Genomic DNA, 112949 nt, shown 5'->3' on the forward strand with positions numbered 1-112949 from the left:
GACTACGACACCGCACGTGCGGCCGGGGTGGGTGTGATCACCCGGTTCGCGTACGTGCAGGGCGGCGCGTACCCGTACTCGGCGCCCTACGGCGACGCCGACCTGCCGACCGTGCTCGCGCACATCCAGCAGCTCACCCCGACGCTCCGCCGGAACGCCGACGTCATCCCGACCCTGCAGCAGGGGTTCATCGGGCTCTGGGGCGAGGGCTACTACACCGACCACTTCGCCAGCGACCCGGCGAACCCGGGCGTGCTGACCGAGGCCGACAAGGACGCCCGACGGCAGGTCCTGCAGGCCGAACTCGCGGCCCTGCCGTCCAGCCGCTCGGTCCAGGTCCGCACGATGCAGATGAAGCAGGACGCACTCCGCACACCGTCCGGCACGGCCGGGGCACTCACCCCGGCGCAGGCGCACGACGGGTCGGCAGCGTCGCGGATCGGGCACCACAACGACTGCTTCCTCGCCTCGCCGGACGACTTCGGCACGTTCCTGAGCGATCCGCTGTCACTCGACCAGGACTACCTGGCCGCCGAGTCGCGGTACGTCCCCGTCGGTGGCGAGACCTGCGCCGTGAACGCGCCGCGGTCCGAGTACCCGTCCGCCTCGGCAGAGATGGCGAAGTACCACTACAGCTACCTCAACCTCGACTACAACAGGGACGTCCTGGCGACCTGGGGCGCGGACGGCATGACCGACGCGGCGAAGAAGCTCGGCTACCGCTTCACGATGACCTCGAGCACCGTCACCACCGGTCGCACGCCGTCGGTCGCGGTGTCGGTGCGGAACGACGGCTGGGCGGCGCCGTACAACAGCCGCCCGGTGCAGCTCGTCCTGACCGACGGGCACCGCAGAGTCACCGTGCCGGTTCGCGCCGACGCGTCCTCGTGGCAGCCGGGACGGACCGTGACCGTCCGGGCGTCGCTCGCACACCTGCCGAAGGGCCGCTGGGACGTCGCCCTCGCGCTGCCGGCGCCCGAGCGCTCGGTGGCGTCGAACCCGGCCTTCGCGATCCAGACCGCGAACACCGGCACGTGGGACGCGCGCGCCGGCGTGAACCGCCTGGGCCAGACGGTGGTCGTGCGGCGCTGACCCGACAGCAGAGGACGCCCCGGGTCGATCGGCCCGGGGCGTCCTGCTGTCCGTGGGGTGCCCCGAGGGTCGGGCGTCCTGCTGTCTGTCAACCGGGTCCGCCACCATGGAGGCCATGACTCCGCGCTCCCTGTTCCGCGCCGCCGCGGTCGCCGAACTCGTGACCTGGACCCTGCTCATCCTCGGGATGGTGCTCAAGTACGGCTTGGACGCCGGCGACTGGGGCGTCCGCATCGGCGGTGGGGTGCACGGCTTCGTGTTCCTGGCGTACCTGGTGGTCACGACGGTCGTGGCGGTGAACCAGCGGTGGTCGTTCGGGGCGCTCGTGCTCGGCTGGGCCAGTGCCGTCGTGCCGTACGCCACGGTGCCGTTCGAGGTCGCGGTCGCCCGCCGCGGCATGCTCGAGGGCTCCTGGCGCCGCTCGCCGGACGCCCACTCGGGCTTCTGGGACCGTCTGCTGTTCTTCGTGGTGCGTCGGCCCGCCGTGGCCGCGGGCATCGGGGTCGTGGCCGTCGCCCTGGTCTTCACCGGGTTGCTGGCCGCGGGCCCACCCGTGCCGCCCCGCGGCTGACGCCCCGCGCGTCCCCTGTCACTTCCTGAGCAGGAATGGTCGGGTTCGTGGTGCGGACGCGACCACTGCTGCTCACGAAGCGCGGCCGTGGTCGCGACCACGGACGGACGGGAGGCCCGGTGCCAGCTGGCACCGGGCCTCCTGTCCGGGGGTCGGTCGCTGCTAGAGCGCTGCCAGCGCCGCGTTCAACGTGGCGGACGGACGCATGACCGCGCTCGTCTTGGCGTCGTCGGGGCGGTAGTAGCCGCCGATGTCGGCCGGGTGGCCCTGCACCGAGACGAGCTCGTCGACGATGGTGTGCTCCTGCTCACCGAGCTTCGCCGCGAGGTCCGCGAACGACGCCGCGAGCTCGGTGTCCTGGGTCTGCGCCGCGAGCTCTTCGGCCCAGTACTTCGCCAGGTAGAAGTGGCTGCCGCGGTTGTCGATCGAGCCGAGCTTGCGACCCGGGGACTTGTCCTGCTCGAGGAACGTCCCGGTGGCCCGGTCGAGGGTCTCGCCCAGGATCTTCGCCCGCTCGTTGCCCGTCACACCGGCGAGGTGCTCGAGGCTGACCGCCAGTGCGAGGAACTCGCCCAGGCTGTCCCAGCGCAGGTAGTTCTGCTGCACGAGCTGCTGCACGTGCTTCGGCGCGGAACCACCGGCACCGGTCTCGAACAGGCCGCCACCGCCCAGCAGCGGGACGACGGAGAGCATCTTCGCCGAGGTGCCGAGCTCCATGATCGGGAACAGGTCCGTCAGGTAGTCGCGCAGGACGTTGCCGGTGACCGAGATGGTGTCCTCGCCGCGGCGGATGCGCTCGAGCGAGAAGCGCATGGCGTCCTCGGGCGCGAGGATCTCGATCTGCAGGCCGTCGGTGTCGTGCTCGCCGAGGTACTCGCGGACGAGCCCGATGAGGTTCGCGTCGTGCGCGCGGGTCTCGTCGAGCCAGAACACGGCGGGCGTCGCGGAGGCACGGGCGCGGGTGACGGCGAGCTTCACCCAGTCGCGGATGGCGACGTCCTTGGTCTGGCAGGCGCGCCAGATGTCACCGGGCTCGACGTCGTGCTCGATGACGACGTCGCCCGAGGCGGTCGTGACGCGGACCACACCGGCGCCGGGGAGCTCGAAGGTCTTGTCGTGCGAGCCGTACTCCTCGGCCTTCTGCGCCATCAGGCCGACGTTGGGCACGGAACCCATCGTCGACGGGTCGAAGGCGCCGTGGGCGCGGCAGTCGTCGAGCACGGCCTGGTAGATGCCGGCGTAGCTCGAGTCGGGGATGACGGCGAGGGTGTCGTGCTCGTCGCCGTCCGGGCCCCACATGTGCCCCGAGGTGCGGATCATCGCGGGCATCGACGCGTCGACGATGACGTCGCTCGGCACGTGCAGGTTCGTGATGCCCTTGTCCGAGTCGACCATGGCGAGCTCGGGGCCGTCGGCGATGCCCTGCTTGAAGGCACGCTCGATCTCGGCGCCGTTCGGCAGCGCAGCGAGGCCGGCGAGGATCGAGCCGAGGCCGTCGTTCGGGGTCAGGCCTGCGGCGGCGAGGTCGGCGCCGTAGCGCTCGAACACCGACGGGAAGAACGCCTTGATGACGTGCCCGAAGATGATCGGGTCCGAGATCTTCATCATCGTGGCCTTGAGGTGCACGGAGAACAGGACGTCCTCGGCCGCGGCGCGCTCGATCTGCTCGCGCAGGAACGACTCGAGTGCGGCCACGTGCAGCACGGTGCCGTCGACGACCTCGCCCTGCAGGACGGGGATCGACTGCTTGAGGACCTGCTCGCCGCCGTCCTCGGCCACGAAGGTGATCGTCAGGACGTCGTCGGCGGGGGCGATCCAGGACTTCTCGTTCGAGCGGAAGTCGTCGACGCCCATGGTGCTGACGTTCGTCTTCGAGTCACGCGACCAGGCGCCCATGCGGTGCGGGTGCTTGCGGGCGTAGTTCTTGACCGACAGGGGTGCGCGGCGGTCGGAGTTGCCCTCGCGCAGCACCGGGTTGACGGCGCTGCCCTGGACACGGCCGTAGCGGGCGCGGACGTCGCGCTGCTCGTCGGTCGTGGCCTCGTCCGGGTAGTCGGGCAGGTCGTAGCCCTGCGCCTGCAGTTCCTTGATCGCGACCTTGAGCTGGGGGATCGACGCCGAGATGTTCGGCAGCTTGATGATGTTCGCCTCGGGGGTCTTCGCCAGGTCGCCGAGCTCGGCGAGGGCGTCGTCCAGGCGCTGCTCGTCGGTGAGCCGCTCCGGGAACTGGGCGATGATCCGGCCGGCGAGCGAGATGTCGCGGGTCTCGACGTCGACACCCGCGGTGCCGGCGAAGGCCTGGATGACCGGGAGGAAGGAGTGGGTGGCGAGGAACGGCGCCTCGTCCGTGAGGGTGTAGATGATCTTGGCCATGCTGGCGGGTACTCCCTTGTTCGACCGTCGGTACGTCCACGGTACTCGTGGCGCAGGATGTCTCGACATCAAGATACATGGCCCCCGCTTCCGCGCGGCAGATGCTCGGCCGACACCCTGGAGGCGCACTGTCGACACATAGGAACGGTGCGTGGACTGGTCTTCCGCGGCACCAGAGCGAGGGAGAGCGCGCATGACCACCACACGGCAGACCCCGGACGACTTCGGCTGGAGGGCGGAGGACCTGCGGTCGGCCTACGCCTCGGACGGCAGCGGCCCCTACCGGTACGCGCCGGACGGCTCCGGCCCGTTCTCGTACGACACCGACGGCTCCGGTCCCTGGCTCGTCGGCCCCGAACCCCGGCGGAGCACGAAGCGGTTCGCACCGCGTCAGCGTGGCAGCCGATCGCGGTTGCGGCAGATCGGGACGGCCTGCACCGCCGGAGCGCTGGCGCTCGTGCTCGCCGTCGGCAGTGTCTCCGTCGTCGCGCACGCTGCTCCTCCACACCGGTCGGTGCAGGCGAGCGCCGCGCAGGGCTCCGGACCCGACGGAGCCTGATCCGCCCGGTGGTGCCACCCTGGACCCGTGACCGAACTCCTCGTCGTGGGTGTCATCGCCCTGATCGCCATCGCGGGCGCCGCCGTGCTCGGCCCCCGCATCGGGATCGCGGCACCGCTCGTGCTCGTCGTCGTCGGGATCGTCGCGAGTCTGCTGCCGTTCATCCCCCACACGGAGATCGAACCGGAGTGGATCCTCGCCGGGGTCCTGCCGCCCCTGTTGTACTCGTCGGCGGTGTCGATGCCGTCGATGAACTTCCGGCGCGAGTTCGGCGCGATCAGCGGCCTGTCGGTCCTGCTCGTCGTCGCGTCGAGCCTGGTGCTCGGGCTGTTCTTCGCCTGGGTGATCCCGGGCCTCGGTTTCTGGTGGGGCATCGCCCTCGGCGCGATCGTCAGCCCGACCGACGCCGTCGCCACCTCGATCGTCAAGCAGACCTCGGTGTCACGCCGGGCGATCTCGATCCTCGACGGTGAATCGCTGCTCAACGACGCCACCGCGCTCGTGCTCCTGCGCACCGCCATCGTCGCCGCCGCCGCGTCGTTCTCGTTCTGGGGCGCTCTCGGCGACTTCGCGGGCGCCGTGGCCATCGCTGTCGTCATCGGGTGGTTCGTCGGCTGGCTGAACGTCTTCGTCCGCGCGCGCGTGCCGGGTGCCGCGGTGAACACAGCGCTGTCCTTCGCGGTGCCGTTCGTCGCGGCGGTCCCCACCGAGCACCTCGGCGGGTCCGGACTCGTTGCCGCCGTCGTCGCGGGCCTGTTCACCGGGATCGTCGGGCCGCGCAAGCTCCCTCCGGGGCACCGGCTGTCGGACGCTCAGAACTGGCAGACCATCGAACTCGTGCTCGAGGGCGCGGTGTTCCTGACGATGGGACTCGAACTCGCGACCATCCTCGGCGACGTGCAGGACGAGCACACGGGTGTCGGACCGGCACTCCTCATCGCCGTCGGTGCCCTCGTGCTCACCGTGCTCGTGCGGGCCGCGTACGTCGTCCCGCTGCTGCTCGCCCTGTCGGCGAGCGCCAAGCGCGGCAAGCGGATGCAGGGGCGCTTCGCCGAGATGCACGCCGGTGACCGCGACGCGATGAGCGAGGTGATCCGCGAGCACCGACCGGGCAACCGCGCCCCCTCGGAACGAGAGCTCGACCGGTTCACGACTCGCGTCCGCCGCACCTTGGCGGACATCGCGTACTACACGAAGGCACCGCTGGGCTGGCGCGAGGGCACCGCCGTGGTCTGGGCGGGGATGCGTGGGGCCGTGACCGTCGCAGCTGCGCAGACCCTGCCGGAGGGCACCCCGCAGCGTTCTCTCCTGGTGTTCGTCGCCTTCGCGGTCGCACTGCTGTCCCTGGTGGTCCAGGGCGGCACGATCGGTCCCCTGCTCCGACGCATCGCCGCCCCCGCGCCGGACACTGCCGCAAAGGACACCGAGGAACGACAGCGTCTGCTCGAGCTCATGCGCAGTGCGGCCGAAGAGGTACCGCGCACCGGTGAACAGCCCCCGGGCTCGCGCGAAGAACTCGAGGCGGCGGACCCAGCCGAGCTCCGCGCCTGGATGGGGCGTGAGAAGGCGCGGCGTCTCGCGGTCCTCCAGGCGCAGCGCTCGGCGATCCTCGACGCCCGCGACGACGGCACGTTCGACGCCGAGGTGCTCGAGTCGATGCTGCAGAACCTGGACGCCGAGCAGATCGCCCTCGAACTGCGGGGCGCGCCGACCCGGTGACCTGCTCCGCGTCCGCTCAGTCGCCGATCGAGACGCGGAACACCCGGACGCCGGCGGCACGGAGCCCGGCGAGCCCGAGCCGCATGCGCAGGGGCCGGAAGGGCCGACGGAACCCGGACGACGCCGACGCGGCATCGATCTGGTGCAGGACCTCGGACGTCAGGGTGCGTTCGAGCTTCGGCGCGAGCCGGGTCACCCCGGACACCGTGACGACGATGCGGACGGCGTGCGGCGCGAGCATCGGTGCGATGAGCTCGGCAGCCGCCTGCGCCCGGTGGAACGCGGGGTCGTCACCGGGGCGGCGGATGGCGATGACGGCCAGCGCTGCGTCCCAGGTCTCGTCGGGGTCCGGCAGGTCGTCGACCCCGATGACCCGCATCCGCGCGGCGTCGATCCCGGCGCGCACGGCCGCAGCCCGGAGCACGGGCAGGAGTTCCTGGGTACCGGCCAGCACGACGTCGGCCGACGCCAGGTCGACCGTTCCGTACCGCTCACGCGGCGATCGGGCCATGGTGCGGGTCCTTCCGTCGCTTTCCCCTGACCGTACCGATGCGAAGGGCTCGGGGGACGCTTCCGCCCGTGGTGGTCAGGCGCCTCCCAGCGCACTCGGTAACGAAAAGATCACGAAAAGGCCTGTACAAAGCGACAGAGTCGTGCAGAATGGTGGGCGGCCATGACGACTGCACCCGAACCAGACCAGCACCCGGCGACGCCGGTGGTGCACCTGTCCCGACGCGCCGCCCTCGAGGCCGAGCGCGCAGCCGCCCGCGGACCACAGCGTCGCAGCAAGACGGCCCCGGCCGCGAAGGTCGCCAAGCCCGAGAAGCCGGCCAAGGCCGCGAAGGTCGCCAAGCCGGCCAAGGTCGCGAAGCCAGCCAAGGCACCGAAGGCCGCGAAGGTCGCCAAGCCGGTGAAGTCCGTCGTGCTCGCGACCGCGTCCTCGGCCACCGAGCCGGCCGGCCGCCGCTCAGCAGCCGCACGCGCCACCACCGAGCACGTCGACGACCGCATCCAGCGCGTCGTCCGCCGCCCCGCACCCAGGGTGACCCGCGTCGCCAGCGCACCCCGGGCCTCCCGGTCGGCCCGTGCCGGACGCATCACCCTCACCAGCGCCGCCGCCGCCATCGCGATGTTCGCCGCCTCGGCGATGCCCGCACACGCGAGCGCTGGCACCTCGATGGCCACCTCGACCATCGCGCCCATCGTGCGCACCCAGGACTACGCCGTGACCCAGGCGGTCACGTCCGCCGGGTTCGACCGTGACGGGTTCACCGTCGGCGGTGGCTCGACCGTCACCACGACGACGGCTGGTTCCGCCGACACCGCGGCGATCGCCGGAGGCGCCGTGTCGTTCGGCGGCGCGGTCCGCTCGCCGTTCCCCGGCCCCGTGCAGATGAGCTCCGGCTTCGGGTACCGCTCGGCACCGTGCGGCGCGTGCTCGTCACTGCACCAGGGCCTCGACTTCACCCCGGGCATGGGCACGCCGATCGGCGCCGTCGCCGCGGGCAAGGTCCGGGTCTCGGGCACCTACTTCTCGTACGGCAACGCGGTCATCATCGACCACGTGGTCGACGGCCGACAGGTCTCCACGCTCTACGGCCACATGATCCCCGGCTCCTCGCCGCTCAAGGTCGGCGACACCGTCGCTGCCGGGCAGTTCATCGGGCTCGTCGGGTCCTCCGGCGTCTCGACCGGTGCGCACCTGCACCTCGAGGTCCTGATGGACGGCGTCACGCCGATCGACCCGGAGGCGTGGCTCGAAGCCCGCATCGGTCGCTCGCTCACCCTGTAGCGACCGTTCTCCGTCACGACGCGGGATCCACAGCCGCTGTCGAGCGGCAGCACGGTGATGTCCCAGTCTGCCTGTGCAGACTCACAGGCATGGACGATCCCCACAGACCGCCCGCCCGTCGTCGATCCGAGGCGGCTGCCCGCTGATGGGCGCCGACACCTGGATCGCCTTCGGGCTCGTCATCCTCTTCGTGCTCGTCGGCGGGGTCTTCGCGGCAGCCGAGATCGCGCTCGTCTCCCTCCGCGAATCCCAGCTGCAGCAGCTCGAACGCCGCGGCCCTCGCGGGATGCGGGTCGCCGAGCTCGGCCGTGACCCGAACCGGTTCCTATCCGCCGTGCAGATCGGCGTGACCGTCGCCGGGTTCTTCTCCGCCGCGTACGGTGCGTCCTCGATCGCACCCGACGTCGCACCGCTGTTCCAGGGACTCGGCCTCGAGCAGGGCACCGCCGAAGCCGTCGCGCTGGTGCTGATGACCCTCGTCATCGCGTACCTGTCGCTCGTGTTCGGCGAGCTCGTACCGAAGCGCCTCGCCCTGCAGCGCGCCGAGGGCTTCTCGATGGCCGTCGCCCCGACCCTGGAGCGCTTCGCGGTGCTGATGCGGCCGGTGATCTGGCTGCTCTCGAAGTCCACCGACACCGTCGTGCGACTGCTCGGTGGCGACCCGGACGCCCGCAGCGAGTCGATGAGCACCGAGGAGCTCCGCGGCCTGGTCGACGAGCACACCGGCGTCGACGAGCAGGGACGCCGGATCGCCCGCAGCGCCCTGGACGCCGGTGACCGCATCCTGCGCGAGTCGATGCGCCCCTGGTACGACGTGTCGACACTGGACGCCGGCCTCTCCGTCGCCGACGCCACCGACCAGGCCATCGCTGCCGGGCACACCCGGTACCTCGTGACCTCCGGCGGGCGCGACGAGGTCCAGGGCTTCGTGCACCTCCGTGACCTGCTGCGTCCGGTCGACCCCTCGGCCCCGGTCGCCACGCTCGTCCGGCCGGTACTCGCCCTGCCCGAGACGAAGTCGCTGTCGAGTGCGATCGCGGACATGCGCACCGACGGCCACCAGATCGCCCTGGTGGTCGACGAGTACGGCGGCAGCGCCGGCATGGTCACGCTCGAGGCGCTGCTCGAGGACCTCGTCGGCCGCATCCGCGACGAGTGGGACTCCACCGAGTACGACGAGTCCGTGCTGGCGCACGACGGCGTCGACGGCGCCACCGTGCTCGAGGACCTGGCCGCGGACGGCGGCCCCGTCCTGCCCGACGGTGACTACGAGACCGTGGGTGGGCTCGTGCAGGTGCAGCTGGACCGCGTGCCCGAGGTCGGCGACGTGGTCCTGGCCGGCGGACACCGCCTCGAGGTGACCGCCATGGACGGTCACCGCGTCGCGCGCGTGCGCATCGGAGCCGACGCCGCGTCCTGACCGCGGCCCCACGGCGGTCGGGAGGCCCGTGGCGCAGGCGGTCGCAACACCCCGCGGGACGCCGGCGAGCGGTCACAGGCCGTCGCCTGCGGCGCCACCAGCCGACAGGTCGCGACCACCCGGCGGGCGGCACGCGACGTGTCGCGACCGGTCGGGCACGGCCGGTCACGCAACGGAACGCGACCAGACGGCGTACGGGAGGCGCGTGGCGGGGCCGCCCCGCGCCTCCCGTCCGCCCCGGGCGGTCGCAACACCCCGCCAAACGCCGACGAGCGGTCACAGGCCGTCGTCTACGGCACCACCAGCCGACAGGTCGCGACGGGACGGCGCACGGCACGCGACGTGTCGTGACCAGTCAGCGACGTCGTGACCAGTCAGCGACGGCCGGCGGCCCCGCCGCGGCCCTCCCGCCTGCCGGACACACGGCCCGGGCACGTACGCTCGTCGCATGGGTATCGACGTGCGCAACGAGATCCGCGACTTCCTGTCCTCCAGGCGGGCGCGGCTCACCCCCGAGCAGGTCGGCATGCCGTCGTTCGGCGGCGGGGTCCGACGCGTGCCCGGGCTGCGTCGGCACGAGGTCGCCATGCTCGCCGGCGTCAGCGTCGACTACTACACGCGACTCGAGCGCGGCTCGCTCAAGGGCGTCTCGGACAGCGTGCTCGAGGGCCTGGCGAGCGCCCTGCAGCTCGACGAGGACGAGCGCGCGCACCTGTGGGACCTCACGCGCCTGGCGAACTCCGGCGCGAAGGTCATGCACCGGAACGTGCCGACCCGCGTGCGCCCCGGCGTGCAGCGGCTGCTCGACGCCATCACCGGCGCACCGGCCTGGGTGCGGAACGAGCGCGGGGACGTCGTCGCGACGAACGAGCTCGGCCGCGCCCTGTACGCACCGCTCTTCGCCGGCCCCGGACGCCCGGTGAACACCGCACGCTTCACGTTCCTCGACCCGGCCGCCCGCGACTTCTTCCCGGACTGGGCGCAGACCGCGAAGGACGCCGTAGCCGTGCTCCGGACCGCCGCGGTGTCGAACCCCTGCGAGCCGGGGCTCATCACGCTCGTCGGTGAGCTCTCCACCCGGAGCGAGGAGTTCCGCGGTTGGTGGGCCGCCCACGACGTCCGGATGCAGCGCACCGGCAAGAAGCGCATCGACCACCCGATCGTGGGGGAGCTGCGGCTGTCCTACGAGGCGCTCGACCTGGTCGCCGACCCCGGTCTGACGCTTTTTTCGTACTCGGCCGAACCGGGCAGCGAGTCCGAGCGGTCGCTCGCGCTGCTCGGCAGCTGGGCCGCGACGGAGCGGGCCGAGCAGTACGCGGCCCTGCGCGAGTCGGAGTCCGAGTCCGAGTCGGTCGACTGACCCGGCGCCCGCGGGTTCGTAGGGTGGGGACGTGACGAGGACCACGGACGGCTCAGCAGGGGATGCGGACCGCCGGCAGCACCGCCGGCCCGAACCCGCGTTCGCCCGCGCGGTTGCGAAGGCACTCGGAGACGCCCGGACCGTGCTCGACATCGGTACCGGTGCCGCTGCCCGTTCGTACGCGCCGACCGATCGCGACGTGACCGCCGTGGAGCCCGCCGGAGACCTGCCCTTCGCCGACGACACCTTCGACGCCGCGATGACGACCTTCTCGATGCCCGAGTGGCACGACCTCGAACGCGTGCTCGCCGAGGTGCGTCGCGTGACCCGGGGCCCCGTCGTGGTCCTGACGTTCGACCCCGACTGCATCGAGCGCTCCTGGCTCGCCGAGTACGCGCCCGAGGTGCTGTCGGCCGACGCCCGTCGCCACCCGGCACTGCCGCGGATCGCCGACGCACTGGGCGACGACACCGTGACGAGCACCCCGTTGCCGATCCCGTTCACGTGCGTCGACGGGTTCGCCGAGGCGTACTACGCCCGCCCCGAGCGACTGCTCGACCCCGGGGTGCGCCAGGCGGACCCGGCGTGGGGCCTGGTCGACGAGTTCACCGTCCGGCGGTCGGTGGCAGCGCTCCGGACCGCGCTGGAGTCGGGGGAGTGGGACCGGCGGCACGGGTCGTTGCGGATCCGCCCGACGTACGAGGGCTCGGTCGTCCTGGTCACGGCGACACCGAACCGGCCGCAGGCGGACCGGGCCGGGGTTGACACCCGGTCGTAGGCTGGTCGGGTGAGCTTCCAGGAGGTGGTCGGCGCCCGTATCGCCGGCATCAGGGCGTGAGGCCCTCGGTCGTGCCCTCGGGTGCGGCCGCCCTCGTCGAACCCTGACCTCCTCCGCCCGGTGCGGTGTGCGTCCGCACGCCCCGGGCCCGCACGAAAGCGATCACCCATGCTCCCCATCGTGGAGAAGACCCTCCGCACGTCCTTCGTCAACGCCTCGCGCAAGGAGGTGTCCGACCTCACGCTGCCCGCCGACTTCGAGACACTCGACTGGGACGCGCTCGACTACCTCGGCTGGCGCGACCCGAAGATCGGGCGGCGTGCGTACGCCGTCGTGCCGACCCTGGACGGCGACCTGATCGGCATCCTGTTCCGGCAGGCCGAGGCCTCGCCCCGCTCCCGTGCCCAGTGCTCGTGGTGCCAGGACGTCAAGCTGCCGAACGACGTCGCGTTCTACAGCGCGAAACGGTCCGGGCCGGCCGGACGGAACGGCAACACCGTCGGCACCCTGGTGTGCCAGGACTTCCAGTGCTCGCGGAATGTCCGGAAGCTGCCGCCGCCCGCCTACGAGGGCTACGACGTCGAGGCAGCGCGCCTCCGGCGCATCGAGGACCTGCAGGTCCGGGCCGCGTCCTTCGCCGCCGAGGTCTGAGACGCCGGCGTCCTCGGAAGACGCCGCCGAGTCAGCGAAACGCCGCCGGATTCGGAGGCGTCTCGCGCTGACGCCGGCGTCTCGCGTCCGCAAACGCGACTGACGACGGACGGGAGGCCCGAGACGGATCCGCCACGGGCCTCCAGGCCGTCATCCGGTCGCGTCTACCGACCGATGGTCGACATGTCGGGGTAGCGGTCACCGGTCGGGACCGGCAGCGCCGACAGGCGCGACAGCTGGTCCGCCGTGAGGGTCAGGTCGGCTGCGCCGACGTTCTCCTCGAGGCGGGAGACCCGCTTCGTGCCGGGGATCGGGACGATGTCGTCGCCCTGGGCCAGCAGCCAGGCGAGCGACACCTGCGCCGGGGTGGCGCCGGCCTCGGTGGCGATCTCCTTGACCGCGTCGACGATCCGCATGTTCTGCTCGAACGCCTCCTGCTGGAAGCGCGGGTTCGCCAGGCGGAAGTCGTCGGAGTCCAGGTCGGACGGCTTCGTGATGGCACCCGTCAGGAACCCGCGGCCGAGCGGCGAGTACGGCACCAGGCCGATGCCGAGCTCGCGCAGGGTGTCGAGCACGTCGCCCTCGGGGTCCCGCGTCCACAGCGAGTACTCGCTCTGCAGCGCGGTGATCGGGTGGACGGCGTGGGCCTTGCGGATGGTCTCTGCACCGGCCTCGGACAGTCCGATGTGCCGGATCTTGCCCTCCTGCACGAAGCCGGCGAGCTGCCCGATGACGTCCTCGATCGGGACGGCCGGGTCGACGCGGTGCTGGTAGTAGAGGTCGATGTGGTCCGTGCCCAGGCGACGGAGTGAACCCTCGAGCGCCTCGCGCACGGACTCGGGCTTGCTGGAGATCCCGCGCTGCTGCGTCGGCGTCTCCTCACCGGCCTCGTGGTGGTACAGGCCGAACTTGGTCGCGATGACGACGTCGTCGCGACGGCCCTCGAGCGCACGGCGCAGGAGTTCCTCGTTCGTGTAGGGGCCGTACGCCTCGGCGGTGTCGAACAGGGTGACGCCGAGGTCGATCGCGCGGTGGATGGTGCGGATCGACTCGTCGTCGTCGGTGCCGGCGCCCGTGTAGAAGGCGCTCATGCCCATGGTTCCGAGGCCGATCGGGCCGACCTCGAGGTCTGCGAGCTTGCGTGTCTGCATGCTGCAGGTCTACTCCCGGTACCCCTGACGGCGGGAGGCACTGGCTGTACCCGCCTCCGCACCACTACGCTGCGAGGGACGGGGCAGACGCCCCGGGCTCGGGGGAGTGTCATGGTCGTCATCTGGATCGTCATCGCCGTGGTCGTCGTGCTCGGCACCCTGCTCGTCGTGCTCGAGGTGCAGAACCGCCGTCGGCGGCAGGCGCTCGAAGCGATCGAAGACCTGTCGGATCCGCGTGACAGCGCACGCGCCGCGGCCGAAGCCGAAGCTGCGCACTCCAGGACCGAGGGGCTCGCCAAGTCCGCGCACCCTGGCATCACGGGCGCCGGCGGCGGCTTCCCCGGCTGAACCGCCCGACCCCACCGCCCGCCGATTGTCGGGAGCGGCTGGTGGTGTGTCGGCGGACGGCCGCGCGCTTCGTGAGGTTCCTCCAAGGTGCTCGCACGATTGCTCCGCGCACTGGTGTGATCGTCCCGTGAACCTGTACTTCCGACTGCTCCTGCTGCAGCTGCGCACCCGTCTGCGCGCTCGGGCCGGTGGACGCCGCCGGGCGTCGCTCTGGGACGAGGTGCGGACGCCGTTCCGGGTGGTCCCGACCGACCTCGACCCCCTGCGGCACGTCAACAACGGCAAGTACCTGTCGATGCTCGACCTCGGTCGGCTCGACCTGATGCTCCGCTCCGGGTACTGGGCCGCGCTGTCCGAGCACGGCTGGTACCCCGTCGTCTCGGCGCAGACGATCACGTACAAGCGGTCGCTGACGCTCGGGCAGCGGTTCGAGCTCCGCACCCACGTGCTCGGGGTCGACGACCGTGCCGTGTACCTGGAGCAGACGTTCGTGCGACAGGGTGCCGTGATGGCCCGCGCCGTGGTGCAGGCCCGGTTCCTGCGGCGTTCCGGCGGGACGGTGCCGACCGCGGACCTGCTCGAGGCCGCGGGTGGCGCGGACCGCGACCTGACCGTGCCCGACTGGGTGCACGACTGGGCGAGTGCGACCCGGATCAGCAGTGGCGCGGCGTAGACAGGTCCGGTGACCGAACCAGCAGGCTCCCCCCGGACGACCGCCACCTCGCGCCGCGCGCTCATCGCCGGCGGGGTCGGTCTCGGTGTCGCCGGCATCCTCGCCGCCTGCAGCAGGCCGGGGCCCGAGCCCAGCCGGTCACCGAGCGCCGCCCCGACGCGCTCGCAGACCCCGGACCCTGCACCGAGCGACTCCCCGGACCGCGGCCCGGACTCGTGGGATGCCCTGGCCGCCGCGGTGTCCGGCACCGTGCTGCGGTCCGGCGCGGCGGGGTGGGACGACGCCCGTGTGCTCGAGAACCCGCGCTTCGACGACGCCGACCCGCGGGGGATCCTCCGGGCGGCGGACACAGCGGACGTGCAGGCCGGCCTCGCCTTCGCCCGGACCACCTCGACGCCGGTGGCGCTCCGGGCCGGCGGGCACTCCTACACGGGGTGGTCGGCCGGCGGAGCGCCCGGCACCGGTGTGCCGCGATCGCTGGTCATCAGCACGCAGGACCTGGACGGCATCGACCTGCACGACGACGGGACCGTCACGATCGGCCCGGGTGCCCGGCTCGGCGACGTGTACGCCGAGCTCGCGAAGGCCGGACGGGCGATCGGCGCCGGCTCGTGCCCGACGGTCGGCATCGGCGGACTGACCCTGGGTGGTGGAGTCGGCGTCCTCGTCCGGTCCTTCGGTCTGACCTGCGACCAGCTCACCGGGGCCACCCTCGTCACCCCGGACGGGGTCGTGCACCGGGTGTCGACGTCCCGCGAACCCGACCTGTTCTGGGCCTGCCGCGGTGGGGGCGGTGGAACCGTCGGCGTCGTGACCGCACTGACGTTCCGGACGCACGCCGCGCCTCCCGTCCTGCTCTTCACGATCACGTTCGCGTGGTCGGCCGCCGCTGCCGTGGTGCGTGCCTGGCAGGACTGGGCACCGACCGCCGACCGGAAGCTGTGGTCGTCCCTGAAGCTGCTGAACGGCAGTCGGCACACCGCGCCGACCGTCACGGTGACCGGTGTCTGGACCGGATCGAAGACCGGCGCCGACACCTCCGTCGACGGTTTCATCGCTGCCACCGGCGCGAAGCCGCTCGCCCACACCGGGCGGGTGCTCACCTACGGCGCCGCGATGTCCGCGTTGGCCGGGAAGCCGCAGCGGGTGTCCGAGGCGGCGACGTCGTCGGTCGGATCAGCGAAGCTCACCGACCGGCAGATCGACGTGCTCGTCGCCCAGGCGGCCGCGGCGGGTGACGTGACGGGCAACCTCGAGGGTGGGGTCGCCCTCGATGCGCTCGGCGGCGCCGTGGCGGACGTCGGCGCAGGGGACTCGGCCTTCCCCTGGCGGTCGGCGCTGATGACCGTGCAGTACACGGCGGTGTTCGCGGACGGGGCGGATCCCGCGCCGTTCGATGCGTACGTGCGGGGGTTCCGGAAGGCGATGCGCCCGGCGTGGGGCGACGCGGCGTACGCGAACTACTGCGATGCATCGATCACCGACCCGTCCGCGTACTTCGGCGACAACACCACGCGTCTGCACCGCATCGCCGAGCAGGCCGACCCCGCGGGCGTGCTCGCGCAGCCGCACTGGGTCTGACGTCGGCCCGGGCACGGTGCGCGCGGTCCGGGTTTCGGCCCCAGCGACACTGCACGCGTCCCGCACCCCGTGAACTGTCGCTCAGCGCGAAACTCGACCGGCCCACGGCGGACGGCCCCCGGCCCACTGCAGGCCGGTCCTACGATGACCGCATGGACATCGTCGACCTGGTGCTGCCGGACGTCGCCGCGTGGCGCGCCTGGCTCGACGACCACGAGCACGAACCCGACGGGGTGTGGCTCGTCCTCGCCAAGAAGGGCGTCACGGAACCGACGACGCTGACCTACGACACGGCCCTCGACGAGGCACTCTGCTCCGGGTGGATCGACGGGCAGCGGCGCGGGCGCGACGACACCACCTACCGTCAGCGGTTCACCCCGCGCCGGAAGGCCTCGCTGTGGTCGCAGCGGAACCTCGGCCTGGTCGCGGCACTCATCGCCGAGGGGCGGATGCGGGAGCGCGGGCACGCCGAGATCGAGCGCGCCAAGGGTGACGGGCGGTGGGACCGCGCCTACGCCGGATCCGCCACGGCCACGGTGCCCGAGGACCTGCAGGCCGCGCTCGACGCCGCCCCCGCAGCCGCCGCACTGTTCGCCGAGCTCGACGCCACGAACCGGTACGCCGTCCTGCACCGGATCACGACGGCCCCGAACGCCACGGTGCGGACGAATCGGCTCACCAAGCTCGTCGGCGGACTCGAACGCGGCGAGACCCCGTACCCGCGGCCCACCCGTCCGTAGTCCCTGCGAACCCGGAAAGCGGTCGGGGGACACCGACTCAGGGACCGGCAACGCACCGGGCGTAGACCGGGGACATGACCACAGGCACTGACACCACGAACCGTCCGGCCGCGTCCTCCGGCACCTTCCGCATCGGCGGCGACCTCGAGGTCAACCGGCTCGGCTACGGCACCATGCAGCTCACCGGCCCCGGCGTCTGGGGACCGCCAAAGGACCACGACGAGGCGATCCGCGTCCTCAAGCGCGCCGTCGAGCTCGGCGTGAACTTCTTCGACACCGCCGACTCGTACGGCCCCTACGTCGCCGAGGAGCTCCTCAAGGAGGCCCTGCACCCCTACGGCGACGACGTCGTCATCGCCACGAAGGCCGGCCTCACCCGCACCGGCCCGAACGTCTGGCCGCCCGTCGGCCGCCCGGAGTACCTCCGGCAAGAGGCGGAGATGAGCCTCCGCCGCCTGGGCCTGGAGCGCATCGACCTGTTCCAGCTGCACCGCATCGACCCGAAGGTCCCGCTCGAGGACCAGGTCGGCGAGCTGAAGAAGCTGCAGGACGAGGGCAAGATCCGCCACATCGGCCTGTCCGAGGTCTCCGTCGACGAGGTCAAGGCCGCGCAGGAGATCGCCACGATCGTCTCCGTGCAGAACCTCTACAACCTGCAGAAGCGTGACGCCGAGGAGCTGCTCGACTGGTCCGAGGAGCAGGGCATCGGCTTCATCCCGTGGTTCCCCCTGGCCACGGGTGGCCTGACCGGCGAGGACTCGCCGCTCACCGAGATCGCCGAGCGCAAGGGTGCCACCCCGGCGCAGCTCGCGCTCGCCTGGCTGCTCAAGCGCTCCCCGGTGATGCTGCCGATCCCCGGCACGTCGAGCGTCGCGCACCTGGAGGACAACCTCGCGGGTGCCACCGTCGAGCTGACCGACGACGAGTTCGAGGAGCTCGCGAAGCTGGGTCACTGACCCTGAGGACGCGACCGCGGGTCGCGAACGCGACCACCGGTCGGACGGGAGGCGCGGTGCCAGCTGGCACCGCGCCTCCCGTCCGTTTTCTCGCCCTGTCCAGATCCGTGCTTGCGCAGGCATACCGGGTATGTGCATACTCAGTATGGCCACGGTGGCCCGGGACAGGGGAAGTGTCATGAGCGTTCGGATGGGCGTACTCGCGCTGCTGGTGGGGGGACCCGGCTACGGATACCAGCTCCGGGGGGAGTTCGAGCACCGCACCGGCGGCAGCTGGCCGCTGAACATCGGCCAGGTCTACACGACCCTGGACCGCCTGGAACGCGACGGCCTCGTGGCCCGCGGTGACGCCGACGACGACGGACACGTCGTCTACACGGCGACGGACGCGGGTCGCGCCGAGGTGGCGCGCTGGTTCAGCGAGCCCGTGCCGGCCAAGCGTGGCCGCGACGAGCTGGCGATCAAGTTCGCCCTCGCCGTGACCGTCCCCGGGGTCGACGTCGCCCGGCTGGTGCAGGTGCAGCGCGGTGCCGCGATCCGGAACCTGCAGGACCTGACGCGGCTGAAGCGGACGACCGACCCGTCGACCGACCTGGCGTGGTCGCTCGTGCTCGAGTCGATGGTGTTCCAGGCCGAGGCCGAGGTGCGCTGGCTCGACCACGTGGAGTCGAGTGTCGCGCGGTACCGGCCGGACGAGCACCCCGCGACGCCTGCCAGTGCCGACGCTGCCGCTGCCGCTTCGCGGAGCGCACGGTGACCGCCGCACCGCTCCTGCAGCTCGACGCCGTGAGCGTGCACTACGGCTCCGGCGCGAAGGCCGTCACGGCCCTGGCCGGCATCGACCTGCGGGTCGAGCGCGGCGAGATGGTGGCCGTGATGGGCACCTCGGGGTCGGGCAAGTCGACGCTGCTCGCCTGCGCCGGCACCCTGCTGCCGCCGACGAGCGGTGAGGTGCTGATCGACGGCGCCTTCGTGTCCGACCGTCCCGCCAAGGAGCTCGCAGCGCTGCGCCGCCGACTCATCGGGTTCGTGTTCCAGGACTTCAACCTGATCCCCTCGCTGACCGCGGTCGAGAACGTGGCACTGCCGCTCGAGCTCGACGGGTGGAAGGCCTCGCAGGCCCGCCGCGCCGCGGAACTCGCGCTGGACAACGTCGAGCTGTCGCACCGCGCCGACGCCTACCCGGACGACCTGTCCGGCGGACAGCAGCAGCGCGTCGCGATCGCCCGCGGCGTGGTCGGGGAGCGTCGACTCGTGCTCGCCGACGAGCCGACCGGAGCCCTCGACTCGCAGACCGGCGAGGTCGTGCTCCGCATGCTCCGTCGCCACGTCGACGCCGGAGCCGGCGCCCTCCTGGTGACGCACGACGCCCGGCACGCGGCCTGGGCGGACCGCATCGTGTTCCTGCGCGACGGTCGGGTGGTCGACGAGACCGTGTACTCGGGCGTCGAGGCGGCACTGACGGACCGGACCGCCTCGTGAGCCGGGGTCGGCGTGCCGGGACCGGCCGGACGCCGTTCGCCCTCCGACCGGCGCTCCGTCTGGGGCGTCGTCTGGCGTTCGCGAAAGCGGGCCGTGCGGCACTGATCATCGCGCTCATCGGGATCCCCACCGCCGGGTTCGCCGCCGTCGCCGTCGTGGTGCAGTCGACGCAGCCCACGGTGACCGAGCAGCTCGACCACGACCTCGGCCAGGCATCGGCGCAGATGCGGGTGTCCGGCCCGGACCTGCCCGGCATGGTGCAGGACCCGGTGCAGTGGCAGTTCACCGACTCGAAGCGGAACAGCCCCGTCACCAAGTCGGACGAGGACTCACCGTTCGCGAACGTCCTGGCGCACGTGCCCGACGGCGCGCTGGCGATCCCGGTCGGCGGCACGCCCGTCGTGGTGCAGGGTGCGCACGGCCCCGTCGGACTGACCGCGGTGGAGGGCAGCGTCTGGGACCCGTCGCTCGAGGGCCACTGGCACGTGCTCGACGGCTCCAGGCCGACCACGCGCAGCGAGCTCATGGTCACGCCGGCGACGCTCGACCGCCTCGGGGCGCGGATCGGTGACACGGTGGACCTGACCGACCCGGTCACCAAGCGCTTCACGATCACCGGGACCATGACCGACCTGGGGACGGACCCGGGGACGCAGGGGGTGTTCCTGCCCTGGGGCACGACGCTCTCGACGACCGACACCACCGACGACGTCGGGCTCGACGACGTCACCGTGTACCTGCCGTCGGACGCCCCGACGTGGTCGGAGATCCGGCAGCTCAACGCGCACGGCATCATCGTGCAGTCGCGTCCGGTCGTGCTCGACCCGCCCGACGCCCGGCTCTCCGGTGGGCAGCTGAACTCGACAGTCGGCTGGTACCTCGGGGCGATGGGGTTGCTCGGCGTCTTCGCGATGTTCGAGGTCGCCCTGCTCGCCGGGGCAGCTTTCCTGGTCGGCACCCGGGCGGACACCCGCTCGTACGCCATCGTCACGAGCGTCGGCGGTGACAAGCGGTTCGTCCGCACGATCGTCGCCGGGTCGGGCCTGGTGCTGGGGCTCGTCGGCGCGGTCCTCGGGGTCGCCGCCGGCACCGGGATCGGCGTGCTCGCGTTCCGGCTGGTCGACAACGGCAACGTGGTGTCGTTCCCCGGGTTGCACGTGCCGCCGCTCCTGCTGCTGTCGATCGCCGCCGCCGGGGTGCTCGCCGGACTCGTCTCCGCGCTCGTCGCCGCACGGTCCGCCACCCGGATCAACGTGCTCGCGGCGCTGCGGGGCTCGCTCCGTCCGGTGCCCGTCAGCCGTCCGGCCCGCCGTCGTCGGCGCATCTGGGGACCGCTGCTCGTGGTCCTCGGCGCCGTGATGACGCTGGCGTGCGGTGTCGGGGTGCTCATGCTCAACGACCGCCCGGTGCAGCACGACCGGTGGGCCTACGTCGTCGGTGCCGGGGTCGCGATCGGGCCGTGCCTGATGCAGCTCGGCATCGCCATCTGCTCGCCGTGGCTGCTCGCCCTGGTCACCCGGCTCACTTCCCGCGCGGGGCTGTCCGCACGGCTCGCCGCCCGCGACGCCCGCCGCAACCCGGTCCGCACGGTGCCGGTGCTGGCGAGCGTGATGAGCGTCGTGTTCGTGGCGTCGGTCGTGATCACGTGGAGTGCGTCGAGCCAGGCCCAGTACGTCCGCGGCTACGAGTACTCCACGGCGGTCGGGGTCGCGACGGCCGAGGTGCAGACCGAGACGAAGGACGGCGGCAGTACCGGTCGCCACGACGCGGACCTGACGGCCCACGCCGCGAAGGTGGTGTCCGGGGTCTTCGACCAGGACCGCATCCGGGTGCTCGGTGTCGCCCAGGGGCAGCCGGGCGACACCCCCTCGACCGTCACGATCCCGCACCGCTGGAGCGCGTACGACTGCCCCGCGAACGACACGATGAGCTGCTCGTACTACCTGGACACGGCGAGCGCGTCGAGTCCGCACATCTGGACCGGGACCGTCGACGACTACGCCGTGCTCACCGGGCACCGGCCGTCCGCCGCCGTCCGGAGCGCGCTCGAAGGCGGTCGGGCGGTGTCGCTCTGGCCCGAGTACGCCCACGACGGCGCGGTCCGCGTCGACACCTTCCACGACCGGACGTGGGAGAGCGAGCCCATCACCGAGCGGAGCAGACCGGCGGCCAGCGTCTCGATCCCCGCCGTGCTCGACGTGCAGACCCCGCGGATCCAGGTCGGCGTCTTCATGACGAAGGCGACCGCCGAACGGTACGGCGTCCCGGTGGTCGACGGCATGCTCGTCACGACGCTGCCCCACGACATCCAGCCGGCCCAGTGGGACGAGCTGAGCTCGGCGTGGCAGAGCTTCGGCGGCGACGACCGTGCACGGTGGAGCGGCCCGTCGTTCACCTACGAAGCCGGTCCGGTCGACAACGAGGCGATCATCCGGGCGATCGTGCTCGCACTGGCGGCGGCCGTCACCATCGGTGCGACGGCGGTCGCGATCGGACTCGCACGGTCCGACGGCCGGCGGGACGACGAGGTGCTCGACGCCATCGGTGCCGCACCACGCCTGCGCCGAGGGGTGTCGACGTGGCAGGCGGCGATCCTGGCCACGGTCGGCTCGGTGATCGGGACGCTCCTCGGACTCCTGCCGATCCGCGCCCTGACCCTGCGGTTCACCGAGAGTCCGGTCGGGGTGAACCACATGCCCTTCGTGCCGGACTGGCCGGTGCTGGCCCTGCTCGCGGTCGGCCTGCCCCTCGTGGTGACGGCCGGGGCCTGGCTGACCTCGCGGGGTCGACGGCGGGTGGCGGTGCGACGGGCGCACTGACGCCACTGGAGGCCCGTGGCGGCGTCGCCACGGGCCTCCAGTCCGCCACATGGTGAGCAGGAATGGTCGGGTCGCTGTGCCGGACCCGACCATTCCTGCTCACGAAGCGGCGAGCGCCGCGCTCACGCGAGCTCGGGCAGCGCCTCCGCGTAGGTGCGGAAGTCGCCGCGCTCCGTGTGGATCGCCCACAGGCGGTCGGCGATGGACTCCCCGGAGTGCTCGGGCTGCCCGTCGTCGATGCCGAACGGGATGATGAGCTGGCCGACGTGGACGTCCTCGTCGCGGACGGCGTCGTGCAGCAGCTGCGCGTAGGCGCTCTCGGCCGCGAAGGCGACGGAGGTGCCGGTGACGCGGGCGCCCGGTCGGACCGCGCTGCCGCCGTTGACGAACAGGATCGTGCCGTGGCCGATCGCGCGCATGCCGGGCAGCACCTGGCGGACGGCGTTGACCGAGCCGTAGACCGAGAACTCGATCGGGCCGACCAGGTCGTCCGCCGTGGTCTCGAACACCGGGCGCATGTACTCCTTGGCGGGGAGCGGGCTGTACTGCAGGACCTCGATGGGGCCGAGCCGCTCGGTGGCGCGCTCGAGTGCGGTGCGCAGGGAGTCCCCGTCACGGACGTTGGCGGCGAACCCGGCGGCGGTGTGGCCGCGCTCACGCAGTTCGGCGGCGAGGCCGTCCAGCCGGTCCTGGTTGCGGGAGATCAGGGCGACGGCGAAGCCCTCACGGGCGAAGCGCTCGGCGACGGCGAGGCCGAGGCCCTTGCCGGCCCCGACGATGGCGATGGTGGTCATGCGGTGTACTCCTCGTCGCTCACGTGCTCGAGCCAGGTGGTGGTCGTCGCCGGGTCGTCGGCGGCCTCGAGCATCGCGAGGTGTTCCATGGAGTCGGTGGGGGTCGCGCCGTGCCAGTGTTCCTCGCCGGCGGGCGTGTAGACGGTCTGTCCAGCCTGCACCTCGATGACGCGGCCGTCCCGGGTGCCCATTAGCGCGACGCCCTCGGTGACGTGCAGGGTCTGGCCCTTGGCGTGCGAGTGCCACGCGGTGCGGGCGCCGGGCAGGAACCGGACCTTGGCGACGGTCATCGTCTGACCGGGCTCCTTCGGCGAGGCGATGGCGTCGAGGTACACGTCGCCGGTGAACTGCTCGGGCGGGTTCTTGACGGTCGGCTGCTTCGGTTCGATCTGCATGCCGACGACGGTAGGCCGCCGTGCGCACCGTCGGGAGGTGCCGTCAGACCCCCTCAGGGGTTTCCCGAACGCAGCGTGTGTGATCGACCCACGACCCCGGGAGGATCATCGTGGACACACCCGCCGGAACGCCCCGCAGCCGCCGCCTCTGGTCGGTGGCCGGCCTCGCCGCCGTCGCCGCACTGGCCCTCACCGCCTGCACGAGCGGCGACGGAGCAGAGCGGGACGGCTCCGACCGGGGCGGTCCGTCGGCGCGCGCGACCGCGCCCGCCGACCTGTCGGCCGGTCAGGTGGCGCTCGACGGTGACACCACCAACGTGGTCACCGGCCTGGAGGCCCCCTGGTCGGTGGTCCTGACGGGTGACGACGGCGACGCGCTGGTCAGCGAGCGTGACTCGGCCCGGGTGCTCGAGCTGCGGTCCGACGGCACCACCCGCCAGGTCGGCACCGTCGACGGTGTCAGCCACGGCGGCGAGGGCGGACTGCTCGGGCTCGCGCTGCACGACGACGACCTGTTCGTGTACTCCACGGCCGACGACGGCAACCGGATCCAGCGGTACGAGCTGACCGGTGACACCGGGTCGTGGGGGCTCGGGGACGCGACGACGATCATCGACGGCCTGCCGAAGAACACGTTCCACGACGGCGGCCGGATCGCGTTCGGGCCCGACGACATGCTCTACGCCAGCGTCGGGGACGCCGGTGCGAGCACGGACGCGCAGGACGAGGACTCGCTCGCGGGCAAGATCCTGCGGCTCACCCCGGACGGCGACGTCCCCGCCGACAACCCGATCGACGGGTCGCCGGTGTGGAGCCTCGGGCACCGCAACGTGCAGGGCATGGGGTGGTCGTCGGACGGCACGATGTTCGCGTCGGAGTTCGGTGAGAACACCCACGACGAGCTCAACGTGATCGAACCCGGGTCGAACTACGGCTGGCCCGAGGTCGAGGGCACCGGTGGCGAGGACCAGGGCTTCGTCGACCCCGTGCAGCAGTGGTCCACCGACGAGGCGTCCCCCAGTGGCCTCGCCGTCGTCGACGACACGGTGTTCGTCGCGAACCTGCGGGGCGAGGTGCTCCGGTCGGTCCCGGCCGATGACCCCGGCACCGCGACGGAGTACTTCGCGGGTGACTTCGGGCGCATCCGCACGGTGCTCGAGGGCCCGTCGGACACCCTCTGGTTCGTCACGAACAACACCGACGGCCGCGGGACGCCGTCGAGCGGGGACGACCGGATCGTCTCCGTCCCGTTCACGCGCACGTGAAAGGGGTTCCCGCAGCCCCTCGCTCGCGCCGGACGGGGCGAAGTACCGTGACGGCATGAACCACCGCGACGAAGCGCGCGACTTCCTCTCCAGCCGTCGCGCCCGCATCACCCCCGAGCAGGCCGGCGTCGAGACCTTCGGCACGCGGCGTCGCGTCACCGGGCTGCGTCGCGAAGAGGTCGCACGCCTGGCCGGCGTCAGTATCGATTACTACACGCGGCTCGAGCGCGGCAACCTGCAGGGAGTCTCGGACAGCGTGCTCGACGCCATCGGCCGGGCCCTGCAGCTCGACCCCGCCGAGCAGGAGCACCTGCGCGACCTGTCGCAGCACCAGAACGAGACACCGCGGCGCGCCGGTCGTGTCGTGCCCGTCGCTGCCGTCCGACCCGAGCTGCAGTACCTGCTCGACGTGGTCACGGACGCCCCGGCGATGATCATCAACAACCGGCAGGACATCGTCGCCGCGAACGCGCTCGGCTTCGCGATGCACTCGGACCTGGTCGCGGCACCGGCGCGGCCGATGAACTTCTCGCGCTTCATCTTCCTCGACCCGCAGGCGCGGAACTTCTACCAGGACTGGCAGCGGGCCGCGCACACGAACGTCGCGATCCTGCGCCGCGAAGCGGGCCGGACGCCGAACGACAAGGACCTCGCCGCGCTGATCGGCGAGCTGTCGATGCGGAGCGACGACTTCCGCGGCCTCTGGGCAGCGCACGACGTCCGCCGCCACTACGCCGGCGTGAAGTCGTTCCGGCACAGCGTCGTGGGGCCGCTCGAACTCCACTTCCAGACGCTCGAACTCGCCGAGGACCCGGGGCTCGCGCTCACGATCTACCCGGCGACACCGGGCAGCCCGACGGCCGACGCCCTGCGGGTGCTGGCCTCGTGGGCGGCGACCGAGGGCATCGCGGAACGGGCGCGCCAGCTCGCCTGAGGCGGTGGTGGCGACCACCCCACTGACGGGCGCGGCCCGCTCAGCGGTGACGCGCCAGCGTCATGCGGGCCGCGCCGACCGAGCCTGCGAGGGAGGACGGCGCGGGCGGGCACCGCGCCTCCCGTCCGCTCGTGGTCGCGTCAGATCTCCGGGATCACCCGGTCGAACCGGCTCGTGTCCGTCCCGTCCGGGTCCGGGCCGTTGCGACGGCCGGTGTCCAGGGCGTCGAGCCGCGCGAGCTCGTCGTCCGTCAGCGCGAAGTCGAAGACGTCGAAGTTCTCGGCGATGCGACCGGGGTTCGTCGACTTCGGGATCGCGTTCCGCCCCTGCTGCACGTGCCAGCGGAGCATCACCTGCGCCGGCGTCCTGCCGTGCGCCTCGGCGATCGACCCGATCGTCGGGTCGTCCATCACGCTGACCCGCTCGTCGCCCCAGCCCGGGTAGAACGTGATGCCGCCGATGGGGGACCACGCCTGGTCGAGGATGCCGTGCTCGGCGTCGGCCCGCTGGACGTCCGGCTGGGTGAAGTACGGGTGCAGCTCGACCTGGTTGAGCGCCGGGATGACGTCGGACTGGTCGAGCAGGGAGCGCAGGTGGTGCGGCATGAAGTTGCTCACACCGATCGCGCGGACCCGGCCGTCGGCGTACAGGCGCTCGAGGGCCCGGTACGCCTGCACGGTCTGCTCGAAGCGGTCCGGCGCGGGCTGGTGCAGGATCAGCACGTCGATCGTGTCGAAGCCGAGCTTGCCGGTCGCCTTGTCGAAGGCGTGCAGGGTCTCGTCGAAGCCGTAGTCCGAGACCCAGATCTTGGTCTCCACCACGATCTCGTCGCGGTCGACGCCCGAGGCGCGGATGCCCTCGCCGACCTCGCGCTCGTTGCCGTACGCGGCGGCGGTGTCGATGTGGCGGTACCCGGTCTCCAGGGCCGTGTGGACAGCGTCCACGGTCTCCTCCGGGGCGCTCTGGAACACGCCGAAACCGATGGCTGGGATCTCGAGTCCGTTGTTCAGGGTGACTGTCTCCATACCGACGACGCTATGACCGCCGACCCCCTGCTGACGGGTACCAGCAACCCCTGCTTGCGGCACCCGGCCGGCCGTACCGTGGACGCATGGACACCAGAAGCGAAGTGCGTGACTTCCTCCGCACACGCCGCGAGCGGGTCACGCCGCAGCAGGTCGGTCTGCCCGACTTCGGTGGGGTCCGCCGCGTCAAGGGACTGCGGCGCGAAGAGCTCGCACTGGTCGCGGGGATGAGCGTCGACTACTACGTCCGCCTCGAGCGCGGGAACCTGACCGGGGTCTCCGAGAGCGTCCTCGAGTCGCTGTCCCGTGCGCTGCGTCTCGACGATGCCGAGCACGCGCACCTGTTCGACCTGGCCCGTCTGCAGAACGCTTCGGGTGCCTCACGCCGGACGATCCCGACGTCGAAGGTCCGGCCGAACGTGCAGCGGGTGCTCGACTCGATCAGCGCCCCCGCCTGGGTCCGCAACGGCCGGTTCGACTTCCTCGCCGGCAACGCACTCGCCCGCGCGGTGTACTCGCCGCTGTTCCTCTCGCCCGCCGGCACCCCGAACACCGCGCGCTTCGCGTTCCTCGACCCGCGCGGCCAGCAGTTCTGGCGCGACTGGGACGCGGTCGCCGGCGACGTGGTCGCCGCCCTGCGCGCCGAGGCCGCCCGCTCGCCGTACGACAAGGGACTGACCGACCTGATCGGGGAACTCTCCACCCGCAGTGACGAGTTCCGGCGGCGCTGGGCCGCACACGACGTGATGCGGCACCGGAGCGGTGTCAAGCGCGTGCACCACCCGGACGTGGGCGATCTCGACATGAGCTACGAGACGATGGAGCTCGTCACGGACTCGGGGCTGACCATGGTCGTGTACGGCACGGAACCCGGGTCGGCGTCCGAGGAACGGCTGCAGCTGCTGGCGAACCTCGCGGCGACGAGCGCGACCGGTGCGGCCGGTGCGACCGGTGCGACCGGTGCGGCGGCTGCGTCGGCTGCCACTTCCACTTCCACTGCGGCGGCGGAGGACGCGTGAACGAGACCGAGTCCGTCGAGACCGTCATCACGGCTCCGTCGACCGGGTTCGTCAGCCGACTGCGGTTCCGGCTGCGCGCCGAGCAGGAGATCCACGAGCTCACCCGTGACCGCGAGCTCGAGGAACGGGTTCGAGCCGAGGCAGCCGTGCGGCTCGCGCCCGGGCCGTGGCACCTGGGGGAGCTGTTCCGTCGGCGGTGACGGCTGAGGGGGGAGGACAGCACCTGTCACGGCCCCGCGGTCGGCCCTAGCGTCGAGGACATGATCTTCGCCGACACCGACCCCGAGTTCGCCCGGTACCACGCCGACTTCGTGGACGAGACCCTGCGGAACGCCTCACTCAGCGAGCACGACCGTGTGGTCGTCCAGCTCGGTGCGACGATCACGGCCGGGGCACCGACGGCGTTCCGCGACCTGCTGGAGGCGGCGCTCGACGGCCCGCTCTCGCCCACCGAAGCGAAGGAGATCGTCTACCAGGCGGTGGCATACGTCGGCTCCGCACGCGTCGGTGACTTCCTGTCGATCACCAACGCCGTGCTCGACGCCCGCGGGGTCGCTCTGCCGTTGCCCGGGCAGTCGACGACGACCCCGGCGGACCGGCTCGAGCGCGGCCGAGCGGTGCAGGGTTCCGTCGTCGGTGCGGCCCGCGTCGACGCCATGTACGAGAACGCCCCCGCGGACGCCGTGCACTTCCAGCGGTTCCTGTCCGGCAACTGCTTCGGGGACACCGTCGGCCGGGACGGTCTGTCGCTGCCCACCCGTGAACTCCTGACCTTCGCGCTGCTCGCGGCGCTCGGCGGGGCCGACGCGCAGGTGCAGGGGCACGTGGCCGGCAACCTGAACGTCGGGAACACCCGCCAGCAGATGCTGGACGTCCTGACCGTGCTCGTCCCGCTCATCGGCTACCCGCGCACGTTGAACGCCCTGGCCGCCGTGAACGAGGGAGCACCCGCAGCATGAGCACGGACCACTCGATGTCGAGGGGCCGGACCCTGCTCTTCGCCGTCGCCGGGGGAGCAGCGGTCGGCAACCTGTACTGGTCGCAGCCGCTGCTCGACGACATCGCATCGTCGCTCGGCACCTCGGCGTCGCTCGCCGGGCTGCTCGTCACGCTGACCCAGGTCGGCTACGCCCTCGGCATCCTGCTCGTGGTGCCGCTCGGGGACGTCCTCGACCGCCGACGCCTCATCCCCTGGGTGCTCGTCGCCTCCGCCGTCGCGCTGCTGCTCGCCGCGATCGCACCGACCTTCGCGACGCTCCTGGTCGCCCTGGCGCTGGTCGGGCTGACGACGGTCGCGGGGCAGCTCCTCATCCCGCTGGCCGGGGACCTCGCCGACCCCGCGCAGCGCGGACGCGTCGTCGGCACGATCGCGTCCGGGGTGCTCACCGGCATCCTCGTGTCGCGGACGATCAGCGGCCTGGTCGCGGACGCGTTCGGGTGGCGCGCGATCTACGTCCTCGCCGCCGTCGTCGCGGTCGTCCTCGCCGTGTTGCTGCGGCGGGCCATCCCGGAGCTCGACGCCCGCGGCAAGGTGGCGTACCCGCAGCTCATCCTGTCGGTGTTCCGTGCCGTCCGGACCCACCGGACCGTCCAGGTCACGCTGGTGATCAGCTCGTCGGTGTTCGCCGTGTTCACGATGTTCTGGACCGCCCTGACGTTCCTGCTGAGCAGCGACCCCTACGACTTCTCCACCAGCAGCATCGGGTTGGTCGGCTTGGTGGGGCTCGCGGGTGCCGTGGCGGCGCAGCGGGTCGGGCGACTGCACGACCGGGGGTTGTCGGTACCCGTCACCGGCGGAGCGATCGTGCTCCTGCTCGTCTCCCTGGTCGTCGCCGGGATCGGTGCGCACTCGATCGTCGTGGTGCTGCTCGCCGTGCTGCTGCTCGACGTCGCCGTGCAGGCCGCGAACGTGCTCAACCAGACTCGGCTCTTCTCCGTCGACCCGGCCGCGCGGAGCCGGCTCAACACGGCGTTCGTCACCTCGAACTTCATCGGCGGCGCGATCGGTTCGGCCCTGGCGTCGGTGCTGTGGAACGCCGGGGGCTGGACGGCGGTCACGATCGGCGCCGCGGTGCTGGCGGGGTTCGCCGCGACGGTCTGGGTCGTGCACCGGAACCGCGGGCTCGTGGTCGAGCCGGAGCGGGCCTGAGTCAGATCGTCAACTCGACGTCACGGCCGTTGACCGTGACGATGATGCGTGGGTTCTCGGCACCGGTCGCGGTGATGTAGTTCCGGAGAGTGGAGAGCAACATGTCCTCGCGCCGTTCCATCTGCGACACCGCCCCCTGACTGATACCGAGCTCGTGTGCGATCTCGGCTTGCGTGCGCTTCCCCGCTTCACGCACCATCGCCAGGCTCATCGCGTGGACTCGGTCCAGGTCGTCGGCCTCGGTCTCGAGCGCGGCAACAGCGTCCGCGATGTCCGGCTGCCTCAGGAGACGCTCGACGCGGTCGTTCCCGCGGACGAAATCCTTCTTGCCCATCATCGTTCCTTCGTTTCGTCGAGCCAGCGGTCGATCAGTCGGTCGGCTCGGGTACCCACAGTGTCGTAGAAGACGTCGCCCATCGATGCCTTGTCGCCCGAGAACAGCGCCACCACGACCCGGTCCTGAGTGGGCGGGAACCAGCAGATGACGCGCAGGGCGACACCGGGAACGTAGGGATGCGAGACACGCCACACGAGGTGCTTCCGTGACTGGCGGACCCGCTTGATCATCGCCGTGTCCTGGACCGGTGCCTCCTCGAGATCTCGGAGTCGCTTCAGCATGAACGTCAGGAGCTGCAGGCGCTTCCGTCCACGCGGGCTCGTGTCGGCCTCGAGACGATCGAGCTGGTCGTTGAACTCGCGCGGCCAGTCGATCTCCAGGCGCTGACATTACCCACAACTCATAATAGCTGCAACTAATAACATCCGCAGGGGTTCCGCAGGGCCCGGACCCCGGGGCTCAGCGGACCAGGGGGTTCGTGACCTCGAGCTCGCCGTGGTCGACGAGCCAGCGCACGGCGTCCAGCACGGTCTCCTCGGCGGTGAACGCCGGAGCGTAGCCGAGCAGACGACTCACCTTCTCGGTGCTGAAGACCTGGCTGCGGGACAGGTGCTCCCAGCTGGCGTCAGCGTGTTCCGGAGCCGTGGTCTCGCGGAACCGGTCCCAGGTGACGGAGTCGAGCCGGGCCTCCTGGCCGAACCACGACGCTGCCAGGTGGGCGTACCCGCGCACGGTGAGCGCCGTCGGAGCCGTGACGAAGAAGTCCTCGCCCGCCGCCGCATCGCGGTGCTCGACCGCGAGCTGGAACGCCTGCGCGACATCGTCGGCGTGCACGTGGGCCATCGTCTCGGCGCCGAGACCGGGGACCTCGAGCGGTTCGCCGGCGGACAGCTTCGTCAGCACCGAGGTGTCGAGGTTGCCGAGCGGACCGATCGGCGTCCAGCCCGGACCGCTGATGTGACCGGGGTGCAGCGACGTCGTGACCAAACCGCCTGATGCGGTTTCTTCCTTGAGCATCCGGGCGATGGCGTCCTTCTGGACGCCGTAGTCGCCGAACGGCGGGGTGGCGTCCTGCTCGGTGATCGGCAGCACGTGCGAGACACCGGCGCGCCAGATCGAACCGCAGTGCACCAGGTGCGTGCCGGTGCCGCGGAGCGCGTCGACCAGCGCTGCGGCCGAGGACTCGGTGAAGCAGACGAGGTCGACGACGGCGTCGGCACCGAGCGCGGCGATGCGGCTGCCGAAGGTGCCGTCACGGTCCTCCTGCTCGCGGTCGGCGGTGATCCGCTCGACCTGCTGCCACTCCGGGGCGTCGGCGTACGGGGTGCTCGTGCCGCGCGTGACGGCGACGACGCGGTGCCCCGAGCGGACGAGACGGGGGACGAGGAACGAGCCGATGTGGCCGGTGGCTCCGATGACGACGATGTGCATGAGGGCCACCGTAGGCCGAGGCGTGCGGATCGTGAGCAGGAACGGTCGGGTGCGGCGGTGCGACCCGACCGTTCCTGCTCACGAAGCGCGCCCGCGGCGAGCAAGCGAAGCGCGCCCGCTGCGCGCCCGCGGCGAGCAAGCGAAGCGCGCCCGCAGCGCGCCCCCGGCGCTCAGTCGGCGGTGATGACCTTCACGGAGCCGGCGATGGTGGCGGCGTCCTCGGCGAGCGCGACGACGGGGTCGGGCAGGCCGGCGCCCCCGAGGGCCTTGCGCACACCCCAGCCGACGAAGCTGCCGACGAGGGCACCGACGCCACCGAGGATCGCGCCCTCGATCCGCAGGTCACGCTTGCCCGTGGTGCCGAGTGCGGCGCCGGCGAGGGCACCGGACGCGACACGTCCGAGCAGCGCCGAGGGGGCGATGCGGTTCGGGGTCTTCGGCAGCTTGTCGCCGATGAGCTCACCGACGGCGGAGGCGACGAGCAGCCCACGGCCGACCGGGGTGCTGAAGACCTTCCACTGCTGCCACGAACCCTTCAGCGAGGACCGGTCGTGGTTCAGTGCGAGGACGGCGAGCGGGGTGGCGCTCCGGCCGCCGCTCATGATGCCGAGGACCAGGGTGCGGACCAGGGTGTGCTGCTCGTGCTGCTTGCTCATCGTGACTCCTGTCGTGTTGCCCCCGACGGTACGCACGGTGACCTCGGGTGTTCCGAGCATCGCGGGCGATCGCCGGGCGGACGTCCGGCGTTCCCCGGGTACGGAGCCTCCCCGAGTAGCGTCCGGCGCATGAGCAACGTCATCGTCCTCGGCGGCCACGGCAAGGTCGCCCTCCTCGCCACCCGCATCCTGTCCGAGCGCGGACACACGGTCACCTCCGTCATCCGGAACGCCGACCAGTCCGACGAGATCCGGGCGCACGGCGGCGAACCGCACGTCGCGGACATCCAGCAGCAGTCCCTGAACGACTTCGCCGAACTGGTCCGCGGGCACGACGCCGTGGTGTGGTCGGCCGGTGCCGGTGGCGGTTCCGTCGACCGGACCTGGGCCATCGACCGCGACGCTGCGGTGCTGTCGATCCAGGGGGCGAAGCAGGCCGGCGTCGACCGCTACGTGATGGTGTCGTGGTCCGGCTCGCAGCTCGACCACGGGATCCCGCAGGACCAGGACTTCTTCGCGTACGCGCAGTCGAAGATGATCGCCGACGCGGTGCTCCGCGACTCGGGGCTGCAGTGGACGATCGTCGCCCCGAGCACCCTGACCGACGACGAGCCGACCGGCTCCGTCGACTGGGACGGCTCGTCCACCCAGGTGCCGCGCGGTGACGTGGCGCACGTGGTCGCCGACGTGGTCGAGAACCCCGGCACGGCCGGCAACACCTTCCGGTTCAACACGGGGTCGACCCCGGTGGCGGAGTTCCTGCGCGCCGACGCGGTCTGACCAGGACCGGCAGACCACTGACGGACGGGGTCGCGACGGTCCTCCCGCCGCGACCCCGAGCTGTCCGTCGCGTCGCCGCGGCGCTCAGGCCATCTGCGCGTAGAAGCGCTCCGGTGCATCGGCGAGCGACGCCTTCACCATCCGGCTCCAGTCGTCGACCAGCACCTCGGCCGCGCCGCGCTCCACACCGTCGAGTGCCGCACGGGCCACGTCCGTCGGGTCCGTCTTCGGGCCGTCGTAGTCGCCCATCATGTCGGTGTCGGCCGCACCGAGGTGGAGTCCCTGCACGCTGATGTCCCGGTCGGCGAGCTCCAGGCGGACGGCGTTCGTCATGTTCCACTCGGCCGCCTTCGCCGCGGCGTAGCCACCGGCGCCGGGCGCCGCGAACCAGGACAGTGCCGACAGCACGTTGACGATCGCGCCGCCGCCGTTCCGCTCGATCACCGGCGCGAAGGCACGGATCATCGACAGGCTGCCCCAGAAGTGCGTGTCCATGGCCTTCCGGACGATGGTCAGGTCGTCGGTCACCAGGGAGCCCTGCGTCGAGATGCCGGCGTTGTTCACGAGCAGCGTCACGTCGCCCGCGGCTGCGACCACCGCGTCGACCGAGGCCTGGTCGGTGATGTCGAGGGGCAGCGCGACGACGCCCTCGACGTCGACGAGTTCGGGGCGGCGTGCGGTCGCGTAGACCTTCGACGCCCCGCGCTCCAGCAGCTCCAGGGCGAAGCGGCGTCCGATGCCGCGGTTCGAGCCGGTGACGAGTGCGACCGATCCAGCGATGTCCATGGTGTCTCCTCCTGCCGCGCGGGTGTCTCCCGCGGCGGCTCGGCTACGCTAAGACCTCACATCCATGTCAGGGGCAAGCCCGGATCGGAGCACACATGCGCATCGGCGACCTCGCGGCCGAGACCGGCGTCAGCGTCCGCTCGCTGCGGTACTACGAGGAGCAGGGACTGCTCACCGCGTCGCGCACCGCGAGCGGGCAGCGGATCTACACGGACGCAGCCGTCGAGCGGGTCCAGCTCGTGCAGCAGCTGTTCGCCGCCGGGCTCGCGAGCCGCACGATCGTGCAGCTGCTGCCCTGCGTCGACCGTGGGGAGTCGACGCCGGAGTCGTTCGCGCTGCTCATCGCGGAGCGGGACCGGATCACCGCGCAGCTGGCCGAGCTCGAGGCGGTCCGGGGGCGGCTCGACCAGGTCATCGCGATCACCGAGCACCCCACCGCCGAGCACTGCCCGGCGCTGCGTGACCGGCCTGCGGAGCCGGTCGCGGCCTGAGACGCGACACCGGGACGGACGGGAGGCCCGTGGCGGGTCCGCCACGGGCCTCCAGTCCGCCTCCCGGTCCCGACCAGGGCCGCAGGTGCGGCGTCAGGGTTGGAACACCTGGATCTGGTCCAGCTCCGCGAACCCGGTCCCCTTGGTGAAGGTGAGCGTGTTCGCGCCGGCCTTCAGGGTGACCGTCTTCTGCGCCCATCCGAACCGGCCCCAGTTGACGGTCGGCGCGTAGCTGACCGAACCGGCCGAGGTCCCGTTGACCGCGAGTGCGTGCGTGCTCGTCGCACCCGTGCCGTTGTCGTACCGGACGTTCACCGTGTACGTCCCCGCGGTCGCGGCCTGCACCGTGAACTGCACGGAACTCGTCGCGTTGTTGATGTTCCCGACCTTCGCGCCACCGACGGCGTCGGCCTGGGTGACGGTGCTCGTGTCGTTCCGGACCGCGGACTCGGCCTCGTACCGCTGCGCGTTGATCGGGATCGACCCGACCCGCACGTCGTTGTACGTGGTGGTGAGGTTCTCGACGTTCGTCGCCTGGTACAGCGTCTTGCCGTCGGCGCTTGAGTCGAAGCCCTGGGCGAAGCCGCTGAACGTCCCGCCCTCGGCGTCCCGCGCGTCGTACGTCACCGCGTACGGGAGCTGCTCCCACGAACCCGTGCCCTGGTTGCGGTTCACGACGAAGTTCTGGCCACCGTCGATGTTGCCCGCGCTGTCGAGGGACCACTTGGACGAGACGACGATCATGCCGTTGGCGTTGCCCGCGGTCGGCACCCAGCGCACCTCGGGCGACGACCCGACGCCACGGCCGTCCGGCAGCGCGATCTTGGTGCCGATGCTCGTCTCGGGGCTCCAGTTCAGGCCGTCCGGTGAGGTCTTGAAGTACACCGGTGCCGTGTTGTTCGTCTGGCTCGGCCGGTTGACGACCTCGAAGGTCGCCACGTAGTTGCCGTTCGGGATCCGCGTCACCGTGATCATGCCCGGACGGTCGCTCTTGTTGGTCGGTGCGGACACGTTGACCAGGCCGCCCCAGGTCAGGCCGCCGTCCGTCGAGCGCCGGTAGCTGACGGCCTGCAGGACGTTGTTCGCCTTCTGCCGCTCGTCCGAGAAGTAGGTGACCAGCCCGCCGTTCGCATCGACGGCGACGGACGGCTCCCACACCGTCGAGGTCGTCGAGGTCGGACTCGGGTCGTAGGTGGCCGGACCGCCGGTGTCGACGGTGCTCACGAAGGACCAGGTCAGCCCGTGGTCGAGGCTCTTGTACATGACCAGTCGGCTGCTCGAACGGTCGGTGGGCATGATCATGCCGCTCAGCAGCAGCGTGCCGGCCGGCATCGTGCCGAGCTGGATCGGCGTCTCGTACAGCGAGGGCTGCGCGGTGCGGGTGAGCGTCGGGAACTGCGTGCTCGGCTTGACCGTGGCGACGCGGCTCCACGAGGTGCCGTTGTCCGTGCTCCGGTAGATCGGGTAGACCTGCACGCCGTTCTCGAGCACGAGCTGGTCGAAGGTGACGAACTGCTGGCCGTTGGCCGATCCGCTGTTCTTCAGGACGATGTTCTTCGCGTAGGTGGTACCGGCAGCGCGGCCGCCCTCGGGGTTGAACGAGGAACCCGCTGCCGGCGAGTACACGAGGGCTCCGTTGCCGGTCGTGACCGCCTGGGCGGGGAGGGGGCCGGCGAAGCCGGCGACGAGGGCTGCCGCGGCGGCGGCAGCGGTGACGACGAGCGCGAGCGTTCGGCGTCGACGAGGCGCCGGAGCGGCGCCGAGGCGGAGGGACATGGTGCTCCGTTCGGTTGGTGGTGCAGTGGTGGTGCGCGGAGGCGGACTGGAGGCGCGGGACCGACCCGACCCGCGCCTCCAGACCGTCACGGGGTCGCGGACAGGGCCGCTGCCACGGCCCGTTCCTGTCGCGTGTGCGCGGCGAACGCGTCGGCGACCGGGTTGCGACGACGGTCGAGGCCGCCGGCGCCGTCCTCGACGAGGTCGAAGAGGCCCATCGTGAGCAGGTGCTCCTGGCGAGGCGCGTCCGTGTGCCGCCAGGTCCACTCGTACATGTCGAACAGCGGCCACCAGGTGTAGCCGACGACCGGCACCCCCTCGTCGCGGAGCTCCCGCACGGCCGTGACCGACGCGTCCAGCCAGCCGATGCGCTCCTCGACCGAACCGGTGACGCACGTCTCCGTGAGCATGACCGGGGCACCGTAGCGCTCGGCGTAGGTGGTGAGCACGTCGCGGAGCCCCTCGACGCCGGTGTCCTCGTAGGGCCGCGGGTCGGCGAACCCGCCGCCGTGGTGCACCCCCGCCTCGAACACCTCGGTGGAGTGCAGCGGGTAGTAGTTGACGCCCATCACGTCGGGCCGGACCGCGTGCTGCCGGAACCAGTCGAGATCGGCGTCGGTCACGCCCCCCGACCGGAGCCGTCCGACCAGGGGGTGCGCGTCGTCGACGCCCCCGGTGACCAGGTCCTCGACCAGGAACGTCTGGGCGCGCAGGCGGGCGACCGTGTCGCGGTGTTCCGGGGCGTCGACGTCGCCGACGTACCGGATGCCGGCGTCCACGTGCACGAAGGTGGCGGCGTCGCCGAGTTCGCGGGTGATCGCGTGCTGCGTCGAGACGAACCCCTTGGCCAGGGCGGACGCGATCCGGGCCGACCCCTCGGCGCCGGTCAGGTACGGGGGCCAGTACCCGTACTCACCCGAGAACAGGGCGTGGATGACGGGCTCGTTGACGGGCGTGTAGTCGGTGGCGACGTCGCCGTACCGCGCCGCGAACCGGGCGGCGTACTCGGTGACGTGCGCCGGGTAGTCGGGGTGGGCGAACTGCCCGTCGAGCCAGAGCGGTGTGCCGTAGTGCAGCAGGTCGACCACGGGCCGCAGGCCGGTCTCGCGGAACCGCGCCATGACGCCGTCGACCCACGACCAGTCCCAGACGCCGGGCTCGGGGGCGACGCGGTACCAGGGGACGCCCCAGCGCAGGAGCTCGGCGCCGACGTCGACCGCCAGCCCGAGGTCGGCGGCGTACTGCCGGTAGTGGTCGGTGAGCTCGTACTCGTCGATGGGCCGTTCACCCGGTCGGGCCTGCGGGACGAAGGTGTCCTCGATGCCCAGGGCGAAGTGCAGCCTGCCGTCGTCGGACCAGTGCATGGTGTCTCGTTTCGTGGTGGGCACGGCCGCTCCGGGCTCGTGCGGTGTCGTCGTCACTTGAGCCCGGTGCTGGCGACGCTCTCGATGAAGCGGCGTTGCACGAGCAGGAACATGACGGCGAGGGGCAGCACGGCGATCAGGGCACCGGCCATCATCACGCCCTGCGGGATGATCCCGCCGGGCCCGGTCAGCAGGGTGAGGCCGGACGTGATGGTCCCCATGTCCTGGTCGGTGGTGAACACCAGCGGCCAGAGCAGGTCGTTCCAGTTGTTGACGAAGGTGAAGATGCCGAGGGTGAGCAGGGCGGGGACGGCGTTCGGCAGGACGACGCTCCGGAAGATCCGCCACTCCGATGCCCCGTCGATCCGCGCCGCGTTGTCCAGGTCGCGGGGGAGCGACACGAAGAACTGCCGCAGGAAGAAGATCCCGAAGGCGTCGGCCGCCCGAGGAGCAATGAGCCCCGCGAACGTGTTCACCCACCCGAGGTCGGACACCAGTTGGTAGATCGGGATGAGCGTCGCCTGGAACGGGATCATCAGGCTGGCGACGATCACGATGAGCAGCACCTTGCTGCCCCGGAAGTCGAGCCGTGCCAGGGCGTAGGCGGCGAGCGCGTCGAACGCCAGCGCGAACACCGTCACACCGCCGGCGAAGGCGAAGCTGTTCAGGATGAGCCGCCCGAACGGCAGCTGCGTGAAGATCGCCCGGAAGTTGTCGAGCGTCCAGGTGTGCGGGAACAGCGTCGGCGGATAGGCGTTGACCTCGCTCGCCGGCTTGAACGCGGTGAACACGATCACGAGCACGGGGAGCAGGACCGCCAGGGTCACGACGGCCACGGCTGCGAAGCCGAGCCAGCGCATCGACGGCTGTCGACGGGCCACGGTGCTGCGTCGGACGACGGTCGCGGGACGGGGGAGTGCGGTCATGATGCGGTGTCCTCTCCGCGCTTCCCGAAGAACAGGAACTGCACGAGGCTGAGCAGCAGGGTCGCGATGAGGAGCACGTACGCCAGGGCGCTCGCGAACCCGAGGTCGAGGTCCTTGAAGCCGGACTGGTAGATCTGCATGACGATCGTCTCGGTCGACCGGTACGGACCACCGCCGGTCAGGACGTAGATCTGGTCGAACGCCTGCAGCGCGGCGATGAGGGCGACGATCACGACGAACGCCATCGTGTTGCTCAGCATCGGGAAGGTGACGTTCGCGAACCGCTGGCGGCCGTTCGCCCCGTCGAGCTGTGCTGCCTCGTACAGGCTGGTGGGGATCTCCTGCAGCCCGGCCAGGAAGATCACCATGTAGAAGCCGAAGTTCTTCCACACGGCCACGAGCACCACGGTGGGCATCGCGAGCGTCGGGTCCTGCAGCACGTTGCCGAGCCGGATGCCGACGAGCTGCAGCCAGTGGTTCAGCAGGCCGATCTGCGGGTCGAGCAGGTACGACCACGCGAACGCGGCGACGGCCAGGGACACGATGAACGGCAGGAACAACGCCGACCGGAAGAACCCGCGGAACGGCAGGGCCGGGTGGTTCAGCACGAGGGCGAGCACCAGGGCGACGACGATCGCGACGGGGGTGAAGAGCACCGAGTAGAGCGCGGTGTTGCCGATGGACCGCAGGACGTCGGGGTCGGTGAAGACCCGGACGTAGTTCGCGAACCCGATGAACGACGGGTCGCCGAACCCGCTGGCGTCGGTGAACGACAGCCGGAGCGCCGAGAGCATCGGCCAGAGCACGAACGCCCCGAGGATGACGATCGCGGGTGCGAGGAACCCGACGATGGTGGCGCGGCGGCGGAACGTGCCGTTCAGGGGCGATCGTCCGCCGAGCTGGCCCGGTGGTCGGTACCGACGGCGTCGGCCGAGTTGCTGCGTGGTCACGAGGGTCCTCCGAGGGCCGCTGCTGCTACTTCAGGGCCGACTGCACGTCGGCGTCGGCGGTGGCGAGGAGCGATCCGGGGTCCCCGCCCGCCATCGCCTTCTGGGTCGCGGTGTCCACGGCGGTGAGCACGTCAGCGCTGTCGACCACGCCGGGCAGGAGCGGGATCGTGGTGCCCGGCAGCCCGGTGAGCGTCGCGACGGTCGGGTTCTCGTCGACGTCCGCGGCGGTGACGTCGGTGCGGAGCGGCGGCCAGCCGGACCCGAGGGCCCACTTCGTCGCGACGGACTGCTTGTTGAAGTAGCGCAGGAACCGCTCGGCCGCGGCCTGCTTCGCGTCGTCGGTCTGGGCCGTGACACCGAGCGAGATGCCGATGGCCGAGGCCACCTGCGCTTCGGGGCCCGCCGGGATCGCGGCGATGCCGTAGTCGATGTCCGAGGCCTCGGCGACGCCGGCCATCCAGGGGCCGCCGATCTCCATGGCGGTCTTTCCGGCCGTGAAGAGCTTGTCCGCGGCGATGCCGTCGACACCGGTCGGCGAGATCTTGTCGTCGCGCACCGCCTTCGCCCAGTACTCGAGCGTCTCGGCGTTCGCGGCGGAGTCGATGGTGGACTTCGTGCCCGCCTCGTTCGTGATCGATCCGCCGTTGCCGGCGAACAGGCTCGGCCAGATGCCGTTGCCGACGGTCTGGTGGTCCGGCAGCACGAGCCCGTACTGCTCGGGGGTGCCGTCGCCGTTCTCGTCCTTCGTGAGCTTCTTCGCGTCGGCGACCCACTCGTCCCAGGTGGTCGGGAAGGAGTCGATGCCGGCCGCTGCGAACAGCTTCTTGTTGTAGATCACGGAGAGCGGGACGAACCCGCTCGGCACCCCGTACTCCTTGCCGTCGACCCGCTCCATCGCGACGGCCTGTTCCTTCAGGTCCCCGGTGTTGTTGGCGTCGTCGGCGTAGAAGTCGCTGAGGTCGACCAGCGCCTTCTTCTGCGCGTAGACCGGCAGCCGGTCGGAGGTCATCGCGACGAGGTCCGGGCCCTTCTTCGCGGACAGGGCGGGGAGCATCGTGTCGTCGATCACGGCCCAGGTCTTCGTCTGGGTCGTGATGGTGACCTTGTCCTGCGAGGCGTTGAAGTCCTTGACGATGCCGTCCAGGACCTTGCCGTCGGCCTCGGTGTAGCCGTGCCAGAACGTCAGGTCGACGTGGCCGCCGTCACCCGACGACCCGGGGGAGCCGGCGCACCCGGCGAGGGAGAGCGACGCCGCTGCTGCGAGCGCGACGACCGCGATGTGCTTCTTCATCGAAAACCTGCCATCCGTCCGGCACGTCGGTGTGCGGACCTCGTCCATGCCGGATTTACACCGGTGTAAATGTGGACAGTAGCCGGTGCTCGACCACCCGGTCAAGGGGTCGGGGAGCACCCGAGGTCACCGGGTCAGGCAGAGACCGAGCGCAACGGTCCGGACGACGCCCGGACGACGAGTGCGTGCGGCGAGCGCAGCACCCCCGGTGTCGCCGGGGCGCCCTCCTCGAGCTGGGCGACGAGCACCCCGACAGCCGTCGCCGCGACGCGGTCCAGGTCGGCCGACACCGTGGTCAGCGCCGGGGTCGAGTACGCCGACTCCTCGATGTCGTCGAACCCGACGACCGCGACGTCGTCCGGCACGGTCCGGCCAGCGAGCTGCAGGGCACTCATCGCCCCGAGCGCCAGCGCGTCGTTGCAGCAGACGATCCCGTCGACCGGCACGCCGGCGTCGAGGAGTTGCCGTGCAGCCGCCGCCCCCTCGGCCCGGTGCCACAGCGCGGTCGGCACCACCCGCTCGGGTGCGAACGGCACGCCGTGGTCGTCGAGCGCCTCGCGGTAGCCCCGCAGTCGCTCCTGGGCCGTGCGCACGGGGCCCGACGGGTCGGAGCCGATGAACGCGATCGACCGCCGACCGGCGTCGAGCAGGTGCGCGGTCGCGTCCCGCAGCGCGTCCGCGTTCGACATGGCGATGAACGGCACGGGGGCGTCCGGGATCGGCTCACCGAGCACGACCAGGGGGAACTTCACCTCGAGCGCGGCGGCGTCGCTCGGACGGACCGTCAGGGGGCTGTAGATGATGCCGTCGATGGAGTGCTCGCGCATCCGCGTGATCGCGTCCGCCTCGCGCACGCCGCTCGCGGTCTGCTCGATGAGCACCGTGTAGCCCACGGCTCCGGCAGCGCGGATGACGGCGTCGGCGAGTTCGGCGAAGTACGCCTGCCGCAGTTCCGGCACCGCGAGCCCGAGCACCTTGGAGCGTCCGGCGCGGAAGTTCCGGGCCGAGACGTTGAGCTCGTAGCCGAGCTCGTCGACGGCAGCCATCACACGGTCGCGGGTGCGGACGGAGACGTGTTCGTAGCCGGACAGCACGTTCGAGACGGTCTTCTTCGAGACACCCGCCACGGCGGCGACGTCGCTCATCGTGGGCGGAGAGCGGTGCCCCTGCGCCATCGGGCGCCCCCTCTCACGTGCGGACTGCGTTCCGCAGGAACCTACCGCACCAGCGTGGTGCGGACCGGACGGGAGGCCCGCGGCGGGCTGGCCGCGGGCCTCCCGTCCGGTCCGTCGGCCCGTCCAGGGCCCCGCTCAGTCCGCCAGGAACCGCAGGACCGCGAGGACCCGCCGGTTCTCGTTCGGCGTCGCCTCGAGCCCGAGCTTGGTGAAGACCGCGGTGACGTGCTTCTCGACGGTCCCGCCGGACAGGAACAGCGTGTCCGCGATCGCGGCGTTCGACCGACCCTCGGCCATCAGGCGCAGCACGTCGGTCTCGCGGGCGGTGAGCGAGTCGAGCGGACCGCTCGTGGCACGCGGCGCCTGGACCAGTGCGGCAGCCACCTCGGGGTCGAGCACGACGTTGCCCGCGGCGACCTGGTGCAGTGAGTCGATGAAGGTGCCGACCTCGGCGACCTGGTCCTTCAGCAGGTACCCGACCCCGACGGTGGCGACGTCGAGCAGCGCCCGAGCCCACTGCGCCTCGGCGTACTGCGAGAACAGGAGCACCCCGACGTCGGGCCGGACGTCCTTCACCCGCATGGCCGCACGGACGCCCTCGTCGGTGTGCGTCGGCGGCATCCGGATGTCCATCACCACGACGTCGACCGCGCCGTGCGCGACCGCGGCCACCGCGGCGTCGCCGTCCGACACCGGCACGACCTCGTGCCCGCGACCACGCAACAGGGACGTCAGCCCCTCGCGCACGATCGTGTTGTCGTCGGCGACGACGATCCTCACCGTTCGGCTCCGCTCGGCATGCGCATCCGGATGCGGGTCGGGCCGCCGGCGGGGCTGTCCACCTGCAGGTCCCCGTCCACGGCGCGCAGCCGTTCGAGCACCCCGGCCAGGCCGGTGCCGTGACCGTCGGGGGTGCCGAGCGCGACGTGTGCCCCGCCGTGGCCGTCGTCCTCCACCTCGACGAGCAGGTCGGTGCCGAGCATGCCGACCCGGACGGCGGTGGCCGAGGCTCCGGCGTGCTTCGACACGTTCGTCAGCAGCTCGAGCACCCCGAAGTACGCGATCCCCTCGACGACGCGGGACGGCCGGACGGGCAGGTCCACCGACAGCGCGACGGGGAACGGGGTCCGGGAGCACGCCGAGGTCAGCGCGGCCTCGAGCCCCTCGTCGAGGACGGGCGGGTGGATGCCGCGAGCCAGGGCGCGGAGCTCGACCAGCGCCTCTTTCGTCGACGCGTGTGCCCGGTCGACCAGCGCGGTGACCGCGTCCGGGTCGGCGCCGGTCTGCAGGCGGTCGCGGGCGTCGCCCAGGGTCATCGCCAGGCCGACGAGCCGGGCCTGGGTACCGTCGTGCAGCTCCCGCTCGATGCGGCGCAGGGTGGTGTCGGCGTCGAGCACGGCGGCGTCGCGCGAGGCCGTGACCTGGCGGAGCCGCAGGTCACGGGCGGTGGCACCGAGCAGGGCGCGGATGACCACACGCTGCAGTGCAGCGAGCCCGTGGTTCACCGCGGGCCAGAGGAACAGCACGATGAGCAGGCCGAGCACCGCGAACGCGACCTGCAGCGGCGGGGTGTCGACGTACACGCCGAGGAACTGCGCACCGCTGTGGAGCTCGCCGTCCGCGCCCCGCTGCGCCGGCAGGAAGTGCCCCCACGCCGCGTGGGTCATCGCGCCCAGACCGCTCACGAGCACAGCGGTCGAGACGGCGAACGTGGTGGTGGTCAGCACGAACCCCGCGAGCAGGTACGCGAACGCCCGCCAGGTGGGGCCGTCCGACAGCCGGGCGAACGCGGTGCCGAGCGGCGTCGAACCTGCACGGGGCGGTGCCGGGGCGACGACGACCTGCCCGAGCAGCGCGGCGGACATCCGGCGGGTGACCGCGGCGAACCAGTGCGACCCACCGAGCAGGAACGCGGCGACGACCAGGCCGACCCAGGTCAGCGACACCGGGATGCCGACGGCCAGCACCACGACGAACCAGGCCAGCGCGGCGATCGCGATCGGCAGGTGCGCGGCGTGGAACGCGAAGGCCCGCCAGGTGCTGCCGTCGGCGACGGCTCGGAACGGTCGGAACCGGGGGACGGTGGTGGGTGCGCCCGGGGTGGCGACGGCGGTGTACATGCGGACCTCTTCGTGTCGGTGACGAGCTTATTGCCCGACACCAGCCTCGCCGCGGGGGTCCGCCCGCACACCGGTGCTGCCCCCCGTGGTCGGTGGGGAAACCCCGCGATCGTCGTCAGCCGGGTCCGCTCAGGCGCCGGTCTGCTCCGTCGGCGCGGCCACGGGCTTCGACTGGCTCGACCCTCGTTGCCGCAGGGACACGGTGGCGATCACCATCACCGAGATGACCAGGAACTCCGACTGCCAGTTCTGCATCGACTCGAACCAGAACTGGCTCGTGCCCAGGTAGCCCCACGCCGTGACGACATCGCCGCCGTGTTCGAGCTGCTCCTCGTTGTAGGCCGCCGCACCACCGATCAGGTGCCCCACGACACTGCCGAGGAACAGCACCGCGAACAGGATCAGCAGGGAGTTCTCGTACAGCACGAGCACGATCCCGCCCCGGCGCACCGGCCACGGGGCCTTCGGGTCGTCGGCGTGCTCCCGGGGGTCCTCGTCCTGCGGGCTCTGTTGATCCAGGGGCTCGGACTCGCTCGACCCCTTCTGGAACAGGAACACCGTGAACACGATGTACGCGCCCATCTGCAGGAATTCGCTCTCCCAGTTCTCGAAGGTGGCCTCGGCGAAGTCGCCGCTCGTCAGGAAGCCCCAGAGCGACACGGCCGCCTCACCGTGCTGGAGTGCGTCCGCCGCGGACACCCGCCACCCGGCGAACACCATGCCGACGAAGCACACGACGAAGACGGCGACGTTCGCGAGGAGCAGGCCGTGCCGTCGCACACGCTGCCACCCACTCGTTCCGTTGTGCAGGCCGAGGGTCACCGGGTCCTCCGTTCTTCGCGTCGAGCCCATCCTGGTCCGGACGCCACGAACGCCTTCGCAGGAGCACCCGACCGGTCGCGCCGGTCCGTCAGCGACTCAGAGCGTGACGCCGGTGGCCGTCGCCAGCGCGTCGAGCAGTTCGGTGCGGAACCGCTGGTCGGCGACCGCCGGGTGCGGCTCCTGCCGCTCCCCGTGGAACCAGTAACCACCCGTCACGGTTTGGTCCGGGTCGGTCGCGAGCGTCTCCTGCGTGCGGTGTCCGAGTTCGAAGTCGTCCGGAGCGCCGGCCCCGCCCATCTTGGTCGCCACCCAGCCCGGGTCGACGGCGTTGCTCAGCACGCCCGGGCGTCGGAGCGGCACCTCGGCGGCGAGCGCCGTCACGAACAGCTTCGTGTCGGAGTACGAGTTCGTCTCCGAAGCGCCGGTCCAGTCGACGGTGTCCAGGCGCGGACGGCCGCCCCGGTGCATCCCGCTGCTCAGGTACACGTGCCGCCCCGGCGAGCGGAGCAACGCGGTGAACAGGTACGGCGCCACGACGTTCACGGGCACCAGGGAACGGCCGGAGATCACGCCGGCGTTGTGCACGAAGGCGTCGAGCGGGGTGCCGGCGTCGAGCTCCCGGGCGGTGGCGATCACGGCGTCGCGGTCCGCCAGGTCGGCGACGACGAGTTCGGCGCCGCGCTCCACCAGGTCGGCGACCGCCTCGGCGCGGGCCCGGTTGCGCGCGTGGACGACGACGTCGTGTCCGCTGCGGAGCAGCGAGTCGGCGGTTCCCCGCCCGAGGCCGTCGGTGGATCCGGTGACGAGGATGCGTGCCATCCGCCCATCATGCGCCCGACGGCTGCGGCGGGTCCGGCAGGTGGACCGGGAACGAGCGGACGGGAGGCGCGGTGCGGGCCCGCCACGGGCCTCCCGGCTGTTCACGGGCCGGCCACAGGGCCGCGGTACGGTCGCTGCATGAGCAGCTTCCTCGAGCCCATCGACGCCGTCGGCGTCGGTGACGCGACGATCGTGCCGGACGCCACGCGACCGGTCGCGGCGGTCGTCACGGGCGACGACGTGCGGTGGGTGACGTGGCCGGACGCCCCGTTGCCGGACGGTGCGGTCGACGAGGTCGGGGTCCTCGCGACCGACGGGGGCGCCTGGGTCGTCTACGGATCGCTCGAGGAAGTGGGCGACGACCTCGACGAGATGTCCCGGACCGCCGTGCACGTCACGCCGACCGGGGTGACGTGCACGGTCGACCTCGGTGATCGACGCGTGCTCGGGGCGGACGTCGAGGGGCTGTGGATCGGCGACCCGCGTGACGCGTCGATGTGGATGGGTGAGGACGAGGACGAGGACTCCGAGGACGAGGGCCTCGAGGGTCCGGAGGACGACGACGGGGACTCGGACGACCCGCTCGACGGCGTCGACCCGAAGACCCTGCCGTGGGCGCCGTCGGAGCCGTTCTGGCCGTCGCCGGAGGAGTGGGCCGCGACGCTGGCGGCCGGCGAGGAGCCGGAGGACGACGACCCCGAGCTGCTGGACGACGACGACGCGGACGATGACGGCCCCCGCTACTCCTGGGGTGCCGGATCCGACGCCGACGACGACGAGGACGACTTCCCTCGTCGGTCGGGAGCACCGGCCGTTCCCGCGCCACCCCTGCCGACCCCGCCGACCGACCTCGTGCTCGTGCGGACCGACGGCAGCCGGACGACGATCGCCGTCGACCACCTGGTCGAGGACGTCCGCCGTACCGGCTCGGTCCTCACCATCCGGTACGCACCGACCGGTCCGCGACTGGAGCCCGACGCGTCCGTGTTCCGGAACGTCGTCTACGTCTCCCGCGAGGTCGACCTCGACGTGACCGGTGGCCTGCCCGCCACCGTGACCACGGGGGACCTGCCGTCCCGCCCCGCGATCGACGAGGACGAGACGTCGTGGGAGGACGAGCAGGACCGACAGGAAACGGCCCTCGCACCGTGGACGGAGCGGTTCGACGTGACCGACGTCGAGGGCGCGCGCTGGCCGCTGCACGACCTGGACGCTGCCGCACGGGAGCGCGCGGTCGCGGACCTCGTGGGCGTGTTCGAGGCACTCGACCAGCCCGACATCCGGTGGACCCGCGACCACCCCGAGCCCCGCCGGTCGGCGAGTGCCTACCGGGCCGTCGAGGTCACCGTCGAGGGGGAGTGGCCCGCGACCGAGGTCGTGGTGTCGTTCGAGCACAGCGCCGTGCCGTACCTGCGGCTCCGTCGGCGCTACCGGGTGTTCGACGATGCCGGGCACGTGCAGGACCGGCCGTACGTCGGCGTGCACCTGGACGAGGACATCGACAGCGGGCACATCGCCGACCGAGCGGACGCGGTGGACGGGGTGCTCGACATCTGAGGGGTGCTGCCCTGCCGGTCAGTGCCGCATCAGACCTCGGCGACGGCCCGCAGCTCGAGCGCCACGGCGTTCAGGTCCCCGATCAGCCCGTCCGCCCGGTCGGCGTACTCCGGAGCAGGTGCCCCCGCATCACGCCCCTTGCCGTTCGGCCACGGTGCCCGCACCGGCGCGGCGACCGTCAGCAGGTCGTCACGGTCCCAGCCGTGCTCGAGCAGCCCACGCGCATGGTCCACACGCTCCTGCACCCGGACGACGTGGGGGTCGTCGTGCTCGGTGAGGAACGCGACCAGCCGGTCGCCGCGGATCACGTACCGCCGGAGCTGGTCACGTCGGTCCCGCTCGTCGTACCGGCCGCCGTGCAGCAGGTGTCGGCGCAGCCATCCCATGCTCCGATGATCCCACCGCACATCGCGGCCCGTTGGTCCTGTACGTTTCCTGTGTAGACATCCCCCTGATCAGAGAGGACGCGGCGCCATGAGTGACGGCACGCCCCAGTACAACCAGCAGAACCCGAACCCCTACGCAGCTGGCGGACAGCCCTACGGCGCTCCGATGCAGCCCTCGTCCGACCGCTTCAACGTCATGGCGATCGTCGGGTTCGTCCTGGCCTTCGTGGTGAACATCGCCGGCCTCGTGGTGTCCATCATCGCGCTCTCGCAGATCAAGAAGACCGGAGAGCGCGGCCGCGGCCTGGCCCTCGCCGGCGTCATCATCAGCGCCCTGTCGCTCGTGTTCGGCATCTTCTGGATCATCTTCGTGGTCACGGTCCTCGCGAACACCCCGACCAGCACCACGGGCGGGTACTGACGCCCACCAGCACCAGACCGGAGGCCCGTGGCAGCTCGCCACGGGCCTCCCGTTCGTCCGGTGTCGGTTCTGACCGCGGCCTCAGCCGATGACGCCGGTGTGCTCCAGCACGATGTTCAGACCGATCAGGATCAGGACGACACCGCCCGCGATCTCCGCCGGCTTGCCGAAGCGGGCACCGACACGGCGACCGACCAGGACCCCGACGAACGACAGCACCGCGGTCGTGATCCCGATGAGCAGCACCGCGCCGCCGATCGAGACGGGCAGGAACGCCAGGGTGACGCCGACCGCCAGGGCATCGATGCTGGTCGCCACCGCCAGCACGAGGAGCTCCCGGATCGGCAGCCGATCGGTGTCCTGCTCGGTGTCCTCGTGCTTCGAGAACGCCTCCCACAGCATCTTCCCGCCGATCAGCGCGAGCAGCCCGAACGCGACCCAGTGGTCGAAGGCCGCGATGTACTGCGCGAACGCCGACCCGAGCAGCCAGCCGAGCAACGGCATCACCGCCTGGAACACCCCGAACGTGAGCGCGATCACGATCGCGTGCCGCACGTCGAAGCGCTTCATGTGCAGGCCCTTGCCGAGGGCCACGGCGAAGGCGTCCGCGGAGACGCCGAGCGCGATGAGGAAGAGGGCCCAGAAGGACATGGGGTGGCGCCTTTCGAGACGGTCGGATGGAGACTCCGACGTCTCAGGACCTGACGATCCTGGCACGGCCCGGGGCACGAAAAGGCCTGATCAGCGGGATTCGTCGGCCCGAATCCGCGGGTTGGTGGGCCCGGTCCGCCAACCCGGCCCACGTCGTCGACGTGACCAGGGGACGGACTGGAGGCCCGTGGCGGGCACGGCCACGCGCCTCCAGGCCGGCAGTCAGTGCGTCAGGAACCGGCGGCCGCGTGCGCGGCGACCTGACTGGCCGTCAGTTCGGTGCCGTAGACGGCGGCGTACCGCATCGACCCGGTGAAGTACGGGTTGTTCGTGGAACCCGGCCACCCGCTGACGACGTCGTAGCCGACGCGGAAGTACCCGGTGAAGTTCTCGGGGCTCTTGAAGGCCGCGTTCGACGCGACGAGCGTGCCGTCGACGTACAGGCGCATGCCGTTGGTGGGCGACATCGTGGCGACGGTGTGGTGCCAGGCGCCGTCGGTGTAGGCCTTCGGCGAGGTGAGGACCTGCGTGGTGCCGCTGAACGTGCCGAACGCGAGCTGGCCGCTGGTGGTCACGTAGAGTTTCCGGTCGTGCTGGCTCGACGCTCCGGTCTGGCTGCTGCCGAAGCCGATGAGCATGCCGCCGGCGACCGTGGTGCGGAACCAGACCTCCTCGCTGAAGGTCGTGGGGTTGGCGTACGAGCGCGGGGTGGAGACGTAGCTCGTGGACCCGTTGAGCGCGTAGGCGCTCCCGCTGTCACGCGGGCAGGCGTTCGGGCTCGGCGTGGTCGCGGTCATGGCGCCCTGGTAGGTGCCGTTCGCAGCACGACCCGACCAGTCGGTGGCCGTCTTCGAGCCAGAAGCCTCGGTCAGGCGGTAGGCGAACAAGGCGTTCACGGTGTCCGCGCCGACGGCGCCCGTGCACGTGAAGTACGGGGCGGTCGCCGCCGTGTTCGCGCTGTTGGTCACGCGGGCGGTGTACGCCGAGCGGGTCGGGGCGAACTGGTTCAGCAGGACGACGACGGCCAGGGCGACCACGAGGAGAACGGCGACGACGCGACCGTCGCGCAGGCGGCGGAGGATCACGAGGGACGCACCGCCTCGACGCGGCCGACCGCCAGGCACGCCACGAGCGGCACGAGGCACACGGCGATCAGTGCGACCCAACCCAGGGGGTCGAGGTCGATGTTCGACATGAGCTGGTAGTGCCCGTTCTTCGTCAGCTCGTGGATGACGACCCGGCCCATCTCGCCGTCGACCAGGTGGACGCTGTTGCCGCCGTGGGCGTCGACGCGGACCGGGAAGATCCCCGACGAGATCACGGTGGCCTCGACGCCGGCCGGGCTCGAGGTGTTCGTGATCGTCGTCACGTTGACGAACGGCTTGAACACGAACGCCGCGTACGAGACGGTGAGGGCGCTGCCCGCGATCCGCAGGCAGGAACGGGTCACCCGGTCGGTGAACGCGCTGGTCAGGGTCAGGATGATCAGCGTGCCGATGAGCAGGATCGGGGCGGCACGGAGCAGCCAGCCGATGCGCGGGACCAGGAGCGCGGGGGTGCCGATCACGTCGGCCTGGGTGAGCGTCCACGGGTCCGTCGCGCCGTTGACGTCACCGCGGGTGTGGATCCCGCCGTCCGCGTCGATCGAGACGATGCGGTGCGTGTAGACGACGTCCGGGTTGGCGGAGGTCTCGAACGAGACGATGTCGCCCACGCTGAGCGTGGCGACGTCCACCGGCAGGTCGAGCACGAGGGTGCCGACCGGGGCGGCTTCGCCCATCGAGGGGGTCTCGACGACGAACCAGCGCCCGCCGGCGGAGAGGAACAGGACGGCGGCGGTGAGCAGCAGTGCGGCGATCGCGGCGACCGACCAAGCGAGGACCGTCTCGGAGCGGGTGACCTGACGGCCCCGGAGGACCGGGCGGTCGAGCATGCCGCTGAGCGGGATCGCTGCGGTCTGGCTCATGGGCTCTGCTCCGGGAGGTCGGGGTGGGGCGGGGGTCTTGCTGGTCTTGCTGGTCTTGCTGGGGTGGCGACGCTCGGCCGGAGGGGGGTCGGCCGAGCGTCGCCGGTCTGGGGGAGGGGTGATGGGGGTGGATCAGGCCGGATCAGGCTGGATCAGGCCGTGAAGGTCCAGGTCATCGGGACCGAGGCAGCGAGGCCCTGGTAGGTGTTGCCGGCCGAGGAGTCCAGGGTCACCGCGAAGTTGAACGGGACGCTCGCGCCGGCGGCCGGAGCCTGCGGCATCGTGAAGGCCGACGCCGCCGCACCCTTGAAGCTGGCGAGGGTGCCGCTGAACACGGTGGTCGAACCGGAGGTGACGACGAGGTTCATCTTGGCGCAGAGGTCGGTCGCGGTGCCGTTGGCCGAACCGTTCGCCGACTGGGTGCACGTGGCGCCCGGGTTCAGCGTGAAGGTGCTGGCGTTCGCGGTGCCGGTGTTCTTGATCGAGATCGCGGTGTTGACCGTGTTGCCCGGGGTCATCGTCGTGCTGCCGCCGAACTTGTTGATCGTCGAGCAGGTCGCCGAGTTCGTCGAGACCGAGCCGCCGTCGGTGCTGAGGCAGGTGACGGTCGCGCCGGCGTTCTGCTCCTGCATGATCAGCGTGCCGCTGCCGGCGGTGTTGCTGCTGTTGGTGATGCTCGCGGCGAACCCGGAGAGGGTGCCGGTGAGCGAGAGGGAGAGCAGGACGGCGGCGAAGATACCCGCGAGGAGCGCCACGGGGGCGAAGCGGATCCGCTTCAGTGCGGAGGTGCGGAGCTTGGTGGACACGGGGTACCTCTTCGTTCGGTGGTGGTTTCAGGAAGTCGGGGGAAGCAAGACCTTCGGGCTGTTTTACTTCGATGGTTAAGATAGTCAGTGATTCACCAAGTTGACCACTCGTATACTCACCCCAGTGAGGGGGACGCACCTTGTCCCCCGGTCCCCGACACGGAAGAAGGCCCTCGTGGCAGCAGCACCGAACGACGACGACGCCGCCGATCTCATGGCCGCGTTCACCGCCGTCGTCCGTGCGAACGCCAGCCTGGTGAGCCAGCTCAGCGCCCGGGCGGGCGTGCACGAGAACGCCCTCCGCGCCCTGGTGCTCATCAGTGACACCGGGTACTCCACGCCGACCGAGGTCGCCGGGTACCTGGGGCTGACCTCGGGCGCGGTGACGAACATGATCGACCGGATGAGCACCGCCGGCCTGCTCGAGCGCGCACCGAACCCGGCCGACCGCCGGGGCTCACTGCTGCGGCTGCTGCCCCCGGGCCACGTCGTCGTGTCGGACTACCAGGAGCGGTACGCAGCGATGCTCCGAGCCGTCGACGGGGCGCACAAGGGTGAACTGCACGAGGTGCTCAACGACCTGGCGACGAGTCTGTACGAGCAGGCTGCCGCTGCGACCTGATCTCGCTCGTGCGGACCGCGCGTCTACCTGGTGTGGATCGCCCGTTCCGCTGTCGCGGTGAGGCCGGCACGGCGTTCCCGATCCGTCCCGCGGGCACGCTCGTCCTCGAGCACCCGCACGACGGTGTCCCGGAGAGGTCGGGTCACCCCGCCGGCGTCCGTGAACGCCACCGCGGAGCGCTGCGCGAACCCGGCCTCCGACACCGGGATCCACAGGGGGAGTGATCGCGGTCCGGCCCAGTAGGCCACGTCGTGTGCAAGCAGGACGTCGTCGTCGACCGTGACCAGCTCGTCGTCGAAGCCGGTGACCTCGGCGACGCACCGGAAGAAGTCCTGCATCGGCGTCGGAGCGCCCACGGCGTTGACCGTACCGACGAACCCGTCGCGCCCGGCACGGACGAGCCAGGCGGCGAGGTCTGCGACGTCGATCACCTGGACGAACCGCTCCGCCGTCGTCGGCACCAGCACCGGCCCACCTCGGTCGAAGCGTGCCGGCCAGTACCCGAACCGGTCACTGGGGTCGCCGGGCCCGACGATCAACCCCGGTCGCGCGATGAGCAGCCGCGATCCGAGGCGGAGCCGGGTGGTGCGTTCGGCGAGGACCTTCGCGTCGGCGTAGGCGGACGGGTCCCTCGGCTCCACCAGTCGAGCGGACTCGTCGGCGCCCGGCTCGTCGTTCTCTGCGTACACCGAGACCGTCGACACCAGGGTCCAGTGCGCGGCCCGGTGGGCGAGGGCGTCGAGCGCCGGGGCGACGAGTTCGGGGGCGTGGGCGAGCTCGATGACCTCGTCCCAGTCGCCGGTGGCCTGTTCGTAGGCGCCGGGCAGGGTTCGATCCGCCTGGACGAACCGCGCTCCCTCGGGGACGCTGCCGGTGGTGCCCCGGGCGAGGCAGGTGACGTCGGCGCCCTCGGCCAACAGCTCGTCGACGATCGTCCGTCCGAGCCAACCGGTGCCACCGAGCACCAGGACGCGTCGCACGCGCTGGGTCATCAGACGGGCTGGAGGGGTCGTCGTTCGCCGTCGGGGAGCTCGACCCGGATGCGATCGCCCGGTCGAACCGTGCCGCCCGTGAGCACGACGCTCATCACGCCGCCCTTGCGCTCGACCGTGCCGTCCTCGGCGCGCCCCAGCACGGCACGCAGGAGTCCCGGCTCGAAGCCGTTGATCTGCTGGCACGGGTTCCGCAGGCCGGTGACCCGGACGGAGGCGTCGTCACCGAGGTGCAGCACCGCTCCCTCGGGCAGTCCGAGCAGGTCGACGCCGCTGGTCGTCACGTTCTCGCCCATCTGGCCCGGCTCGACGCTGAACCCGGCTTCGGCGACCTCGTCGAACAGCTCGGCGTGCAGCAGGTGGACCTGGCGCAGGTTCGGCTGCGAGGGGTCACGGGCGACCCGGGAGCGGTGCTGCACGGTCGTGCCGGCGTGGGCATCACCCTCGATGCCCCACCCCGCCACGAGCGTCACCGCGTCGACCAACGGCTTGCTGAACCGGTGCTCGCCGTCCTTGCTCACCGCGACCACGCGCGGCTGATCCATGTCGTCCCCGCTCATGGGGCCGATTCTGCCCCATGGCCGCGGCCGCGCGAGTGCAGCGCCGATCAGCGGCGCTCGCGCAGGCCGGTTCAGCGGCGCTTGCGCAGCGCGTTCGTGGCCCACAGGGAGACGGCGATGAGCACGGGCTGGAACAGCAGGCGGACGAAGCGCTTGGTGTCGGTGTCCAGGCCGAACCCGTCGCGGTGGTGCATCCACTGCGCGATGTTGCCGGGGAAGACCGCCAGGAAGAACACCGCGACGACCCACCCGACCGTCACCTGACGCCGAGCCAGGAGCATCAGCGCAGCCCCGAGCGAGATCTCCACCACGCCGGAGGCGATCACCGTGACGTCCGTCGGCAGCGGCACGAACTTCGGCACCTGCGCCTGGAACTCCTCGCGGGCCACCGTCAGATGGCTGATGCCGGCCCAGGTGAGCAGCGCGCCGAACAGGATGCGGACGATGGTCCGGGGGCGGGTGGAGCGGACTGCGGGGGTGCGGGTTGCCATCGGGGTGGTGCCTTTCACGGTCGTGGTGGGGTTCGGTGGAGTGGGGGAGCCGAGGTCAGCGGCTACGGCTGCGGGGGACTCGGCGTCGGCGTGCGGCCTCGAACGTGATCGCGGCAGCAGCGGCACCGAGCGTGAGGATCCGGGCGACAGGACGGCCGCGGGTCGAGGCGGCCAGACGCAGTGCGCCGACGAGCGCGAGTGCCCCGGCAACACCGGTCGTGGTCGTCGCCTGCCGGTCTTCGAGGTCGATCACGAGCCGGGTCCCGCCGAGGGCGGTCGCCGCGATGGTGGCGCCGGTGCCGATCAGGTCACTCCCGGGGGCACGGCGGACCGCTGCAGCGGCGAGTCCGAACCCGGACAGGACTTCCAGGGCCGGGATGCCGAGTGCGTGCGGGACGCCCGGCTCGAAGCCCCGGCGCTGCATCCGCTGGGCCCTGGCGCGCAGCGGGGTGCGGCGAACCGTGGCGAAGCCGTGCCCGGCGAGCAGGCCACCGGTGACGAGGTCGATCCAGCTGGTCAGTTTCACGTGGTGCTCCATTAGGTTGTGCACAACCTAACACGTCGGGGACGATGTGTCGTCGTGACGGCCATGAGTGCGAGTGCACGAACACGTTGCGGGTGTTGTTGTGTGTACGCCAACGCGAGCGAGGTTCCCCAGGAGATCCCGGTGATGACCCAGGCGTCGATCCCGCTTCTTCATGGCGTCCCCGCACCCGACGCTGTAAATCGACGGGCTTCCCACGACGCCGCACCGGTGACTCGCCGCCGGGAAAACCGCAGCGGACCATCGTCGCCCTGCTGAACGGGCGCCGCTGGTAGCCGACCATTACCCTCAAACTCATCGGCACTCAGGGTTCGCCGGCCGGGGCGCTCGAACTGCTCCGTGTCCTCGAGCCGGAGCGGCCGGAAGAACTCTGGTACCGCGACAACGACACCGGCCCGCCGGATACGAGGTCCTCCGCTCGTACCGGGACGCCGAGGAGGTGGTCCGTTCCCGGAGCGACCACAGCCCGTGGGCATCGATCTACCGCGACGTCGGCGACGACAACGACCCCGACTGGTGGCGGTTCTGCTTCGAAGTCCTCAGCAGTGGCGATCGCATTTTCATCTGCGGTTGCGTCGAAGTGCCTGGCTCAACCTGGTTCTGGTCGAATTGGCCACGACCGGTCGACTTCGGCACCTTGACGTCGGCGACGGTCGGTCCCGCGTGGTACCGCGGCGAGGTATGGGAGCAGCAGCTCCGTCCAGCACTGAACGCAACCCGCTTCGAGGCCGACCAGTTGTGGGGGTACCGGTGGCTGAACCGGTGGAACGACCGGTCGCTGCTGGAGCAATTGCGCACGCCGCTCTCTGATCCGACTCCGCTTTCGGGTTAGCCGACGGCGGTCAGTGCCGGCAACATCGTCGAGGTACCGCTCTCACCCCATGCGCGGAGGCGTTCTTCTCGCGCTGGGTCGACGTACCGGAAGCTCTGTGGTGGTTCGAGCCCGATTTCGCTCCGGAGCAGTGCCAGCGGCATGGCCTTCGGCCACCGGATTGGCGAGCGCACACGCAGGATGGCAGCGTCGTTGACGTTGTCGAGGTACTCCTCGAGCGGTTGCCGATGAATCTGGATCTCATGCCGGTACAAGTCCCATACGGACGACGCGGCAGGGCGGTCGATGCCTTCGAGCTCGATGGTGCCGAGGACTGCGCGGTCCGGGGTGCTTGAGTACACGTAGATCGTGGCGGGCGTTGCGACGGCGGGAAACCGTCGTCGAACCTCGGCGGTCTTCGTGCCCTCCAGCAGTGCGTGTGCGAAGGCGGGCCGCACTGAGAGCAGGATCGATGTCAACGTGCGCTCCTGCCTTGGCTCTGGATGAGGTCGTCAAACAGCGTGGACGGTACCTGCCGGAACGAGGGTATCGGGTGCTTCACGTCGTGCTGCTCCAACAGTTCGGCAAGTTCGGGACCCCCGATCCGGCGGCCTAACAACTCAGTGTCCTCGAACCGTATGACAGTGACTCGTCCGCGCTTGTCGGCAGCTGAGCGCACGTCCCGACGCTTAAACACCCCGACCTGCTTGTGTCTGCGAAATGCCTCGTCGGGTGATGTGCGCTCGTAACCGAGGCTCCTGGAGTAGGCAACGATGCTCCGAATGGTTTCCGTGTCGTCCGCAGAGGCGTACCAGAGGATGCGAGCGCCAGGTGGGGGAAGCGCTCGACTGCTCCCGCTGTAATACACGTGTTCTCGCGAGAGGCCCAGCGCCAACGGTCGGTCGTCTCCCCAGAGCGCTTGCCTCGGGATGCCGAACAGCGGGTAGACGAAGCGCGGCTGGATGGGCGCGATGTATGTCGGTGCCCCTGCCCGCAAGAGCACCACGGGCCAGAACCGGTGCTCAATGTCTCGCAGCTGCGCTGCGGTCTGGAGTACCTCTGTGGGGTGGTCGGCGAGGAATCGCGATGCAGGTTCTGCCCGATCGATCACTTCGGCACACAGCTCGTCGTCGAAGCCCTCTGTCCGGAGACCGTCGCGGACGACATCGGCGACTACTGGGTCGGTGATCTCGACGACGGGCAGCTGGTTCTGACGGGCGACGTGGCGCGTGTGACGAGCGAGCTGGAGCGCGACCGTCGTCGTTTCGCGACGGCGTGCGACTCGCAGGAGCGGAATCACCAGCATCTCGTCGCCAGGATGTTCAGCGAGCATCGCCCAGGGTCGTTCCCGTTCGTCGATGAGAACTCGGGTGGACCTCGGGTGGGATGCGATTGACGCGCGGATGAGCCGTCGTAGATCGCTGCCTCGTTCGTTCCGCTCGTGGGTGAGGAACGTGTCGACCAGCTGGTCGATCGTGAAAAAAGTTGCCGGAACCCAGCGCAGGTCGATGTCCTCGATGAGTCTGGACTGGAACACGGGTTGCCCGAGCCGTTGATCGACCTGCTGTATTAGCTCATGCGGACGGAGAACGCGAAGCTGGGTGTCGACGGGGAGGTAGGAGTCGGCAAGTCGCAGCAAGCGGGTGTCGTTCGTGACGAAGAACGCCGCGTGTGCGGCAAGCGCGTCAGCGATGTGATTCAGGTCGTCGCGCAGCGACGGGTCTGCCGCGAGCTCTTCCGGGCCGATTCGTTGCAACAGGACGTCGAGCACTGAAGTATCTTCACGGCGAATGGACCGCAACCGAACGAGGTGGTCCGCTCCGGAACGTTGTCGGGAGCGTTCGTCTTCGTCATCAATGCGGTCGATTTCGACGTCAACCTGCGGAGAGACGACCGCAGTGATCTCCGCCGCTATCCAGTCTGCGGTGAGGCCAAGGGACGCATCGCGATCAGCGCGATCGAGTTCGGAGGAGCCGTAGAGGTCGGCGACGATGTTGGTGTCGTACACAACCAGCGGCAGCCCTGCCCCGAGCGCCGCATCTTCGAACAGGTCAAGCTCTCCGAGTGGCATCCACCAGCGCGTCAGGGTGGATCCGGCGGCCGCCCGGCCGGCTCGTTCGCCGCGGGGCGACAGTCCCACAGCCGCCCAAAACCGATCCAGCCCGTAATCGCGACGACAGTAGGCGACAACGCCAATGGCTTCGGGGTGAGCCTGCACCGCGGCATCAACGAGCAGCTTCCCGATGCCCGTCCCGCGGAGACCGACGCAGACGTGCACCAGCTTGATGTAGCCGGCGCGTGGGACGTCGTAGATGCAATACCCGACGATGTCTCCGCCGACGCGGGCGATGACGACGGTGCCGCGTCCGAGACGGTCCTCGAACGCGGAGTCCGTTAGGAACCCGAGCGTGGCCCGGTTCGCTTTCGCAAGCAGCAGTAGTTGGTCCCAATCGTCCGGCTTCGCGCTGACATGCTCGAGAACGACGTCGTGTTGCCCATCCATGGTGGTCTCATCGTGCCGATCACTAGACGTGAGTAGGACTCGACGCGCCGCTCGGCGCGTGAGGTTGTCAAGGTCAAGGGATTCCCAATCGCCGCTCGGGTCCCCGTCAAGCCCCCCTGTCGAATGGAGGACGCGGACTTGAGGGCGTCCGGAATGGCCCGTGTTGAAGACCAGGCGGGTCAGCCGTGCGTCACATAACGGAGTTCCGGTTCTGACCCACGCCCAGGCTTCGCAACGCTTAGGTCCGGTGTGAGTGGGCATCACTGACGCGCGGCGCTAGATGTTGATGATCTGCGCCAGGCTCTGCTCGGGCGCGTCGGGCGTGAGCCGCCAGAAGATGGCGATGTTGATCGGGCCGCTGAGAGTGCCGCGTTCTACGACTACGAACTCGAATGAACCGCCTTTCGGGACTTCTGTCCAGTCGTCCTGCCCGGAGCGCATCCGCGCCCGCGTTCTGTCGTCGTTGCCTTCGACGTGAGCCCACGCCCTGTGCCCCGTCCGGTTGAGTGCCATCCACCGCTCCGCGCCTGCGTAGTGGAACTCCCACTCGTCGAACGCGGCGGTCCGCGCCGCCATCTCGACTTGTCGCTCCTGGGCCGTGGCGCTCCGTTCGCCGACCGTGTGGCGCTTCGGTCCGTTCGAAGCGAGATTCGCTCACTGGGCTCGTCAGAAGGTTAGACCACCGCAGTGCTTCAGCCCGCCACTGGGAGGAGTCCAGTTACCTCGGTGCCCGGAGCGTTTGCAGCATTCGCGCGTTCATGACCGACGGCCAGGCCCTTCCGCACCGACAACTGTCGACGGACGCCTTACCTGTCCGCATAGCCGCGCCGCACACGCTCAACTTTGACTGGTTGTCCGGACTCGCTGCCAATTTACTTGTCCCAATCGGCCGACCGCCTCGCGCGACTCACCACGGACAACTCGGGGGTTCTCCTCAGGGGCTGCAGGTCACCGTCACGACCGCTTGGTTCCGCACCGCACTATCAAGAAATGTTAGGAACTCCCGCACTTGGCCCGCAGACGTGGGGACCGGATCCAATGCAAGCTTCGTTTGCAGAGCCGAAAAACTCAACCCTGGCTGCACGACCGAGATGCGACATTCAAGCGTCGGCGCACGATCAGCCAAACTCTCATCGCTGCGCAGCGGATCACGCCCACATAAGGCTCGAAGGTCGCCAAGGGCACCAGCAATCAAAATCGCCCTGGGATTCTCCTCGCCGTCGATCCGCCGTCCCAACCTTTTCCAGAACTCACGATCCGTGAAGTGTCGACGGCTCTTAGCCGCCTGCTGAGTGACTACCTGAAGGTCATCGACCCGCACGGACGGGGTTGCGGTTTGTGAGTACTTCGAGTGCCAGAATTCGACTCGAGGTCTGTTCCCCGGCGAATATTCAATAACTATGTGGTCAGCTATTTCGCCAGGTCCGTCGTTACAGAGGACCCACCGCATCGTCCCTGGGTCAGGCACCACCGCAGCCAGTTGAGCCTCGACCCAATCGTGGATCGTGTCAGATCGACCGTCAACCTTTGCTTCCTTCTTGATATCGATTCCAGCCCAGTCGACCTTGTCGAAATCCACGTCAGGCAGACTACTACTCGTTCGCACGGGAGCGTACGTCATCGATCCGAGGATCGTCTCACCATTCAGCAGGTAGATGGTCGGTGGAAGAAGCAGGAAAAGCTCCTCGATATTCGCGATTTGGCCAGACCCGCGGCTAAGCATCGGGTCGCCTAATGTGGTGCGAAAGCGACCGGAGGTATCCTGAGCTCCGCGCCACAGCACGATGTCTGGGGCCTCTGGGGCGATAATCTGGATCTCGAGTTCGGTGGCAGTGAGCGACCCCTCCACACCCTCGACATCAACGGCGTCGAGGGTTTGGCCTCCGCTGAACTGCCATCCTTCACCTCGGACAGCCGGGTGCAATTCTGCGGCAACAATGTCAGTATCGGACGCGAAAACTTCCGTCCGGACACCTTTCGCGACATCAGGGAGCAAAGGGCCGGAATTAGTTTGTCGAGGGAACCAATAACGGGCCGCAAGGTCAACCGTAAACGCCTCATACTCGCGCAGTCCCAAGTACCGGGTTTCCCAATACTTAGTCTTCCCAGTCGCGAGGCCTGCAGTGACCGACGAGCCACCGGGGACTTCCACTTGTGCCATCGCGTGTCCAAGAGCGCGACTATTCGTGTCAGCGTCTCGAAGACCTCTTTCTATTCCACTGCCGGCAAACATAGCGTACGACGGAGTTCCAGGGGTTCCAGCGAAAGTATTCCTCACCCCCACAGAGGACACCGAAAGTCGCTCCTGACTGTCGAAAGCGTCCTGCAAGGAGCGCGGGTCGCTTGATCGCAGTTCGCTAGTGGGATCAATCAGGTCGCGTATCGCTGTGGCCATGCCATCGTCGTGGCTATTGACAAATAGGAGGCTTGGCCGGTCGGTTCTCTTCGACTCATGCCAGCTCACGATATGCAGGTCAAATACGGGCCGCGTGAGCCCGTCGTCGCCGGCATACCAACGCGGCGTCTCCAGCTGATACGTGACGAGGACGAGATGCGTATGAGATTGGTTCAAGCCCGCGTAGGCAACAGTTTCGGGGCCAATACGAGCGCCGCCTCGCAGCTCCTCGGGAACCTCGCCCAACAAAAAAGCGGTTGGAACCCACGTCGCCTGGGTGTTAACTTCGAAGATCTGAGCCCGAGCCAAAGGCCGGAGAGCCGCCAGCGAGATTTCTGTTGGCGCGACATCAAATGCTGCTAAATACTGCTCATCTAATTTCCGCGTATGTATCTCATCATCAATGAGGCCGGGCAATAGCGTCGCCCATTCCGCATCTTCGGCATAGAGCTTCCACAAAGCCGCCTTGAGAGCCGGGTAGATATCCTGATCCCTCGCGGTGATAAGAACAGATCGCTGCGGGTGTAAAGCGCTGACACGCGCTAGCCTGCCAATGAACTGCATTGTGATGGGCACCGACTTGTGCTTGTCGTGATAGCCCACTATACGGAGACTGGGTAGGTCGAAGCCTTCGGCCAGCATGTCGACCGTGACGACCGCGCGAAGCTCGCCTTCACGCCACCGCTTGATTATTTGGTCTCTCTGCGCGCTGGGCACCTTGGATGTCAGTATCTCGGCGTCCAGTCCGAGGTCGCGGTAGAGCGTCTGAAGAGTCGAAGCGCGCGCGACGCTGCTTGCTCGAATGAGAACGGCTGAGTGCTCGTGCGCCTGCTCGTGCGCCGTGTCGACGACCGCCCTAGCGATAGCATCATCCCGCTCACCGAGTGTCGAGTCCTCAGCTGTTGCGAGCACCAGCGGCTCGACGACTTGATAAATCCCGTCCGTGATCGCGCGGCGTAGCGGATAGTGGAAAACGTGACTACCCGGAACGCGACGACCGTCAGCACGAAGTGGAGTTGCGGTCAACAAGACTGCGCGCGCATCTCGGTAGTGATCAAGAATCGCCGTCCAGGTTGGCGCAGGTGCATGATGCGCCTCATCAATGATGATAAGGTCGAAAAACTCCGGATCCGGTCTAGATTCTTCGTCAAAATGAACGGGACTGATGGATTGCGGCAGAGCTATCACAACATCAGCCAGCGCGAGCCGATCCCAATCGACCTCGCGGCCCGTCACAGTCTCGACTACGGGCCGCAGGCGAGTCGTCCCGAGAGCGCCTATCTTCCGAAGTACGTCCTCGCTTCGAAACGCCTCGGCCAACTGGGTCCGGAGTTCTACGCTCGGAACGACAACGAGCACCCGCTCGGCGCCCGCGAGGTAGGGCAGCGCCGTCTCCACAGCGGTCTTACCCGCGCCCGTCGGCATCGACACCAAGATGCGCTCAGTCACATCAAGCGTCCACTGCGCAACTACAGCAGTAAGCGCTCCGATCTGGGGGTCCCGCCACCGCGGCGATTCAGGACGACCGAGCAACACAAAGGGAGAAGTACCGGATTGGTAGTGAGAAGCGCGCGCCACTAGGTCAGCATATAGCTGAGTTAAGGTCAAGCCCAGCCCCGGGGCCAATGAAGATAAGTCCCGTTTCCAGGGGCGCGCCTTTCTCCTCCTGCTCGCCATCGTTAGGCGAAGCCTCCGCCTGCTGCCCCGGCCCTAGGCTGCCAGGACTCATCATCGGCGACGAGGCAGGCGAGTGATCCGACCTTCACTGTCGGGCGGTGCTTCGAGACCCTCCCGAGGAGCCAACGTCGTAATCGTTGCTGTCCTCCGTACCGTCCCGGACGGAGACCAATCGAGCCAGCGCTGGAGATACTTGAGAAGTTTCCGCCAAGGTCGACTGTGAGCATGGCTGATCATCGCAGAGGTCTTGCAGGCCGCCTCAATCGAGCAGGAGCCGCCCCGTGGTTGATCGCAGCAGTGACCGTGCCGCATCGGCTGCCATCTCGCGCGTGGCTACTCGTTGGCGCAACGCGAACAAGTCGCGCGCCTCTATAAGGCACCCATGGTGCTGAGCGCCGAACGCAGCAACATCGTCATCGCGCCCCGCCAACGCCAGCGTGCGTTGCGCCGGGTCGGTTCCCCGTTGTGCGTTTGGGATGTACCAGAGAGCTGATGGGGCTGCGCCATGGTTGATCGCGAAGGTCACGGCCGCGGCAGCGATTTGTTGCAGATCATTCGACTTCGCCGAGCCGGCGTATCCTTTAACCTCGACGAGGGCGATCCAGTCACCGTCTACGACCCGTAGGTCTTCTCGTTTACGGTCCTTGTGCTCCGGGAGTGAATCGGAATCGACGACGTCAAATCCTAGATACTCGAATGCGCTGCGAACGGCCGATACGAGATCGTCTCCGGTCTCGCGGAGCATCTGTCGCCAGCTCTCACCGCCCCGTTCAGCCGCCGCGACTTCGTCGGTGAGAACGGAACGCTGCTGACCTGCCGCTAAGCGGCGAGCTTCTTCTTCTCGGTCGAACGCGGCCAGCCGCTCGCGTGTCGTGGTCTCCTCTGTAGAGGCCCATCGAGGCGCCCGTGCCCACTCAACCGTCTCTGGGAAGACATCCGGTGCCTTCGTGCGCCAGTAGGCGGTCGCCGCGGCCAGCCATTCGCGGAGGCCCGACCGAGCCATGTCGGGAAGCCAGAACACAGAGCTCTTCCCGTACGAGTCAGACGGGGTTTCGAACAATCCAGCGAGCATGAGTGGATGCGACAGGTTCTCGTACAGAAAGGCCCGCGTGCGTCTCCGTGGGTTAAGTGGTTCGCTGAGGCCGGTGTAACTGCCGACGCTCGGCACGCAAGTTCGTTGCACCAATGATGTCAACCCCAGTTCACCGGCGTCAGCGGTGGTGAGGAAATCGCGGGCTGGCTTGTTCTGCGTCGAAACCCGAGTGAGGGAGGATGAACCTCCCCAGCCGCTGGTGGCGATGCCTTGGTTGGGGTCGGGAAGGGGGGCGAAGAGGAGCTGGTACGCGAACAGGTCGTTCCCTGTGTAGTAGTTCACCCCGACTGTTATAAGGACGTCGTGTTCCTCCGGGTGGACCTCCGACATGTCTCAAGCGACCCGGACGTCCCCGGCAAAGTCTGCAACCGCTGCGTTCTCCGCATCGGAGAGCCCGATGGTCAGGAATCGAGGGCGCGGGGCGACAGGAACACTCTGCATGGTTTATCTTCTCGTGCTTTTTGGCTGCCCCCAATATCGACCCGCTCAAACGATCGTTTGTGCGGGCGCTCCCGAGGAGCATCCGGAGCGCCCGCAAGCTGGGAGTTCCCATCCGTCAGAACTCATCTGCGAGCAGCTTCGCTCTGCGTCGTCTCAGTCGCCGCGATCAGTGTCGCGATCGCGTCCGCAAGCCGATCCATCCGTCGGCCCGGGGCGCTTCTGAGGGCTTCGGACTCCTACAGCCCCGCGCTGGAGCGAGCCCCGTCTCACATAGGTGGTCGGCGAACTATCTCAGCGCACGCATGTCGAACGGACGCTTCGCGACGCACGAAAGCGGAGCTCACCCGAGTGATGATGCTGATCGCCGCTGCCAAACAACTTGTCCAACCCCGTATTTCAGGACACGTTGTGTGGCAGTTGGACAAGTTAGCTGGCGGACGACAACAACAAGCTGCCTACTGCGGCATGTCGACGAACCGCGAGAACATCCCGTGGAACGCCACGGTGATGGTGTCCGTCGGTCCGTTACGGTGCTTCGCCACGATCAGGTCCGCCTCACCCTGACGCGGGTTGTCCTTCTCGTACGCCGACTCGCGGTGCAGCAGGATGACCATGTCGGCGTCCTGCTCGATGGAGCCGGACTCACGGAGGTCGGAGATCGCCGGCTTCTTGTCGGCACGCTGCTCCGGACCACGGTTCAGCTGCGACAGGGCGATGACCGGCACCTGGAGCTCCTTGGCCATCAGCTTCAGGGCACGCGAGAACTCGGAGACCTCTTGCTGGCGGCTCTCGACCTTCTTGCCCGAGGTCATCAGCTGCAGGTAGTCGATCACCACGAGCTTCAGGTTGTGCTGCTGCTTGAGTCGACGGCACTTGGCGCGGATCTCGACGAGCGTCATGTTGGGGGAGTCGTCGATGAAGAACGGGGCGTCGTTGATGCGACCGCGGGTCTGCGCGATGGTGGTCCAGTCACGGGAGTCCACGGTGCCCTTGCGCATGTTCTGCAGCGGCACGCTGGTCTCGGCGGAGAGCAGACGCATCGCGATCTCGGCGCGACCCATCTCGAGCGAGAAGAAGGCGGCGGTCTGGTCGTGCTTGATCGCGGCGGCGCGGCAGAGGTCGAGCGCCAGCGTCGACTTGCCCAGGGCGGGGCGCGCGGCGACGATGATGAGCTGTCCGGGGTGGAAGCCGTTGGTCAGGCCGTCGAGCTGCGCGAACCCGGTCGGCACGCCCGTCATCTGGCCGTCGCGACCCTTGGCGGCCTCGATCTCGTCGAGCGCGGCGGAGATGGCGTCGGTCAGCGGGACGTAGTCCTCGGTCTGCACACCACCGGCGACGTTGTAGACCTCGGCCTGCGCGCTGTTGACGAGGTCGGTGACCTCACCCTCAGACGCGTAGCCCATCTGCACGATGCGGGTACCGGCGTCGACCAGACGACGGAGCACGGCCTTCTCGGCGACGATGCCGGCGTAGTAGCCGGCGTTCGCGGCGGTCGGCACCATGCTCGTGACGCTGTGCAAGTACTCGGCGCCGCCGGCACGGGACAGCAGCCCGGTCTTGGTCAGCTCGTCGGTGACGGCGATGACGTCGGTGGGTTCACCGTGCGAGTAGAGCGACAGGATCGCATCGAAGATGACCTCGTGCTTGGGGACGTAGAAGTCCACACCGCGGGCGGTCTCGATGACGTCGGCGACGGCGTCCTTCGACAGGAGCATGCCACCGATGGTCGACTGCTCCGCGAGCATGTCGTGCGGCGGGGTGCGTTCCATGCCGCGGTCCGCGTAGTCCTGCGGTGCGGGCTCAAGATGTGCGATCGACACACGCTCTCCTCTGTTGACGACACGGACCTGAACCGGCGGGACAGCACCCACCGGCCGGAACCCGCACCCCTGTTTCTACCCCCGGCGACCGACATCCCCGAGTCGCTCGCCCAAGCTACGGCCCCAGAGTTATCCCCAACAAACGGCCCTGTGGATAACTCTGTGGAGAGGCTGCGGAACACGCCGGAACGCTGTGTGGAGAACTGTGGACGAGCCTGTGGAAAAAGCGGCGTACGAACACACTTTCGACCACTTGACCTGGGGTTTTCTGTTGCACACCGTGTGTGGAAAAGTGGGGTTCAAGTACCCCTTGAAGGTTCCGATTTGACACGTTTCCACTGTGTAAAACGACTTGACAAGCACCCCTCCTGTGGGGAGAGTTCTCGGCCCGTTCCCAGCCAGCGTGACCCCGTCTGAACCGTAACCAGCCAGCCCGAGTCGAGCCGCGCCTCCAGGCCCGTGACCATGTCGGCGACAGCCGTAGGACAAGCCGCGCGACCGCCCCCGGAACGCAACGACGGGCGGGCCTCCCGGAGGAGACCCGCCCGTCGTGGAGCGGAACGTCAGTGCTACTTGGCAGCGACGACCTTGAGCGAGATCACGGCAGTGATGTCCTCGCGCAGGCGCACGGTGGCCTCGTGGTCACCGACGGTCTTGATGGTCGCGGGGACCTCGACCTTGCGCTTGTCGAGCGAGCCGACGCCCTGCGCCTGGACGGCGTCAGCGACGTCGCCCGGACGGACGGAGCCGAACAGACGACCGTCCTTGCCGGCCTTGACCGACAGCGTGATGGTCGCGTTCTCGAGCTTCATCTTGAGGTCCTGTGCCTCTTCGATGGTGGCGAGCTCGCGCGCGGTACGCGCGGCACGGATCGACTCGACCTGCTTCTCGCCGCCCTTGGACCACGCGACAGCGAAGCCCTGGGGGATGAGGTAGTTGCGGGCGTAGCCGTTCTTGACGTCGACGACGTCACCAGCGGAACCGAGGCCGGAGACCTCGTGGGTGAGGATGAGCTTCGACATGTGTCGACCTCCGATCAGCGGCCGGAGCCGGCGTAGGGGAGGAGCGCCATCTCACGGGCGTTCTTCACGGCACGGGCGATGAGGCGCTGCTCCTGGACGGAGACGCCGGTGATGCGACGGGCGCGGATCTTTCCACGCTCCGAGATGAACTTGCGAAGGGTCGCAACGTCCTTGTAGTCGATGACGCCGACCTTGATCGACTTCGCGGGAGCAGCGTTCTTGCCGCCCTTGCCGCGAGGCTTCCGGCGGTCGCCGGTGCTCTTTCCAGCCATAGTGATTTGTCCTTAGAAGAAAAGTTGTGTGTCCGTCGGAACGCTGAGGATCAGAACGGGGTCTCGTCGTCGAAGTTGCCGCCGGGGGTGCTCCACACGTCGTTCGACTGTGCGTTGCCGCCACCCTGCTGGCCACCCTGGGGAGACCAGGGCGCGTCCGACTGACCGCCACCGTTGTTGTTCCAGTTGCCGCCGCCGTTGCCCGCGGGGGCGCTGGCGCCGCCGCCGACCTGGCCACGACCGCCGCCACTGCCACCCGCTGCACGGGTGATCTGTGCGGTCGCGTAGCGGAGCGACGGGCCGATCTCGTCGACCTCGAGCTCGATGCTCGTGCGCTGCTGGCCCTCACGGTCCTGGTAGGAACGCTGACGCAGACGACCCTGCGCGATGACGCGCGAGCCCTTCGTCAGCGACCCCGCCACGTGCTCGGCGAACTCGCGCCACACACTCGCGCGGAGGAACAGCGCATCGCCGTCCTTCCACTCGTTCGCCTGACGGTCGAACGTGCGAGGGGTCGACGCGATGGTGAAGTTCGCCACGGCGAGCCCGTTCTGCGTGTACCGCAGCTCGGGGTCCGCGGTGAGGTTGCCCACCACCGTGATGACGGTTTCGCCGGCCACGGGTTACTCGGCGCTCGCGGTCGCGGTTGCGGAGGCGTTGGCGGCCTTGCGGGCCGCGCGAGCCTCGTCACGCTGCTTCTGGGCGGCGACCTGCGCGATGCCCTCTTCAGCGCGGAGGACCTTCGTGCGGAGCACGGCCTCGGAGAGACCGAGCTGACGGTCGAGCTCCTTGGCGGCCTCGGGCGACGACGTGAAGTCGACGACGGCGTAGATGCCCTCGGACTTCTTCGCGATCTCGTAAGCGAGCCGGCGACGGCCCCAGACGTCCACGTTGTCGACGGTGCCACCCGCGTTGCGGATCACGGCCAGGAACTTGTCCAGGCTGGGAGCGACGGTGCGCTCATCGATCTCGGGGTCGAGGATCGCCATCAGTTCGTACTGGTGCATGCGGAACCCACCTCCTCTGGTCTCAGCGGCCCCGGGCGGTTCCCGGGGCAGGAGGGTTGATGCATGTGCCCCAGACCACGCAGGTGCGCGAGGGGCAACCTGGGTAGCCTACCGGACTGCCTGGAGGCGCGCCACCGGCCTGTGGAGAACGGTCCCGCCCGTCAGGCGGTCGCGTCTCAGGCGCCGGTGTCTCAGGCGCTGGCGTCGCCTCGGGCGCTCCACCACTCGCGCAGGCGCTCCTCGGCCGTCTCCGACCCGAGGGGTCCTTCGTCCATCCGGGCCTCGAGCAGGAACCGGTACGCCTCGCCCACGGCACGCCCCGGCGGGATGTCGAGGATCCGCATGATGTCGTCGCCGGTCAGATCCGGACGGATCGACTCCAGTTCCTCCTGCTCGGAGAGGGTCTTGATGCGGTCCTCGAGGTCGTCGTAGGCGAACGCCAGCCGGTCGGCCTTGCGGCGGTTGCGGGTGGTGACGTCCGAACGGGTGAGCTCGTGCAGCCGTTCGAGCTGGGGTCCGGCGTCGCGGACGTAGCGGCGGACGGCGGAGTCGGTCCAGGCGCCCTCGGTGTACCCGAAGAAGCGCAGGTGCAGCTCGATCAGGCGGGAGACCGCGGCGATGGTGTCGTTGTCGAAGCGGAGCGCACGGAGTCGCTTCTTCGCCATCTTCGAACCGACCAGGTCGTGGTGGTGGAAGCTCACGGCGCCGCCGGGCTCGAGCTTGCGCGTCGCGGGCTTGCCGATGTCGTGCAGCAGCGCCGCGAGCCGCAGCACGGTGTCCGGGGGATCCCCGGCGTGCCGCTCGGCCTCGTACCCGATGGCCTGCTCGAGCACGGTGAGCGAGTGCTCGTAGACGTCCTTGTGGTGGTGGTGCTCGTCCACCTCGAGCCGCATCTCGGGCAGCTCCGGCAGGAACCGCTCGGCGAGTCCGGTGTCGACGAGCAGCCGGAGGCCGGGGACCGGATCGTCCGTGTTGAGCAGCTTGACGAGCTCGTCGCGGACCCGCTCGGCGGACACGATGTCGATCGACGCGACGAGCTCCTGCATCGCGGCCCGCACGTCGTCGTCGACGGTGAAGCCGAGCTGGGAGGTGAACCGTGCGGCGCGCATCATCCGCAGGGGGTCGTCGCGGAACGAGACGACCGCGGTCTGGGGCGTCCGGAGCCGTGCGGCGAGCAGGTCCTCGACGCCGCCGTGCACGTCGACGAGCTCGCGGGCCGGCAGCCGCAGGGCCATCGCGTTGACGGTGAAGTCGCGACGGAGCAGGTCGTCCTCGATGGTGTCGCCGAACGCGACCTCGGGCTTGCGGGTCTCTCCGTCGTAGACGTCGCTGCGGTACGTGGTGATCTCGACCTGTTCGCCGGCGACCCGTGCGGCGATGGTGCCGAACTGGCGACCGACGTCCCACGTGGCGCTCGCGATGGGCTCGACGATCCGCAGGATGTCGTCCGGCCGGGCGTCGGTGGTGAAGTCCAGATCGGTCACCGGACGGCCGAGGAACGCGTCACGGACGGGGCCGCCGACGAGGGCGAGTTCGTGTCCGGCGTCGGCGAAGGCCCGAGCGAGGAGGTCGACGGGCTCGGTGGTGGCGAGTGCGTCGAGTCGTTCGACGGCCTGGGCAACGGACTGCATGACGGTGCTCATCCTCCCAGATCGAGGCCCCGAGTTCTCCACAAGCCGCGCGCGCACGGGACCTGTTCATGGTCGCGCCTCATACACTCGTGCTCGGCCCGAACCGACCCCGTGGCCCGCTCCCCGTATGCAGATGCTCCGCACCACGCTCGCCGCAGCCGCGTCGACCCTCGTCGCGCTCGGCCTGGTCGTCGCGCCCGTCACCACCGATCACGCCTCGGCGTCCACGGCATCAGCCGCCAAGAGCCAGGTGGCCGATCCCGCCGCCGCCGACGCGGGCAAGGCGACCATCTCCATCGCCCCGGCGAATCGAGGCGTCGTCCAGCGCGACCAGGACCTCACCCTCTCGGTCACCGTCACGAACGACACCGACGCGGCCCTGCCCGCCGGGACCGCAGACTTCCGGATCTTCCGGTCGGTGAGCACGCGCGACGTCCTCGCCGGCTGGCTTGCCGACACCACCACAACGGGTTACCTCGGCGCAGAGATGGACTCCGTGGACATCCCGGCGATCCCGGCACACCGTTCGGTCTCGATCGACTCGGTGGACATCGTCTCCGGCAACGTCGCCCTCGGCGGGTACCCCTCGTTCGGTGCCCGCCGCATCGCTGCCGAGTACACGGCGGGCGACGCCTTCGCCGTGGACCGCTCCGCGATCACCTGGTACCCGGACTTCGAACAGGCCCCGGTCAGCGTCTCCGTCGCGATGCCGGTCACGGTGCCCAAGTCGACCGACGGCGTCCTCACCGCGCCGGTGCTGGCCGCCGCGACCTCGGTGGACGGCACCCTCACGCAACAGCTCGACGCGGCCGAGGACCACAACGTCGCCGTGGCCGTCGACCCGCGGATCATCGCCTCGATCCGGCTCCTCGGCGACAACGCCCCGTCGAGCGCGACCACCTGGCTGCAGCGTCTCGAAGCACTGCGCAACGAGACCTTCGCACTGTCCTACGCCGACGCTGACGTCACCGGCCTCCGCCAGGCCGGGTCCGACGGCATCCTGTCGCCGATCTCCCTCGACCAGTCCGTCGACTCCGAGAACTTCCCCGGCGCCGAGACCCCGGCCCCGACACCGACGGCCACGCCGGGGCAGACCTCGTCCCCGGCACCCACCGAGACCTCGACCGACGGCGCCACGACCGGCGACGCCGCCGACCAGGCGCAGGAGACCCTCCCGACCACGGAGTCCCTGCTCGACTTCCCGTACTCGATGGACTCGATCGCCTGGCCGACCGAGGGAACCGTGTCCTCCGCCGACCTGCCCGCACTCGAGCGTGCCGGCACGAAGACCACCATCGTTTCGAGCGGCAACACCTCGGCCGGTGCGGACACCACCATCACGGCGTCCGAGAAGATCGGCGACGACCACGTGCTCGTCTCCGACCAGTCGATGTCGTCGATGCTCCGCCGAGCCGCGGCCGCCACCGACCGGCAGACCTTCTCGTCGGCGATGTCCGAGCTCACCGCGACGCTGGCCACCTCGGCCCGTGCAGCGACCGCCACGGGCCCGATCCTGCTCACCCTCGGACGCGAGTGGCCGTCTGACTCCACGCGGCTCAGCCAGGCGCTGGACGCCCTCGAGAGCACCGCCTGGGTCGCCCCGGCCGACCTCTCCACCGCTTCGAAGGCCGTCGCCGGGTCGCTCACGCTCGCCAGCGCGTCCACCGGCGAGGCCCGCATCGACCAGCTCCGGCGACTCGTGCGCGGAGAACAGGGGCTCTCCGCGTTCGCGACGATCCTCGACGACCCGAACCAGCTGACCGCCCCGGCCCGGCTCCGTCTGCTCGCGCTCGCCTCGAACGCGTGGCGCGACGACGACCAGGGGCTCGCCGCCGCGGTCGAGGCCCGCACGGCCGCCTGGGCGAAGACCACCACCGAGGTCGGCATCGTCGACTCGAGCAGCCTCACCTTGCTCGGCGACCGGTCGTCCCTGCCGGTGTCCATCCGCAACAGCTCCGACTACCCGGTCACGGTGCACCTGTCCGTGCAGCCGTCCAACTCGGCGCTGCGGGTCGTCCGCAACGACATCGTCGTCGAGATCCAGCCCGACTCCTCCACCCGCGCCACCGTCCCCGTGCAGTCGGTCGCGAACGGCAAGGTCGAGCTGACGATGTCGCTCTCGAGCCCGACCGGCGTCGCCGTGGCCCAGCCCGCGACCGTCGAGCTGAACGTGCAGGCCCAGTGGGAGACGGTCATCACCGCGGTCGCCGCGATCGCCCTGATCGGCATCTTCGGCTTCGGCATCTTCCGCAGCATCCGCAAGCGCATCCGCCGCCGCAACGGCGAGCTCGACGAGGACGACGACGACGACCCGAACCGCCCCCTGGCGGTCCAGCCGACGGTCGGGGGCACTCAGGCGGCCGCCACCCGGGCTGGAGGCACGGATCACCCCTCCGGAGCGGCCCCCGCACCCAGCGTGGCCGCGTCCACTGCCGCCGTGGCGACCGCAGCGCCGGGTGCAGCGCCGGCCGCTGCGCCGCCCGCGGCGGTGGACCAGGGCCCCCTGCAGGACGCCATCGCGCGTGCCGGAGCCGAGCCGGGCCTCCCGTCCGACCCCGCACGCAGCACCGTCGCGGACGACCGCGACCCCGAGGAGCCGACCATCAGCGCCACCCAGCCCCAGCCCGACGTCGACGCCGAGCCGGTCGCCGAGCGCAGCCTCGGCCGGGCGAGCGCGATGCTCGCCGCCGGCACGATGGTGAGCCGCATCCTCGGTTTCGCGAAGACCTTCGTCCTGGCGTACGCGATCGGGCAGAACGCGAGCCCCTCGGCCAACGCGTTCGCCGTCGCGAACCAGCTGCCGAACAACATCTACGCACTGATCGCGGGCGGCCTGCTGTCGGCCGTGCTCATCCCGCAGATCGTCCGCGCGATGAAGGCCGGCACCGACGGCGGGCAGGCGTACGTCAACAAGATCGTGACCCTCGGTGGTTCCGTCTTCATCGTCATCACGATCGTGGCGACGGCACTCGCCCCGCTGCTGGTGCGGTTCTACACCAGCAACTCGGCGGACTCCGGTCCAGCCGCCACCGACCTCGCCGTCGCCTTCGCGTTCTGGTGCCTGCCGCAGATCCTCTTCTACGCGATGTACTCCCTTCTCGGCGAGGTCCTGAACGCGAAGCAGGTCTTCGGGCCGTTCACGTGGGCGCCGCTGCTCAACAACGTCATCGCCATCGCCGGGCTCATCGTGTTCATCGCCCTGTACGGCACCAGCGGCAGCGAACTCGACCAGTGGACGCCGGCGAAGATCGCACTCCTGGCCGGCAGCGCATCGCTCGGTGTCTTCGCCCAGGCTGCGTTCCTCCCGTTCTTCTGGAAGCGCGCCGGCCTGTCGTTCCGCCCCGACTTCCGCTGGCGTGGGGTGGGCCTCAAGTCCACGGGGACCGCCGCTGGCTGGCTCTTCGCGATGATCCTCGTCACCCAGATCGCCGGCATCGTGCAGTCACAGGTCGCGTGGCTCGGACGGGATGACGGTCCGGGCAACGCCGTGCTCGGCAACGCGTGGCTCATCTTCATGCTCCCGCACTCGATCATCACGGTCTCCATCGCGACGGCGTACTTCACCCGGATGAGCCACGACGCCGAACGCGGCGACCTCGGCGCGGTCCGCCGCAACCTGTCGCTGTCCCTGCGCATCGTCGGGCTCTTCACCGTCTTCGCCTCGGTCGCGCTGATCGTCGTCGCCGTCCCGTTCGGCCGCCTGTACGAGGGCACGTTCGAGAGCGCCCTGCAGGTCGGCGCCGTGCTCGTCGCCTACATGCCCGGACTCGTCCTGTTCAGCATGCTGTTCGTGATCCAGCGGGTCTTCTGGGCGATGCACGACCACCGGACGCCGTTCCTGATGCAGTGCATCCAGTCGGTGCTGTTCGTCATCGGCGCCCTTGCGGTGTCGACGTTCCCCACCTCGGTCATCGGCATCGGGGTCGCCGCCTGCACCACCATCGCGGGGTCGGCGCAGACGATCGTCGCACTCGTGCTCGTCCGCAAACGGCTCGGCAGCATCGAGGGACCGGTCATCACCCGGTCGCACGTCCAGTTCGTGATCGCCGCGCTGATCTCGGGCGTCGTCGGGCTCCTCGTCGTGAACTTCTTCGGCGCGTTCTCAGAGGCCGGGTTCGCGATGTCCGACCGCACCGGTGCCCTCATCACGATCATCCTCACCGGCGCCGCGATGGTGGCCGTGTACTTCGGAGCCCTCGTCGTCGCGAAGAACGGTGAGATCGGCAACGCCGTCCGGATGCTCCGCAGCAAGCTCGGCCGCTGATCCACCCGCGCACCACACGCTCACGGGTCGTGTGGAATGCCACGCCGGTACGATGGGTTGACCCGGTCAGACGCAACGGAAGGGCAATCAGGCATGCGCCAGCTCATCATCATCGGTTCCGGCCCGGCCGGGTTCACCGCCGGCATCTACGCAGCGCGCGCAGAGCTCAAGCCGCTCATCGTCGCCTCCAGTGTCGAGACGGGCGGTGAACTCACCAAGACGACCGAGGTCGAGAACTTCCCCGGCTTCCCCGAGGGGATCCAGGGCCCCGACCTCATGATCAAGATGCAGGAACAGGCCGAGAAGTTCGGTGCCGAGGTCCTGTACGACGACGCCGTCTCCGTCGACCTCACCGGCAAGGTCAAGAAGGTCACCGTCGGCTCCGGCGAGACGTACGAGGCCCTCGCGGTGATCTACGCCACCGGCTCGGCCTACCGTCACCTCGGCCTCCCCGACGAAGAGCGCCTGTCCGGCCACGGTGTCTCGTGGTGCGCGACCTGCGACGGCTTCTTCTTCCGGCAGAAGAACATCGCCGTCGTCGGTGGTGGCGACTCCGCGATGGAAGAGGCGACGTTCCTTACCCGCTTCGCCGACAAGGTGACGGTCATCCACCGCAAGGACTCCCTGCGTGCGTCGAAGATCATGCAGGACCGCGCGATGAACGACCCGAAGATCGAGTTCGCCTGGAACAAGGAAGTCACCGGCATCACTGGTGACTCCGCGGTCGAGGGCGTCACGCTCACGGACACCGTGACGGGCGAGGAGTCCGAGCTCGCGCTGGACGGCCTGTTCATCGCCATCGGCAACGACCCGCGCACGCACCTGATCCACGGCCAGATCGACATCGCGCCCGAGGGCACGATCGCCGTTCAGGGCCGCTCGTCGAAGACCAACCTGCCGGGTGTCTTCGCCGCCGGTGACGTCATCGACCCGACCTACCGTCAGGCCATCACGGCTGCGGGTTCGGGCACGGTCGCCGCGCTCGACGCCGAGAAGTACCTCGCCGAGCTCGACGACGCACTGACGGACGAGGCCGAGGGCGTCGCCCCGACCGAGCCCGCGATGGTCGACGTCATCGCCGCGCGGGCCTGACCCGCCTCGGAATACCACGACGGCATCGCCGTTGTACCCCCTGAACGACTTCTCGAAGGAGCACACATGTCCAACGCCAAGGCTGTCACCGACGCCACCTTCTCGGACGAGGTCCTCAAGTCCGACAAGACGATCCTCGTCGACTTCTGGGCCGAGTGGTGTGGCCCGTGTCGTGCGGTCTCGCCGATCCTCGACCAGATCGCCGAAGAGCACGCCGGCAAGATCGAGATCGTGAAGCTCAACGTGGACGACAACCCCCAGTCGGCCATGAACTACCAGATCACGTCGATCCCGGCGATGAAGGTCTTCAAGGGCGGCGAGGTCGTCAAGACCGTCATCGGCGCCAAGCCGAAGCCCGCGCTCGAGGCCGACCTCGCCGAGTTCCTCGCGTAGGTCGCCCCACCCGAACGGCCCCGCTCTCCCCGGAGAGCGGGGCCGTTCTCGTCCGGAGCCACCGGATGACGATCGGCCCCGTCGCGGAACCCTGGTTCCCCGGGCCGATGTCGTAGTGTGGCGGGAATGTCCCACTGAACGGAGCACTCGATGACGAACGGCAACAGCCTCGACCCCTGGTACGACTCCTACGCCCAGCGCACCGCCGGGCTGAGCGCCTCCGAGGTCCGAGCCCTGTTCGCCGTCGCCTCGCGGCCCGAAGTGGTCTCGCTGGCCGGCGGCATGCCGTTCGTCTCCGCGCTCCCCAGAGAGCTCGTCACGGGCTCCCTGGACCGTGTCATGACCGAGCACTCCGCCATGGCCCTCCAGTACGGCGGTGGACAGGGCCTGCGGTCCCTCCGCGAGCACATCGTGGACGTCATGAGCCTCGAGGGCATCCGGGCCAGCGCCGAGGACGTCGTGGTCACCACGGGCTCGCAGCACGCCCTCGACCTCGTCACCCGGCTGTTCATCGATCCGGGCGACGTCGTGCTCGCCGAGTCGCCGTCCTACGTGGGCGCGATCGGCGTCTTCCGGTCGTACCAGGCCGAGACGGTACACGTGACGACGGACGAGCTCGGTCTCGTCCCCGAGGCGCTGCGCGAGGCGATCGCGAACCTCCGCGCCCAGGGCAAGCGGATCAAGTTCCTCTACACGATCCCGAACTTCCACAACCCGGCCGGCGTCACGATGAGCCGCGAGCGCCGCATCGAGGTGCTCGACATCTGCCGGTCGAACAACATCCTCGTGCTCGAGGACAACCCGTACGGGCTCCTCTGGTTCGACGAGCCCGCGCCGCAGGCGATCCGATCGATCGACGAAGAGGGCGTGGTGTACCTCGGCTCCTTCTCGAAGACCCTCGCACCGGGCTTCCGCGTCGGCTGGGCCCTCGCGCCGCACGCCATCCGCGAGAAGCTCGTGCTCGCCAACGAATCGGCCGTGCTCGCGCCGAACTCCTTCGGCCAGTACGTCGTGAACGCCTACCTCGACGCGGCGGACTGGAAGGGCCAGGTCGACACCTTCCGGGGCATCTACGCCGAGCGCCGTGACGCCATGCTGTCCGCACTGGGGGAGTTCCTGCCCGACCTGTCCTGGACCAAGCCGAACGGTGGCTTCTTCGTGTGGCTCACCCTGCCCGAGTCCCTCGACTCCAAGGGCATGCTGCCGCGCGCGGTCAAGGAGCTCGTGGCGTACACCCCCGGGACGGCCTTCTACGCCGACGGACGCGGAGGCGGACACATCCGTCTGTCGTTCTGCTACCCCACGCCGGAGCAGATCCGGGTGGGGGTCAAGCGCCTGGCGAACGTCGTCAACGACGAACTCGAACTGATCGAGACGTTCGGCCCGACGACCCGACCGAACACCGTGGTCCGCCAGACGTCGTCGGTCAGCGCACCGCCGCCGAACATCTCCTGATCAGCGCTTTTCCTCAGTGCTGCTCGCACAGCACCGCAGTTCCACACCGGAGGACCCCGCATGGCCGAGCTCACCCGTCGTCACGTCGTCGTCGTAGCCGGAGGCATCTCGCACGAGCGCGACGTCTCCCTCCGCTCCGGCCGTCGGGTCGCCGACTCACTGACCGGCTACGGCTGGCAGGTCGACCTGCGCGACGCTGACGCGATGCTCCTGCCGGCTCTCGCCGAATCACGCCCGGACGTCGTGTGGCCGGCACTGCATGGCGCCTCCGGTGAGGACGGGGCCCTGCGGGGCATCCTGGAGGCCGTGGACATCCCGTTCGTCGGCTCACGTTCGACGTCGGCCCGGTTGGCATGGGACAAGCCCACAGCGTCAGCGTTGGTCGCCCGCGCCGGCGTCCGCACCCCTCGTTCTGTGACGCTCTCCCACGACGTCTTCCGTGAGCTCGGTGCCGTCGGTGTCCTCGAGGCCATCGCGACGGAGCACCCTGTGCCGCTCGCGGTGAAGCCGGCGCGAGGCGGGAGTGCACAGGGCGTCACCCTGGTCGACGACGTCAAGGACCTGCCCCGGGCCATGGTGACGGCGTACACGTACTGCGACGACGTCGTGGTCGAGCAGCTCATCTGCGGCACCGAGGTCGCCGTGGGGATCATCGACACCGGAGACGGCCCCGTGGCGCTCTCCGCCGTGGAGATCGTGCCGCGGAACGGCATCTACGGGTTCGAGGCTCGCTACAACGCGGGGGAGACGACCTTCTACACGCCCGCGCGGCTCTCGGACGAGTTCGCCGGAGCAGCCGCGGAGGCTGCGGTCGCCGCGCACGAGGCTCTGGGACTCCGCCACCTGTCCCGCGTTGACCTGATCATCGACGGGGCCGGGACGCCCTGGTTCCTCGAGGCGAACGTCCTCCCCGGGCTCACCGAAACATCACTGCTGCCACAGGCGCTGTCGGCTTCCGGTTTCGATCTCGGATGGACCTACGCCGAGCTCGCCGAGCAGGCGATCCGCGACCACCGCGCCTGACCCTGCAGCCGGTGTTCCACGTGGAACACCGGCACATCGTGTCCCGCCTGTTCTGCACGCGAGCATCCATGTTCCACGTGGAACGTCGCGTCACTCGCCGAAGCGTTGGGTGTCGAGCAGACGGGCGCTCGGCGCGTCCGCCACGTTCCACCGGAACAGCATCAGGCGCCAGAGGCCCAGGCTCTTCCGCGAAGGGTCGATCAAGCCGTTCGCCCCGACTTCGATGAGGCGGCCACGCACCGTCCATGACCGAGGCGTCCCGCCGCCCTCCGCGATCCGCTGCCGAGGAGCCAAGGCGTCCTCGAGGTCGATGCCGACTGCCCCCAAGGCGCTCACATCGCGCAGGTCGACAATGGCGGACGCTTCGACGTCGATCGCGACGATCTCCACCGCCTCGGGCCGGACGTCATTGTGGGCGACCATCGCGGAACCTTGGGTCAACCGCCCGGTAGAACGTCCCTCGGACCGATGGCACGAAGGGTGAGCCGGAGTTGGTCACGACACCACCATCTCACCCGAGGCCGACTGCGGTCAGCCCTGTTGCAACCGCGCCCGAGCGAGCTGCGAAGCCGCTGGAGTCGGCGAAACGGCGTACCCTCATCCGGACCCAGCCTGGCCGTTACAGGCGCTCAAACCGCCGCACACGGCCGCACAGCGATGGATTCAGCCCTCGAGGTCCTGCACTCCGAGCTCGCCGAGGATCCGATTGAGGTCGTCGCCGTTCGCGAAGTCGATCGTGACGGAACTCTTGCGAGCACCGACCGCGATCTTCACCCGCGTGTTCAGGCGGTCGCCGAGCCGCTCAGCGAGATCGTTGAAGTGTGCCTGGCGCTTGGACGGCTCGACCTTCGGCTTCGCCGGCGGCGTCTTCGCGGAGAGTTGCTGGGCGATCGCCTCAGCAGCACGGACGGACAGGTCCTCGTTGACGATCTTCTCGGCCAGGTACTCCATCGCCTCGGCGTCCGGGGCGGCGAGGATGGCACGAGCATGTCCGGCAGAGAGCACGCCTGCGGCCACTCGCCGCTGCACGGGGGAGGGGAGCCGCAGGAGTCGGATCGTGTTCGTGATCTGCGGGCGCGATCGACCGATGCGCTGTCCGAGCTGTTCCTGGGTGATCCCGAAGTCCGCGAGGAGCTGCTGGTACGCCGAGGCTTCCTCGAGCGGGTTGAGCTGCGCACGGTGGAGGTTCTCCAGCAGTGCATCGCGCAGCATCGCGTCGTCGGGGGTGTCCTTCACGATCGCCGGGATCGTGCTCAGGCCGAGTTCCTTCGTGGCACGCAGACGACGCTCACCCATGATGAGTTCGTACTGGGGCTCGGTACCCGTCGCGCCGGGGATCGGCCGGACGACGATGGGCTGCAGCACGCCGATCTCACGGATCGAGTGGACGAGCTCCTGGAGCTCCTCTTCGCGGAACTCCTTCCGCGGCTGCTGCGCGTTGGGGATCACGTCGAGCGGGTTGAGGTTGGCAAGTCGTGCTCCCGGCACCGCAACCAGATCGTCGGCCGTCGGCGCGGATGCCGGCGAGCCTCCGGTCGGGAAGAACACGTCGACGGGACGGTCCTGCTGATCGGTCGCGGTCGGGATCAGGGCGCCGATGCCTCGGCCGAGTCCGGTTCGCTTCGGTGCCATCAGTGCTTCGCTCCTCGTGCTGCGATCTCGGCGGCCGCTTCCAGGTAGGACAGCGACCCGGTGGAGTTCACGTCGTAGGCGACGACACTCTGGCCGTAGCTCGGTGCTTCGCTCACTCGGACGGAGCGGGGGATCATGGCCTTGAGCACCTGGTCGCCGAAGTGCTCACGGACGTCGTTCGCCACCTGGTTCGACAGGTTCGTGCGGCTGTCGTACATGGTCAGCAGGATCGTCGAGACTCGGAGGTTCGGGTTGAGGTGCCGTTCGATCAGTTCGATGTTCCGAAGCAGCTGGCTCAGTCCTTCGAGTGCGTAGTACTCGCACTGGATCGGGATGAGTACCTCTTGTGCGGCAACGAAGGCGTTGATCGTCAGGAGGCCCAGCGACGGCGGGCAGTCGATGAAGACGTAGTGGTAGGGCTCATCCAGCGACTGCAGGTACATGTCGAGGGCGGTCCGAAGGCGCTGCTCACGGGCCACCAGTGACACGAGTTCGATCTCGGCGCCCGCAAGGTGGATGGTGGCCGGCACACACCAGAGCGTGTCCGACTCGGGGGAGGCTTGCACGGTGTCGGCCATCGGTGCCTCATCGACGATCACGTCGTAGATGCTCGCGACCTCCGCCTGGTGGTCCACGCCGAGCGCCGTCGAGGCGTTGCCCTGCGGGTCGAGGTCGATCACCAGCACCCGAGCGCCGCCATGCGCGAGACCAGCGGCCAGGTTCACCGTCGTCGTCGTCTTGCCGACGCCACCCTTCTGGTTCGAGACGGTGATGATCCGTGTCTCGGAAGGCAGCGGGAACTGCTGCGTGGCGATCGCGCGCCGGCGACGGTTCAGGTCGGCGATCTCGCGAGCGAGCGGTGTCGACGCGTCGTAGTCGGTCGATGAACTCAACGAGTGCCTCTTCCCCGGTTCGATGTTTCACGTGGAACGCGGAGCCACTGGCGGCCGGATGTCCCGGCCCGAGCCGCAGCGTCAGTCAACTGTAGCCCGGAAGACGCGGGTGGTCTCGTCGACCACACCTTCTCCGAGCTCGAGCACCTCGACATCAGAGAGGCGCTTCCGAAGGATGACCTTTCGGGCCTTCTCGATCTCTTCGTCGACCCGCGCACCCTTCATCAGGATGAGCTGCCCGCCCGATCGCACCAGGGGCACGGTGAGCGGGATGAGCTTCGACAGGGCACTCACGGCCCGTGCGGTGACCTGGTCGACGACGACGTCGTCAGCGACGTCCTCAGCACGCCCGCGGAGCACCGTGACGTTCTGCAGGCCGAGCCGATCGGACTCGGCACGAAGCCAATCCGTCCGACGCTCCATCGGCTCGATGAGGACGAACTCGACGTCCGGACGGGCGATCGCGAGCAAGAGACCCGGCAACCCTGCCCCGGAGCCGACGTCGGCAACGCGACCACGGGCCTCCAGGAGCGGTGCAAGCAACGCCGAATTGAGGATGTGTCGTGTCCACAAGCGCGGAAGCTCGAGCGGGCCGATCAGGCCCAACTCCTCACCCCGTCGCGCAAGTTCGTTCGTGAACGAGCGAGCACCCTCGATCTGGTCACCGAAGAGTGCTGCGGCCGCTGCAGGCTCAGCTTCGAGAACCGGTGCGGCCTGCGTCGGGACGGGTGCGTCCGTCATCGGGTGACGACCGTGTGGCGGTCCCGACCCTCACCCTCGGACTCCGAATGGAAGCCCTTCTCAGCGACCAGGTCGTGTACGAGCTTGCGCTCGTAGGACGACATCGGGGGGAGTGCAGCCGACGACGAACCGGCTTCGATGCGCTCGACGGCGGTGTCCACGAGCCGCTGCAGCTCGTCAGCACGGGCGTCCCGCGAGCCACCGACGTCGAGGATGAGCCGGCTGAACTCGCCGGTCTCTGCCTGCACGGCGATCCGGGTCAGCTCCTGCAGTGCCGTCACGGTGTCGGGCTTCGACAGCACGCGGAGTGCCTCGCCGTCATCGGTGACCGACAGGTACACACGACCGGCGCGTTCCTCGATCTCGATGTCGCCATCGAGGTCGCAGATGTCGAGGAGTTCCTCGATGTAGTCCGCCGCGATGTCCGCTTCGTCGCGGGCGTCCTCGGTCTCGGTGTCCGTCGTCTCGACGGCGCCTGCGGTGTCCTGCTCGGTCACTTACTTCTTCCCGTTCTTCTTCTGGCGCTGCTTGCCGACCGGCTGCTGACGCTGGGTGGTGACGCGCACGGGCTCGATCTCCGTCGCACCGGCGCCGGCACCGGCCTCGGCGAGGACCGGGGTGGCGGTCCCGCGACGCTGTGCCTTCTTGGCCAGGCGGGCTTCACGAGCCAGAGCGGCTTCGGAGCCGGGAGTCGGCATGCTGCGGATGACGAAGTACTGCTGCGCCATCGTCCAGAGGTTCGAGGCCAGCCAGTAGAACATGACGCCGAGGGGGAAGCTCAGACCCGAGATCACGAAGACCAGCGGGAGGATGTACAGCATCATCTTCTGCTGGCGGTACATCGGAGACTCCTTGGTCTCCGGCGACATGTTCTTGGCGACGAGCTGCAGCTGCGTGATGAACTGCGACGCCGTCATCACGACGATCATGAAGCCCGCGATCGCACGGACCTCCCACCCGGACGCGTTCGTGAACGTCTCGTGCAGCGGAGCGCCGAACAGGGCCGCGTTGCCGAACGACGCCGCGAGGTCGTTCGTCAGCAGGCCGATGCCCGTCTTGTTGATCTGGGCCTCGTGCAGCACCGAGTACAGCGAGAAGAAGATCGGCATCTGCAGCAGCAGCGGCAGGCAGGAGCTGAGCGGGTTGGTCCCGGTCTCCTTGTAGAGCGCCATGGTCTCGCGGCTCATGGCCTCACGCGAGAACTGGTCCTTCTTGCCCTTGTACTTGTCCTGGATCTTCTTCAGCTGCGGCGCGACCTCGAGCATGCGGCGCTGCGACTTGATCTGCCGGACGAAGATCGGGATCAACGCCGCGCGGACGACGAACGTCAGGAAGATGATCGAGAGCACCCACGTGATGCCCTCGTTCGGGTCCATGCCGATGTTCTCGAAGATCCAGTGGAAGCCGACGAGGATGGCCGAGACCACCCATTTGAGCGGCCAGAGGATCGTTCCGATGATGTCCATGGGGACGGCTACGCCTTTCGAGTGCGCTGGGGGAGCAGGACCGGCCGAACCGTTCCGACCGCGGGGTGCGGCTGCTGCGGGATCGGCGCGAGGACGAACCCGAACCGGGTGACGACGAACGGGTGACGGCGTTCCTTGACGTCGTCGATACCGCCAGCAGCCCAAGGGTTGCAACGGGCGATGCGCCAGGCGCCCATGGCGGATCCGCGCACGACGCCGTACTGCTGGATCGCCTCGAGGGCGTACCGGGAGCACGATGGGTGGTAGCGGCAGACGTTGCCGTACAGCGGGGAGATCACAGCACGGTAGGCCCGGAGCACGACGACGCACGCGTTGCGTGGGAGCAACGCGATGACCCAGGCAAGCCGGGTCCACAGAGTGCGGTTCATGCTGCCTTCTCCACCCCGCGCGCGAAGGAGCGCGTGACGTCTTCGAGCAGGGTAGGCCATCCGGCCTGCGATGCGGCTGGCAGTACACGGACCACCACGTCGAAGCCCTGAGGGCACTCGACGAGCAGGTCGTGCGCGATCGCCTTGAGCCGCCGCCTGACCAGGTTCCGGGTCACGGCGTTGCCCACCGTCTTCGCGACGATGAAGCCGAACCGCGTCGGTCCGTTGCGATCCGCCGGCTGACGGACCACGGACACGACGACGTGCGCCGTGGCGCTCTTGCGACCACGACGCACGACGTTCCGGTAGTCATCCCCGCGCACGATGCGGTTGGCGCTGGCCAACACTGCGACGCCGGGGTCAGACCGAGGACCGGATCAGGCGATGAGCCTGATCAGGCCGAGAGCTCGGTACGGCCCTTGGCGCGACGCGCCGACAGGATGGCGCGGCCGGCACGCGTCCGCATGCGGAGGCGGAAGCCGTGCTTCTTGGCGCGGCGGCGGTTGTTCGGCTGGAAGGTGCGCTTGCTCATGATGTTCTCCACACGGCTGCTCGCGGCGAGCCGTCACGTATGTGTAGCCGTCCGGGTGTCGAACGACGCAGATGGGCGCGACCAAAGGGCCGCAGTCAACTGGTTAACGGTACGTGACAGCGGCGAGCAGGTCAAACCCCGCTCGGAGCGGTCGCGCCGTCGCCGCCGGGTCCGGCGCCCCTCGAGCCCATTCTCCACATTGGGGACAACTTCCGTTCGGTGGGACTCGGTCCGGTCCTTTACAGTGGTGTGATCGATCCCCCCGATGGCCGGTACGACAGGGAAGTACTCCTGTCGGACGGCTCGAGGTGGTCGTGGACAACACTGTGGACAACCCTGTGGGAACCTCCGCGGCAACGAGGCGTCGACGAAGCCCCCGGAGCCACCGACGATCCGCCGGCGACGACCTGGTCCCGAGTGCGGTCGCCGAGGACGCCACGGCATGTCCGACCCCGCAGGACGCACCCTCGTCCGGCAGCGAACGCACGACACGACCCCTGGAGACGAGCGCGACATGACGATGCCGGCCGACCCCGTCGAGGACCTCTGGTCATCCGTACTCGGACTCCTCGCCGAGGACCCCCGCATCACGCCGCAGCTCCACGGGTTCCTGAACCTCGTCGAGCCGAAGGGCGTGCTCGCCGGCACCCTGTACCTCGAGGTACCGAACGACCTGACCCGGGGCATGCTCGAACAGCGCATCCGCATCCCGATCACCGAGGCGGTCGCGCGCATCGGTGACGACTCGGTCGCGAACTTCGCGATCACGGTCAACCCCGACATGGCCTCGGAGCCGCGGGTGGACCCGAACGTCCCCGAGTACGCCGAGCCCGTGCAGGAAGCCGTCGAGCAGAGTGCCGCGCCGCGCCAGTACATCGAGGCGCCGTTCGTGCCGAGCCAGATCGACTCTCCCGGCACCAGCGGGCGCCCCGAGTCGCGGCTCAACCCCAAGTACAACTTCGACAACTTCGTCATCGGATCGTCGAACCGGTTCGCCCACGCCGCAGCGGTCGCCGTCGCCGAGGCACCGGCCAAGGCCTACAACCCGCTCTTCATCTACGGGGACTCCGGGCTGGGCAAGACCCACCTGCTCCACGCCATCGGGCACTACGCCGAGAGCCTCTACCCGGGGATCCGCGTCCGGTACGTGTCGAGCGAGGAGTTCACCAACGACTTCATCAACTCGATCGCGAACAACCGATCGAACCAGTTCCAGCAGCGGTACCGCGACATCGACATCCTGCTGATCGACGACATCCAGTTCCTGCAGGGGAAGGACTCCACGCAGGAGGCCTTCTTCCACACGTTCAACACGCTGCACGACCACAACAAGCAGGTCGTCATCACGTCCGACGTCGCGCCGAAGCACCTGACCGGGTTCGAGGACCGGATGCGATCACGCTTCGAGTGGGGCCTGATCACCGACGTGCAGGCACCCGAGCTCGAGACGCGCATCGCGATCCTCCGCAAGAAGGCACAGTCCGACCACCTGCAGGTGCCCGACGACATCCTCGAGTTCATGGCGTCGAAGGTGTCGAGCAACATCCGCGAGCTCGAGGGCACCCTGATCCGGGTCACCGCGTTCGCGAGCCTGAACCGGACGGCCGTGGACATGGCCCTGGTGCAGACGGTCCTCAAGGACCTGATCACCCTCGACGAGGACAACGTCGTCGCGCCGACGGACATCATCAACCACACCGCGGAGTACTTCAAGCTCTCCGTCGACGACCTGTACGGGTCGTCCCGCTCCCAGGCGATCGCCACCGCACGACAGATCGCGATGTACCTGTGCCGCGAGCTGACGAGCCTGTCCCTGCCCAAGATCGGGCAGCTGTTCGGCAACCGCGACCACACCACCGTGATGTACGCGAACAAGAAGATCACCGAGCTGATGAAGGAGCGTCGGTCGATCTACAACCAGGTCACCGAGCTCACCAGCCGCATCAAGCAGGACCGCCGCTACCGCTGAGATCGGCCCGCTCCCGGCCCCATCCACCATCTGAGACGGTTCCATGGGCCGGAGTTCTCACAGTGTGGATAGCCTGTGGATAACTGTGGAGGACACGCCGCCCGGTTGTACACAGGTGGGGGGTCACCTGTGGAGACTGGGGATGGAAGTGGATAGATGAGATTCATTCATCCCGTTAACGCTCACACACCGCTCACAAGTCACAAGCGTGTAGTTCCCTACTGCGGAGCGGGATGCACAGGGTTATCCACAGTGTGCACAGGCGTTAACACCATTACTCCTGGTTAACGATCAATCTCTGCGGGACAACCTTGTGGACGGCGGGATGACAAGAAATCCGGCCCCCGTCCGCCTGTGCCAGAATGGGGCGGCCGGACAGTCCAAGCCGATCGACAGGGGTTCCAGCTGTGAAGTTCGAGGTCAACCGGGACGTCTTCTCCGAAGCCGTCTCCTTCGCAGTGAAGCTCCTCCCGCAGCGCACGACCCTCCCGATCCTCTCGGGCGTCCTGATCCACGCCGACGGAGATCGTCTGACGCTCTCGTCGTTCGACTACGAGGTGTCGGCGCAGACGTCCATCTCGGCCCAGATCGACGAGCCGGGCACGGTCCTGGTCTCCGGTCGCCTGCTGAACGACATCGCGAGCCGGCTGCCGAACGCCCCCGTGTCGTTCACCACCGAGGACGCCAAGATCTCCGTCTCCTGCGGCTCGGCGCACTTCACGTTGCTGTCCATGCCGGTCGAGGAGTACCCGACCCTGCCGGAGATCGGGCCGCAGACCGGTGTGATCCCCGGCGACGCGTTCTCCGAAGCGGTGTCCCAGGTCGCCGTCGCCGCCAGCCGCGACGACGTCACCCCCGTCATCACGGGGGTGCAGCTCGAGGTCGGCGACAACGACCTCTCCCTCATCGCGACGGACCGCTACCGCGTCGCCGTCCGCACCATCGCGTGGGACTCCGGCCGAGTCGGCTCGGACCCCCTGCACGCACTGGTCCCGGCCCGCACCCTGCAGGAGGTAGGCCGCACGTTCGGTTCGGCGTCCACGGTGTCGGTCTCGATCAGCGGCAACTCCGACCGCGAGCTCATCGCGTTCCACGCCGACGACAAGACCGTGACGTCGTTGCTCATCAAGGGCAACTACCCGCCGGTCCGCCGGCTCTTCCCCGAGACCGTCAACGACCACGCGGTGATCAACACCGCGGAGCTCGTCGAAGCGGTCCGACGGGTCTCCCTCGTCCTGGAGCGCGAAGCGGCGCTCCGGTTCTCCTTCACGGTCGACGGGCTCACGCTCGAGGCGATCGGATCCGAACAAGCGCAGGCGTCAGAGTCGATCAGTGCGTTGTTGACCGGCGAGGAAACGGTGGTCTCGTTGAAGCCCGCCTTCCTCCTGGACGGACTGAACGCGGTGCACTCCGAGTTCGTCCGCATCTCCTTCACCAAGACGGAGAACCCCAACAAGCCGGGCCCGGTGCTGATCACCGGCCAGACTTCGCAAGAGGCCGCAGCGACCGATGGATACCGGTACCTGCTGCAGCCGAACCTGCTGCTGCGATAGGCGCAACAGGCAACCTGCGCTGGCGCACACCACCGGCAGCATCAGCGCGACGACGAACAGAAGAGGAAATCATGCACATCGGTCTTGTCGGCCTTGGTCGCATGGGCAACAACATGCGTGCCCGTCTCCGCAACGCAGGTATCGAGGTCACCGGGTACGACGCCAACCCCGCCGTCTCGGACGTCGCCGACCTCGGCGCCCTCGCCGCTGCCCTCCCGGAGGGCAAGCGTCTCGTGTGGGTCATGGTCCCGCACGGCAAGATCACCGACGACGTGATCACCGACCTGGCCGGCGTCCTCGGCGAGGGCGACCTGGTCATCGACGGTGGCAACTCGAAGTGGCTGGACGACACCACGCACGCCGAGCAGCTCGGTGCGCGCGGCATCCGCTACATGGACGTCGGCGTCTCCGGTGGCGTCTGGGGCAAGGACAACGGCTACGGCCTCATGGTGGGCGGTGACGCCGCGGACGTCGAGTTCGCGATGCCCGTGTTCGACGCCCTGCGCCCTGAGGGTCCCCGCGAAGAAGGCTTCTCGCACGCCGGCCCGATCGGCGCCGGCCACTACGCGAAGATGGTCCACAACGGCATCGAGTACGCGATCATGCAGGCGTACGGCGAGGGCTACGAGCTCCTCGAGGCCAAGGACCTGATCACCGACGTCCCCGCCGTGTTCGCCGGCTGGCAGCGCGGAACGGTCGTCCGTTCCTGGCTGCTCGACCTGATGGTGCTCGCGCTGAACGAGGACCCGAAGCTCGACGAGCTCGAGGGCTACGTCGAGGACTCGGGCGAGGGCCGCTGGACGCTGGAAGAGGGCATCGAGCTCGCCGTGCCGATGCCGGCGCTCTCGGCGTCGATCTTCGCGCGCTTCGTCTCGCGCCAGGGCAGCGCCTCGCCGACGATGAAGGCCGTCGCGGCGCTCCGCAACCAGTTCGGCGGTCACGCCGTCAAGAAGTCCTAGGACTTCCCGGGGGAACCCGGACTCGGCCCGCGTGCACGTCGACCATCTCCAACTGACCGACTTCCGGAACTACCGGGAGGCGGACGTCGACCTCGCACGCGGGCCGAACCTGTTCGTCGGGCGCAACGGACAGGGCAAGACCAACCTGGTCGAGGCGATCGGGTACCTCTCCACGCTCGGCTCGCACCGCGTCCCCACCGACGCGGCCCTCGTCCGTCAGGGATGCGACGCCGCGATCGTCCGGGCACGGCTCGCCCACGAGGAACGCAGCATCCTCGCCGAGGTGCAGATCAACCGCACCGGCGCGAACCGTGCGCAGGTGAACCGCTCCGCGATCAAACCGCGCGAGCTGCCGCGCTACTGCACGAGCGTGCTCTTCGCGCCGGAGGACCTGGCGCTCGTCCGAGGCGAGCCGGCCGGTCGGCGCCGGATGCTCGACGAGCTGCTCGGCCAGATCGCGCCTCGGATGCAGGGCGTGCTCGCCGACTACGACCGCACGCTCCGCCAGCGGAACACCCTGCTCAAGTCAGCCCGTGCCACCGGCGCGAAGGCGAACGCCCTGTCGACGCTCGACGTCTGGGACGACCGGCTCGTCGGACTCGGCGCCGAGATCGTCGCGGCTCGTGACCACCTGACCCGGAGGCTCGCACCCTTCGTGGCCGAGGCCTACGCGACCGTCGCCGGCGAGCACCACGACGCCTCGATCACCGGCGTGCTGTCGATCCGCGGTGGCGACCCCGAGTCGGCGGCGGCCACCGATCCCGTCCTCGGGACCCCCGACGAGCCCGTCACGGTCGCGTCGGCGGCCGAGGCCTTCGCAGCCGCGCTCGAGCGCCGTCGTCGGGATGAACTCGATCGCGGGCTCACCCTCGTCGGACCGCACCGGGACGACGTTCTGTTCCAGCTCAACGGGTTACCGGCCCGGGGGTACGCCAGTCACGGCGAATCCTGGTCCTTCGCGCTGGCCATCCAGCTCGCGAGCGCCTCGATCTTGCGTGCGGAGTCGAACCTCGGCGACCCGATCATCATCCTCGACGACGTCTTCGCCGAGCTCGACGAATCGCGTCGGGAGCGACTGGCGAACGCCGTCGCCGACTACGAGCAGGTGCTCATCACGGCCGCGGTGTTCGGCGACGTGCCCCCGAAGCTGGCGGCGCACACCGTGCGGATCGAGGCGGGCACGATCGTGACCGACGAGGCGGACGCGATCCGGGCCTCCAGTCCAGCGACGGACCGGACGGACGCCACCGACCCGACGGACGCCGCCGGCGCGACGGACCCGACCGACCGGACGGACGCCACCGACCCGACGGACCCGACCCCCGCCGGAGCCGACGCCTGATGCCGAAGCCCCGCAAGCCCACCGAGCCCTCGCAGGTGTACCGGCACCTGCGCGCGGTGTTCGGCGACCCGTCCAAGCGCGGCACCGATGCCCGCCGCCGCCGTGCCCGCGAGTTCGACGCCGACACCGTGCCGTACGGGCGCGGCCGCGAGCCGAAGGGCCTCGCCGACATCGTCGGTTCGCTCGCCCAGGAGCTCGGCTGGACGGAACCCCTCGCCCGTTCCGAGCTCTTCGTGGACTGGCCGAGCGTGGTCGGCGAGGAGCTGGCGAAGCACTCCCGGCCGGTCACCATCGAGGACGGTGCACTGGTCATCCGGTGCGACTCGACGGCCTGGGCGACCCAGCTCCGACTCATGCGCGCGACGGTCACGACGACCATCGCGGAACGGCACCCGGAAGCCGGGGTCGAGTCGATCAGGGTTTCCGGCCCGGACGCCCCCACGTGGAAACGCGGCCCCAGGACGGTCCAGGGGCGCGGTCCTCGCGACACCTACGGTTGAGGCGACGAAATCATCCTGGAGTGCCAGAAAAGCCCGTCTGAGGGGCAGATGAGCCCTCGAAAGAGGGGGCTCTGCGGTAGACTGGGAGGTGCAGTGCGCGGGCGTTCCGCGCGCAGGCAGGAGCACGCTCGACATGGCAGTAGAATCTGAAGACGACCGGCAGAACCCGCTCGGCGCGGAGACCCCGCAGAGCGAACCGTCCTACGGCGCAGACCAGATTCAGGTGCTCGAAGGGCTCGAGGCCGTCCGCAAGCGCCCCGGTATGTACATCGGTTCGACGGGGCCCCGCGGTCTGCACCACCTGGTCCAGGAGATCGTCGACAACTCCGTCGACGAAGCCCTCGCCGGGTACTGCGACACCATCGACGTGAGCATCCGTGAAGACGGTGGCGTCCGCGTCGTCGACAACGGCCGTGGCATCCCGGTCGACGTCCACGCGGCCGAAGGGGTCTCGACCCTGCAGGTCGTCCTCACCGTCCTGCACGCCGGCGGCAAGTTCGGCGGTGGCGGCTACGCCGTCTCCGGTGGTCTGCACGGCGTCGGTTCATCCGTCGTGAACGCGCTGAGCTCCGAGCTCGACGTCGAGGTCCGTCGGCAGGGCCACGTCTGGCGCCAGAGCTACACCGACGGTGTCCCCGTCGCGCCCGTCTCCCAGGACGAAGCGACGGACGAGACCGGCACGACGATCACGTTCTGGCCGAACGCCGAGATCTTCGAGTCCGTCGTCTTCGACTACGAGACCCTGCGCACCCGGTTCCAGCAGATGGCCTTCCTCAACAAGGGCCTGCGGATCAACCTGCGCGACGAGCGCACCCCGGAAGAAGGGGAAGAGGCGCGCAACGACACGTTCATGTACGAGCGCGGTCTCGCCGACTACGTCGAGTACATCAACGCGCAGAAGAAGGCCGACCTCGTCCACCCCGACGTCATCGGCTTCGAGTCCGAGGACCCGGAGCGCAAGATCGCGCTCGAGGTCGCGATGCAGTGGAACACCTCGTACCAAGAGAGCGTCCACACCTTCGCGAACACGATCAACACGCACGAGGGCGGCACCCACGAAGAGGGCTTCCGCGCCGCGCTCACGACCCTCGTCAACCGCTACGCGCGCGAGACGAAGATCATCAAGGAGAAGGACGACAACCTCACGGGTGACGACATCCGCGAAGGGCTGACGGCCGTCATCTCCGTGAAGCTCGGCGAGCCGCAGTTCGAGGGCCAGACGAAGACCAAGCTCGGCAACACCGAGGCGAAGTCGTTCGTGCAGCGCGTCGTCGGCACCGAGCTGACCCACTGGTTCGAGAGCAACCCGACGCAGGCGCGCGACGTCGTCCGCAAGGCGATCCAGGCGTCGCAGGCACGTCTGGCCGCCCGCAAGGCGCGCGAGACCACCCGCCGCAAGGGGCTGCTCGAGTCGGGCGGCATGCCCGGCAAGCTCAAGGACTGCCAGTCGAAGGACCCGACGGTGTCGGAGATCTTCATGGTCGAGGGTGACTCCGCCGGTGGTTCCGCCGTGCAGGGCCGCAACCCGATGACCCAGGCGATCCTGCCCCTGCGCGGCAAGATCCTGAACGTCGAGAAGGCCCGGCTCGACCGCGCCCTCGCCAACCAGGAGATCCAGTCGATGATCACGGCGTTCGGTGCCGGCATCGGCGAGGACTTCGACCCGGACAAGGCCCGGTACCACAAGATCGTGCTGATGGCCGATGCCGACGTCGACGGCCAGCACATCACCACGCTGCTGCTCACGCTGCTGTTCCGCTACATGCGTCCGCTCATCGAGCACGGCTACGTGTACCTCGCGCAGCCGCCGCTGTACCGCCTGAAGTGGTCGAACTCGGCGCACGAGTACGTCTTCAGCGACCGGGAGCGCGACGCCCTGATGCAGGCGGGCCTCGCAGCCGGCAAGCGCATCCCGAAGGACAACGGGATCCAGCGCTACAAGGGCCTCGGCGAGATGGACTACAAGGAGCTCTGGGACACCACGATGAACCCGGACACCCGCACGCTCCTGCAGGTCACGCTGGAGGACGCGGCTGCGGTGGACAGCGTCTTCTCGACGCTGATGGGTGAGGACGTCGACGCACGTCGCCAGTTCATCCAGCAGAACGCCAAGGACGTCCGCTTCCTCGACATCTAACGGCCAGGAGGCGCGGCGTGAGCCGCGTCGACCAGTCCTGACCACCTGTGGTCGCGCCCGGCGCGACCAACGGAACCACAGCCTCCAGGCTGTCCAGAAAGGGAACGAAGCCACATGGCTGACGACAACGAGAACGGCGCCGACGAGCTGCCCGAGATCGTCCACGGCGACAGCGGGGACATCGTCGTCTCCGGTGACCGCATCTCGCAGGTCGACCTGCAACTCGAGATGCAGCGCTCGTACCTCGACTACGCGATGTCGGTCATCGTCGGTCGTGCCTTGCCGGAGGTCCGCGACGGCCTCAAGCCGGTGCACCGCCGTGTGATCTACGCGATGTTCGACGGCGGCTACCGCCCGGACCGTGCGTTCTCGAAGTGCTCCCGCGTCGTCGGTGACGTCATGGGCCAGTTCCACCCGCACGGTGACTCGGCGATCTACGACGCCCTGGTCCGCCTGGTGCAGCCGTGGTCGCTCCGCTACCCGCTCGCGCTCGGCCAGGGCAACTTCGGTTCGCCGGGCAACGACGGTGCCGCCGCCCCGCGGTACACCGAGACGAAGATGGCGCCGCTCGCGCTCGAGATGGTCCGCGACATCGACGAGGACACCGTCGACTTCCAGGACAACTACGACGGCCGCACCCAGGAGCCGGCGATCCTGCCGGCCCGGTTCCCGAACCTGCTCGTCAACGGCTCGGTCGGCATCGCAGTCGGCATGGCGACGAACATCCCGCCGCACAACCTGCGCGAGGTCGCCGAGGGTGCCAAGTGGGCGCTCGACAACCCCGACGCCACCCGCGAAGAGCTCCTCGCCGCGCTCATGCAGCGCATCAAGGGCCCGGACTTCCCGACCGGTGCGCAGGTGCTCGGCACCAAGGGCATCCAGGACGCCTACCGCACCGGCCGTGGCTCGATCACGATGCGTGCCGTCGTCTCGGTGGAGGAGATCCAGGGTCGGACCTGCCTCGTCGTCACCGAGCTGCCGTACCAGGTCAACCCGGACAACCTGGCGATCAAGATCGCCGAGCTCGTCAAGGACGGCAAGCTCGCCGGTGTCGCCGACATCCGTGACGAGACCTCGGGCCGTACCGGGCAGCGCCTGGTGATCGTGCTGAAGCGCGACGCCGTCGCCAAGGTCGTGCTGAACAACCTGTACAAGCACACCCAGCTGCAGGAGAACTTCGGCGCGAACATGCTCGCGATCGTCGACGGGGTGCCCCGCACCCTGCCGCTCGACGGCTTCATCTCGGCGTGGGTCGCGCACCAGGTCGACGTCATCGTCCGCCGGACGCAGTTCCGTCTGCGCGAGGCCGAGAAGCGCGCCCACATCCTGCGCGGCTACCTGGCTGCGCTCGACGCCCTCGACGAGGTCATCGCGCTCATCCGTCGCTCGCCCGACGTCGAAGAGGCCCGCACCGGCCTGATGGACCTGCTGTCCGTCGACGAGATCCAGGCGCGCGCGATCCTCGAGCTGCAGCTCCGTCGTCTCGCCGCCCTCGAGCGTCAGAAGATCCACGACGAGGCCGAAGAGCTCGAGCGCAAGATCGCCGACTTCCAGGACATCCTCGGGTCGGAGAGCCGTCAGCGGTCGATCATCCGCGACGAGCTGAGCGAGATCGTCGACCGCTTCGGCGACGACCGCCGGACCGAGATCATGTTCGGTTACGACGGCGACATGTCGATGGAAGACCTGATCCCCGAAGAGGAGATGGTCGTCACCATCACCCGCGGTGGCTACGTCAAGCGCACGCGCAGCGACCAGTACCGCTCGCAGCACCGCGGTGGCCGAGGTGTCCGCGGAGCCCAGCTCCGCGCCGACGACATCGTCGAGCACTTCTTCGTCACGACGACGCACCACTGGCTCCTGTTCCTCACCGACCAGGGCCGGGTCTACCGCGCGAAGGCGTACGAGCTGCAGGAAGCCGGCCGCGACGCGAAGGGCCAGCACGTCGCGAACCTGCTGGCGATGCAGCCCGACGAGCAGATCCAGCAGGTGCTCGACATCCGCGACTACGAGGTCGCGCAGTACCTCGTCCTCGCGACCGAGCACGGCCTGGTGAAGAAGACCGCGCTCACCGAGTACGACACGAACCGCACCGGCGGCATCATCGCGATCAACCTGCGCGACGGCGACAAGCTCCGCCAGGCGCTGCTCGTCGACGAGCACGACGACCTGCTCCTGGTGTCCCGCCAGGGCATGTCGCTCCGGTTCACGGCGACGAACGACACCCTGCGTCCGATGGGTCGCTCGACCTCGGGCGTGAAGGGCATGTCCTTCCGCGACGGCGACTCCCTGCTCGCAGCCCGGGTCGTGTCCGACGACGGCTTCGTCTGGGTGATGACCGAGGGCGGCTACGCCAAGCGCACCGCGGTCGACCAGTACCGCGTGCAGGGCCGTGGTGGTCTGGGCATCAAGGTGGCCAAGTTGGCGGTCGACCGGGGCGACCTTGTGGGCGCTCTCATCGTCGGCGAGGACGACGAGGTGCTCGTCGTGCTGCAATCGGGCAAGGTGGTAAGGTCTGCCGTGGCCGAGGTCCCTGCCAAGGGCCGTGACACGATGGGCGTCGTCTTCGCGAGGTTTGCGGAGAACGACCGGATCATCGCGGTGGCCCGGAACACCGAGCGGAACCTGGACGACCAGGACGACGCCGAGATCGAGCCCGCGGGCCCGGTGGAGACGGTCAGCCCTGCCGAAGCGGCCCCGGATTCCACTGATCCCATCGACACCGAGCCCGTCGCAGACGAGGCCGGAGAGGACCAGTCAAGCAATGAGTAGTGTCGCCGAGAAGCTCCAGAAGAAGGCGAAGCGACCCGTCGGCACCCGCCAGGTGCGGTTGCGGCTGGTCTACGTCGACTTCTGGTCGATGGTGAAGCTGAGCTTCCTCATCGCCCTGGCCGGCAGCATCGTGATCGTGGTCGCCACGGCACTGGTGTGGGTCATCCTGAACCAGACGGGTGTGTTCACCCAGGTCGACGCCCTGTTGAAGGACGTCACCGGACAGAACAGTTACTCGATCATGGACCAGTTCTCGCTGGGCCAGGTGCTCGGGTTCTCCATCGTCGTGGGCATCCTCAACGTGGTCGTCGGCACCGTACTCGGCGCCATCGTGAGCGTGCTCTACAACCTCAGTGTGCGGATCACGGGCGGTCTGCTCGTGGGCTTCACGAACAACTGACACACCCGGGTCGGATGGGCCCACTGCTCGATTTCGTTCCGGCGGCATCGTACGGTAGGCTTTCATCCGGTCTGAGGGGCTATAGCTCAGGCGGTTAGAGCGCTTCGCTGATAACGAAGAGGTCCAAGGTTCAAGTCCTTGTAGCCCCACCAGTTCTCCGGAACAGCACGACAATTCCATCCCGTCGCCGATCACCTCGGTGGCACTCGGGGCCTTAGCTCAGTTGGTAGAGCGCCTGCTTTGCAAGCAGGATGTCGGGAGTTCGATTCTCCCAGGCTCCACTCCCTCTGCACGAGTGCTGCTTCGCTCGTTCCTCGCTACGCCGGTCTCGGTCGTCGTGCTTGTATGCGTGCCTTCGGCGACGCGCCGCTCCGCGGTGGTCGGGTCCGCTACTCCGGGTCGCTTTGGTCAAGTGGTCACGACATCCGCGTCATCGTCGTTGAGTGGTCACGACTTGCCGCGTGCGTGGTGGCGTGGTGGCGTGGTGGCTGGAACTGTCGTCTGCGGGCCGTCTGGACGACAGGTTGCGACCTCTCGGCGGCGTTCCCGGGGCGCGTGGCGTGACTGCGCGGCGGACGGGAGGCGCGGGGCCAGGCCGGCGCGGGCCTCCAGGCCGGTGGGTGGGCGCGTTCAGGGCACGCGGCGTGTGGGGCGACAGAATGAAGCCCGAGAACGACGAAGGGCCCCGGCGACAGCCGGGGCCCTTCGTACGAACCGGGAGGTCAGGCGGCGGGCTTCTCCGCCGTGTCGGCGTCGTCGGCGACCCACAGGTCATCGTCGGCGCGGAGCGTCTGGTACGCGGCGTACGCAGCACCGGCGACGGCGACGACGCCGACGATGATGAGTGCGACTCCGCCGAAGCCGAGACCCTTCTTCTGCTGCGACGGGACGTACTTCGCCGCGGCCTTCTTCGCGCTCTTGCTCTTCTTCTGCGCGTTCTTCACGATCTTCTTGACCCGAGGGTCCTTCGCGAGATCGGTCACGCTCAGCACCGAACCAGCGGTCGAGACGAGTCCGGGGACCACCTCGGACTGGAACTTGTGCGAAGCGCTCTGCGCTGCCGAGGTGGCAGCGTGCACGCCGGTTGCGAACGCGGGACGGATCCCGTTGTCGATCGCGTTCTGCACGCGGGGTGCGATGTCCTTACGAGCTGCGTCCGCGGCGTTCGACCGGGCCTCAGCCAGGATCGCGTTCGCGTGCTCGAGGACCTTGCGCTGCTCGCCGAGGAGCGAGGCGGTCTGGCCCTTGAGCTTCTTGATCTGCTTCCGACGCTTTCGCGGGATCTCGATCGTCGTCATCTGGTACCTCCATCGGATCGGCGTGCCCCCATCCTGCCACCACACTGCCTGACAGGTCACGGAACCGCAGCTGTGCAATCTGTCCGCGGTCAGGAGTACATGCGAGAATCGGAACATGTCTCTGCACACCGCTGTCGCAACGATCCACACCAACAAGGGCGACATCCGCGTCAACCTGTTCGGCAACCACGCACCGAAGACCGTCAAGAACTTCGTCGACCTCGCCACGGGCCAGCAGGAGTGGACCCACCCCGGCACGGGCAAGGTCTCGACCGACAAGCTCTACGACGGCGTGATCTTCCACCGCATCATCAAGGACTTCATGATCCAGGGCGGCGACCCGCTCGGCCAGGGCATCGGTGGCCCCGGTTACCGCTTCGACGACGAGATCTCCCCGGAGCTCACGTTCCAGAACCCCTACATCTTCGCCATGGCGAACGCCGGCATCCAGGGCGGCCGCGGCACCAACGGCTCGCAGTTCTTCATCACCACGGTGGCGACGCCGTGGCTGCAGGGCAAGCACACCATCTTCGGTGAGGTCGCCGACGACGAGTCCCGCGCGGTCGTCGACGCGATCGAGGGTGTTCCGACCGACGGTCGCGACAAGCCCGTCGAGGACGTCGTCATCCAGAGCATCGACGTCGAAGGCGTCTGACTCTCACGTGACCGACCAGGCGTACAACCCGAACAACACCTGCTACCGGCATCCGGACCGGCAGAGCTTCGTCCTCTGCCAGCGCTGTGGGCGGACGATCTGCCCGGAGTGTCAGACGCCGGCGGCGGTCGGGGTGCACTGCCCGGAGTGCGTGCGTGAGCAGCGCGCACAGTTCGCAGCGAACCGCCGAGCGTCCGGAGCCCCGAGTGGGTTCACGGTCGCTCGGCGGCGCTTCGCCATGCTCGACCAGAAGGCTACGGTCGTCATCATCGCGATCTCGGTCGTCATCTGGCTGCTCGACCAGGTGAGCGGGCGGGCGCTCACGAGTTGGCTCGCCTTCTACACGCCGGCCATCGGCACGCAGCCGTGGCGACTCGTGACCGGGTTGTTCGTGCACTCGTCGTTCCTGCACATCGCCTTCAACATGTTCGCCGTCTTCATCTTCGGACGGATCCTCGAGAACATGCTCGGGACGTGGCGGTTCCTCGCCCTCTACTTCCTCGCGGGACTGGGCGGTGATCTCGCCGTGGCGTGGCTGACTCCCGGGACGCCGGTGGTCGGTGCCTCCGGAGCGATCTTCGGTCTGTTCGCTGCGTTCTTCATCATCCAGCGCAGCCTGGGCTACAACGCGGTCCAGCTGCTCGTGGTGATGGGCCTCAACCTCCTCATCGGGTTCCTGCCCGGGACACAGATCTCGTGGCAAGCGCACGTCGGTGGGATCGTCATCGGCTTCGTGACCGGGTACGTGTTCTCGAAGACGCGCAACGTGCGGAAGCGAGGGCTGCAAGCCGGACTCTTGATCGCCGAGGCCGTCGTGCTGATCCTGGCGATCTACGCCGCGTTCATCAGCATCGGTGGTCTCGGCGTGTGGGGCGTCTGACAGATCCCTTCGAACGCCTCGTCGCACTGCGGCGGGGCGTTCGTCGTTCCCGGGGCGCACCGCTCCTGCTCATCCACAGCTCTCCACAGCGTCCCCGGGAGTTATCCACAGGTGTGGAGAAGTCGGTGAGTTACACCAGTGTGATTATCCCCACTGTGGACTCAGCTGTGGATAACTCCGGGGTGCGGGTGTGGATGACCGTGTGGAGAGTGGGGAAAAGTGTGGAGAACGGCCGGATCATCGAGGATCTGCGTTCCTCTGGTGCTCGACCTTGTGGAGAACGACAACGCCCGCCGCACCTTGCGGTACGACGGGCGTCGAGAGAACAGCGGGCTGGGGGTCAGCGCCACCGGGTGGTCATGAGGAAGCCGACGAACATGATGCCGAAGCCGATCACGATGTTCCACGAGCCGAGGCTCGGAACCGGCAGCGTGGCGTTCGAGATGTAGAAGACGATCACCCACACCAGACCGATGAGCATGAAGCCGAACATGACCGGCTTGAACCACACCGGGTTCGGGGCGTCCCCCGCGGTGTCGACCGAGTCAGCTCGGGTCGTCCGGGCGGGCTTGGTGCGGTCCTTGTCCTTGGCCATGGCCGGTATCCTACCGTGACCACGTGTGTGGATCGGCCCGCGGACCGCCGCACACATCCCCCACGAGTACGGTGAACCGCCATGACCAGGATCCTCGTCGTCGACAACTACGACAGCTTCGTCTACACGCTCAACGGGTACGTGCAGCAACTCGGCGCCGAGACCGACGTCGTGCGCAACGATGCCTTCCCCGAGTCCGAGATCGCCGACCGGATCGCCGAGTACGACGGCGTGCTCCTGTCCCCGGGTCCGGGAACGCCAGCGGCTGCGGGCGTCTCGATCCCCACGGTGCACGCGGCCATCGCTGCCGAGACCCCCCTGCTGGGTGTCTGCCTGGGGCACCAGGCCATCGCTGAGGCCCTCGGTGCCACGGTGACGCACGCCGAGGAGCTCATGCACGGCAAGACCTCCGAGGTCGACCACGACGACAGCGCGCTCTTCGCCGGTGTCCCGCACCCCTTCACGGCCACGCGGTACCACTCGCTCGCCATCGTCGACGGCACCGTCCCCGACGAGCTCACCGTCACCGCGCGCACCGAGGGCGGGGTCATCATGGGCGTCCAGCACCGTGCGCACCCCGTGTTCGGCGTGCAGTTCCACCCGGAGTCGGTCCTGACCGAGGGCGGCTACCGCATGGTCGGCAACTGGCTCGAGACCACCGGCCTGACCGGAGCCGCTGCGCGCGCCGCTGAACTCGGGCCACTCATCGCCACGCACCGCGCCTGACACACCTGTCCGCCGTACGCGGACCTGGCGATCACGCTCGGGGCTCTGCTGTCTGACCGGTCGTAGGCCCGGCGGACGGATCAGCGTCCGTCGTCACCGTCACCGCCGCGGTCGCCCTTGTCGCCGCTCGGGGTCGGGTTCTTCGCCGGCTCGTTCGGTGCCGCGCAGTAGGCCAAGGTGACGGTGCTGCCCTGGGCGATGTCGCCCTGCGGGGTGCTCTGCTGGGTGACCAGGCCGCCCGTGCACGAGTTCGACGGCGCCGGAGCGACCGTCAATCCGAGTTGCTCGAGGGACGCCTTGGCTTCGGTGTACGGCTGGTTCGTCACGTTCGGCAGCTGCACCTTGCCGTTGGAGACCGTGAGGTTCACCGCGGAGCCCTTGGTCTGGATCGAGCCTGACGCCGGGTCGGAGCTCATCACGGTGCCGGAGGGGACATCGGGCGAGTATCCGGACGTGATAGCGCCGAGCGTGAAGCCCGCACTGTCCAACGCCTGCTGTGCTGCTGCCTGTGACTGGCCGCTCAGCTCGGGGACGGCAACGGGTTCCGGACCCGAGGACACGATGACGTTCACGCTCTGGCTGCGTCCGACGTTGATCCCTGAACCAGGGTCGGTGCGGATGACCGTTCCCTTGTCGACGTCGTCGGAGTTCTCCTCGACCTGGACCGCCTTCAGGTCGCGCTTCTCCAACGCGGCGGCGGCGGCGTCGTAGGACAACCCGGCGACGTTCGGCACCGAGACCGAGGACGACACCGGCGGCTTGCCCGGCTGCAGGTTCGCCACGAAGAAGACGACCCCGACGACGACGGCGACCGTCAGCAGGACGCCGACCCAGATCCACGCGACGGGCGGGCGGTTCTGCGTGCGCTGCGGACGGTGTTCGGCGGTGTCGTCGTCGAGCTCACGGAAGGCCGACGCGGCGTTCGAGGTCATGCGCGGATCAACCCCGAACAACACCGTCGAGGCGTCGTTCGCGGCGTTCTGCTGCAGCTTCTTCGTCGATGCCGGGACGTGTCCGGCTGCGGCCTGCTGCAGATCCGAGCGGAACTCGGCGGCGTTCTGGAACCGGCGGGTGCGGTCCTTGACGAGGGCGTGGAGTGTGACCGCGTCGAGCGCCGGGGAGACCGCGGGGGTGATGGTGGACGGCGCGACGGGCTGCTCGCTGACGTGCTGGTACGCGACCGCGACCGGGGTGTCACCGAGGAACGGCGCACGACCGGTGAGGAGCTCGAAGAGCACGACGCCGGTCGAGTACAGGTCGGTCCGGGCATCCACGGTCTCGCCGCGGGCCTGCTCCGGGGAGAAGTACGACGCGGTACCGAGGATCGACGTGGTCTGCGCGACCGTGGCCGAGGTGTCGGTGATGGCTCGCGCGATGCCGAAGTCCATGACCTTGACCTGGCCGCTGTGCGTGACCATCACGTTGGCCGGCTTGATGTCGCGGTGCACGACGCCCGCCCGGTGCGAGTACTCGAGCGCCGTGAGGATGCCCTCGGTGATGCGAACGGCCTCGTCCGGGGCGACGGCACCCTCGGCGATGATGTCGGAGAGCGGCCGCCCCTCGACGTACTCCATCACGATGAAGGGGACCTGCACCTCGGCACCCGACGGCTCGGACACCGTCTCTTCGCCGGCGTCGTAGACGCGGACGACGGTCGGGTGTGCCATGCGCGCAGCGGCCTGGGCTTCCTGGCGGAACCGCGTGCGGAAGACCGGGTCGTTCGCGAGGCTCGGCTTGAGGAGCTTCACCGCGACCTTCCGGCCGAGGCGGGTGTCGTTGCCGAGGTGCACGGTCGCCATGCCGCCTCGACCGATGACGTCACCGATCTCGTAGCGATTCGCGAGGAGCGTGATCCCCGCGGTCACACCTTCTGGCACGTACTCCTCCGTCTGTCGGTCCGGGCTAGTGTACGGCAGCCCCACCTGGTGAGAGGCTGGTCACCGCGCGCTCGACCGAACCGTTACCGAACGGTGTCGACAGTCCCCGTACGGGGGGCGTTCAGTTCGGGTCCTGCGGACCCTGGCTGGGGTTGTTGCCCTCGGTCGGGTCGGTGGTCGGCTCGTCGGTGGCCTCCCACGTGGCGCTCGTGGTGGACGAGCTCGGCGAGGTCAGGTCGCCGCACTTCGCCGTGTACGAGAGCGAGATCGTGCCCGGTTCGGCGCCGGTGACCTCGATCGAGGTCGTGGTCACGGTGCCGGTGGACTGGTTCTTCCCGTCGGTGCCGTTGTTGATCGTGTAGTTGTACCCGCTCAACGAGTGGCCGGCCGGGCACGCCGTGAAGGCGTTCCACGAGAACGTCACCTTGCCGTCCGACGAGACCGTCCCGGCGGTCGGGGCATCGGGTGCGGTCGTGACGGTCGGCACCGCGGTGTACGCCTTGATGGTCACGAGCGTGCCGGGTTCGAGGTTGCCGGTGGGGTCGAGTGACTGCACCGTGCCGACCTGACCGGTGTTGGCAGCCGGGTCGCCGTCGACGATCGTCGCCTCGAGCCCGAGCTGCTGCAGGCGCGCCTGGGCCTCCGTCGCCTGCACGCCGGTGTAGTCCGCCAGGGACACCGTCACCCTGCTCGGTGAGGGCGTGGGGGTCGGCGTCGGCGTCGGGGTCCGGCTCGGTTTCGGAGAACTCGAGCTCTTCGTCGGAGCGGGCTCCGGGTCGCCTGCACCGTTCAGGGCGACGGCTCCGATGACGGCTGCGATGGCGAGCACGACGACGACACCGACGACCCACCAGATCCAGGCGCGCTTCTTCTTCGGCTCGTCGGAATCGTCGGAGACGGGCGAACCGGGGGTGCCCGGGCCGCCGGCCACCGCGCCGGCCTGGGTGCCGATGAGTGCGGTCGCGGCGTCGTTCCCCTGGCCCTGCGGCGGGTTGAACGCGACGGTGCCGTTCTGCGCGATCGCGGGGACGGCCACGGTGGCTGCGGCCACGTCACCACGACGGAGCGCCTGTGCGGCACGGGCGAGGTTGGCGGCCGTCGCGGGACGGTCGGCGGGCTTCTTCGCGATGCACGAGATGACCAGGGCCGAGACGGGCTCCGGGATGTCCCCGGGCAGCGGCGGCGGCTGCTCGTTGATGTGTGCCATCGCGATCGCGACCTGCGACTCACCGGTGAACGGACGACGACCCGCCAGGGCCTCGTACGCGACGATGCCGAGCGAGTAGATGTCGGTCGACGGTGAGGCGGGGTGGCCGCTCGCCTGCTCGGGCGACAGGTACTGCACCGTGCCCATCACCTGACCGGTCGCGGTGAGCGGGACCTGGTCGGCGATGCGGGCGATGCCGAAGTCGGTGATCTTGACGCGCCCGTCGGGCGTGATGAGCAGGTTGCCGGGCTTGATGTCGCGGTGCACCAGGCCGACCGCGTGCGCGGCCTGCAGGGCGTTCGCGGTCTGCGCGACGATGTCGAGCACCTTGTCGACCGGGAGCGTGTGCTCGCGCTCGATCATGGTCGACAGGGCCTCGCCGGGGACGAGCTCCATCACGAGGTAGGCGCTGCCGTCCTCCTCGCCGTAGTCGAAGACGTTGGCGATGCCCTCGTGGTTGACGAGGGCAGCGTGCCGGGCCTCGGCGCGGAAGCGCTCGAGGAAGCCGGGGTCACCGAGGTACTCGTCCTTGAGGATCTTGAGTGCGACGGTTCGGCCGATGACGAGGTCGGTCGCCTGCCACACCTCGCCCATGCCGCCGATGGCGACCCGGGAGGAGAGCTGGTACCGCCCACCGAAGGTGAGTCCGCTGGTGGGTCTCATTTGTTCAGCACCGCCTCCATGACTTTCTTCGCGACCGGGGCCGCGACCGTGTTGCCGACTCCGGACTGCCCGAGCCCGCCGCCGTTGCCGACGACGACCGCCACGGCGACCTCCGGGTCCTTCGCGGGGGCGAACCCCGTGAACCAGAGCGTGTAGGGATCGCCGGTGCCACCTTCGGCCGTGCCGGTCTTGCCGGCGACGTCGACACCGTCGATCTTGGCATTGGTACCGGTCCCCGCGTTCACGACGCTCTGCATGGCCTCGGTGAGGTCAGCGGACTCGGAGGGTGACAGCGGATCACTGTACTGCTTCGGGGAGAAGGACTCGACCGTCTTCAGGTCGCTCGTGGTGATCGAGTCGATGAGCGACGGCTGCATGACCTTGCCGCCGTTCGCGATGCCGGCCGACACCATCGCCATCTGCAGCGGGGAGACCCGGACGCTGGCCTGGCCGAAGGCGCTCAGCATGAGCTGGGCCGTCGAGTCGACGTCGGGGTACTGGCTCGCGGTGGCAGCCATCGGGACCTCGATCGCGTCGCCGAAGCCGTACTTGTCGGCCATGCTCTTGATCGCGTCGTACCCGAGCTTCTGGCCGAGTTCGGCGAAGGGGATGTTGCACGAGTACTGGATGGCCGTGCGGAGTTTGACCTTGTCGCCACCGCCGCAGGTGCCACCCTCGGCGTTGTTGATGTAGGAGCTCGTCCCGGGCAGCTGCAGTCGCGACGGGTTCGGGAACGTGGAGTCGAGGTTGTACTTGCCGCCCTCGAGAGCCGCGGAGGCCACCACGAGCTTGAACACCGACCCGGGTGTGTACAGGTCACCGCCGATGGCGCGGTTCTGCAACGGGGCGGTGTCGGCGCCGAGCAGGGCGTCGTACTGCCGCTTGACCTCGGCCGTGTCGTGCGAAGTGAGCGAGTTCGGGTCGTAGCTCGGCTTCGAGACCATCGCGAGGATCTTTCCGGTCTTCGGCTGGATCGCGACGACGGCGCCGCTGTTGGTGCCGAGCGCGTCGTACGCGGCCTGCTGCACGTCCGGGTCGATGGTCAGGTTGACGTTGTCGCCCTGGACGTCCTGGCCGGTGAGGATCGAGTTGAGGTTCTGGAAGAACGAGGCGTCCGAGTTGCCCGAGAGCACGGTGTTCTCCGCGCTCTCGATGCCGGTGTTGCCCTGCCCGATCGTGAAGTACCCGGTGACCGCGGAGTACAGGTCGCCGTTCGTGTACTTGCGCTGGTACTGGTACTGGTCGTCCACCGGGGTCGACTCGGCGATCGGGCTGCCGTCCACGAGGATCGCGCCACGCTTCGTGGAGTAACTGTCCAAGATGGTTCGGGAGTTCCGGGAGTCGGCGCGCAACGAGTCGGCCGCGAAGAACTGGATCGACGTCGTCGACACGAAGAGTGCGACGAACATGAGCACGATGACGGTCGAGACACCGCGGAGCTGTCGGTTCATCGACGACGCTCCTTCCTGGTCCGCCCGCTCGCGGCGGGCAGCGCGCCCTGCTGGACACGCTGTTCGGCGGGGATCGAGTCGGTCAGGCGCAGCAGCATCGCGGCGATGATCCAGTTGGCGATGAGGGACGAACCACCGGCGGCCATGAACGGCGTCGTCAGGCCCGTCACCGGGATGATCCGGGTGATGCCGCCGACGACCACGAACACCTGCAGGGCGATGATGAAGCCGAAGCCGACACCGAGCAGCTTGCCGAAGTCGTCCTGCGCCATGAACCCGACGCGGATGCCGCGCGATGCGAACACGATGAAGAGGGCGAGGATCGCGAAGACGCCGATCAGGCCGAGCTCCTCACCGAGCGACGCGACGATGTAGTCGGCGTTGGCGACCGGCGTGATGTACGGCCTGCCCTGCCCGAGCCCGGTTCCGGTGATCCCGCCGTTCGCGAACCCGAACAGGCCCTGCACGAGCTGGTAGCTCGCCTGGGTGTCGCGGCTGAAGACCTCTTGGTTGAACGGGTCGAGCCACTGTTCGAAGCGGCCGCGCACGTACTCCAGGACGCTCTGCGCGACGAGGGCACCACCGATGAACAGCGTGAGACCGATCGCGACCCAGCTGATGCGTGCCGTGGCGACGTAGATCATCACGAGGAACAGGCCGAAGTACAGCAGGGCGGTGCCGAGGTCGCGCTGGAACACGAGGACGGCCATCGCGGCGCCCCACATCACCAGGATCGGACCGAGGTCACGGGCACGCGGGAACGTCATGCCGAGGAACTTCTTGCCGACGATCGACAGCGAGTCGCGGGCGGTGACGAGGTACCCGGCGAAGAACAGCGCCATGGTGATCTTCGCGAGTTCACCGGGCTGGAACGAGAACGGGCCGATCTTGATCCAGACCCGCGCGCCACCGATGTTCGTGCCGATGCCCGGCAGCATCGGCAGGAGCAGCAGGACGATCGTCAGCGCCATGAAGATGTAGCGGTACCGCTGCAGGAACCGGTGGTTGCGGACGGCGACGAGCGTGATGATCGCCAGGACCATCGCGAGCATCGTCCAGACGATCTGCTTCACGCCGATGGCGTCCCAGCCGGACAGGCCGTTGTGGACGTCGATGCGGTAGATCTCGGCGATGCCGATGCCGTTCAGGACGAGCGCGATCGGCAGGATGAAGGGGTCGGCGTTCTTCGCCACGACCCGCAGCACGACGTGCATGACGAGTGCGAGCCCGAGGATGCCGCCGCCGACCCAGAGCACCGACTGGTCGAACAGCCGGCCCTTGGTGCCGAGCTGCACGAGCACCATCGCACCCGCGCAGATGCCGCACGCGATGACGAGCAGGAAGAGCTCGAGGTTCCGCGCGCGGGCGGGCTCCCGGAGCTTGATCGTGATCGCCTGGGTGAAGGACTGGGCGGCCGTGGCGTTGCTCATCGCGGGCTCCGCGTCGGGCTCGGAGACGGCGATCGGGTCGGCGAGGGCGACGGTGACGAGCTGGCGTCGCCGTCCCCACCGGTACCGGCCTGGTCCTCGCCGGTTGCGGCGGCCTTGCGCAGGCGGTCGACGATGTCACGGGCGTCGGTGAGGGACTGCGCGTTGATCGTCGAGCGGACGTTCTCGCGGGTGTAGTCCGGCAGCGACGAGACCGTGATGTCGGTGTCCTCGTACACGTCGGACAAGGCCAACGGCCCGATCGACTGCTGCACGCCCTTGTAGATTGCGACGGTGCCGCGGTCGGTGCCGACGTAGTAGTGGTCCTGCGTGATCCGCCAGCCGACGAACACCGCGCCGACGAGCACGGCGACCGCGACCACGAGCGCGACGGTCCAGGACACCCGACGGCGGATGCGGCGACGGCGGTCCTCGGCGATGAGCTCGGCGAAGAACTGGTCGGACTCGGGCTCGAAGTGCGAGTCCTCGGGCGCGGTGGTGACCTTGAGCGGGTGCAGCAGGATCGTGGGGAGGCGGATCGGCTTGCGGCCGGTCGACGCCTCGAAGGTGAGCGGTGCCGCAGCGGAGCCGACCGTGGTGGCCGCGTCGTCGTCGTCCTCGGGTTCGGTGTCCGTGACGTCCATCACCACGACGGTGACGTTGTCGGGGGCGCCGTGGTCGAGCGTCTCCTTCACCAGGCGCTGCGTGACCTGGTTGGCGTCCATGTTCGAGGCCAGGGCGTGGCGGATGCGCTCTTCGGCCAGGTACGAGGACAGGCCGTCGGAGCAGAGCAGCCAGCGGTCGCCCGGCTGGATGTCCATGATCGCCGTGTCGACCTCGGGGGCGGCGTCGACGTCACCGAGCACGCGCATCAGCACGGAGCGACGCGGATGGACCGCGGCTTCCTCCGGCGTGATCCGGCCGCTGTCGACGAGCCGCTGGACGAAGGTGTGATCGGACGTGATCTGCTGCAGCTCGCCGTCGCGGTGACGGTAGATGCGGGAGTCACCGATGTGCGCGATCGCGATCTGTTCGCCGACGCGGATCATCGCGGACACCGTGGTGCCCATGCCGGTGAGCTCCTGGTGCTCGAACACCGTCTCGGTGATCAGCTGGTTCGCCGCGATGAGTGCCGACTGCAGCGCGAACTCGGCGTCGTGCGCCGACGGGAACTCGCGGTCGACCTCGCGGATGCGCCGGATCGCGATCGCCGAGGCGACGTCACCGCCGGCGTGGCCGCCCATGCCGTCCGCCACCGCGAACAGGTGCGCCCCGGCGTAGCCGGAGTCCTGGTTGTTCGCGCGGATGCGCCCCACGTGGGACACAGCGGCGCTCAGCGTGCGAGCGGTCATGCCGGGTTACCGCCGCAGCTCGAACGTCGTCGTCCCGATCGTGATGGGCGTGCCCTCTGCCACGAGGACGGGAGCGCTCACCTTCTGACCGTTGACGAAGGTGCCGTTCGTGGACTCGAGGTCGGTGAGGAGCCAGCCGTCGGCGCGGAGGTCGAGGCGGGCGTGGTTGGTCGAGGTGTAGTCGTCACGGATCACGACGTTCGACTCGCTCGAACGTCCGATCGTGATGGGGCCGCCACCCAGGGGCATCTCCATGCCCTCGCGTGCACCCTCGGTGATGACCAGGCGGGACGCCGCCGGCGAGGCGGGCCGTTGCGCACCGCCGGGTTGCCCGATCACGTCGGTGAACGCACCGCTCGAGGCGGGGCCGGGGGCCGCCGCAGCCGGGACGGTGGGGGTGCTCGGTCCAGACGGCGCCGACTTGGGATCGGTCGGGATCGTGCGGACGCGCTGGCCGAAGAGATCACTGCGCAGGGCGAACACGATCACGAAGACGAACAGCCAGAGCACCGCGAGGAACGCGAAGCGCAGGACGAGCAGGGTCAGGCCTGTGGTCATCGAGCACCTCCGTCGTTCTCCGGGATCACCCGGAACACCATACGGGTACGACCGATCTCGATGGTGGAGTCCGGCTCCACGATCGCCTGCTGGAAGTGCTGACCGTTCAGCTTCGAGCCGTTCGTGGAGCCGAGATCGGTGGCCTGGGCGTGCTTGCCGTCCCACAGCACCTCGACGTGCTTCCGGCTCGTCCCGGTGTCCGCGATGGTGATGTCGGCGTCGCTGCCGCGCCCGATCACCGTGCGCCCGCGGTGCAGTCGGTGTCGCTGCGAGCCGATGTCGAGCACCGGGATCCAGGCCACGTCGCGCTGCACGGTGGTGGAGTCGACCTGCAGGATGCCCGTCGAGAGCGTGCCGTCCTGCTGGAGCCGGATGGTGACCGGGCCGGAGAACGAGTAGTTCTGCGCGACGGCGTGTTGGTGCACCATCTGGGTCAGTTCGTCGATGAGCGGGCGACCGACGTCATTCATGCGCGTGAAGTCCGGCGGTGCCAGACGCACGGTGAACTCGTTCGGCACGAGGATGCGCTCGCGGGAGACCACTGCAGCCTTCGTGTCGAGCTCGCGCCGCAGGGCGCTCGAGATCTCGACGGGCTGCACCCCGGAGCGGAAGGTCTTCGCGAACGCGCCGTTGACGGCGCGTTCCAACCCTCGCTCGAAGTTGTCCAGCAGGCCCATGCGTCTCCCGTGTCGTCGGTCGTCAACCACTGCATGGTAGTGGTTGGCGTTGACACCCGTCTGTGCGTGGTAGTGTTTCGGGGCTGGCGCGAGTGGCGGAATTGGTAGACGCGCACGGTTCAGGTCCGTGTGCTGGAAACGGCGTGGGGGTTCAAGTCCCCCCTCGCGCACCAGGCGAAGAACAGGAAAGGCCCCGGAGGAATCCGGGGCCTTTCCTGTTTCTTCGGAGTCGTCCGCGGTTCGCGGCTGTCAGGCCCGGTCGGCGTCCGTCGTGTGGTCGGCATCCGGCCGGGAGGCACGGCCCGGCCTCGACACGCCGGTTCCGTCGAACCCGTGGTCGGCGATCCGTCCTTGCTGCGAGGCGAAGAACGGGCGCGCGCTGGGCAGGAAGAGCAGGACCGCGGCGACGACCGACAGCGCGATCGTCAGGACCGCGAGTTCGCCGCCGGTCAGGCTCAGGACCGCGCGGAAGGCCGCGACGACGACGAGCACGATGCGCGCGACGCGAGAGCCTCCGGCCATCCGGAACACCGCCCACGTCACCAGGGCCCAGAGCGCCAGGGCGACGATCCCGGCGAGGACCGGTGCCTGGCCGACCGCGGCGTCCGTCGCGAAGAACTGGAGCACGGTGGCGACGACGCAGGCTGCCACCCACACCAGCCACAGCACGAAGGACACGGTGACCACCTGCGGTCGGTCCGGTCGTCGGAGGATGAACGTCCTGGTCATGCTGCACCGCCCTCTGCCGCTCCCTGGTGCGGCACGTCGAGCGTACCGAGCGGACGGAGTCCTGCCGAGGTGCCCCGCTACGGTGACCGGGTGACCGACGAACGCGCGACCGCTCCCCGTCCCGGTGTCGACGTCCCCGACGACCGCGGTCGCATCGGACTCGACGCCGTGGGCCGTGCCCTCGACCGCAACCCCGACGTCGTCGTGCGGGACGTCGAGGTGGTGTCGAACGGCTGGCACGTGCTCCGCCGCACGACCCTCGACGTCCGGCGCCGTGACGGTCGGTGGGACCGGCAGCAGCGCGAGACCTACGACCGCGGCAACGGTGCGACGGTGCTGCCGTACGACGCCGAGCGCGGCACCGTCCTGCTCACGCGGCAGTTCCGGTGGCCGGCGTACGTGAACGGACACCCGGACGGCATGTTGATCGAGGCCGCGGCGGGACTGCTCGACGAGGACGACCCCGAGACCGCGGTGCGGCGTGAAGCGGTCGAGGAGCTCGGCATCCGGCTCGGTGCGCTCGAGCACCTGGGCGACGTGTTCATGAGCCCCGGTTCGGTCACCGAGCGGGTGCACTTCTACCTCGGCGCGTACACCCCGGCCGACCGGGTCGAGGCCGGTGGCGGCGTGGAGGACGAGGGCGAGGACATCGAGGTGCTCGAGGTGCAGCTCGACGAGGCGCTCGCGATGGTGGCGGACGGTCTGATCGCCGACGGCAAGACGATCATGCTGCTGCAGTGGGTGGCGCTGCGGCGGGGGTCACCCCGACAGGGCTGACCCGTCCAGGCCCACCGCTCGCGCGATCGTCGTGCGGACCAGGCCCTCGCGGGTCGGGCGGTCGAGGTAGTCGACCAGGGCGTACCCGTTGGTGGCGTCGACGAGCGCGAAGAGCAGGCGTCCGACGCCGTCCGGGTCGTCGGTGTGCAGTACCCCCGCGCGCACCCCGTCGCCGACGACCGTGGTCGCGAGGAGCTGCCAGTCGTCCATGACGTCCCGTGCCGCAGTCGCCAGTGCCGCGTTCGTGCGGCCGATGCTCCACGCGTCGGCCCACAGGGTGGCGACGTCGTCGCGGGCGGGATCGGCGATGCAGTCGAGCAGGGTGCGGAGGCCGGAGACGGGGTCGGGCGCAGCGGCGACGATCGCGCGGACCTCGGCGACCTCGGCCACCGCGACGGTGCGGAACGTCTCGCCGACCAGGTCCTCCATGCTCGGGCGGTAGTGGGCGACGAGCGAGGGCGCGACCCCGATCACGGCGGCGACCCCGCGGAGCGTCACCGCCGCGAGGCCCTCGGCACGCGCCAGGTCGACGGCGGCCGCCGTGATCTGGGCTCCGCGTTCGGCCGGGCTCAGGCGCCGGCGGGCCGGTGTCGACGGCATCGTCCCACCGTATCCGCGCGTCACGCGCCGTCGACCACGAAGGCTGCCCAGAGGTCGGCCCGGGTCGAGAAGACGGAGAGGTCACGGTCGAGGAGCCGACCGGCGTGCTCCACCCGGGCGCGGGCGGTGTGCCGGTGGATGCCGAGGACCCGTGCGGTGCGGTCGTACTCGCAGTTCTCCTGCAGCCAGGTCCGGACGGTGCCCGTGAGCTCGGTGCCGGCCGTGCGGTCGTGGTCGAGCAGCGGGGCGAGGAACGCGCGGGCGACGGCACCGGCGTCCACGTCGACGTGGGCGAGGTGGGCGAGCACCCCCTCTCGGGCGAGATCGCCGAACTCGGTGGTGCCCGGGCGTCCTTCACGGCGTCGGTCGAGTGCCTGCACGGCCTCGGTGCGGGCGCGTCCGAACGACCGGTACGCGGCGCCGTCGGACAGGCCGGCGCGCAGGTCGAAGCGGTCGACGAGTTCACCGACGATCCCGGTGTCGTCCGCGTTCACGCAGAGGAACAGGGCGTCGTCGACCGCGAAGAACAGGTGCCCCGGACGGTCCTGCACCCACAGTTCGAGCAGGTCCACCACGGTGTCGAGGTCGTGGTCGGGGACGTCGACGGCCGCGATCCGGACGGGTTCGGCGGGCAGCGGCCCCCACACCTCGCGTGACGTCGCCTGCACCACCTCGGGTTCGCCGACGGACAGCATCGTGAGGAGTCCGGTGCGCAGGAGTCCGCGGGCACGGGCGAGCTCACGGTTCTGCTGCAGGGCGAGGCCGGCCAGGGCGATCACGGCCGTGACGACCTCGCGTCCGGCCCGGTCGAGGGCTCCGCCGTTCGCGATCGCGAGGACGCCGCTCAGGTGCCCGCCGCTGCCGAGCGTCTGCAGGGTGTACCCGACGCCCCGGTCCGTGGCGACCGGCAGGCTCGCTCGCTGCCCGGAGCGCAGCAGCCGCAGCGCCTCGGTCCGCAGGAGGTCGAGGTCGGCAGCGGGCAGCCCGTCGGCGGGGTGTCCGCGGTCGAGCCGCCCGGAGACGTCGAACAGGCCGACCCACCCGTCGAGCTGCCGGGACAGCTCGGCGATGGTCGCGCCGAGTCCGTCCGGTCGCATCGCGGCGAGCGAGATGGCCCGTTGCGCGGCGAGGGCCCAGGCACCGCGTGCGTTGGCGTCCCGCGCGACCGCTTCGGCGTTGGCCTGCGCGACCGCGATGAAGGAGGTCTCGTAGGGCACCTCGAACAGCGGCAGTCCGTTCCGGGTGCAGGCGGCGACCAGGGCATCGGGGGTGCCGGCCCGGACCACCTCGGTGCCGAACCCGAGCGCCACGACACCGCCGTCCACGAGCCGCCGGACGTAGGCCTCGGCGACGTCGTCGCGCACCTCGGCCTCGGCGCCGAACTGCGTGCCGGTCGTGAGCAGTCCCTGTCCCTCGGCGAGGAACGGCGTCGGGTCCTCGAGGTCCGAGCTGTGCAGCCAGGACAGCGGGGCATCGAGGGCGTGCTCGTCCGCGTCGGTGAGCGGGCGCAGGTGGAGTTCACGCCGGTGCAGCAGGGAGCGCAGCGTTGCGGGCATGCGGTCACCCTATCCACCGGGTCGATCTGGCCGGGGGCCGATGTACGCCGTGGACAGTACGAGTGCGCGGTGGTGGCTCCTACCATCGCGGCATGTCCTCCACCGCAGCGTCCGCGACCCGAGCGACCACCGGCGGCCCCTCACTGCCCCAGGAACGACGGCTCGTCACCGCCGTCCCCGGCCCGCGATCGCAGGAGCTGCTCGCCCGGAAGGCCGGTGCCGTCGCGGCCGGGGTCGGCGTCGCCGTGCCCATCGCCGTCGTCGCGGCCGGTGGCGGCGTCGTGGTCGACGCCGACGGCAACTCGTTCGTCGACCTCGGGTCCGGGATCGCCGTGACGTCGGTCGGCAACGCCCACCCCGGTGTGGTCGCTGCGGTCACCGAGCAGGTCGCCGCCTTCACGCACACGTGCTTCACCATCGCCGCCTACGACGGGTACGTCGCCGTCGCCGAGGCACTCAACCGTCTGACCCCCGGCGACCACGAGAAGCGGACGGCGCTGTTCAACTCCGGGGCCGAGGCCGTCGAGAACGCCGTCAAGATCGCCCGGAAGCACACCGGTCGGCAGGCCGTCGTCGTCTTCGACCACGCATACCACGGCCGCACGAACCTGACGATGGCGCTGACCGCGAAGAACCAGCCCTACAAGAACGGCTTCGGACCGTTCGCACCCGAGGTCTACCGCGTCCCGATGTCGTACCCGTTCCACGACGGGCTGTCGGGGCCCGAGGCGGCGAAGCGTGCGATCAGCCAGATCGAGAAGCAGGTCGGCGCTCTGAACACCGCCGCGGTCCTGATCGAACCGATCCAGGGCGAGGGCGGCTTCGTCGTCCCGGCACCGGGGTTCCTCACCGCACTGTCCGAGTGGGCCACCGCGAACGGCGTCGTGTTCATCGCCGACGAGGTGCAGACCGGGTTCGCCCGCACCGGCGCGATGTTCGCCAGCGAGCACGAGGGGATCGTGCCCGACGTCGTCACGACCGCGAAGGGCATGGCCGGCGGACTCCCCTTGTCAGGTGTGACCGGGCGTGCGGCGATCATGGACTCCGCCCACGTCGGCGGCCTCGGCGGGACGTACGGCGGCAACCCGATCGCCTGCGCCGCAGCCCTCGCGGCCATCGACGCCTTCGAGCACGACGGACTCGTCGAGCGCGCCGGGGCGATCGGCACGGTCCTGCTCGACGCCCTGCGCAGCGCGCAGTCCGACGACCCCCGCATCGGCGACGTCCGCGGCCGCGGTGCGATGGTCGCGATGGAGCTCGTCGACCCGGCCACCGGTGATCCCGACCCCGGGCTCACCGGACGGGTGGTGCAGCACGCGTTCGAGCACGGCGTCATCGCCCTCACGGCCGGCACGTACGGCAACGTCGTGC

Annotated in this window: 110 protein-coding genes and 3 tRNA genes (2 of these 113 only partly in view); 50 read left to right on the plus strand and 63 right to left on the minus strand. The window is 69.5% G+C overall.

The annotated features are described in order from the left end of the window. A protein-coding gene (locus tag ABRP24_RS03060) for a DUF4832 domain-containing protein (RefSeq protein ID WP_301628803.1) crosses the window boundary here: on the plus strand, positions 1 to 1092 show its 3' portion. It extends 351 nt beyond the left edge of the window; only the last 1092 of its 1443 coding nucleotides appear in the window; its start codon lies off the left edge, out of view; the stop codon is at positions 1090 to 1092. Between the two features lie 115 nt (positions 1093 to 1207). Further along, positions 1208 to 1663 carry a DUF3817 domain-containing protein gene (locus tag ABRP24_RS03065; protein ID WP_301628804.1) on the plus strand — a complete coding sequence of 152 codons (456 nt, stop codon included), beginning with the start codon at positions 1208 to 1210 and terminating at the stop codon, positions 1661 to 1663. A 162-nt stretch (positions 1664 to 1825) separates the two neighbouring features. On the opposite strand, the gene ABRP24_RS03070 is transcribed toward ABRP24_RS03065, so the two are convergent. Then, positions 1826 to 4036 (minus strand): NADP-dependent isocitrate dehydrogenase, encoded by a 2211-nt coding sequence (locus tag ABRP24_RS03070; RefSeq protein ID WP_349847616.1) that lies wholly within the window; start codon positions 4034 to 4036, stop codon positions 1826 to 1828. Positions 4037 to 4229: 193 nt separating this feature from the next. Here ABRP24_RS03070 and ABRP24_RS03075 point away from each other — a divergent pair, with 193 nt between their 5' ends. Both ABRP24_RS03075 and ABRP24_RS03080 read left to right on the plus strand, forming a co-directional pair. Further along, entirely contained in the window at positions 4230 to 4595 is a 366-nt protein-coding gene (locus ABRP24_RS03075; protein ID WP_349847615.1) for a hypothetical protein, read from the plus strand. Between the two features lie 27 nt (positions 4596 to 4622). After that, entirely contained in the window at positions 4623 to 6314 is a 1692-nt protein-coding gene (locus ABRP24_RS03080; protein ID WP_176709573.1) for a sodium:proton antiporter, read from the plus strand. 16 nt (positions 6315 to 6330) lie between these two features. On the opposite strand, the gene ABRP24_RS03085 is transcribed toward ABRP24_RS03080, so the two are convergent. Then, a complete protein-coding gene (locus ABRP24_RS03085) occupies positions 6331 to 6825 on the minus strand; it encodes a hypothetical protein (RefSeq protein ID WP_111056500.1) in 495 nt (164 codons plus the stop codon). Between the two features lie 162 nt (positions 6826 to 6987). Here ABRP24_RS03085 and ABRP24_RS03090 point away from each other — a divergent pair, with 162 nt between their 5' ends. From ABRP24_RS03090 to ABRP24_RS03110, 5 genes are all read left to right on the plus strand, one after another. Beyond that, positions 6988 to 8106, plus strand: coding sequence for a M23 family metallopeptidase (locus ABRP24_RS03090; protein ID WP_349847614.1), 1119 nt, complete (start codon positions 6988 to 6990; stop codon positions 8104 to 8106). A gap of 145 nt (positions 8107 to 8251) precedes the next feature. Continuing rightward, entirely contained in the window at positions 8252 to 9526 is a 1275-nt protein-coding gene (locus tag ABRP24_RS03095; RefSeq protein ID WP_301566074.1) for a hemolysin family protein, read from the plus strand. A gap of 448 nt (positions 9527 to 9974) precedes the next feature. Continuing rightward, the gene (locus tag ABRP24_RS03100) at positions 9975 to 10886 is read left to right on the plus strand and encodes a helix-turn-helix transcriptional regulator (RefSeq protein WP_071406260.1); all 912 of its coding nucleotides are present in this window, start codon (positions 9975 to 9977) and stop codon (positions 10884 to 10886) included. 31 nt (positions 10887 to 10917) lie between these two features. Further along, the gene (locus ABRP24_RS03105; protein ID WP_349847613.1) at positions 10918 to 11664 is read left to right on the plus strand and encodes a methyltransferase domain-containing protein; all 747 of its coding nucleotides are present in this window, start codon (positions 10918 to 10920) and stop codon (positions 11662 to 11664) included. Between the two features lie 168 nt (positions 11665 to 11832). After that, on the plus strand, positions 11833 to 12315 hold the full coding sequence (locus ABRP24_RS03110) for an FBP domain-containing protein (protein WP_071406263.1): 483 nt from the start codon (positions 11833 to 11835) through the stop codon (positions 12313 to 12315). A 164-nt stretch (positions 12316 to 12479) separates the two neighbouring features. Here the strand turns inward: ABRP24_RS03110 and ABRP24_RS03115 are convergent, their stop codons facing one another. Beyond that, a complete protein-coding gene (locus ABRP24_RS03115; RefSeq protein WP_071248528.1) occupies positions 12480 to 13466 on the minus strand; it encodes an aldo/keto reductase in 987 nt (328 codons plus the stop codon). A gap of 111 nt (positions 13467 to 13577) precedes the next feature. On the opposite strand from ABRP24_RS03115, the gene ABRP24_RS03120 reads away from it, so the two are divergent. The 8 genes from ABRP24_RS03120 (at position 13578) to ABRP24_RS03155 (ending at position 22065) form a co-directional block, all read left to right on the plus strand. Continuing rightward, entirely contained in the window at positions 13578 to 13814 is a 237-nt protein-coding gene (locus ABRP24_RS03120) for a hypothetical protein (protein ID WP_027466854.1), read from the plus strand. Between the two features lie 127 nt (positions 13815 to 13941). Further along, positions 13942 to 14487 carry an acyl-CoA thioesterase gene (locus tag ABRP24_RS03125; protein ID WP_349847612.1) on the plus strand — a complete coding sequence of 182 codons (546 nt, stop codon included), beginning with the start codon at positions 13942 to 13944 and terminating at the stop codon, positions 14485 to 14487. 9 nt (positions 14488 to 14496) lie between these two features. Next, positions 14497 to 16068, plus strand: coding sequence for an FAD-binding protein (locus tag ABRP24_RS03130; RefSeq protein WP_349847611.1), 1572 nt, complete (start codon positions 14497 to 14499; stop codon positions 16066 to 16068). 152 nt (positions 16069 to 16220) lie between these two features. Further along, entirely contained in the window at positions 16221 to 16808 is a 588-nt protein-coding gene (locus tag ABRP24_RS03135) for a YdeI family protein (RefSeq protein ID WP_027466857.1), read from the plus strand. Between the two features lie 74 nt (positions 16809 to 16882). Continuing rightward, entirely contained in the window at positions 16883 to 17764 is an 882-nt protein-coding gene (locus ABRP24_RS03140; protein WP_027466858.1) for an aldo/keto reductase, read from the plus strand. A 178-nt stretch (positions 17765 to 17942) separates the two neighbouring features. Beyond that, on the plus strand, positions 17943 to 18521 hold the full coding sequence (locus ABRP24_RS03145; RefSeq protein ID WP_232536546.1) for a PadR family transcriptional regulator: 579 nt from the start codon (positions 17943 to 17945) through the stop codon (positions 18519 to 18521). Beyond that, a complete protein-coding gene (locus ABRP24_RS03150) occupies positions 18518 to 19246 on the plus strand; it encodes an ABC transporter ATP-binding protein (RefSeq protein ID WP_027466859.1) in 729 nt (242 codons plus the stop codon). The genes ABRP24_RS03145 and ABRP24_RS03150 overlap by 4 nt, the downstream gene beginning before the upstream one ends. Beyond that, positions 19243 to 22065: an ABC transporter permease gene (locus tag ABRP24_RS03155; protein WP_349847610.1), complete on the plus strand. Its 2823-nt coding sequence runs from the start codon at positions 19243 to 19245 to the stop codon at positions 22063 to 22065. The genes ABRP24_RS03150 and ABRP24_RS03155 overlap by 4 nt, the downstream gene beginning before the upstream one ends. A 122-nt stretch (positions 22066 to 22187) precedes the next feature. Here ABRP24_RS03155 and ABRP24_RS03160 read toward each other — a convergent pair whose 3' ends face one another. Both ABRP24_RS03160 and ABRP24_RS03165 read right to left on the minus strand, forming a co-directional pair. Then, positions 22188 to 22859: an SDR family NAD(P)-dependent oxidoreductase gene (locus ABRP24_RS03160; protein ID WP_349847609.1), complete on the minus strand. Its 672-nt coding sequence runs from the start codon at positions 22857 to 22859 to the stop codon at positions 22188 to 22190. Then, positions 22856 to 23254: a cupin domain-containing protein gene (locus tag ABRP24_RS03165; protein ID WP_349847608.1), complete on the minus strand. Its 399-nt coding sequence runs from the start codon at positions 23252 to 23254 to the stop codon at positions 22856 to 22858. Before ABRP24_RS03165 ends, ABRP24_RS03160 begins: the two co-directional genes overlap by 4 nt. A gap of 110 nt (positions 23255 to 23364) precedes the next feature. Between ABRP24_RS03165 and ABRP24_RS03170 the strand changes: the two genes are divergently transcribed. Both ABRP24_RS03170 and ABRP24_RS03175 read left to right on the plus strand, forming a co-directional pair. Continuing rightward, positions 23365 to 24519 (plus strand): PQQ-dependent sugar dehydrogenase, encoded by a 1155-nt coding sequence (locus tag ABRP24_RS03170; RefSeq protein WP_349847607.1) that lies wholly within the window; start codon positions 23365 to 23367, stop codon positions 24517 to 24519. Between the two features lie 55 nt (positions 24520 to 24574). Next, positions 24575 to 25453, plus strand: a complete 879-nt coding sequence (locus ABRP24_RS03175; protein WP_027466864.1) for a helix-turn-helix transcriptional regulator — start codon at positions 24575 to 24577, stop codon at positions 25451 to 25453. Positions 25454 to 25593: 140 nt separating this feature from the next. Here ABRP24_RS03175 and ABRP24_RS03180 read toward each other — a convergent pair whose 3' ends face one another. Beyond that, complete coding sequence (locus ABRP24_RS03180; protein WP_349847606.1) at positions 25594 to 26478, minus strand: aldo/keto reductase; 885 nt, start codon at positions 26476 to 26478, stop codon at positions 25594 to 25596. An 86-nt stretch (positions 26479 to 26564) separates the two neighbouring features. On the opposite strand from ABRP24_RS03180, the gene ABRP24_RS03185 reads away from it, so the two are divergent. The 4 genes from ABRP24_RS03185 to ABRP24_RS03200 are packed head-to-tail and all read left to right on the plus strand — an operon-like array spanning position 26565 to position 29646. After that, complete coding sequence (locus ABRP24_RS03185; protein ID WP_349847605.1) at positions 26565 to 27497, plus strand: helix-turn-helix transcriptional regulator; 933 nt, start codon at positions 26565 to 26567, stop codon at positions 27495 to 27497. Then, a complete protein-coding gene (locus tag ABRP24_RS03190; RefSeq protein ID WP_027466866.1) occupies positions 27494 to 27697 on the plus strand; it encodes a hypothetical protein in 204 nt (67 codons plus the stop codon). The genes ABRP24_RS03185 and ABRP24_RS03190 overlap by 4 nt, the downstream gene beginning before the upstream one ends. Positions 27698 to 27757: 60 nt before the next feature. Then, entirely contained in the window at positions 27758 to 28456 is a 699-nt protein-coding gene (locus tag ABRP24_RS03195; protein WP_035809292.1) for a carboxymuconolactone decarboxylase family protein, read from the plus strand. After that, positions 28453 to 29646 (plus strand): MFS transporter, encoded by a 1194-nt coding sequence (locus tag ABRP24_RS03200; RefSeq protein WP_035809295.1) that lies wholly within the window; start codon positions 28453 to 28455, stop codon positions 29644 to 29646. The genes ABRP24_RS03195 and ABRP24_RS03200 overlap by 4 nt, the downstream gene beginning before the upstream one ends. A gap of 1 nt (position 29647) precedes the next feature. Here ABRP24_RS03200 and ABRP24_RS03205 read toward each other — a convergent pair whose 3' ends face one another. The 4 genes from ABRP24_RS03205 to ABRP24_RS03220 all read right to left on the minus strand — a co-directional run bounded on the left by ABRP24_RS03205 (position 29648) and on the right by ABRP24_RS03220 (position 32070). Beyond that, complete coding sequence (locus tag ABRP24_RS03205; RefSeq protein WP_197019658.1) at positions 29648 to 29980, minus strand: sigma factor-like helix-turn-helix DNA-binding protein; 333 nt, start codon at positions 29978 to 29980, stop codon at positions 29648 to 29650. Beyond that, the gene (locus ABRP24_RS03210) at positions 29980 to 30213 is read right to left on the minus strand and encodes a hypothetical protein (RefSeq protein ID WP_301628830.1); all 234 of its coding nucleotides are present in this window, start codon (positions 30211 to 30213) and stop codon (positions 29980 to 29982) included. The genes ABRP24_RS03205 and ABRP24_RS03210 overlap by 1 nt, the downstream gene beginning before the upstream one ends. A 229-nt stretch (positions 30214 to 30442) precedes the next feature. Further along, on the minus strand, positions 30443 to 31414 hold the full coding sequence (locus ABRP24_RS03215) for an NAD(P)-dependent oxidoreductase (RefSeq protein WP_027466870.1): 972 nt from the start codon (positions 31412 to 31414) through the stop codon (positions 30443 to 30445). 170 nt (positions 31415 to 31584) lie between these two features. Continuing rightward, complete coding sequence (locus tag ABRP24_RS03220; RefSeq protein ID WP_051597019.1) at positions 31585 to 32070, minus strand: DUF4126 family protein; 486 nt, start codon at positions 32068 to 32070, stop codon at positions 31585 to 31587. Positions 32071 to 32199: 129 nt separating this feature from the next. On the opposite strand from ABRP24_RS03220, the gene ABRP24_RS03225 reads away from it, so the two are divergent. Beyond that, entirely contained in the window at positions 32200 to 32850 is a 651-nt protein-coding gene (locus ABRP24_RS03225; protein WP_027466872.1) for an NAD(P)H-binding protein, read from the plus strand. An 84-nt stretch (positions 32851 to 32934) separates the two neighbouring features. Here ABRP24_RS03225 and ABRP24_RS03230 read toward each other — a convergent pair whose 3' ends face one another. Then, on the minus strand, positions 32935 to 33636 hold the full coding sequence (locus ABRP24_RS03230) for an SDR family oxidoreductase (protein WP_027466873.1): 702 nt from the start codon (positions 33634 to 33636) through the stop codon (positions 32935 to 32937). Positions 33637 to 33731: 95 nt separating this feature from the next. On the opposite strand from ABRP24_RS03230, the gene ABRP24_RS03235 reads away from it, so the two are divergent. Further along, positions 33732 to 34127 (plus strand): MerR family transcriptional regulator, encoded by a 396-nt coding sequence (locus ABRP24_RS03235; protein ID WP_027466874.1) that lies wholly within the window; start codon positions 33732 to 33734, stop codon positions 34125 to 34127. A gap of 93 nt (positions 34128 to 34220) precedes the next feature. On the opposite strand, the gene ABRP24_RS03240 is transcribed toward ABRP24_RS03235, so the two are convergent. The 10 genes from ABRP24_RS03240 to ABRP24_RS03285 form a co-directional block, all read right to left on the minus strand. Continuing rightward, the gene (locus ABRP24_RS03240) at positions 34221 to 35903 is read right to left on the minus strand and encodes a CBM35 domain-containing protein (RefSeq protein WP_081827423.1); all 1683 of its coding nucleotides are present in this window, start codon (positions 35901 to 35903) and stop codon (positions 34221 to 34223) included. 86 nt (positions 35904 to 35989) lie between these two features. Further along, complete coding sequence (locus ABRP24_RS03245) at positions 35990 to 37267, minus strand: family 1 glycosylhydrolase (RefSeq protein ID WP_110865361.1); 1278 nt, start codon at positions 37265 to 37267, stop codon at positions 35990 to 35992. A 53-nt stretch (positions 37268 to 37320) separates the two neighbouring features. Then, positions 37321 to 38193, minus strand: a complete 873-nt coding sequence (locus ABRP24_RS03250; protein WP_071404106.1) for a carbohydrate ABC transporter permease — start codon at positions 38191 to 38193, stop codon at positions 37321 to 37323. Then, positions 38190 to 39143, minus strand: coding sequence for a carbohydrate ABC transporter permease (locus tag ABRP24_RS03255; protein ID WP_035809298.1), 954 nt, complete (start codon positions 39141 to 39143; stop codon positions 38190 to 38192). The genes ABRP24_RS03250 and ABRP24_RS03255 overlap by 4 nt, the downstream gene beginning before the upstream one ends. A gap of 25 nt (positions 39144 to 39168) precedes the next feature. Next, positions 39169 to 40434 carry an ABC transporter substrate-binding protein gene (locus ABRP24_RS03260; RefSeq protein ID WP_176709594.1) on the minus strand — a complete coding sequence of 422 codons (1266 nt, stop codon included), beginning with the start codon at positions 40432 to 40434 and terminating at the stop codon, positions 39169 to 39171. A 134-nt stretch (positions 40435 to 40568) separates the two neighbouring features. Further along, positions 40569 to 41579 (minus strand): LacI family DNA-binding transcriptional regulator, encoded by a 1011-nt coding sequence (locus ABRP24_RS03265; RefSeq protein WP_111056473.1) that lies wholly within the window; start codon positions 41577 to 41579, stop codon positions 40569 to 40571. A gap of 165 nt (positions 41580 to 41744) precedes the next feature. Beyond that, positions 41745 to 42389 (minus strand): response regulator transcription factor, encoded by a 645-nt coding sequence (locus tag ABRP24_RS03270; RefSeq protein WP_071248572.1) that lies wholly within the window; start codon positions 42387 to 42389, stop codon positions 41745 to 41747. Continuing rightward, entirely contained in the window at positions 42386 to 43729 is a 1344-nt protein-coding gene (locus ABRP24_RS03275) for a sensor domain-containing protein (protein WP_071248575.1), read from the minus strand. Before ABRP24_RS03275 ends, ABRP24_RS03270 begins: the two co-directional genes overlap by 4 nt. A gap of 129 nt (positions 43730 to 43858) precedes the next feature. Next, a complete protein-coding gene (locus ABRP24_RS03280) occupies positions 43859 to 44551 on the minus strand; it encodes a DUF6766 family protein (RefSeq protein WP_301628842.1) in 693 nt (230 codons plus the stop codon). Between the two features lie 96 nt (positions 44552 to 44647). After that, positions 44648 to 45370: an SDR family NAD(P)-dependent oxidoreductase gene (locus ABRP24_RS03285; protein ID WP_349847604.1), complete on the minus strand. Its 723-nt coding sequence runs from the start codon at positions 45368 to 45370 to the stop codon at positions 44648 to 44650. 138 nt (positions 45371 to 45508) lie between these two features. Between ABRP24_RS03285 and ABRP24_RS03290 the strand changes: the two genes are divergently transcribed. Beyond that, a complete protein-coding gene (locus ABRP24_RS03290; RefSeq protein WP_301628844.1) occupies positions 45509 to 46927 on the plus strand; it encodes a hypothetical protein in 1419 nt (472 codons plus the stop codon). A 29-nt stretch (positions 46928 to 46956) separates the two neighbouring features. On the opposite strand, the gene ABRP24_RS03295 is transcribed toward ABRP24_RS03290, so the two are convergent. Then, positions 46957 to 47313 (minus strand): hypothetical protein, encoded by a 357-nt coding sequence (locus ABRP24_RS03295; RefSeq protein ID WP_301628846.1) that lies wholly within the window; start codon positions 47311 to 47313, stop codon positions 46957 to 46959. An 88-nt stretch (positions 47314 to 47401) separates the two neighbouring features. On the opposite strand from ABRP24_RS03295, the gene ABRP24_RS03300 reads away from it, so the two are divergent. After that, positions 47402 to 47734, plus strand: coding sequence for a DUF4190 domain-containing protein (locus ABRP24_RS03300; RefSeq protein WP_051597022.1), 333 nt, complete (start codon positions 47402 to 47404; stop codon positions 47732 to 47734). A gap of 81 nt (positions 47735 to 47815) precedes the next feature. On the opposite strand, the gene ABRP24_RS03305 is transcribed toward ABRP24_RS03300, so the two are convergent. The 4 genes from ABRP24_RS03305 to ABRP24_RS03320 all read right to left on the minus strand — a co-directional run bounded on the left by ABRP24_RS03305 (position 47816) and on the right by ABRP24_RS03320 (position 51157). Next, complete coding sequence (locus ABRP24_RS03305; RefSeq protein WP_111056467.1) at positions 47816 to 48385, minus strand: manganese efflux pump MntP family protein; 570 nt, start codon at positions 48383 to 48385, stop codon at positions 47816 to 47818. A 230-nt stretch (positions 48386 to 48615) separates the two neighbouring features. Next, positions 48616 to 49470 (minus strand): LamG domain-containing protein, encoded by an 855-nt coding sequence (locus ABRP24_RS03310; protein WP_214522638.1) that lies wholly within the window; start codon positions 49468 to 49470, stop codon positions 48616 to 48618. Next, complete coding sequence (locus tag ABRP24_RS03315) at positions 49467 to 50351, minus strand: S26 family signal peptidase (RefSeq protein WP_214522639.1); 885 nt, start codon at positions 50349 to 50351, stop codon at positions 49467 to 49469. The genes ABRP24_RS03310 and ABRP24_RS03315 overlap by 4 nt, the downstream gene beginning before the upstream one ends. Before the next feature lie 152 nt (positions 50352 to 50503). Beyond that, entirely contained in the window at positions 50504 to 51157 is a 654-nt protein-coding gene (locus tag ABRP24_RS03320; RefSeq protein WP_027466885.1) for a hypothetical protein, read from the minus strand. 175 nt (positions 51158 to 51332) lie between these two features. Here ABRP24_RS03320 and ABRP24_RS03325 point away from each other — a divergent pair, with 175 nt between their 5' ends. After that, positions 51333 to 51779: a MarR family winged helix-turn-helix transcriptional regulator gene (locus ABRP24_RS03325; protein WP_051597024.1), complete on the plus strand. Its 447-nt coding sequence runs from the start codon at positions 51333 to 51335 to the stop codon at positions 51777 to 51779. A gap of 23 nt (positions 51780 to 51802) precedes the next feature. On the opposite strand, the gene ABRP24_RS03330 is transcribed toward ABRP24_RS03325, so the two are convergent. The 5 genes from ABRP24_RS03330 to ABRP24_RS03350 all read right to left on the minus strand — a co-directional run bounded on the left by ABRP24_RS03330 (position 51803) and on the right by ABRP24_RS03350 (position 54509). After that, complete coding sequence (locus tag ABRP24_RS03330) at positions 51803 to 52771, minus strand: NAD-dependent epimerase/dehydratase family protein (RefSeq protein ID WP_349847603.1); 969 nt, start codon at positions 52769 to 52771, stop codon at positions 51803 to 51805. After that, positions 52771 to 53331 carry an MOSC domain-containing protein gene (locus ABRP24_RS03335; RefSeq protein ID WP_250897974.1) on the minus strand — a complete coding sequence of 187 codons (561 nt, stop codon included), beginning with the start codon at positions 53329 to 53331 and terminating at the stop codon, positions 52771 to 52773. The genes ABRP24_RS03330 and ABRP24_RS03335 overlap by 1 nt, the downstream gene beginning before the upstream one ends. Before the next feature lie 71 nt (positions 53332 to 53402). Continuing rightward, positions 53403 to 53822: a MauE/DoxX family redox-associated membrane protein gene (locus ABRP24_RS03340; RefSeq protein WP_071404117.1), complete on the minus strand. Its 420-nt coding sequence runs from the start codon at positions 53820 to 53822 to the stop codon at positions 53403 to 53405. A gap of 55 nt (positions 53823 to 53877) precedes the next feature. Continuing rightward, positions 53878 to 54348 carry a hypothetical protein gene (locus tag ABRP24_RS03345; RefSeq protein ID WP_349847602.1) on the minus strand — a complete coding sequence of 157 codons (471 nt, stop codon included), beginning with the start codon at positions 54346 to 54348 and terminating at the stop codon, positions 53878 to 53880. A gap of 11 nt (positions 54349 to 54359) precedes the next feature. Next, on the minus strand, positions 54360 to 54509 hold the full coding sequence (locus ABRP24_RS03350; protein WP_371836727.1) for an alpha/beta fold hydrolase: 150 nt from the start codon (positions 54507 to 54509) through the stop codon (positions 54360 to 54362). Between the two features lie 296 nt (positions 54510 to 54805). Between ABRP24_RS03350 and ABRP24_RS03355 the strand changes: the two genes are divergently transcribed. After that, positions 54806 to 55198, plus strand: coding sequence for a hypothetical protein (locus ABRP24_RS03355; protein ID WP_349847601.1), 393 nt, complete (start codon positions 54806 to 54808; stop codon positions 55196 to 55198). On the opposite strand, the gene ABRP24_RS03360 is transcribed toward ABRP24_RS03355, so the two are convergent. From ABRP24_RS03360 to ABRP24_RS03410, 11 genes are all read right to left on the minus strand, one after another. After that, positions 55195 to 55656 carry a hypothetical protein gene (locus ABRP24_RS03360; protein ID WP_214526513.1) on the minus strand — a complete coding sequence of 154 codons (462 nt, stop codon included), beginning with the start codon at positions 55654 to 55656 and terminating at the stop codon, positions 55195 to 55197. The two genes, ABRP24_RS03355 and ABRP24_RS03360, sit on opposite strands and share 4 nt — an antisense overlap. Further along, complete coding sequence (locus ABRP24_RS03365; protein WP_349847600.1) at positions 55653 to 57680, minus strand: GNAT family N-acetyltransferase; 2028 nt, start codon at positions 57678 to 57680, stop codon at positions 55653 to 55655. The genes ABRP24_RS03360 and ABRP24_RS03365 overlap by 4 nt, the downstream gene beginning before the upstream one ends. Positions 57681 to 57956: 276 nt before the next feature. Continuing rightward, entirely contained in the window at positions 57957 to 58256 is a 300-nt protein-coding gene (locus ABRP24_RS03370) for a hypothetical protein (RefSeq protein WP_349847599.1), read from the minus strand. A 358-nt stretch (positions 58257 to 58614) separates the two neighbouring features. Then, the gene (locus tag ABRP24_RS03375; protein ID WP_349847598.1) at positions 58615 to 61752 is read right to left on the minus strand and encodes a DEAD/DEAH box helicase family protein; all 3138 of its coding nucleotides are present in this window, start codon (positions 61750 to 61752) and stop codon (positions 58615 to 58617) included. Positions 61753 to 62011: 259 nt separating this feature from the next. Then, positions 62012 to 63127, minus strand: coding sequence for a hypothetical protein (locus ABRP24_RS03380; RefSeq protein ID WP_349847597.1), 1116 nt, complete (start codon positions 63125 to 63127; stop codon positions 62012 to 62014). A gap of 614 nt (positions 63128 to 63741) precedes the next feature. Continuing rightward, positions 63742 to 65106: a replicative DNA helicase gene (dnaB, locus tag ABRP24_RS03385; protein ID WP_027466900.1), complete on the minus strand. Its 1365-nt coding sequence runs from the start codon at positions 65104 to 65106 to the stop codon at positions 63742 to 63744. A gap of 569 nt (positions 65107 to 65675) precedes the next feature. Then, positions 65676 to 66128 (minus strand): 50S ribosomal protein L9, encoded by a 453-nt coding sequence (rplI, locus tag ABRP24_RS03390; protein WP_027466901.1) that lies wholly within the window; start codon positions 66126 to 66128, stop codon positions 65676 to 65678. A gap of 14 nt (positions 66129 to 66142) precedes the next feature. Beyond that, positions 66143 to 66400 (minus strand): 30S ribosomal protein S18, encoded by a 258-nt coding sequence (rpsR, locus tag ABRP24_RS03395; RefSeq protein ID WP_017887834.1) that lies wholly within the window; start codon positions 66398 to 66400, stop codon positions 66143 to 66145. Positions 66401 to 66450: 50 nt separating this feature from the next. Next, the gene (locus tag ABRP24_RS03400; protein WP_027466902.1) at positions 66451 to 67020 is read right to left on the minus strand and encodes a single-stranded DNA-binding protein; all 570 of its coding nucleotides are present in this window, start codon (positions 67018 to 67020) and stop codon (positions 66451 to 66453) included. A 3-nt stretch (positions 67021 to 67023) separates the two neighbouring features. Beyond that, positions 67024 to 67407: a 30S ribosomal protein S6 gene (gene rpsF / locus ABRP24_RS03405; RefSeq protein ID WP_027466903.1), complete on the minus strand. Its 384-nt coding sequence runs from the start codon at positions 67405 to 67407 to the stop codon at positions 67024 to 67026. Positions 67408 to 67598: 191 nt separating this feature from the next. Then, the gene (locus ABRP24_RS03410) at positions 67599 to 69038 is read right to left on the minus strand and encodes a CCA tRNA nucleotidyltransferase (RefSeq protein ID WP_173032566.1); all 1440 of its coding nucleotides are present in this window, start codon (positions 69036 to 69038) and stop codon (positions 67599 to 67601) included. 127 nt (positions 69039 to 69165) lie between these two features. Between ABRP24_RS03410 and ABRP24_RS03415 the strand changes: the two genes are divergently transcribed. From ABRP24_RS03415 to ABRP24_RS03435, 5 genes are all read left to right on the plus strand, one after another. After that, entirely contained in the window at positions 69166 to 73302 is a 4137-nt protein-coding gene (locus ABRP24_RS03415) for a DUF6049 family protein (protein ID WP_349847596.1), read from the plus strand. 93 nt (positions 73303 to 73395) lie between these two features. Beyond that, positions 73396 to 74394 (plus strand): thioredoxin-disulfide reductase, encoded by a 999-nt coding sequence (gene trxB / locus ABRP24_RS03420; RefSeq protein ID WP_349847595.1) that lies wholly within the window; start codon positions 73396 to 73398, stop codon positions 74392 to 74394. Positions 74395 to 74460: 66 nt separating this feature from the next. Next, the gene (trxA, locus tag ABRP24_RS03425; protein ID WP_017887828.1) at positions 74461 to 74787 is read left to right on the plus strand and encodes a thioredoxin; all 327 of its coding nucleotides are present in this window, start codon (positions 74461 to 74463) and stop codon (positions 74785 to 74787) included. A gap of 150 nt (positions 74788 to 74937) precedes the next feature. Beyond that, positions 74938 to 76242 (plus strand): PLP-dependent aminotransferase family protein, encoded by a 1305-nt coding sequence (locus tag ABRP24_RS03430; RefSeq protein ID WP_232749075.1) that lies wholly within the window; start codon positions 74938 to 74940, stop codon positions 76240 to 76242. A 60-nt stretch (positions 76243 to 76302) separates the two neighbouring features. After that, positions 76303 to 77265, plus strand: a complete 963-nt coding sequence (locus ABRP24_RS03435) for a D-alanine--D-alanine ligase (RefSeq protein WP_301628861.1) — start codon at positions 76303 to 76305, stop codon at positions 77263 to 77265. A gap of 90 nt (positions 77266 to 77355) precedes the next feature. Here the strand turns inward: ABRP24_RS03435 and ABRP24_RS03440 are convergent, their stop codons facing one another. The 9 genes from ABRP24_RS03440 to rpmH all read right to left on the minus strand — a co-directional run bounded on the left by ABRP24_RS03440 (position 77356) and on the right by rpmH (position 82918). Continuing rightward, a complete protein-coding gene (locus ABRP24_RS03440; RefSeq protein WP_301628863.1) occupies positions 77356 to 77688 on the minus strand; it encodes a hypothetical protein in 333 nt (110 codons plus the stop codon). A gap of 240 nt (positions 77689 to 77928) precedes the next feature. Next, the gene (locus ABRP24_RS03445; RefSeq protein ID WP_214558709.1) at positions 77929 to 78897 is read right to left on the minus strand and encodes a ParB/RepB/Spo0J family partition protein; all 969 of its coding nucleotides are present in this window, start codon (positions 78895 to 78897) and stop codon (positions 77929 to 77931) included. Next, on the minus strand, positions 78897 to 79790 hold the full coding sequence (locus tag ABRP24_RS03450; protein ID WP_027466910.1) for a ParA family protein: 894 nt from the start codon (positions 79788 to 79790) through the stop codon (positions 78897 to 78899). Before ABRP24_RS03450 ends, ABRP24_RS03445 begins: the two co-directional genes overlap by 1 nt. An 81-nt stretch (positions 79791 to 79871) precedes the next feature. Beyond that, positions 79872 to 80531, minus strand: coding sequence for a 16S rRNA (guanine(527)-N(7))-methyltransferase RsmG (gene rsmG / locus ABRP24_RS03455; protein ID WP_301628866.1), 660 nt, complete (start codon positions 80529 to 80531; stop codon positions 79872 to 79874). Next, the gene (locus ABRP24_RS03460) at positions 80528 to 81028 is read right to left on the minus strand and encodes a R3H domain-containing nucleic acid-binding protein (protein ID WP_071248630.1); all 501 of its coding nucleotides are present in this window, start codon (positions 81026 to 81028) and stop codon (positions 80528 to 80530) included. Before ABRP24_RS03460 ends, rsmG begins: the two co-directional genes overlap by 4 nt. After that, positions 81029 to 81997, minus strand: coding sequence for a membrane protein insertase YidC (yidC, locus tag ABRP24_RS03465; protein ID WP_027466913.1), 969 nt, complete (start codon positions 81995 to 81997; stop codon positions 81029 to 81031). 8 nt (positions 81998 to 82005) lie between these two features. Further along, the gene (gene yidD, locus ABRP24_RS03470; RefSeq protein WP_176709618.1) at positions 82006 to 82386 is read right to left on the minus strand and encodes a membrane protein insertion efficiency factor YidD; all 381 of its coding nucleotides are present in this window, start codon (positions 82384 to 82386) and stop codon (positions 82006 to 82008) included. Further along, positions 82383 to 82733 carry a ribonuclease P protein component gene (gene rnpA / locus ABRP24_RS03475; protein ID WP_176709619.1) on the minus strand — a complete coding sequence of 117 codons (351 nt, stop codon included), beginning with the start codon at positions 82731 to 82733 and terminating at the stop codon, positions 82383 to 82385. The genes yidD and rnpA overlap by 4 nt, the downstream gene beginning before the upstream one ends. 47 nt (positions 82734 to 82780) lie before the next feature. Continuing rightward, positions 82781 to 82918 (minus strand): 50S ribosomal protein L34, encoded by a 138-nt coding sequence (gene rpmH, locus ABRP24_RS03480; protein WP_022889115.1) that lies wholly within the window; start codon positions 82916 to 82918, stop codon positions 82781 to 82783. 514 nt (positions 82919 to 83432) lie between these two features. Between rpmH and dnaA the strand changes: the two genes are divergently transcribed. The 10 genes from dnaA to ABRP24_RS03530 all read left to right on the plus strand — a co-directional run bounded on the left by dnaA (position 83433) and on the right by ABRP24_RS03530 (position 94831). Beyond that, positions 83433 to 84887 (plus strand): chromosomal replication initiator protein DnaA, encoded by a 1455-nt coding sequence (dnaA, locus tag ABRP24_RS03485; protein WP_027466915.1) that lies wholly within the window; start codon positions 83433 to 83435, stop codon positions 84885 to 84887. Positions 84888 to 85294: 407 nt separating this feature from the next. Next, a complete protein-coding gene (gene dnaN, locus ABRP24_RS03490) occupies positions 85295 to 86440 on the plus strand; it encodes a DNA polymerase III subunit beta (RefSeq protein WP_027466916.1) in 1146 nt (381 codons plus the stop codon). A gap of 71 nt (positions 86441 to 86511) precedes the next feature. Further along, a complete protein-coding gene (gene gnd, locus ABRP24_RS03495; RefSeq protein WP_071248639.1) occupies positions 86512 to 87399 on the plus strand; it encodes a phosphogluconate dehydrogenase (NAD(+)-dependent, decarboxylating) in 888 nt (295 codons plus the stop codon). Positions 87400 to 87430: 31 nt separating this feature from the next. Next, complete coding sequence (gene recF / locus ABRP24_RS03500) at positions 87431 to 88741, plus strand: DNA replication/repair protein RecF (protein WP_176707864.1); 1311 nt, start codon at positions 87431 to 87433, stop codon at positions 88739 to 88741. Then, complete coding sequence (locus ABRP24_RS03505; protein WP_027466919.1) at positions 88741 to 89241, plus strand: DUF721 domain-containing protein; 501 nt, start codon at positions 88741 to 88743, stop codon at positions 89239 to 89241. Before recF ends, ABRP24_RS03505 begins: the two co-directional genes overlap by 1 nt. 133 nt (positions 89242 to 89374) lie before the next feature. Next, entirely contained in the window at positions 89375 to 91378 is a 2004-nt protein-coding gene (gyrB, locus tag ABRP24_RS03510; RefSeq protein WP_349847594.1) for a DNA topoisomerase (ATP-hydrolyzing) subunit B, read from the plus strand. A 114-nt stretch (positions 91379 to 91492) separates the two neighbouring features. After that, a complete protein-coding gene (gene gyrA, locus ABRP24_RS03515; RefSeq protein WP_138802195.1) occupies positions 91493 to 94150 on the plus strand; it encodes a DNA gyrase subunit A in 2658 nt (885 codons plus the stop codon). Beyond that, positions 94143 to 94550, plus strand: coding sequence for a DUF3566 domain-containing protein (locus ABRP24_RS03520; RefSeq protein ID WP_027466922.1), 408 nt, complete (start codon positions 94143 to 94145; stop codon positions 94548 to 94550). The genes gyrA and ABRP24_RS03520 overlap by 8 nt, the downstream gene beginning before the upstream one ends. A gap of 75 nt (positions 94551 to 94625) precedes the next feature. Continuing rightward, a tRNA-Ile gene (locus ABRP24_RS03525) sits at positions 94626 to 94702 on the plus strand. A 56-nt stretch (positions 94703 to 94758) separates the two neighbouring features. Further along, a tRNA-Ala gene (locus ABRP24_RS03530) sits at positions 94759 to 94831 on the plus strand. Between the two features lie 441 nt (positions 94832 to 95272). Here ABRP24_RS03530 and ABRP24_RS03535 read toward each other — a convergent pair. Further along, positions 95273 to 95848, minus strand: coding sequence for a hypothetical protein (locus ABRP24_RS03535; RefSeq protein WP_051597033.1), 576 nt, complete (start codon positions 95846 to 95848; stop codon positions 95273 to 95275). Positions 95849 to 95963: 115 nt separating this feature from the next. Between ABRP24_RS03535 and ABRP24_RS03540 the strand changes: the two genes are divergently transcribed. Both ABRP24_RS03540 and ABRP24_RS03545 read left to right on the plus strand, forming a co-directional pair. Next, the gene (locus tag ABRP24_RS03540) at positions 95964 to 96503 is read left to right on the plus strand and encodes a peptidylprolyl isomerase (RefSeq protein ID WP_027466924.1); all 540 of its coding nucleotides are present in this window, start codon (positions 95964 to 95966) and stop codon (positions 96501 to 96503) included. A gap of 238 nt (positions 96504 to 96741) precedes the next feature. Further along, positions 96742 to 97383 (plus strand): rhomboid family intramembrane serine protease, encoded by a 642-nt coding sequence (locus ABRP24_RS03545; RefSeq protein ID WP_254066060.1) that lies wholly within the window; start codon positions 96742 to 96744, stop codon positions 97381 to 97383. Positions 97384 to 97723: 340 nt separating this feature from the next. On the opposite strand, the gene ABRP24_RS03550 is transcribed toward ABRP24_RS03545, so the two are convergent. Then, complete coding sequence (locus ABRP24_RS03550; RefSeq protein WP_027466926.1) at positions 97724 to 97978, minus strand: cell division protein CrgA; 255 nt, start codon at positions 97976 to 97978, stop codon at positions 97724 to 97726. Positions 97979 to 98059: 81 nt separating this feature from the next. On the opposite strand from ABRP24_RS03550, the gene ABRP24_RS03555 reads away from it, so the two are divergent. Continuing rightward, complete coding sequence (locus ABRP24_RS03555; RefSeq protein ID WP_301600474.1) at positions 98060 to 98704, plus strand: aminodeoxychorismate/anthranilate synthase component II; 645 nt, start codon at positions 98060 to 98062, stop codon at positions 98702 to 98704. A gap of 80 nt (positions 98705 to 98784) precedes the next feature. On the opposite strand, the gene pknB is transcribed toward ABRP24_RS03555, so the two are convergent. The 7 genes from pknB to ABRP24_RS03590 form a co-directional block, all read right to left on the minus strand. Continuing rightward, a complete protein-coding gene (gene pknB / locus ABRP24_RS03560; RefSeq protein ID WP_269780225.1) occupies positions 98785 to 100581 on the minus strand; it encodes a Stk1 family PASTA domain-containing Ser/Thr kinase in 1797 nt (598 codons plus the stop codon). 121 nt (positions 100582 to 100702) lie between these two features. Continuing rightward, the gene (locus ABRP24_RS03565) at positions 100703 to 102451 is read right to left on the minus strand and encodes a serine/threonine-protein kinase (RefSeq protein WP_301600472.1); all 1749 of its coding nucleotides are present in this window, start codon (positions 102449 to 102451) and stop codon (positions 100703 to 100705) included. After that, complete coding sequence (locus tag ABRP24_RS03570) at positions 102448 to 103902, minus strand: penicillin-binding protein 2 (protein ID WP_027466930.1); 1455 nt, start codon at positions 103900 to 103902, stop codon at positions 102448 to 102450. Before ABRP24_RS03570 ends, ABRP24_RS03565 begins: the two co-directional genes overlap by 4 nt. Next, positions 103899 to 105332 carry an FtsW/RodA/SpoVE family cell cycle protein gene (locus ABRP24_RS03575; RefSeq protein WP_027466931.1) on the minus strand — a complete coding sequence of 478 codons (1434 nt, stop codon included), beginning with the start codon at positions 105330 to 105332 and terminating at the stop codon, positions 103899 to 103901. Before ABRP24_RS03575 ends, ABRP24_RS03570 begins: the two co-directional genes overlap by 4 nt. After that, a complete protein-coding gene (locus ABRP24_RS03580; RefSeq protein WP_071248673.1) occupies positions 105329 to 106681 on the minus strand; it encodes a Stp1/IreP family PP2C-type Ser/Thr phosphatase in 1353 nt (450 codons plus the stop codon). Before ABRP24_RS03580 ends, ABRP24_RS03575 begins: the two co-directional genes overlap by 4 nt. A gap of 6 nt (positions 106682 to 106687) precedes the next feature. Then, positions 106688 to 107239: an FHA domain-containing protein gene (locus ABRP24_RS03585; protein WP_110861913.1), complete on the minus strand. Its 552-nt coding sequence runs from the start codon at positions 107237 to 107239 to the stop codon at positions 106688 to 106690. After that, positions 107236 to 107916: a DUF3662 and FHA domain-containing protein gene (locus tag ABRP24_RS03590; protein WP_110863674.1), complete on the minus strand. Its 681-nt coding sequence runs from the start codon at positions 107914 to 107916 to the stop codon at positions 107236 to 107238. The genes ABRP24_RS03585 and ABRP24_RS03590 overlap by 4 nt, the downstream gene beginning before the upstream one ends. Positions 107917 to 108002: 86 nt before the next feature. Between ABRP24_RS03590 and ABRP24_RS03595 the strand changes: the two genes are divergently transcribed. Further along, positions 108003 to 108089: transfer RNA gene (locus ABRP24_RS03595), tRNA-Leu, on the plus strand. A 76-nt stretch (positions 108090 to 108165) separates the two neighbouring features. Here ABRP24_RS03595 and ABRP24_RS03600 read toward each other — a convergent pair. Next, complete coding sequence (locus tag ABRP24_RS03600; protein ID WP_301600471.1) at positions 108166 to 108645, minus strand: hypothetical protein; 480 nt, start codon at positions 108643 to 108645, stop codon at positions 108166 to 108168. A 90-nt stretch (positions 108646 to 108735) separates the two neighbouring features. On the opposite strand from ABRP24_RS03600, the gene ABRP24_RS03605 reads away from it, so the two are divergent. Beyond that, complete coding sequence (locus ABRP24_RS03605) at positions 108736 to 109422, plus strand: NUDIX domain-containing protein (protein WP_301600470.1); 687 nt, start codon at positions 108736 to 108738, stop codon at positions 109420 to 109422. Here the strand turns inward: ABRP24_RS03605 and ABRP24_RS03610 are convergent. Both ABRP24_RS03610 and ABRP24_RS03615 read right to left on the minus strand, forming a co-directional pair. Continuing rightward, positions 109405 to 110022, minus strand: coding sequence for a TetR/AcrR family transcriptional regulator (locus ABRP24_RS03610; RefSeq protein ID WP_301580990.1), 618 nt, complete (start codon positions 110020 to 110022; stop codon positions 109405 to 109407). The genes ABRP24_RS03605 and ABRP24_RS03610 overlap by 18 nt on opposite strands. 20 nt (positions 110023 to 110042) lie before the next feature. Beyond that, positions 110043 to 111578 (minus strand): PucR family transcriptional regulator, encoded by a 1536-nt coding sequence (locus ABRP24_RS03615; protein ID WP_301600469.1) that lies wholly within the window; start codon positions 111576 to 111578, stop codon positions 110043 to 110045. A gap of 92 nt (positions 111579 to 111670) precedes the next feature. Between ABRP24_RS03615 and gabT the strand changes: the two genes are divergently transcribed. Beyond that, positions 111671 to 112949, plus strand: the 5' portion of a protein-coding gene (gabT, locus tag ABRP24_RS03620) for a 4-aminobutyrate--2-oxoglutarate transaminase (RefSeq protein ID WP_301600468.1). The gene runs 83 nt beyond the window's last position; the window shows 1279 of its 1362 coding nt (coding positions 1-1279); it begins with the start codon at positions 111671 to 111673; the stop codon falls past the right edge of the window.

Source organism: Curtobacterium sp. WHRI 8282, from assembly GCF_040223925.2.
Lineage (GTDB): Bacteria > Actinomycetota > Actinomycetes > Actinomycetales > Microbacteriaceae > Curtobacterium > Curtobacterium flaccumfaciens.

Bases quoted from the DNA above. Each gene is read 5' to 3' on its own strand.
- ABRP24_RS03230 (WP_027466873.1), bottom strand. From the start codon at position 33,636: ATGGACATCGCTGGATCGGTCGCACTCGTCACCGGCTCGAACCGCGGC.
- ABRP24_RS03545 (WP_254066060.1), top strand. From the start codon at position 96,742: ATGCTCGACCAGAAGGCTACGGTCGTCATCATCGCGATCTCGGTCGTC.
- ABRP24_RS03285 (WP_349847604.1), bottom strand. From the start codon at position 45,370: ATGGCACGCATCCTCGTCACCGGATCCACCGACGGCCTCGGGCGGGGA.
- yidD (WP_176709618.1), bottom strand. From the start codon at position 82,386: ATGAACCGCACTCTGTGGACCCGGCTTGCCTGGGTCATCGCGTTGCTC.
- ABRP24_RS03195 (WP_035809292.1), top strand. From the start codon at position 27,758: ATGATCTTCGCCGACACCGACCCCGAGTTCGCCCGGTACCACGCCGAC.
- ABRP24_RS03250 (WP_071404106.1), bottom strand. From the start codon at position 38,193: ATGACCGCACTCCCCCGTCCCGCGACCGTCGTCCGACGCAGCACCGTG.
- ABRP24_RS03505 (WP_027466919.1), top strand. From the start codon at position 88,741: ATGCCGAAGCCCCGCAAGCCCACCGAGCCCTCGCAGGTGTACCGGCAC.
- ABRP24_RS03215 (WP_027466870.1), bottom strand. From the start codon at position 31,414: ATGCACATCGTCGTCATCGGAGCCACCGGCCACATCGGCTCGTTCCTC.
- ABRP24_RS03265 (WP_111056473.1), bottom strand. From the start codon at position 41,579: ATGAGCGACGTCGCCGCCGTGGCGGGTGTCTCGAAGAAGACCGTCTCG.
- ABRP24_RS03210 (WP_301628830.1), bottom strand. From the start codon at position 30,213: ATGATCAAGCGGGTCCGCCAGTCACGGAAGCACCTCGTGTGGCGTGTC.
- ABRP24_RS03365 (WP_349847600.1), bottom strand. From the start codon at position 57,680: ATGGATGGGCAACACGACGTCGTTCTCGAGCATGTCAGCGCGAAGCCG.
- ABRP24_RS03275 (WP_071248575.1), bottom strand. From the start codon at position 43,729: ATGTACACCGCCGTCGCCACCCCGGGCGCACCCACCACCGTCCCCCGG.
- ABRP24_RS03095 (WP_301566074.1), top strand. From the start codon at position 8,252: ATGGGCGCCGACACCTGGATCGCCTTCGGGCTCGTCATCCTCTTCGTG.
- ABRP24_RS03065 (WP_301628804.1), top strand. From the start codon at position 1,208: ATGACTCCGCGCTCCCTGTTCCGCGCCGCCGCGGTCGCCGAACTCGTG.
- ABRP24_RS03585 (WP_110861913.1), bottom strand. From the start codon at position 107,239: ATGACCACAGGCCTGACCCTGCTCGTCCTGCGCTTCGCGTTCCTCGCG.
- ABRP24_RS03445 (WP_214558709.1), bottom strand. From the start codon at position 78,897: ATGGCACCGAAGCGAACCGGACTCGGCCGAGGCATCGGCGCCCTGATC.
- ABRP24_RS03165 (WP_349847608.1), bottom strand. From the start codon at position 23,254: ATGCAGATCGAACCGAAGCAGCCGACCGTCAAGAACCCGCCCGAGCAG.
- rplI (WP_027466901.1), bottom strand. From the start codon at position 66,128: ATGTCGAAGCTCATCCTCACCCACGAGGTCTCCGGCCTCGGTTCCGCT.
- ABRP24_RS03550 (WP_027466926.1), bottom strand. From the start codon at position 97,978: ATGGCCAAGGACAAGGACCGCACCAAGCCCGCCCGGACGACCCGAGCT.
- ABRP24_RS03610 (WP_301580990.1), bottom strand. From the start codon at position 110,022: ATGCCGTCGACACCGGCCCGCCGGCGCCTGAGCCCGGCCGAACGCGGA.
- ABRP24_RS03375 (WP_349847598.1), bottom strand. From the start codon at position 61,752: ATGGCGAGCAGGAGGAGAAAGGCGCGCCCCTGGAAACGGGACTTATCT.
- ABRP24_RS03340 (WP_071404117.1), bottom strand. From the start codon at position 53,822: ATGGCAACCCGCACCCCCGCAGTCCGCTCCACCCGCCCCCGGACCATC.
- ABRP24_RS03290 (WP_301628844.1), top strand. From the start codon at position 45,509: ATGAGCAGCTTCCTCGAGCCCATCGACGCCGTCGGCGTCGGTGACGCG.
- rpsR (WP_017887834.1), bottom strand. From the start codon at position 66,400: ATGGCTGGAAAGAGCACCGGCGACCGCCGGAAGCCTCGCGGCAAGGGC.
- ABRP24_RS03140 (WP_027466858.1), top strand. From the start codon at position 16,883: ATGACCACAGGCACTGACACCACGAACCGTCCGGCCGCGTCCTCCGGC.
- ABRP24_RS03240 (WP_081827423.1), bottom strand. From the start codon at position 35,903: ATGTCCCTCCGCCTCGGCGCCGCTCCGGCGCCTCGTCGACGCCGAACG.
- gyrA (WP_138802195.1), top strand. From the start codon at position 91,493: ATGGCTGACGACAACGAGAACGGCGCCGACGAGCTGCCCGAGATCGTC.
- ABRP24_RS03615 (WP_301600469.1), bottom strand. From the start codon at position 111,578: ATGCCCGCAACGCTGCGCTCCCTGCTGCACCGGCGTGAACTCCACCTG.
- trxB (WP_349847595.1), top strand. From the start codon at position 73,396: ATGCGCCAGCTCATCATCATCGGTTCCGGCCCGGCCGGGTTCACCGCC.
- ABRP24_RS03555 (WP_301600474.1), top strand. From the start codon at position 98,060: ATGACCAGGATCCTCGTCGTCGACAACTACGACAGCTTCGTCTACACG.
- gnd (WP_071248639.1), top strand. From the start codon at position 86,512: ATGCACATCGGTCTTGTCGGCCTTGGTCGCATGGGCAACAACATGCGT.
- ABRP24_RS03315 (WP_214522639.1), bottom strand. From the start codon at position 50,351: ATGAGCCAGACCGCAGCGATCCCGCTCAGCGGCATGCTCGACCGCCCG.
- ABRP24_RS03335 (WP_250897974.1), bottom strand. From the start codon at position 53,331: ATGAGCGGGGACGACATGGATCAGCCGCGCGTGGTCGCGGTGAGCAAG.
- ABRP24_RS03225 (WP_027466872.1), top strand. From the start codon at position 32,200: ATGAGCAACGTCATCGTCCTCGGCGGCCACGGCAAGGTCGCCCTCCTC.
- ABRP24_RS03145 (WP_232536546.1), top strand. From the start codon at position 17,943: ATGAGCGTTCGGATGGGCGTACTCGCGCTGCTGGTGGGGGGACCCGGC.
- ABRP24_RS03440 (WP_301628863.1), bottom strand. From the start codon at position 77,688: ATGGTCGCCCACAATGACGTCCGGCCCGAGGCGGTGGAGATCGTCGCG.
- ABRP24_RS03220 (WP_051597019.1), bottom strand. From the start codon at position 32,070: ATGAGCAAGCAGCACGAGCAGCACACCCTGGTCCGCACCCTGGTCCTC.
- rsmG (WP_301628866.1), bottom strand. From the start codon at position 80,531: ATGACGGACGCACCCGTCCCGACGCAGGCCGCACCGGTTCTCGAAGCT.
- ABRP24_RS03575 (WP_027466931.1), bottom strand. From the start codon at position 105,332: ATGAGCAACGCCACGGCCGCCCAGTCCTTCACCCAGGCGATCACGATC.
- ABRP24_RS03535 (WP_051597033.1), bottom strand. From the start codon at position 95,848: ATGACGACGATCGAGATCCCGCGAAAGCGTCGGAAGCAGATCAAGAAG.
- ABRP24_RS03110 (WP_071406263.1), top strand. From the start codon at position 11,833: ATGCTCCCCATCGTGGAGAAGACCCTCCGCACGTCCTTCGTCAACGCC.
- ABRP24_RS03070 (WP_349847616.1), bottom strand. From the start codon at position 4,036: ATGGCCAAGATCATCTACACCCTCACGGACGAGGCGCCGTTCCTCGCC.
- ABRP24_RS03075 (WP_349847615.1), top strand. From the start codon at position 4,230: ATGACCACCACACGGCAGACCCCGGACGACTTCGGCTGGAGGGCGGAG.
- ABRP24_RS03205 (WP_197019658.1), bottom strand. From the start codon at position 29,980: ATGGGCAAGAAGGATTTCGTCCGCGGGAACGACCGCGTCGAGCGTCTC.
- ABRP24_RS03085 (WP_111056500.1), bottom strand. From the start codon at position 6,825: ATGGCCCGATCGCCGCGTGAGCGGTACGGAACGGTCGACCTGGCGTCG.
- ABRP24_RS03570 (WP_027466930.1), bottom strand. From the start codon at position 103,902: ATGAACCGACAGCTCCGCGGTGTCTCGACCGTCATCGTGCTCATGTTC.
- ABRP24_RS03180 (WP_349847606.1), bottom strand. From the start codon at position 26,478: ATGGAGACAGTCACCCTGAACAACGGACTCGAGATCCCAGCCATCGGT.
- ABRP24_RS03175 (WP_027466864.1), top strand. From the start codon at position 24,575: ATGAACCACCGCGACGAAGCGCGCGACTTCCTCTCCAGCCGTCGCGCC.
- ABRP24_RS03410 (WP_173032566.1), bottom strand. From the start codon at position 69,038: ATGCAGTCCGTTGCCCAGGCCGTCGAACGACTCGACGCACTCGCCACC.
- ABRP24_RS03295 (WP_301628846.1), bottom strand. From the start codon at position 47,313: ATGGGATGGCTGCGCCGACACCTGCTGCACGGCGGCCGGTACGACGAG.
- dnaA (WP_027466915.1), top strand. From the start codon at position 83,433: ATGACGATGCCGGCCGACCCCGTCGAGGACCTCTGGTCATCCGTACTC.
- ABRP24_RS03520 (WP_027466922.1), top strand. From the start codon at position 94,143: ATGAGTAGTGTCGCCGAGAAGCTCCAGAAGAAGGCGAAGCGACCCGTC.
- ABRP24_RS03260 (WP_176709594.1), bottom strand. From the start codon at position 40,434: ATGAAGAAGCACATCGCGGTCGTCGCGCTCGCAGCAGCGGCGTCGCTC.
- ABRP24_RS03185 (WP_349847605.1), top strand. From the start codon at position 26,565: ATGGACACCAGAAGCGAAGTGCGTGACTTCCTCCGCACACGCCGCGAG.
- ABRP24_RS03590 (WP_110863674.1), bottom strand. From the start codon at position 107,916: ATGGGCCTGCTGGACAACTTCGAGCGAGGGTTGGAACGCGCCGTCAAC.
- trxA (WP_017887828.1), top strand. From the start codon at position 74,461: ATGTCCAACGCCAAGGCTGTCACCGACGCCACCTTCTCGGACGAGGTC.
- ABRP24_RS03305 (WP_111056467.1), bottom strand. From the start codon at position 48,385: ATGTCCTTCTGGGCCCTCTTCCTCATCGCGCTCGGCGTCTCCGCGGAC.
- ABRP24_RS03200 (WP_035809295.1), top strand. From the start codon at position 28,453: ATGAGCACGGACCACTCGATGTCGAGGGGCCGGACCCTGCTCTTCGCC.
- ABRP24_RS03090 (WP_349847614.1), top strand. From the start codon at position 6,988: ATGACGACTGCACCCGAACCAGACCAGCACCCGGCGACGCCGGTGGTG.
- ABRP24_RS03120 (WP_027466854.1), top strand. From the start codon at position 13,578: ATGGTCGTCATCTGGATCGTCATCGCCGTGGTCGTCGTGCTCGGCACC.
- ABRP24_RS03300 (WP_051597022.1), top strand. From the start codon at position 47,402: ATGAGTGACGGCACGCCCCAGTACAACCAGCAGAACCCGAACCCCTAC.
- ABRP24_RS03135 (WP_027466857.1), top strand. From the start codon at position 16,221: ATGGACATCGTCGACCTGGTGCTGCCGGACGTCGCCGCGTGGCGCGCC.
- ABRP24_RS03330 (WP_349847603.1), bottom strand. From the start codon at position 52,771: ATGACCCAGCGCGTGCGACGCGTCCTGGTGCTCGGTGGCACCGGTTGG.
- ABRP24_RS03600 (WP_301600471.1), bottom strand. From the start codon at position 108,645: ATGACCAGGACGTTCATCCTCCGACGACCGGACCGACCGCAGGTGGTC.
- ABRP24_RS03115 (WP_071248528.1), bottom strand. From the start codon at position 13,466: ATGCAGACACGCAAGCTCGCAGACCTCGAGGTCGGCCCGATCGGCCTC.
- ABRP24_RS03430 (WP_232749075.1), top strand. From the start codon at position 74,938: ATGACGAACGGCAACAGCCTCGACCCCTGGTACGACTCCTACGCCCAG.
- ABRP24_RS03235 (WP_027466874.1), top strand. From the start codon at position 33,732: ATGCGCATCGGCGACCTCGCGGCCGAGACCGGCGTCAGCGTCCGCTCG.
- ABRP24_RS03370 (WP_349847599.1), bottom strand. From the start codon at position 58,256: ATGGCGGCGCGGACCGCCGCGTTCGACGAGTGGGAGTTCCACTACGCA.
- ABRP24_RS03100 (WP_071406260.1), top strand. From the start codon at position 9,975: ATGGGTATCGACGTGCGCAACGAGATCCGCGACTTCCTGTCCTCCAGG.
- rpsF (WP_027466903.1), bottom strand. From the start codon at position 67,407: ATGCACCAGTACGAACTGATGGCGATCCTCGACCCCGAGATCGATGAG.
- ABRP24_RS03435 (WP_301628861.1), top strand. From the start codon at position 76,303: ATGGCCGAGCTCACCCGTCGTCACGTCGTCGTCGTAGCCGGAGGCATC.
- rpmH (WP_022889115.1), bottom strand. From the start codon at position 82,918: ATGAGCAAGCGCACCTTCCAGCCGAACAACCGCCGCCGCGCCAAGAAG.
- ABRP24_RS03565 (WP_301600472.1), bottom strand. From the start codon at position 102,451: ATGAGACCCACCAGCGGACTCACCTTCGGTGGGCGGTACCAGCTCTCC.
- ABRP24_RS03160 (WP_349847609.1), bottom strand. From the start codon at position 22,859: ATGACCACCATCGCCATCGTCGGGGCCGGCAAGGGCCTCGGCCTCGCC.
- yidC (WP_027466913.1), bottom strand. From the start codon at position 81,997: ATGGACATCATCGGAACGATCCTCTGGCCGCTCAAATGGGTGGTCTCG.
- ABRP24_RS03245 (WP_110865361.1), bottom strand. From the start codon at position 37,267: ATGCACTGGTCCGACGACGGCAGGCTGCACTTCGCCCTGGGCATCGAG.
- ABRP24_RS03580 (WP_071248673.1), bottom strand. From the start codon at position 106,681: ATGACCGCTCGCACGCTGAGCGCCGCTGTGTCCCACGTGGGGCGCATC.
- ABRP24_RS03540 (WP_027466924.1), top strand. From the start codon at position 95,964: ATGTCTCTGCACACCGCTGTCGCAACGATCCACACCAACAAGGGCGAC.
- gyrB (WP_349847594.1), top strand. From the start codon at position 89,375: ATGGCAGTAGAATCTGAAGACGACCGGCAGAACCCGCTCGGCGCGGAG.
- ABRP24_RS03415 (WP_349847596.1), top strand. From the start codon at position 69,166: ATGCAGATGCTCCGCACCACGCTCGCCGCAGCCGCGTCGACCCTCGTC.